The sequence below is a fragment of the Streptomyces sp. NBC_01451 genome, assembly GCF_036227485.1.
Classification (GTDB): domain Bacteria; phylum Actinomycetota; class Actinomycetes; order Streptomycetales; family Streptomycetaceae; genus Streptomyces.
In genome coordinates this window covers 4,579,686-4,692,359 of record NZ_CP109479.1, presented here as the reverse complement: position 1 = coordinate 4,692,359, position 112,674 = coordinate 4,579,686, and the positions used below count along the sequence as shown (strand labels likewise).

Below are 112,674 nucleotides of genomic sequence, written 5' to 3'. Positions count from 1 at the left end.
CGTCTCCGGATTCCCGCCCGGACAATCCGTTGTCAGATCCCTCGCCGAGACGCGGGCGCTGGTGCACCGGGATCCGACCCGTTCTCGCCGACCCAGGCGCCTCGGCGCGCAGGTCGTCGACTTCCGCCCAGGTGTCATCCGGGGCGTCGTGAACGTACGGCGATCGACGCGGCGGTCACCGAGACGACACTGCGGTGGCCGGGCACGGTGGCCACATCGGTGTCCGATGTCGGTGGCACGGCCCGGCCGTGCGGTGACCGCGTCCGGCTCATCGGCGTTTGAGCCGGAGAAAGCGAATCCGGCGAGGTCACGCCGCGATGGGCGAAAAGCCTTCGCTGATGTGCACTTGGGCTTAGCGGCCCAGGTCCAGTCTGCGGCTGTTCGGTGAAACGGGGCCCCGTTCGCCAGCTCGAAGAACTGGCCCGCAGGTCTGCCGGTCCTCGGTGGCTCCCCACCGTATCTGCGGGGGGCGATGCCACGGGCACCATCGCCGACGTTACGTTTCCGTCCGCTGCCAGACAGAGGTGAGGGCCGCGACAGGGTCGGTGTCGGCCGGTGAGTCGGGCCACCATGCGCCCTCGTCGTCCTGGGAGTAGGGGTACCAGCGGGCGTCGGGGCCCAGCCGCAGTTGGATGCGGTGGTCGGTGAGGGTGAGGCGGTTGCGCCAGGTCCTGAGGGGGACGGGGGTGGTGGTCATCTCGGTGAGGGCGCCGGTCAGGGCGGTGCGGGCGGCCTTCATCGTCACCGGGTCGGGGGTGTGGGGGTGTTCGGCGACGGTGAGGCCGGTGGGGCCGCTGTGCCGCCAGGCACGGGTGAGGCGGGCGAACGCGTCCGGTTTGGTGCCTGTGTTCACGATCAGGCGGTGGAACCACTCGGGCCAGTGACTGCTCGCGGCGATCCGCACCGCGTCCTGGTGCTGGGTCAGGTGCAGGTCGGTGGTGTCGCCCGCGAGGAGTCGTGCGGCGCGGGCGGCGGCGTCTGTCATGAGCCGCTCCAGGTCCGTGGTGGCCGTCCCACTGCTGGACGGCGCAGTGACGGGCAGCGAGACGGTGTGGGCGGACGGCTCGGGGGGTTCGGGAAACCGGGGTTGGTGTTCGGCCCAGCGGGTGTACGCGGCTGCGGCAGGGATGCCGGCCGGGGCCGGGGGACTCGCGGTCTCCTGTGTGGCTCTACGGCGTGCGCGCAGTTGGGTGAGGACTTCCTCGCGGCTGCGGCCGCGCAGCGCGAAGAGGACGAACGGGTCGGCGTCGATGGTGGTGGCGATGGCGTAGCAGAGTGCGGCGGCGTGCTTGCAGGGGTGTCCCCAGTCGGGGCAGGAGCAGTCAGGGTCGAGTTCGGTGGGCAGTGGGAGGAGGGGGACGCCTGCCTGGCGGGCGTCGTCGACGAGTTCGGCGGGCATCTCGCCGTCGAGGAGCGCGGCGAGATGCCCGGCTCGGGCCGCGACGGTGTCGAGGAGGGTGTCCCACTGGGTGTCGGTGAGGACGGGCAGGTGGACCGAGGCGCGGTACGGGCGCGGGCGGCTTCCCTGGACCGCGGCTTTGACCTGGCCCGGGGCGACGGTGGTCGTACCGACCTTGCCCTGGCGGGCGTAGGTGCGTCCGCGGGACAGTCGTCCGGAGTCCAGAGTGGAGTCCTCCAGGGCCGTCACCCATGCCTGGCCCCACCAGGTGGCGGCGAACGCGCGCCTGCCACGGGCGGATGCACGGCGCTGGCCGGGGAGCGAGGGGTTCATGACTGCCTCCCCAGGGAGACGAGTTCGGCGAGGTCGGCGTCGGACAGTTCGGTGAGGGCGGCCTCGCCGGAGCCGACGACGGCGTCGGCGAGGGCGCGCTTGGATTCGAGAAGCTTCGCCACCTTGTCCTCCACGGTGCCCTCGGCGATGAGCTTGTGCACCTGGACGGGCCTGTCCTGGCCGATGCGGTACGCGCGGTCGGTGGCCTGGTCCTCGACGGCCGGGTTCCACCAGCGGTCGTAGTGCACGACGTGGGTGGCGCGGGTGAGGTTGAGGCCGGTGCCCGCCGCCTTCAACGACAGCAGGAACACCGGTACTTCACCGCGCTGGAAGCGTTCCACCATCTCCTCGCGCCGCGCGACGGGGGTGCCGCCGTGCAGGAAGAGGGTGGGCATGCCGCGTTCGGCGAGATGTTTCTCCAGAAGGGACGCCATCTGCTTGTACTGGGTGAAGACCAGCACCGACTCACCCTCGGCGGTGATGGTGTCGAGCAGTTCGTCGAGCAGTTCGAGCTTGCCTGAGCGGCCTCGCAACGGGGTGGACCGGCGCAGGCCGTGCTCCTTCAAGCGGTGTTCTCTCAAATACTGGGCCGGGTGGTTGCAGATCTGCTTCAGCGCGGTGAGCAGCTTGAGCACCAGGCCGCGGCGGGCGATGCCCTCGGACTCCGCGATCCTCGCCATGGTCTCGCGGACCACCGCCTCGTACAGGCTGGTCTGTTCGGCCGTCAGCGAGACGACGCGGTCGGTCTCGGTCTTGGGCGGCAGCTCGGGTGCGATCCCCGGGTCGGACTTTCTGCGGCGCAGCAGGAAGGGACGGACGAGACGGGACAGGCGCTCGGCGGCCTCGGGGTCCTCGCCGGCCTCGATGGGGCGGGCGTACCGGTCGCGGAAGGCGGTCAGCGGGCCGAGGAGTCCGGGGGTGGTCCAGTCGAGGAGCGCCCACAGTTCGGAGAGGTTGTTCTCCACGGGGGTGCCGGTGAGGGCGACGCGGGCGCGGGCGGGCAGGGCGCGCAGTTCGCGGGCGGTGACCGCGTAGGGGTTCTTGACGTGCTGGGCCTCGTCGGCGGCGACCAGCGACCAGGCGGTCTCGGCGAGGACTTCGCGGTCGCGACGCAGCACCCCGTAGGTGACCAGGACGATTTCGTCGCCGGCCAGGTCGTCCAGGTGGCGGTCGCCGCCGTGGTACCGGCGTACGGGGGTGGACGGTGCGAACCGGGCCGCCTCGCGCTGCCAGTTGCCGAGCAGGGAGGCGGGGCAGACGACGAGCGTGGGGCCCGCGGTGGCGGGGTCGGTCTGGCGGTGCAGATGCAGGGCGAGCAGGGTGATGGTCTTGCCCAGGCCCATGTCGTCGGCGAGGCAGCCGCCGAGGCCGAGTTCACACATCTCGGCCAGCCAGGCGAGGCCCCGCTTCTGGTAGTCGCGCAAGGTGGCTTTGAGCGCGGCGGGCTGCGGGGCGGGGATACGGGATTCAGGATCGCGGATACGGGCGACAAGGTCGCCGAACTGGCCGACCGCCTCACAGGGAATCGGGTCGCCGTCCTGTTCCACCTCGCCGGTCAGCGCGGCGCTCAGCGCCTCCATGGGGGTGAGCGGTTCCATCCGGCGGCGCCCGGCGCGGGCCACCAGCTTCGGGTCGGCGACCACCCACTGGTCCCGCAGCCGGACGAGGGGGCGGCGCGACTCGGCGAGGGCGTCCATCTCGGCGTCGGTGAGCGGCTCGCCGCCGAGCGAGAGCTGCCAGCGGAAGTCGAGAAGTGCGTCGGCGTCGAGGAGGCCGCCCGCGCTGGAGCCGGGGGCGGTGCGCTGCCCGATCTCCGCGGTCGCGGTGAGCGCCTTGACCAGCTCGCGCGGCCAGTGCACGTCGACTCCGGCCGCGCGCAGCGCGTCGGTCGCGTCCCCCAGCAGGTCGAAGGCTTCGTCGTCAGTCAGCCGGAGCTCGTCGGGGACGGCATCCTTCAGCAGCCGCTGGAGTGGGAGCCATGCGCGGGCGCCGCGGCGCAGCGCGAGCAGCGTCTCGGTCTCGGCGCGCGGGCCGAGCAACCTCTCCACCTCGGCCGGCTCGTTCCACAGCCCTGCGGCGTCGACGACAAGCGCCGGATCCGCCGCAGTATGCAACTGCAGGACTGCCCGGAACTGCCGACGGCGCCCCTCGGGCAGGTCGACGCGCAGCGAGACACCGACCTCGGCGGTGAGCGCGGCGGTGGTCTCCTCGGCCCACTCGCGCAGGGCGGGTACGGCACGCGTCTCGCGCCAGGCGTACGGCACCGCTCCCATGGCGAGTGGCGCGGCCGGAGTACGGACCAGGTCGTCGGCGACGGCGTCGCAGAACTGTCCTATCAGCGCGGCCGGTTCGGCGATCCGCAGCGGGGCCGGTCCGGGCTCGGGCAGGCAGTGGGCGTGCGGCGGGAAGGCGGCGGCGAGGGCGTCCAACGTCCGGCGCTGGGCGGCGGTGAAGGGGCCGGCCTGCCAGGTGTCGTAGCCGGCGGGGGTGAGGGCCGGATGGAGACGGCCGTCGGCGAGCAGCCGCAGCGCGAAGCGAGCGGCGGCCTGCCAGGCTGCGGCGGACGGATGCGGCGGCTGCGCCCCGGCCAGCGCGGAGACGGCGAGGGCGACGGGCAGTGCGTGGCCTTCCACCCTCCGCCGCCGGACCGACCGGCCGTGCGGCAGCACCAGCTCCACCGAATCGGTCTCGACGCCCGCGGGCGCCACGCCGCCGTCGGCGGCAGCCCCCACGGGCTGCCACAGCAGCAGCCGTCCGAGGCGGGCGGGCTCGCCGGGCAGGAACACCGCCGCCCAGCCGCCGTCGAGCAGGGCCCTTGCGAAGGCGGTTGCCTCCGGCGAGGCCATCGACGGCGCGACTCTCTTGCCCGTGTGTGGTTCTCGTACGACGACCCGTGCCACGCTATTTCGCCCCATCGATTCCAGGCGGCCCTCACCGCGCCCCGCACACCACCCGACACGCTCGGGCCCTGTCCGACCTGGCGCCACGCGCTGATCGGCCGCTTGCCGACGTCGGGCAAGCCCATCATGGCGGCCGGGCACAACCGCGTTCAAACCCGGACCACGGTGGTGGTCCTCTTTCGGCGAGCACGGCCTCGGTCTTGCCCGCAGTGGGTACCCTGCGCCGCTTGCCGACGTGGGCCGAGTGGGACGACCAGGGGCGCATATCGCAGTATGCTCGGGCCATGGCTGACACGACACGGATCACGGTGACGCTGCCGACCGAGCAGGTCGCCGAACTGAGGAAGCTCACCGACAACGTCTCCGGTTATGTGGCCGAGGCGGTGGCGCGGCAGCTGCGGCACCAGTTGCTCGGCGCCGACCTGCTGCGTCACCAGGAGGAGCACGGGGAGTTCGCCGAGGAGGAGCTGGCGGAGGCGCGTTCCAGGATCTTCGGGGCGACGGGCGCGGACGGGTCGGCGAGCGCTGCGTGAACGAGCACGTCGAGACCGTCGTCCTGGACTCCCAGGGGCTCTCCGCCTGGATCGCACAAGACCGCAAGATTCTCGTGATGTTCCAGGTGTTCCATGCCATGGGCGCCGACCTCGTCATCGGAGCCAACACCATCGTGGAAGTCAGCCATACGCGGGTGAACATGCCCCGGCTGCGGTGGGTGCTGTCCCGCGTCAAGGTCGAGCCGGTGACCGAGGATGCGGCGAAAGCATCCGCAGAACTGCTCAAGGCCGCGGGCCTGCACGGCCACAAGTACGCGATCGACGCGACCGTGGCGGAGGTGGCACTGCGTCAGCCGGGCCCGGTGGCCATGCTGACCTCGGACATCGACGACATGGCCCGGTTGTGCGGTGACCGCGTCCGGCTCATCGGCATCTGAGCGGGCAACCGCCCTCCCCGACCAAGGGGAATCTTCGCAGGTCAGGACGCGATAGGCGAAAAAGCCTTGACCGAGGTCACCAGGGTGCCCAGCCGCAGCCGGTCGGTCACTGCGGCGGCGGCCGTGAGCGTGGGCACGGCGCCGAACCACGGGCCGTCCCGGAAGGTGCGCCAGGACAGGTGGTCGTAGGTGAACGCGGTGTGGAACCCGAGCTGCTCCGCGCGCTGCCAGGTCGAACGGCCGCCCTCGTGCCAACGGCGGTACGGCAGGATCACGGTGCTCAGGCGCAGGTTCATGCCCCAGAGCCTAGGTGCCGTTCATGTTTCACGTGAAACAGTGACGATCGGCTGGCGCCGGGTGGTGTCAGCGCGGGCCGGAGAACCGCAGGAAGCGTGGCGGTACCGATTCCGTGAGCCACACGCCGTTCGCGCTCACGTGGAAGAGGTGGCCGTCGCGGTGCATGGCGGCCGAGTCCACCGAGAGCACGACGGGCCGGCCCCGGCGGGCGCCGACCCGGGTCGCGGTCTCACGGTCGGCCGAGAGATGCACGGCGTGCCGGTTCATGGGCCGCAGGCCCTCGGCGCGGATGGCGTCCAGGAAGCGGTCCACCGTGCCGTGGTAGAGGTACGGCGGCGGGGTCGCCGGGGGCAGCCCGAGGTCGACCTCGACGCTGTGGCCCTGGCTGGCGCGGATGCGGGTTCCGTCGATCGCGAAACGCTTCTTGTCGTTGGCGGCGACCACATGGTCCAGCTCGTCCCGGGTGAACCGGAAGCCGTGGGCCGTGGCAGCGGCGATCAGCGTGTCGATGTCGACCCAGCCGGCCTCGTCGAGCGTGAGCCCGATCCGGTCCGGCTGGTGCCGCAGATGCTTCGACAGGTACTTCGACACCTTCACGGTGCGTCTTTCATCCATCTCTTTCTCGCTCATCCCGCAAGAGTGTCGGGCGAGACGGTGATCACGCACTTCATTTTGACCCGGAGGTTTGATCCACAACCAAGTGCGGTTATCCACAGGGGAATTGGAAAACCTGTGGACAACCAGCCTATGTTTTAAGGCTTTTGGTCAACTTGGGTTGATTCAATACCATTTGATGTTACTGGTCACAGTGGTGGATCCATCCGCGCCAGCGCCCTCAACGCCCCCGGCATGAAGCGGGACATGAGGCGCGCGCCCCGGGCCTCCGGCGTCACCGGTGCGACCGCCTCGTTGCGCACCACCGCGCGCAGGATCGCCGAAGCCACCTTCTCCGGCGGGTAGTTGCGCAACCCGTACAGCCGAGCCGTCCGCTTCTGCCGACGGGCCTGCTCCTCGGCGTCGACTCCCGTGAAGCGCGCGGTCGTTGTGATGTTCGTGTTGACGAAACCGGGGCAGATCGCCGAGACGCCGATACCCTGACCCGCCAGCTCGGCGCGCAGACATTCGCTGAGCATCAGCACCGCGGCCTTCGAAGTGCTGTACGCCGGAAGCGCTTTGGAGGGCTGGTAGGCGGCGGCGGACGCGATGTTCACGATGTGGCCGCCCTGCCCGCGCTCGGCCATCTGCTTCCCGAAGAGCCGGCAACCATGGATCACACCCCACAAGTTGACGTCCAGGACCTTCTTCCAGTCATCCGGGGTCGTGTCGAAGAAGGACCCGGAGAGCCCGATCCCCGCGTTGTTCACCAGCACGTCCACGACGCCGTACTCGGTGGCGACCTTCTCGGCGAGCTTCTCCATCGCCTGCTCGTCCGCGACGTCGACCGGCTCCGCCCAGGCTTCGGGGGCACCGACAAGCCGGGCCAACTCGGCTGTGCGGGAGGAGCTTTCGGCGTCCCGGTCGACGGCCACCACGCGGGCGCCCGCCTCGGCGAACGCGAACGCCGTCGCCCGTCCGATGCCGCTGCCCGCCCCGGTGACCAGGACCAGTCGGCCGCCGAAACGCTGTGCGTACACGCCCGTTGGCGTCGCCGGGAGCCGCCCGCCCTCGTTGGCGGTCACGAACTCCCCGATCCAGGCGGCCACCTGATCGGGCCGGGTGAGCGGGACCCAGTGCCTGGCGTCGAGCGTGCGGCGCACCAGCCGGGGGGCCCACCGCTCCAGCCCGTCGTACAGCCGCTCGGAGAGGAACGCATCCCCCAAGGGCGTGATGAGCTGCACGGGCGCGTGCGCGTGCGAGTCCGGGCGCGGCCTGCGCAGCCGGGCCCGGACGTTGTCCCGGTACAGCCAGGCGCCGTTGGCAGCGTCCGAGGCCAGGGTGGCCGCCGGGTAGCCGTCCGAGGCGACCTTCTCGACCCGGGCCAGCATCTTCGGCCAGCGTTTGCCGAGCGGACCGCGCCAGGCGAGTTCGGGCAGCACGGGCGTGTGCAGCGCGTACACGTACCAGGATCTGCGGCCCTGGCCAAGGAGTTGGGCGATCGCGCGCGGGGTGGGCCGCCTCAGGCGCCCCTTCGTCCAGTGGCCGAGGTGGTCCAGGGACGGCCCGGACATCGACGTGAAGGACGCGATCCGGCCCTCGGTGCGCGCGACGGTGACGAACTCCCAGGACTGCACCGAGCCCCAGTCGTGCCCCACCAGGTGCACCGGCCGGTCCGGGCTGACCGCGTCCGCGACCGCCAGGAAGTCGTCCGTCAGCTTCTCCAGGGTGAAGCCGCCCCGCAGCGGACGCGGTGTTCCCGAACGGCCGTGGCCCCGCACGTCGTACAGCACGACATGGAAGCGGTCCGCGAGCCGCGCGGCGACCTCCGACCACACCTCCTTGGTGTCCGGATAGCCGTGCACGAGGATCACCGTGGGGTCCGTGGGGTTCCCCAGCTCGGCGACGCACAGCTCGATCCCGCCCGTCCGTACCCGGCGCTCACGCGCCCCGTCGAGAGTCACTCGTCCTCCGTCTCAAGGGTCACGATCATCACTTCGCCTCCGCCCAGCGCCGCACGTGCGGCAGATCGTCGTCCAGCCAGAACGCGCTCTCCTGCGGGTCCGCGGAGTCCGTGACGACCAGGATCTCCTCGAACTTCGCACCCGTGCCCCGGAATCCGAGGTGCGGTTCGACCGCCCACAGACCCGGCTGCGGCGGGTGGTCGGAGAAGCGGTACGGCGACCACAGGGGCGACCAGCCCTCGCGGTGGCCGCGCAGCGCGTCGCCGGCGAGCCCCTTCAGGGACTGCGTTCCGAACCCGAACAGCCTCGGCGCCCAAGGCCGTTCGCGCACCCGGTCGATCTTGTGCGCGATCACCCCGAAGGGATACGCGCGATGCCGGTTGGCATAACCCTGGCGGACCATGAGGCGGTCCACGTCCTCGTAGATCCGGCGCAGCGGGCGCCGCTCGCGCACCTCGCGCAGGATCAGCTCGCGGTGCGCCTCCAGATCGGCCATCAGCCGGTCCTGCACCGGGTTGGCGCCGAGCGAGCCCGAGTAGCCGATGTCCGCAGCGAAACCCCGGTGCACCGGGGCCAGGTCCAGGATGAACGGCATCCCCGGTTCCAGCCGGCGGCCGGTCGGGAAGAACTGGAGGGGGACGCGGAAGTTCACGAACGCCGTGCGGTCCCCGAACCAGGCGAACGGCAGATGGAACCAGTCCCGCACGCCCCGCTCGCGCAGCCACTCCCGCTGCATCCGGGCCGCCTCGCGCTCGGTGATCCCCGGCTCCAGCCGAGCCGCGACGGCCTCCGCGCACTCGTACGCCAGCCGTTGCACCCGTCTGAACCCGGCCAGTTCCCCAGACAGTTCTCGGACCGGTTCTCCGACCGGTTTGCCCGCCCGCTTCCCCGCCGGTTTCCCGGCGAGTTCGTCCGCCTCCGTCGTCGCCATTGCCGCCGCCCACCGTCCCCATCGACCGCGCTACGTGTCCGTAACTTGACCCCCGCGAATCTGACACTTGTTAGAGCTCGCGTCAACAGGCGGACGCTGTCTGTGGACAACGGCGCCGATGCGGAGAACCCGCCGCCGGTTGTTCGACCTGAGGGGGACCCCTACGGGCCCGTACGACTGGAGGTGGATGCCGAGACAGCTCTTCGGGTTGACGACCGATGTGGTGTGCGCCACTACCGTCGTGGACGTGACTGTGATCGCGACCGAAAGCCTGAGCAAGCGGTTCCCCCGGGTGACCGCGCTCGACCGGCTCTCCATGGACATCGGACCCGGTGTGACCGGACTCGTCGGCGCCAATGGCGCCGGCAAATCCACCCTGATCAAGATCCTGCTGGGTCTGTCTCCCGCCACGGAGGGCCGGGCCACCGTGCTCGGACTCGACGTCGCCACGGAGGGCGGCGCCATCCGTGAACGCGTCGGCTACATGCCGGAGCACGACTGCCTGCCACCCGACGTCTCGGCCACCGAGTTCGTCGTGCACATGGCGCGCATGTCCGGGCTCCCGCCTGCCGCCGCCCGCGAGCGCACCGCGGACACCCTGCGCCATGTCGGACTGTACGAGGAGCGCTACCGCCCCATCGGCGGCTACTCGACCGGCATGAAGCAGCGCGTCAAGCTCGCCCAGGCGCTGGTCCACGACCCGCAGCTGGTCTTCCTGGACGAGCCGACCAACGGCCTCGACCCGGTCGGCCGCGACGAGATGCTCGGTCTGATCCGCCGTATCCACACCGACTTCGGCATCTCGGTGCTGGTCACCTCGCACCTGCTCGGCGAGCTGGAGCGGACCTGCGACCACGTGGTGGTCGTCGACGGCGGGAAGCTCCTGCGGTCCAGCTCCACCACGGACTTCACCCAGTCCACGGCCATCCTCGCCATCGAGGTGACCGACACCGACGAACACCCGGACGGCACCGCCGCGGTGCGCGACGCGCTCCACGCGCGCGGGGTGGACACCCACGACGGCAGCGGACTGCCCGGCGCGGGACACATCCTGCTGCTCACCGCCGAGGGCGAGGACACCTACGACCTCGTGCGGGACACGGTCGCCGACCTCGGCCTCGGTCTGGTGCGGATGGAACAGCGCAGGCACCACATCTCCGAGGTCTTCACCGACAGCGACGAACAGCAGAGCGCCGCACAGCGCTCCACACCACAGAGCACCGCACAGCACGGCGCGGGAAAGGAGGCGGTCGGCCATGGCGGTTGAGCAGACCCCGGCACCGGCGGGCGCCCAGTCCCGCATCCACAACATCGGCTACCGCTCGTACGACGGCCCGCGTCTGGGCCGGGCGTACGCCCGCCGGTCGCTGTACTCGCAGTCCCTGCGCGGCTCCTACGGCCTCGGCCGCTCGGCCAAGTCCAAGGTGCTGCCGATGCTGCTCTTCGCGGTGATGTGCGTCCCGGCGGCCATCATGGTGGCGGTCACGGTGGCCACCAAGGCCAAGGAACTGCCCGTCGAGTACACGAACTACGCGATCATCATGCAGGCGGTCATCGGCCTGTACGTCGCCTCGCAGGCACCCCAGGCCGTCTCCCGCGACCTGCGCTTCAAGACCGTACCCCTGTACTTCTCGCGCCCGATCGAGACCGCGGACTACGTCCGGGCGAAGTTCGCGGCGCTGGCCTCGGCCCTGTTCCTCATCACCGCGATGCCGCTGGTCGTGCTCTACGCGGGCGCCCTGCTGGCCAAGCTCGACTTCACCGACCAGACCAAGGGATTCCTCCAGGGGCTCGTCTCCGTGGCACTGCTCTCGCTGCTGTTCGCCGGCATCGGCCTCGTCATCTCGTCGGTCACCCCGCGCCGAGGCTTCGGTATCGCGGCGGTCATCGCCGTACTGACCATCTCCTACGGAGCGGTGTCCACGCTCCAGGCCATCGCCGACGCGCAGACCATGGGAGACGGACAGGGCGGCTCCGGCGTCGCCCCCTGGATCGGCCTCTTCTCGCCCATCACGCTCATCGACGGGGTGCAGACGGCCTTCCTGGGTGCCACGTCCTCCTACCCCGGAGGGGTGGGCCCCGGCACCGCCGAAGGCGTGGTCTTCCTGCTCGCTGTCCTGGGCCTCATCGCCGGCTGCTACGGCCTTCTGCTGCGCCGCTACCGAAAGGTCGGACTGTGACCACGCTCAACATCGACCACGTCTCGCGCTGGTTCGGCAACGTGGTGGCGGTCAACGACATCACCATGACGATCGGCCCCGGCGTCACCGGCCTCCTCGGCCCCAACGGCGCCGGAAAGTCCACCCTCATCAACATGATGGGCGGCTTCCTGGCACCCTCCACCGGCACCGTCACCCTCGACGGACAGCCCGTGTGGCGCAACGAGCAGATCTACAAGCACATCGGCATCGTCCCCGAGCGCGAGGCGATGTACGACTTCCTCACCGGCAGGGAATTCGTGGTCGCCAACGCCGAGTTGCACGGCCTCGGCGCCAAGGCGGCACAGCGGGCGCTCGCCACGGTCGAGATGGAGTACGCGCAGGACCGCAAGATCTCGACGTACTCCAAGGGCATGCGCCAGCGCGTGAAGATGGCGAGCGCGCTCGTCCACGACCCGTCGCTCCTCCTGCTGGACGAGCCGTTCAACGGCATGGACCCGCGTCAGCGCATGCAGCTCATGGACCTGCTGCGCCGCATGGGCGCCGAGGGCCGCACGGTCCTGTTCTCCTCGCACATCCTCGAAGAGGTCGAGCAGTTGGCGGCCCACATCGAGGTCGTCGTCGCCGGACGGCACGCGGCCAGCGGTGACTTCCGCCGGATCCGCCGCCTGATGACCGACCGCCCGCACCGCTACCTCGTCCGCTCCAGCGACGACCGCGCCCTCGCCGCCGCGCTGATCGCCGACCCGTCGACCTCGGGCATCGAGGTGGACCTCGCGGAGGGCGCGTTGCGCATCCAGGCCGTCGACTTCGGCCGCTTCACCGCCCTGCTGCCCCGCGTTGCCAGGGATCACGGCATCCGGCTGCTCACGGTCTCGCCGTCCGACGAGTCCCTCGAATCCGTGTTCTCGTATCTCGTCGCCGCGTAGGAGGCCGAAAATGTACGACCCCACAGTCGCCCGGCTCACCTACCGGGCCCTGCTCGGCCGCCGCCGGGCCCTCATCCTCGGCGCGCTGCCCCTGCTGCTCATCGTGATCGCCATCGCCGTACGCGGCCTCGTCGGCGCCGACGACCAGACGGCGGCGGACGTCCTGGGCGGCCTCGCCCTCGCCACGATGGTGCCGATCATCGGCGTCATCGCGGGCACCGGCGCGATCGGCCCGGAGATCGACGACGGCTCCGTCGTCTACCTGCTCTCCAAGCCGCTCAAGCGACCGAAGATCATCTACACCAAGCTGATCGTCGCGATCGGCGTCACCATGGCGTTCTCGGCGGTGCCGACGTTCATCGCCGGCCTCATCCTCAACGGCAACGGCCAGCAGGTCGCCGTCTCCTACACGGTCGCCGCACTGGTCGCCTCCATCGCCTATGCCGCGCTCTTCCTGCTGCTCGGCACGGTGTCCCGGCACGCCGTGGTCTTCGGGCTCGTCTACGCCCTGGTCTGGGAGGCACTGTTCGGCTCCCTGGTGCCCGGGGCGCGCACGCTGAGCGTCCAGCAGTGGGCGCTGGCCGTCGGCCACAAGGTCACGGGCGGCGACCTGATCACCTCGGACGTCGGCCTGACCACGGCGACGGTCCTGCTGATCGCGGTCACCGTCCTCGCCACCTGGTTCGCCGGCCAGAAGCTGCGCACGCTGACACCGACCGGCGAGGAGTAGGCGGTCGCGGACGGGCCCGGGTGCGCGCGTTCTCTTGACAGGGACTTCACGCGTGTCCGGGCACACTGGACATACGGGGCCGCGGGGCGAGGAGGACGGGGATGGCAGGGGACAGGGACATCTGGGACGAGTTGGTCCTCGACGAGGACTTCATACGCTCTGCCGAAACCACCGAACCGTCCGCCCGGGCCCGGATGCTCACGGCGCGCTGGCGGAACCAGAAGCCCGAGCCGCAGCCCTGGCGGTCGGACGAACCCCCGGCGGGCTGGTTCTTCAGCAAGTCACGTCGCCGCAGGTGGCGCCGCAAGTAGGGCAGGCGTCGGACGCTGCGGTCCACCGTCCCGGAAGTCGTTCACCAGTTTTATTCGGTGGCGCCCGACTCGGGTTACCGGCACAGTGGTTGTGTCCAGTACGCCGGATCTGTCCGATGTCGTAGGTCTGATGTCGCGGATCCCGTGACTGGTGTCGGGTTCTGGGAGCGGAGCCGGGCGGCGCCGGTGCACGGCAGCCCGCACGGCTTCCTTCAGGGCAGCCCGCGGCGGGCTCCGGAGCAGTCACTACCTCCGGCGGGCCCGCGAAGCGGGGGGAGCTGCCCGGGGCGGCCACTTCGAGCGCGCGATTCACTCCGCGCGGGCCGCCCTCCCAGACCCCCCGGCCCAACAGCCTCCGCCCAACAGCCGTCGGCCTTCAGCCCCCGCGGGGGACTACGCCAGCAACCGCTCCAGCACCACCGCGATGCCGTCCTCGTCGTTCGACGACGTCACCTCGTCGGCCACCGCCCGCAGTTCGGCGTGGGCGTTGGCCATCGCCACCCCGCGTGCCGCCCAGGCGAACATCGGGATGTCGTTGGGCATGTCGCCGAAGGCGATCGTGTCGGCGGACTTCACGCCCAGTCGGCGGGCCGCCAACGACAGCCCCTTCGCCTTGGACAGGCCCAGGGGGAGGAGTTCGACGATCCCCTCGCCGGCCATGGTGACCGTGACGAAGCCGCCCGCGGTCCGGGCGGCGACCTCGCTGAGTTCGTCGGTGGACAGGGTCGGATGCTGGATGTAGATCTTGCCCAGCGGCTCGGCCCAGAGGTCCGACGGCTCCGTGAGCGGGACGAAGGGGAGCGAGCCCACGCCCTCGTAGCCCGGCCCGATCAGCACCTCGCCGTCGAGGCCCGCCCGGCTCGCCGCCAGGAACAGCGGGCCGACCTCCGCCTCGATCTTCGCCAGCGCGAGCGAGGCCAGCTGCCGGTCCAAGGTGATCGACGTCAGCAGCCGATGTGCGCCGACGTCGTACACCTGTGCGCCCTGGCCGCAGACCGCGAGTCCCTCGTAGCCCAGTTCTTCGAGGACGTGCCGCGTCCAGCGCACTCCCCGGCCGGTGACGACGATGTGCGCGGCGCCCGCCGCGGTGGCCGCGGCGAGTGCCTCACGGGTGCGCGCCGAGACCGAGTCGTCGGAACGCAGGAGCGTTCCGTCGAGGTCGGTCGCGACGAGCCGGTACGGGAACGACCCGGCGGCGTCGGTCACTTGGCGACCGGCTCCAGCAGCTCCCGGCCGCCCAGGTACGGGCGCAGCACCTCGGGTACACGCACCGAGCCGTCGGCCAGCTGGTGGTTCTCCAGGATGGCCACGATCGTGCGCGGTACGGCGCACAGCGTGCCGTTGAGCGTCGCCAGCGGCTGGACCCTGTTCTTGCCGTCGCTGGTGTCGCGCATCCGCACGGACAGGCGCCGGGCCTGGAAGCCGTCGCAGTTGGAGGCCGAGGTCAGCTCGCGGTACTTGCCCTGGGTCGGGATCCACGCCTCGCAGTCGAACTTGCGCGAGGCGGAGGCGCCCAGGTCGCCCGAGGCCACGTCGATGACCTGGAAGGGCAGTTCGAGGGCGGTCAGCCACTGCTTCTCCCAGTTCAGGAGACGCTGGTGCTCGTTCTCGGCGTCCTCGGGGCTGACGTACGAGAACATCTCGACCTTGTCGAACTGGTGCACGCGGAAGATGCCCCGGGTGTCCTTGCCGTAGGTGCCGGCCTCGCGGCGGAAGCACGGCGAGAAGCCGGCGTAGCGCAGCGGCAGCTTGTCGGCGTCGAGGATCTCGTCCATGTGGTAGGCGGCGAGGGGGACCTCGGAGGTGCCGACCAGGTAGTAGTCGTCCTTCTCCAGGTGGTAGACGTTCTCCGCGGCCTGGCCGAGGAAGCCGGTGCCCTCCATCGCGCGCGGGCGGACCAGCGCCGGGGTCAGCATCGGGACGAAGCCGGCCTCCGTGGCCTGCGCGATCGCCGCGTTGACGAGGGCGAGCTCAAGGAGCGCGCCGACGCCGGTGAGGTAGTAGAAGCGCGAGCCGGAGACCTTGGCGCCGCGCTCGACGTCGATGGCGCCCAGCGCCTCGCCCAGCTCCAGGTGGTCCTTGGGCTCGAAGCCCTCGGCGCCGAAGTCGCGGATCGTGCCGTGCGTCTCCAGGACGACGAAGTCCTCCTCGCCGCCCACGGGGACGTCCGGGTGGACCAGGTTGCCGAGCTGGAGGAGGAGCTTCTTGGCCTCCTCGTCCGCCTCGTGCTGCTCGGCGTCGGCCGCCTTGACGTCGGCGGCGAGCTGGCCCGTCTTCTTGAGCAGCTCGGCCTTCTCCTCGGCGGAGGCCTTGGAGATGAGCTTGCCGATGCTCTTCTGCTCGGAACGAAGCTCGTCGAAGCGGACGCCGGACGACCTGCGCCGCTCGTCGGCGGACAGGAGAGCGTCGACGAGCGCGACGTCCTCTCCACGGGCGCGCTGCGAGGCGCGCACACGGTCAGGGTCCTCACGGAGCAGGCGAAGGTCAATCACCCTCCAAGGCTACCGGTGCCTGGTCGGCACTCACGACTCGGTATTTCCGTACGCACCTCGTGTTGTCATTTGCCCGGAATGTGAATTTTTTCGAGGGGCGTCAAAGAAAGACGGCCAGCTTCCCTGAACGAGTCAGGCGGTGGTGCCTGGTTGACTCGAATCCCTTGCGGTGAAGGGGACTTGGGGGCGGGGTCGTCCACAGCAATCCACACCTGGGGAAAGTTATCCACAGGCTGTGCGAAAGATCTGTGGATTACCGAAGTGATCGTTTCGAAAGGTGTCCGCGAGATGACCAATTCCCGAAGCAAACCACCCTAACGCCCACTTTCGAGTGGATATGCGTAACCCCGGGGAGTTACGCCAGGGAAACGAGTGGACGAAGGGTGGCATGCCGGGCTGTGGACGAGTCGACGGCCTGTAGGGTGATTTGTCGACAGACCGGTGTACCGTTGTCGACTTGTCCCCAGGTCGAGAAGCCAGCCTGTGGATAACTTCTGTGGATAACGGAAATCGGCTGGTAGGACCGGCCTGACGGGCCGAAGGCCACCTAGAAGCGGCCGTCCTGGCAGCGCGCCACCCAGTCGGCGGCCGTCACGAACTCCTCGTCGGACGTCCCCGGCAGAGGATCGCGCACGTCCTCCACACCGATGTCCGCACGGGGGTACGAACCCAGGTACCGCACCTTGAGACAGATCCGCCTGAGCCCCATGAGCGCCTCGGCGACCTTCCGGTCGGAAATGTGCCCTTCGGCGTCAATGGCGAAGCAGTAGTTCCCGATGCCCTGCCCGGTCGGCCGGGACTGCAGCAGCATCAGGTTGACGCCCCGCACCGCGAACTCGCCCAGCAGATCGCGCAGTCCACCGGGGTGGTCGTCGCGCTGCCAGATGACGACGGACGTCTTGTCGGCGCCGGTCGGCGCGGCGGGCCGGGCGGGCCTGCCGACCAGGACGAACCGCGTCTGCGCGTTCTCCGCGTCGTGGATGCCGGTCTCCAGCGCGGTGAGGCCGTACCGGGCGGCGGCGAACTCGCCCGCGAAGGCGGCGTCGTACCGGCCCTCCTGCACCAGCCGGGCACCGTCCGCGTTCGAGGCGGACGACTCCCACACCACGTCCGGAAGGTTGACCTTCATCCAGTTGCGGATCTGCGACTGCGCGGCCGGATGGGCGGTGACCGTCTTGATCTCCGACAGCTTGGTGCCCGGCCTCACCAGCAGCGCGAAGGTGATCGACAGCAGCACCTCGCGGTAGATCATCAGCGGGGAGCCCGCGACCAGCTCGTCGAGCGTGGTGGTGATACCGCCCTCTACGGAGTTCTCGATCGGCACGAACGCGGCCTCGACCTCACCGCTGCGTACCGCGTCGAGCGTGGCCGGCACGGACACCATCGGGATCAGCTCTCGGGTGGCCGTCTCCGGAAGCGTGCGCAGGGCAACCTCGGTGAAGGTGCCCTCGGGGCCGAGATACGCGTAGCTGGCTGGCATGACCTCACCCTAATGGCCCTTGCCCGGCCCGACGCACGCTTCCCGGCCCCGCCGCCCCAAGGGGTGACAGAGGCCCATCAGGCGTGCTGCGGCCCGGACACCGCCTGGGAACGGACCGGCCGCACCTCACCCCTCCAGCAGCCGCTGCCCCACGTACTCCCCCTCGCCCGCCCCGCCCGGCACCGCGAACAGGCCGCTCGACTCGTGCCGGATGAACTTCGACAGCGCGTCGCCCCGGTCGAGCTTGCGCTGGACGGGGACGAACCCGCGCAGCGGGTCGGCCTGCCAGCAGACGAAGAGGAGCCCCGCGTCGGGCGTACCGTCCGCGCCGATACCGTCGTGGAAGGAGAACGGGCGCCGCAGGATGGCCGCGCCCCCGTTCTCGTCGGGGCGGGTGATCCGGGAGTGCGCGTTGATGGGGACCACCAGATCGCCGTTGGCGTCGACCTTCTCCAGGTCCATCGCGGTTGTCTCGGAACCGCCGCTGAGAGGCGCCCCGTTCGACTTCTTCCGCCCGACGACGTCCTCCTGTTGCTTGACCGACAACTGCTCCCAGTCGTCGAGCAGCATGCGGATCCGACGTACGACGGCGTAGGAGCCGTTCGCCATCCAGGACGGTTCGCCGGAGGCGGGCACGAAGATGCGCTTGTCGAAGTCGGCTTCGGACGGCTTCGGGTTGCGGGTGCCGTCCATCTGGCCCATCAGGTTGCGGGCGGTCATCGGCTGCGCGGTGGCGCCCGGCGACCGGTTGAAGCCGTTCATCTGCCAGCGGACCCGGGCGGCGCTGCCCGCGTCCTTCTGGATGGCGCGCAGGGCGTGGAAGGCGACCAGGGCGTCGTTGGCGCCGATCTGCACCCACAGATCGCCGTTGCTGCGGGCCTTGTCGAGGTGGTCGGAGGAGAACTCGGGCAGCGGATCGAGCGCCACCGGGCGCTGCTTCTCCAGCCCGGTGCGGGCGAAGAAGCCGTACCCGAAACCGAAGGTGACCGTCAGGGACGAGGGGCCCGCGTCCCGGGCGACATCCGTGTCGTCGTGCGCGGCGGCCTCGCCCGCCATGAGCCGCTGGGCGGTGTCGGACCAGCGGCGCAGCAGCGCGGCGGCCTCGGTGCGGCCGGCGCCCGCCGCCAGGTCGAAGGCGATGAGGTGGCCGCTGGCCTGGAGGCCCTCGGTGATGCCCGGCTGATGTTTCCCGTGAAACATTGCCATGTCCGCGCCCACCGAAGCGAGCGCCGGGGACGAGCCTGAGGCACCGGAGGAGGAGCCGGAGTCGCCGTCGGAGCCGACTGCGTAGCCGGTGGCCCCGCCCGCCGCACCGAGCGCGAGCCCGGTGGCGCCGGCGGTGCCGAGCAGCCGACGACGCGAGATGCCCTCGCCGTTCTGCTGGGCGCTTCCCACGGCGTCTTCCTTGTTGTTTTCCTTGGTGGACTGGTCAGCCATGGTGCGGTTCAGCCGATCTGCGCGTTCTTGTCGACGGTCACTTGGTCGATGTCGGAGGTCCGTACGGTCACGGCGATCTTCCAGTCGCCGGCCATGGGGATCTGGACCTCGTTCGCCGTCCAGTGTCCGGTGGCGAGGTGGTCCGGGTTCACGGGCAGCGGCCCGATGTTCTTGGCGGTGAGGGTGAAGGCGACCTTCACCTCGGGTACGTCGAACGCCCTGCCGTTGGGCCGCTCCACGTACACGTGCATGACGTTGCCGCCGACGCGGGCGGGGTTGATGTCGAGCCGTACGAGGCCCTTGCCGTCCTTGCCGCCGGTGTCGAAGGGCATGTCCAGGGTCAGCGCGCCCGTCCCGTCCGAGTCCGAGGAGGAAGAGGACGACGAGGAGGACGACGCCGAGGTGGCGGCCTTGGCCTCCTCCTCCGTACGGCCCGGCTCGGTCGACGTCAGCACGGTCGTGACGGCGAGCAGGACGACGGCGACGCCCGCCTCGGCGAGCACCGATCGGCGCAGCCCCGACCGCAGGGGGTCGGCGTTACGCAGCCGCTTCAGCCGCGCGGTGTCGACGGCGGCGCGCTGCCGGGCGAGCTGGGCGGACCGCTTGGCGTCCGGCCCCCCGACGGCCGAGGCGGCGACCGGTTCCTTCGCGGGATCGTCGGCCTGGTCCTCCGTACTCTCCGTGCCCTCCACTGCCTCCGCCGTCTCGGCCGCGGCGGTCTCCGGCAGCCGGGCCGTCCAGCGGCGCGAGATGTAGGCGATGCCGACGAGGACGGCGACCAGGCCGATCTTGACGAGCAGCAGCTGTCCGTACGAGGTGTCGGTGAGCGCCGACCAGGAGCCGAGCTGGCGCCACGACTGGTAGACGCCGGTCGCGACCAGCGCCAGCACGCTGCCGAAGGCGACGCGCGAGAAGCGGCGTACGGCCGAACCCTCGATCGGGGCGTCCGCGGGCGCCCGGAACAGTGCGACCAGGAGTGCCGAGAGCCCGCCGAGCCAGACGGCGACGGCCAGCAGATGGACCACGTCGACGGGCATCGCGATGTCGGGCTGGAGTCCGGTCGAGGCGTGTTCGGCCAGCGCCCAGGTGGCGGCCAGGCCGATCGCCACGACCCCGCCGCCGATGGCGAGCCCGAAGGTGAGGTCCCGCATCGCGGAGCCGCCGTCTGTTGCGTCCTCGGGCTCGGCCGAGTCGTCGTCGGCTGCGTCCTCGGTCTCGGGGCGGGCGTAAGCCCCGAAGAGGACCGCGATGAACAGCGCGCCGGCGGCGAGCAGCAGCAGCCGGGAGACGAGGGCGGCGCCCGTCTTGGTCTGGAGGACGTCTCCGAGGAGGCCCAGGTCGAAGATGTCGCCGATCTTGCCGGAGCCCGTGTACGAACCCCGTGTCAGCAGCAGTGCGAGCGTGGCCGCGGTCATCGCGAGCCACCCGGAGACGACGAACCGCTGGAGCGCCCGTACACCGGAGCCGCGCTGCCAGCAGGCGAGGACGAAGGCGGCGCCGCCGACCATGACGATGAAGCCCGCGTACGAGACGTACCGGCCGAAGCCGTAGAGGGCGCCGACGACTCCGCCGCCCGCCGTCTGGTCGGAGACCGAGACGGAGGTGACGGAGGGGGCGCCGACGGAGAAGGTGAAGGCGCCGGCGACGGGGTGGCTGTCCGCCGAGACGACCTGGTAGGCGACGGTGTACGTGCCGTCGGGCAGCCCGGCGTGGAGCGGGACGCCGTAGGTCGTGCCGCTCAGCTCGGTCGCCTTGCCGGTGTCGACGCGCTTGTCCTTGGGGTCGAGCACACGGAACGCGCCGTCGGACAGCGCGACCTTCTCGGAGAAGGTCAGCGTCACCTGGGTCGGGGCCTTGTCGACCACCACACCCTGCTGCGGGGCGCTGCCGGTGAGCGCGGCGTGTGCGGAGACCGGCGCGGCGCCGGCCAGCCCGGCGAGCAGCGCGGCGGCGACCGCGAGGAACAACAGCACCAGGGGCCGCACGCGCGGGGCGATGGTCTGTGTCACGGTGATCCCTCCCTCGGTCTCAGTGTCCGGTCTTCGGGTTGTACGTCGCGGACTTCACCGGCATCTCGACGGTGATCGGCGAGGTTTTGGCAAAGTGCAGCTGGACGGAGACCTTCTCGCCCTCCCGCGGCCTGCGCTTGAGCTGCTCGAACATCAGATGGTCGCCGCCGCTCCGCAGGACGAGTTCGCCGTGGGCCGGGATGTCGAGGCGCTCGGCCTCCTCCATGGTCTGCCCGACGGTCCTGTGCACGGTCACCTCGCCCGCTACGGAGCTCGTGACGCGGGTGAGCACGTCACCGGCGGAGCCCTTGTTGGTGATGACGAGGAACCCGGCGGCCATGGAGTCCGAGACCGGCTGGGGCATGTAGGCGGAGCCGACGGAGAGCCCGGCGCCGGCGCTGTCGTCGCCGGACCCGGATTCCGGAGTCCCGCACCCGGTGAGGACGAGTGCGAGTGCTCCGGCGAGCACCGAGGCCGTCACCATGGGGAGGCGCCTCACGGGTTCTGCCCCTTGATGATCTTGGGCAGGTCCTTGATGTAGTCGTCGACGGTGGCGTCCTCGCCGTACAGGACATACCCGCCGTCGGTCTTCGGGGAGAACGCGATGACCTGGGTGCCGTGCATCGAGATCGTCTTGCCGTTCTTGTCCTTCGACGTCGGCTCGATGGAGATGCCGAGGGTGCGGGCACCCGCCTGGATGGTGGCGAAGTCGCCGGTCAGGCCGACCACCTGGGGGTCGATGCCCTTGAGCCACTTGCCGAGCGCGGCCGGGGTGTCCCGCTTCGGGTCGGTGGTGACGAACACGATGCGGAGCTTGTCCTGGTCGGCCCTGGACAGCTGCTTCTTGGCGACGGCGATGTTGCTCATCGTCAGCGGGCAGACGTCGGGGCAGTTGGTGTAGCCGAAGTAGATGAGTGTGGGCCGGCCCTTGGTCTCCGCGCGGAAGTCGTACGGCTTGCCCTGGGTGTCGGTGAGCACGAGGTCGGGCTTCTCGAACGGCTGGTCGAGGATCGTGGCCGCCTTGTCCGAGCCGGCCTCGACGGAGACATCGGCGACGGACTGGTCGGAGTCGTCGCCGCTGCCGCAGGCGGAGAGGGTCAGGGTGGCCGCGACGAGCAGGGCGGACGCGGCGAACAGCTTCTTGCGCATAAGGAGAGTTCCCGAAGGTGTCGTTCGTGGAAGGTTCGGCGCGCACCCAGAGGTGTACGGGACACCAAGGGTGTACGGGACGCCGGGGGCGTACGGGACAACCGCACGCCCCCGGCGCGCACCGGGAGGCCAGGGGATGTCAGACGGTGGTGCGGCGACGTCCGGCCACGCCGTACGCGACGCCCGCGACACCGACGACGATGCCCACGACGCCCAGCACGCGCGCGGTGGTGTCGCTGCTGTCGGCGGGCTCGGCGGCGGTGGTCGTGGTCTTCGCGGCAGCCTGCTCGGCGGGCTCCGCCGAGGCCGCGGCGGACTCCCCGGTGGTCGAGGCGCCGCCGTGGTGGTCCTCGGTGGCGGCGGACAGGGCGAGTACCGGAGCGGGGTTGTCGGGCTCCTCGGCGCCGTCCTTCTGGACCTCGATCCAGCGGACGACCTCCTTGTTGGAGTACGTCTGGAGCGCCTTGAAGACGAGCTCGTCGGTGTCCTCGGGCAGCTGGCCGAGGGACAGCGGGAACTTCTGGAAGAAGCCGGCCCGGATGCCCTTGCCGTCGTTGGCGGTCCAGGTGACCTTGGAGACGGCCTCGGTGATCTTCTCGCCGTGCATTTCGAGGGGCTTGGCCAACTTTGCCGTGGTGACCTCGGCGGTCCACCCGGGGATCGCCTCCGGCATCACCGAGGCGAGCGGGTGATCGGCCGGGAAGCTGACCTCGACCTTGGTCGTCGTGGCGTTGTCGCGCTCGTTCGGCACCTTGAAGTTGACGGTCGCGTAGCCGCCCTTGGCGGCGGTGCCCTCGGCCGACACGCTGACGTGCGCGAAGGCGGGGCCGGACAGGACGAGAACGGTGGCACCGGCGAGGACACCGGCGGCGGCGATACGGGAAACCTTCATGACGGAAGGCGCTCCACTTCGGGTGAGGTCCGACGGGCCGGAGAGGAGTCCGGCAGATCGGAGCGGAGGAGGGACGCGCGTGGGAAACGGTGCGCACGCGCGTGTACCGCACGACGGCGGCCCTTCCCCGGACCCGGACCCCCGGATCCGAAGACCCTGGGTACCCGATGCGGAGCGGTCGCGTCGTGTCAGGCGGCGAGCACGAGCGGGGCGGCCGGCGGCCCTCGCCGGATCACCGAGTGCCGGAGCCCGGTGACGGACGGCCCGAGGGGCACGAGGGCCCACGCGCGCGGTGCGTGCGGTGCCGTACCGGGCGTACCCGGAAGGCCCGTACGGAGTGCGCGCGCCAGCGCGAGCGCCCCGCGCAGGGATCGTACGAGCGCCCCCTCGGCCACGCCGTGCGCCGACAGCCGCATCAGCCGCAGCAGAGCCAGGTCCCCGCGGCGCAGCAGCCAGCCGGTGGCGACGGCTGCGAGGACGTGACCGAGCAGCATGGGCAGCGTCGGCAGGAGGGAGGCGAGGGAGTCGAGGGAGGTGACGGACCCGGCGGGCGGGAGAGCGTCTGCCGAGTGGCTCATGGACCCCATGTCCATGCCGCCGCCGGTGCCCGAACCTCCGGGCCGGAGCCCGCCCGTACCGATGCGCGCATCGGTGAGGATCCGCTGGGCCCGGGCCGGGCTGATCGCCGCGAGGGGTGCTCCGCACAGCAGCCGGGCGGCCCGTGCGACCAGGGCCGTGTCCGTCGCGGCTGTCGTGGCGGTCGCCGAGGCCACCGCGGACGACGCGGCGTGCTGGCCCAGTCCGAACAGGGTGTGCAGGACCGTCTGGCCGACGGCCAGCAGGGCGACGATGCCCGGCAGCGAGCGGGTCCGCCCGGCGAGCGGTGCCGCGCACGCGAGGACCCCGAGGAAACCGGCGCCCAGGGTCCACAGCGGAACGGAGGCGCAGGAGGCCAGGGTGTGACCGGCGCCGGCCAGCACGACACAGACCGCGGAGAACACCGCGGCCCTCAGCATCCGGAGGGTGATTCCGGAGGGCGCTGTGCGCCGGCGGCGGGCAGTCATGGCGGGCTCATCATCGCACTGGCCTCACGCCACCCATACGGCAGGTCCACAAGGTGGATTACGGCCGGGTACCGGGGTGTAAAACCGTGTACAACCGGAAGATGACTTCTGTCAGTTGATGCACCACATACACCGATTGCATCCCTCGATACATCCCCCGTATGGGCGGCATCACGTCAACTGCGTGCTTACACACCGCCACTGGCGGCAATACGTACAGGTATGTCGAGCCGCGGCCTGGAGGCTGGAGCATGAGCATCTGGTGGTCACTCCATCTTCGGCGTGACGCTGCGAGCGTCCCGCTCGCCCGACGCCTGCTGCTGGGCACCATGGAGACGGCGGGCGTCGACCCCGACATCTGTTTCGACCTCTCCGTCGCGCTCAGCGAGGCCTGTGCGAACGCCGTCGAGCACGGCGGGGACACCGGGCACGGCGACGACTCCCGCGGGGCCTATCGCGTCACCGCGTACCTCGACGGGGAGAAGTGCCGCATCGAGGTCACCGATTCGGGTCCCGGCTTTCCGGCGGTGCAGGCGAGCCCGGCGGTCCCGGAGGCCCCGCGTCGGCCGACGCCCGTGGCCGCCGTCCCGTACGACGCGGAGAACGGGCGGGGGCTGTCGCTGATCGAGGAACTCGCCGACCACGTCACCATCGGCAACAAGCCGGGCCGGGGCGGCGCGGTGGTCAGCTTCGACAAGATCCTCAAGTGGCAGAAGGACGCGCCGCTGATGGCGGTGTGACGGCGCCGGAGGCAGCCGGTCCGCAGCGGTGCCGCGCGTCGGGCAACCACAGGTTTCAGGTTTCTCACGCTTCACAGGCGGCTCTCAGTCCGCGCCCATGTTCCTGACGGACGCCGTCCCTAGTTTTCTGATCATGACGGGAAACCACAGGGACACAACGATCAGCCGGCGCCGCGCACTCGCGGTGACCGGAGGCACGGTCGCCGCCGGCGGACTCGTGGTCGCGGGCTACCAGTCGGCCTTCGCCGACGAGACGACGACCACGGCCACCGCCGACGCCACGGCGTCCGCCACGGCGAGCGGGAGCGGCGGCACCTGCGTGCTCATGTCCAGCGTGACCGAGGGGCCGTACTACCTCGACAACGCGCTGGTGAGAAAGAACATCACCGAGGGCAAGGCAGGTGTCCCGCTGACCCTGCGCATCACCGTGCAGGACACCACCGAGTCCTGCGCCCCGGTAGCCGGCGCGGCCGTGGAGATCTGGCACTGCGACGCCTGGGGCTACTACTCCGGCTACACCACCGCCAACCCCGGCGGCTCGGCCCCCGCCGAGAGCGAGGACGGCTCCACCGCCGACGACAACACCTATCTGCGCGGCTACCAGATCGCCAACGCCAACGGGGTCGTCAAGTTCGAGACGATCTTCCCCGGCTGGTACACCCCGCGCACCTGCCACATCCACCTCAAGGTCCACACCGGCGGCCAGAAGGAGGACGGCACCTACGAGGGCGGCACGGTCAACTACACCGGCCAGTTGTTCTTCCCCGACGACGCGGCCGAGGGCATCTTCGCCCTGGAGCCCTACTCGAAGCACTCCGGCAGCTACACCACCCTTGCCAACGACATGGTGTACGACGGTGGCGGCGCCTCCAGCGGTCTGCTCACCCTGGAGCCGGTCCACAAGAAGGACGTCTCCAAGGGCTACAAGGGCTTCATCACCCTCGGCATCGACCCGGACGCCGAGAACACCGGCGCGGGCAGCGGCGGCGGAGGCGGCGGTACGCCCCCGAGTGGCGAACCCCCGACGGACGCTCCGACCGAAAGTGCCTCACCATCCGCCTCGGCTTCCTCGTAGGCTGCGGCCATGAGCAGCCGTGAGGACGAGGCGCTGGCGCTGGCCGCCGTGGACGCGCTGACCGGGCAGCTGGCCCTGGCTCCCAAGCCGGGCCTGCCCGACCCGCGCGATCTCGACGCCCGTGCCACGCGCAAGGACCAACTCGCCCTGCGCTGGTCGGCCAAGGCGCTCGCGCCCGGCCTCGCGGCGATGGCCGCCGCGGCCCGCCGCACCGGCGAACCGACTCCCGCGCTCCGTACGGAACTCGGTGCGATCGGCCGGTCCACCGAGCACTCGGTGGCGCTGGCGGGCGGCGGCCACCGGGGCGCCCTGTGGGCGCTCGGCCTGCTGGTCGCGGCAGCCGCCCTGGACCCCCGGGCCAAGGCGCTCGACGTCGCCGCAGCCGCCAAGCGCATCGCCTCCCACCCCGACAAGCGTGCCCCGCGCAGGCCCTCCCGGGGCTCCTCGGTGTCGGCGAAGTACGGCGCGGCCGGCGCCCGGGGCGAGGCGAGGGCCGGATTCCCGCACGTGAAGCGGGCGTTGGACGCCCTCGCCACCGCCCGCTCGACCGGCGCGACGGAGGCGGAGGCCCGCCTCGACGCCCTGCTGACCGTCATGTCGACGCTCCAGGACACCGAGTTGCTGTACACGGCGGGCCCGCTCGGCCTGCGCCACGTCCAGGCGGGCGCCCGCGGCATCCTGGAGGCGGGCGGCACGTCCACGGAGGCGGGCGCCGCGGCGCTGACCGCCTTCGACGACGACCTCCACGCGCGCGCGTGGAGCCCCCGCGGCAGCGCCGGCCTCTTCGCGGGGGCTCTGTTCCTGGACTCCCTGCCCGTCAGCTCACTGACACGGGCCGCCTGACGGCCGCGCCCGACCGTCCGCCGACGGCCGCCTTCCGGGCCGCCGGCCCCATCGCGTACGACGCCACCAGCGTGACGCCGCCCAGCAGCAGCCACCCCGGGGTCCCCCAGCCCACCAGCAGCGTGGTGAGGACGAGGGGCCCCGCGGTACGGGCCACGGTGACGCCGGTGCCGAAGAAGCCCTGGTACTCGCCGACCCGGTCGGCCGGGGCCAGCTCGAACGACAGCTGCCAGGAGCCCGCCGACTGCCCCATCTCGGCGACGACCTGGAGCACCGCGCCGACCACCAGGACACCGACGGCCACCCAGGGGCTCAGCCCCGCCGACAGGGCGAACACCGCGCACGCCGCGAGCATGACCCACCCGGAGCGCCGCACCGCGCGGGTGGCCGACGCGAGCCCCGACACCCCGCGCGCCATCCGCACCTGGAACACCATCACCGCGCCCGTGTTGAGCACGAACAGCGCGGAGACGACCCAGGCCGGAGCACCGGTCCGCTCGGTGATCCAGAGCGGGATTCCGAGGCTGAGCAACGGCATGCGCAGCAGCAGCACGGTGTTGAGCAGCGTCACGACGACGTACGGCCGGTCGCGCAGCACACCGAGCCCCCGCGACGTCGTCACGGCGACGGGCGCCACCGACGGCAGCCGCAGCAGCAGCCCCGCGCACACCAGGAAACTCACCGCGTCCAGCGCGAACACCCCGAGATACGCCGCCCGCGTCCCGGCGTTCAGCGCGAGGCCGCCGAGCCCGGCGCCCACCGCCAGACCGGCGTTGAGGGTGGACTGGAGGTGCGCGAGCAGCCGCGTGCGGTCCTTGGGGGTCACCAGCCCGGCGAGCAGCGCCTGCCGGGCCGCCGCCAGCCCCGACTGCGCGGACGCGTAGGCACAGGCCGCGATCACGAACGGCACGAAGCCCCGCACGACCAGGAAGGACGCCACCGCGGTCCCCGTGGCGAGCGCCAGCAGTACGGCGGTGCCGCGCGCCCCGCGCCGGTCGGCGAGCCTCCCGAGCGGCACCCCGACCAGCGAACCGACGGCCCAGGCGAGCGTCAGCCCGAGCCCCACGCGCGCGGGGGCGAGTCCGACGACGTGGGTGAAGTAGAGGGCGGAGGTGACGTAGTACGCCCCGTCGCCGACCGAGTTGGTCAGCTGGGCCAGGGCGAGGACGCGCTGCGGGCCTGCGGGCGGGACGAGGGTGTTGTTCATACGGACGACGTTAGAAGCCCGGTGGACCGATGGGCAGGCCCAATAGTCGCGCCCTTTCATGGCCCAATTTCACGCCGGACGCCATTCCCGGACGCCACTCCTGATTCCCTCCCGGGAAACCGTGCTCAGCCACCCTCCAGAACCCGCCCGAGCACCTCAAGCGCCTCCGGGTACACCCGCTCCCGAGGCGTCCCGTACCCCACGACCAGCCCCTGCGCCCGGCCTCCCGCCGCCCCCGCCTCCGGCCCCTCGCCCGGCGCGTGCCAGTGCTCCCCGAGATGCCCGACCGCGAGCCCGGCCTCCTCGGCCCGCGCCAGGACCGCCGCCTCGTCGGCCACCTCCACCAGGGCGTGCAGCCCGGCCGCGATCCCGCGCACGTTCCGGCGGGCGCCCAGCAGTTCGACGAGCCGGTCCCGCCGGCGCCGGTAGCGCAGGCGGCACGCGCGCACGTGCCGGTCGTAGGCGTGGCTGGTGATCAGTTCGGCGAGAGCCAGCTGGCCGATGGTCTCCGTGTGGTGGTCGCTGTGCAGCTTGGCGTCGGCGACCGCGTCGACGAGGTACGGCGGCAGCACCATCCAGCCCAGGCGCAGGGCGGGCCCGAGCGTCTTGGAGGCGGTGCCGATGTAGGCGACCTGCCCGGGGGCCATTCCCTGAAGTGCGCCGACCGGCTGTCTGTCGTACCGGAACTCCCCGTCGTAGTCGTCCTCGACGATCAGCCCGTCACGCGCGCGTGCCCAGTCGGTGAGCGCCCGCCGCCGTGCCGGGTGCAGGGTGACGCCGGTCGGGTACTGATGGGCGGGCGTGACGACCACCGCGGAGACCTGGCGCCGGGCGGCCAACTCCTCGACACGGGCGCCGCGTTCGTCGACGCCCACAGGCACGACCCGTCCGCCGGCCCGGCGTACGACCTCCCGGTGGAAGGGCAGCCCGGGGTCCTCCATGGCGACCGTGGCGCCGTCCAGCACCCGCGTGAGGAGCGCGAGCCCCTGCACGTACCCGGAGGTGATCACGATCCGCTCGGGCGGCGCGAGCACCCCTCGGGCCCGCCCCAGGTAGCCGGACAGCGCCGTCCGCAGCTCGATCCGGCCGCGCGGATCGCCGTAGTCGTACGCCAGGGAGGGCGCCGACGCGATGGCCCGGCGCAGCGCCCGCAGCCAGGCGTCCGCCGGGAACGTCCCCACATCCGGACTGCCGGGCCGCAGATCGAACCGGGGCACACGCGCGCGTGCCTGTGCCTCCGGCGGTTCGGCGGCCGCGGAGGACAGCGCGGCGACCTGTGTACCGGCCCCCTGCCGAGCGGTCAGAAAACCCTCGGCGACAAGCTGGTCGTAGGCCGCCTTGACGGTCCCCCGGGAGATCCCCAACTCCTCGGCGAGCCGCCGAGTGGCGGGCAGCAGGGCCCCGGGCGCGAGCCGTCCGTCCCGCACGGCATCCCGCAGGGCGCGCTCAAGCCCGCCACGGCGCCCTTCACCGACGGCGAACTCCAGATGCAGGTCCAGACCGACGCCGACAGGGGCGCGGGGCTGTGACATGTGCGGCTCCGCCGCGTGGGCGCGCTCAGTCACGGAACTGCCCGCAGCCGGAAGATCAGCTCTTCAGGGAGGCCATCCAAGCCTCCACTTCGTCGGAGCGACGAGGAAGCCCGGCCGAAAGGTTCCGGTTACCACCCTCGGTCACCAGGATGTCGTCCTCGATCCGCACCCCGATACCCCGATACTCCACAGGTACGGTCAGATCATCGGCCTGGAAGTACAACCCGGGCTCGACGGTCAGCACCATCCCCGGCTCCAGCGTCCCGTCGACGTAGGACTCGACCCGAGCCGCGGCGCAGTCGTGAACGTCCATGCCGAGCATGTGCCCGGTGCCGTGCAGCGTCCACCTCCGCTGCAACCCCAGCTCCAGCACCCGCTCCACGGGCCCTTCGACGAGCCCCCACTCCACGATCCGCTCGGCCAGCACCCGCTGCGCCGCGTCGTGGAAGTCCCGGTACTTGCCGCCGGGCTTCACCGCGGCGATCCCGGCCTCCTGGGCGTCGTACACCGCGTCGTAGATCTTCTTCTGGATCTCGGTGTACGTGCCGTTGATCGGGAGCGTCCGGGTGACGTCGGCCGTGTAGTACGTGTGCGTCTCGACGCCCGCGTCCAGCAGCAGCAGCTCACCGGAGCGCACGGCCCCGTCGTTGCGCACCCAGTGCAGCGTGCAGGCGTGCGGACCGGCCGCGCAGATGGAGCCGTAGCCGACGTCGTTGCCCTCGACCCGCGCGCGGAGGAAGAACGTCCCTTCGATGTACCGCTCGGAGGTCGCCTCGGCCTTGTCGAGGACCTTCACCACGTCCTCGAAGCCGCGCACCGTCGAGTCGACGGCCTTCTGCAGCTCACCGATCTCGAAGTCGTCCTTGACCAGCCGCGCCTCGGACAGGAAGACCCGCAGTTCGTCGTCGTGCTCGGCGGTGACCTTGTCGGTCAGCGCGGCCTCGATACCGGCGTCGAACCCGCGTACGACCCGCACCGGCCCGGTGGCCTCCGTCAGCGCGGCGGCGAGCTCGCGGACGTCCGCGGCCGGAATGCCGTACACCTGTTCGGCCTCGGTGAGCGAGTGCCGACGGCCGACCCACAGCTCGCCCTGCCCGGAGAGCCAGAACTCACCGTTCTCGCGGTCGGAGCGCGGGAGGAGATAGATCGTCGCCCTGTGGCCCTCGGCCGTCGGCTCCAGGACGAGGACGCCGTCCTCCGTCTGGTTGCCGGTCAGGTAGGCGTACTCGACCGACGCGCGGAAGGGGTACTCCGTGTCGTTCGAACGCGTCTTCAGGTTGCCCGCGGGGATCACCAGCCGCTCGCCCGGGAAGCGCGCGGAGAGCGCGGCGCGGCGGGCGGCCGTGTGAGCGGCCTGCGCGATGGGCTCCAGGCCCGTCAGCTCGGTGTCGGCCCAGCCGGACTTCATGTTCTCGGCAAGCTCGTCGGAGACGCCCGGGTACAGGCCGTTCTTCCGCTGCTTGATCGGCTCTTCGGGCTCGGTCTCAGTCTCCGGGGTCACCGGATTGAGCTCGTCCGCCACGGTCATCCTCCTAGATACGGCACTGGACCCCGTCCATCGTACGGTCGTACGGGACAGGGCCCAGAGGCGCGAAAGGGGATCCACCGGACGACCGGCCATATGTCCGGCCGGATGTCCGGCCGCTCACTCGAACCGCGCCGACAGCAGTACGACGTCCTCCTGACCGTCCGACGCGTCCAGCTCGTCCGGCAGCATGCTCCGCAGGACGTGGTCCGCGATGGCGCCCGGGTCGTCCCGCAGCTGCCGGGGCACGCTCGCCGCCGCCGCGTGCAGCCGGGAGAAGGCCCGGTCCACGGGTTCGCCGGTGCGGTGCAGCAGCCCGTCGGTGTAGAGCAGAACCGTCTCTCCGGGCTCGGTACGGAACTCCACGCTGGGCGCCTCCCAGCAGGCGAGCATCCCGAGCGGCGCCGACACGGTGGTCTCCACGAACTCCGTGCGCCGCTCGCCGATCAGCAGGGGCGGGCAGTGCCCGGCGCCGGCCAGCGTGATCTTGCGCAGCGCGGGCTCGCAGTACGCGAACAGGGCGGTGGCGCAGCGGGCCGGCTCGGTGAGCCTCAGCAGCAGCTCCAGGTCGGAGAGGACCGCCACCGGGTCCTCGCCCTCCATCACGGCGTACGCGCGCAGGGAGGCCCGCAGCCGGCCCATCGCGGCGACGGCGCTCGGCCCGGAGCCGGTCACCGCGCCCACGGCGAGGCCCAGGGCCGCGTCCGGCAGCGGCAGCGCGTCGTACCAGTCGCCGCCGCCGCGCGGACCGGTGCGGTGCCGGGCGGCCAGCTGGACGCCGGCCGTCCGGGGCAGCCGGGCGGGCAGCAGTTCCTCGGAGATCGTCCGCACGCACGCGCGCGTGCGCTCCACTTCGACCAGCCGCGCCAGGTGCTCTGTCGCGAACCGCGCGTACAGGCCGACGAGGTGGCGCTGCCGTTCGACCGGCTCCGCGGGTTCGTCGTACAGCCAGACGGCCGCGCCGAGGCGGCCCGCGGACTCGGTCGACAGGGGGAGCGCGTAGCTCGCCGCGTAGCCGAGGCGGGCGGCCACCTCGCGGTGGCGGGGGTCGAGACCGTCCTCGGCGAGGAGGTCCGGGTGTGTGATTTCGCTCTCGCCGCCGGGCAGCCCGGCGGCCGTGTCGAGGAGCTGCCCGTACGGCATCGCGCCGCGCGGGACCGTCTCGATGTGCCCGAGGTCGGCGCGGGCCAGCCCCAGGCCGATGGTGGTGTCGGGGCCCAGACCGTCACCGGGTTCCAGGACGACGAGACCGCGCCGGGCGCCCACGAGAGCGGCTCCGGCGCGCAGCAGCTCCTGGAGTGCGTCGGCGAGTACTCCCGTGCGCGCCAGCCGTTCGGTGAGCTCATGCAGCGTTGTGAGGTCGGACACCCAGCCGGCGAGGCGGTCCTGAAGGAGGATGCCGGGGCCGTTCGGGCAGGTCAGCGCGGGTGTGTCTGCTGGGGTGTCCGGTGATACGGGCGCGGGCGCGACAGTGTGTGCGGGCGAGGGAACCGTGGCATCGATTCCAGCCACTTTCGGGAGGTGAGGGGCGTTCATGGCGTCCGGCCTTCCGACCGGCGCTTATTGCTCAATAGCATCGCAAACCCCCATGTGATTCTGCGCCGCTAGCAGTGTCTCCACATGTACACGCACTCGTGAGGGGATGTCCAGCATTGTCCTGCCGGGATTCCTGGTGTCCGTGGGTTTGCCGGGGTCCCCTTGCGGAAAAGCGAAGTTGGCTTAAAACTGACTCGGGTAGCGGGTTATTGCGGTCGACTGGCCTGGTTCGACGGAGCGTCACAGCGGTCTTGGTGGGTACGTTCTCGGTGAAGGCCCAGGGGTGGTTGTGCAACCGCCCGGAACCTGGCGACGGACCCGGGCGTCTTTACCACCGACGACCGTGCCCCATCCTCCCTTGGCGGAGGCGGAGGGAACACGCGGGACGGCAAAACGCCAGACTCCGCCACCCCGCGCCATGCCCATGCTTTTGATGAACGCAGTATGGACGCGGACGTAACCAACGCTCGGCGCTCGGCGCACGACAGGGGGCTTCCCCTTGCCTCTCGCAGGTTGGGAAGCCCCAGAAGATACGCACAGTGAAGTGATCGACACATGGTGTGATGTGGCCCACGGTGTTGCCAGGCGTGCAACGGAAAGGAACGAGCGCTCATGCGCGAGATCCTCGGAAGGCTCGGAAGGCGACGCAGGCTCCTGTCCCGGCGTGACGGCGGGAAGCCTGAGGTCCTCGGCGCGGCTCTGACGTTCGCGACCGGATGGCAGTGGCCCGTACTCCCGGGCGTGGCACCGGATCCACAGGGGCGTGCCCGTTGCGGCTGCCCGGATCCGGAGTGCACGGTTCCCGGCGCTCACCCGTTCGACCCCGGCCTGCTCGCGGCCACCACCGACGAGCGCATGGTGCGCTGGTGGTGGACCAACCGGCCGACGGCCCCCATCATCCTCGCCACGGGCGGCGTGGCCCCGTGCGCGGTGAGCCTGCCGGCCCCGGCCGCGGCCCGCGCCCTCGAAGCCCTGGACCGCAAGGGCATGCGCCTGGGTCCGGTCGTGGCGGCGCCCACCCGCTGGTCGCTGCTCGTGAAGCCGTACACGATGGAACAGCTGGGCGAGCTGCTGTACGCGAAGGACTTCGTGCCCGGCTCCCTCCGCTTCCACAGCGAGGGCGGCTACATCGCGCTGCCCCCGTCCGAGACCGGCCAGGGCCAGATCCGCTGGGAGCGCGCACCGCTGCCCGGCTCGGCCTCGCCCTGGGTACCCGATGTCGAGGCCGTGGTGGACGCCGTGGTCGAGGCCCTCACTCGTACGGGTGTGAGCGCGCCCGAGTTGTAGGGGTGTCGGGCGCGCGGGCAACCGGGCGCCCGTCCCCTGTCGTTATCTTCACCTCCATGAACCTCCGTCTGCTCGCGCTCTCGGGCGTCGTGGCGCTCACGGTCGCCCTGCCGCTGGCCGTGGCGTCCGCGGGGCCCGTCGGCGACGCGGACCGCGACGCCCTCCTCTCCCTGACGCCGGAAGAAGGCCCCCGGGACGGCCTGCGGGACGGCCCGGTGGACGGCAAGGCGCGAGAGGCCGCCGATCCGCCCGCCGCTTCCGTCGACGCCACCGGCTCCCCGCTGCTGCTGGGCCTGGGGCTCGCCACGGCCGCCCGCTGCGGTCCCGAACTCACCTCCCCCGACGGCATCGAGGCGCAGACCTGTGTGCTGTCCCAGGGGGAGGAGACCTGGGCGCGCACCTACTACCGCAACGCGACCGGCCACGCACTCACGTCCGTACTGAGCCTCATGGGGCCCGGTGCCCGCACCGTGCAACTGCGGTGTCCGGTGGGCGCGGAGGACGAGCCGGGGGTGTGCGAGACGCCGAGGGAGCGCACGGCGGGCGAGCCGGGGGCGTACACGGCGGTCGCGGAGTTCGCGGCGGCGGCAGGTCCGGCGGGTGACGCGGCGATGGCGGCGGATGCCGCGGAGAGTCCGCTGCTGCTGCGATCGGGGAGCAACTCCGGGGCGCTCGACGGGAGTTGACGTGCGGCGCGGTTCCGTACAGAACGCCGCGCGGGCTCCTGCTGGACCTCCGGACACAGAAAGACCCGGTTGCTGGCGACGGGGGATGCACCAGCAACCGGGCTACCGCAACGCTAACAAGAGATCGGCGGTTCGCAAATTCGATCTCGGCTATTCGGACACCGATTCCGCTGTTCTCACGGGGAGTTGTGACAGGAGTCACCCCGGTCGCGGCGGGCGGATCCGACTGTGTGTCAGCTGAGCGTCACCTGTCGGTTGGTCAGGCCACCGCGGGCGCGGCGCTCTTCCGGGGTGAGCGGGACGTCCGAGGCCAGAGCGGTGGCGAGACGGTCGGCGAACTCGGCGGCCGGCTTCTCGACGTCCTCCGCGGTGACGCCGGTCGGCAGGTCCCAGACCGGGACGATGAGGCCGTGCGCCCGGAACGAGCCCACCAGACGGGTGCCCTCGCCCAGACCGGCCTGACCGGCCGCGTGCAGCCGCGCGAGGGCGTCGAGCAACTGCTCCTCGCCGTGCGGCATCACCCAGCGCAGGTGGTTCTTGTCCGGGGTCTCGCACCAGTACGCGGCGTCGACGCCCGTGAGCTTCACGGTCGGGATGGCTGCGTCGTTCGCACGCTCCAGGGACGCGGTGACGTCCGCCGTGGCGTTCTGCGCGTCCGGAACCCAGAACTCGAACCCCGTGTGCACAACTGGCTCGAACACGCCTTCGGGGTCGAGCAGGTCCTGCAGTCGCGGGCCATCGGCCGGGGCGCGGCGGCCCTGGACGGGTGTGCCGGGCTCCGCTGCGAGCGCGCGCTGGAGGGTGTCGGCGAGGTCGCGGCTGATGTCGCCGGACGACGTGTCGTTCTGCAGACCGAGCAGGACCGAGCCGTCGTCGCGGCGCAGGGCGGGCCAGGCCATCGGCAGGACCGTCGCGAGTGTGACGGAGGGAACGCCCTCGGGGAGGCCGGCCTTCAGGGTCAGCTCCACGGTGGCGGCGGGGACCAGCTCGCGCAGGGCCACCCAGTCGCCCTCGCCGGGCAGGCCCTCGAAGGGCCGGTGCACCAGTTCGGTCACCGCGTGCGCGGCGGCCCGGCCGTGGCAGGCCTTGTAGCGCCGGCCGCTGTCGCAGGGGCAGGGCTCGCGGGCACCGACAACCGGGATCTCGCGGTCGGACAGCTGAGGCCGCGAGGCCTTCGTCTGGGGTCGCTTCTTGGCCATCGTGGGTGTCTCCCGGTTACGGCTCGTCTCGTACTGGCGCGAGCCTAGCCGCTCGTACGACGGCCGACGGGACCCTGTGGACAACGGACCGCGCACCGGTGGCCGGACCTGTGGACAAGTCCGGCCGACGGTGCGCCGTCAGCCGGTCCGTCAGTCCATGTCGTCGAACGCGTCCGCGAAGTCCAGGTCGGGTATCGCGGACATCGAGCGCGCCGTGACGCGGGTGGCGAAGTCGGTGCGCCGGTGACCCGCGTCCGGGTCGTGGACGTCGTCGTTGACGACGACCCACACCGTGACCTCGCCGCGGGTGTCGTCGCGGACACCCCAGTCGTTGGCCAGCGCCGTGATGATGTTCAGCCCGCGCCCACCGTGCGCCGTCACCGAGGGAGTCGCCGGAACCGGGCGGGTCGGACCGCCGCCGTCCGTCACCTCGACGGTGAGTCTGCCACCGGTGTCGACGCGCCACGCGGCCCGGACATCGCCGTCACCGGCCAGGGCCTCGCCCAGTGGCCGACCGTGTTTGCACGCATTGCTCAAGAGTTCGGACAGGATCAACACCGCGTCGTCGATGACCGATTCCGACACACCGCCCGTGCGCAGCTGATCGCGCATCCGGTGCCTTGCTCTGCCCACGCCCGCAGGGCCATGGGGAACGGCCATGCTCGACGACGTGGGCACCTCCTGTGCCACCACCAACGCCACCCCCGAGACCTCCTTTGCCCCACGCCACGGTGTGAATGCCCCTTTGGCCTGTACCGGAAACCGTCCGTTCCGCCTTCTATGACGCACTCGCGGTGATCGAGTACGGAACGAACGCGCCGGTGCACTCCCTGTGACCGAGTGGCTGGATTTCGACGGTATGGCCGAAGGTGGAGGTTTCCTCACCGGGACCGCCAGGTCAAGAGCCCCGGCACGAACCGGGGTCGGAGTCGGGTAAGAGGCCGCCCGCGGCCGTGGGGCTCCCGGAGCCGCGGGAGCGCGGCTGGTCAGCGGCCCAGTTGCCGCAGAACCGCGCCCGGGCGGTTGGTGATGATGGCGTCGATGCCGAGGCCGACACAGAGGTCGACGTCCGCGGGCTCGTTCACGGTCCAGACGTGCACCCGGTGACCGGCGCGTTTCAGCCGCTCGACATACGCCGGGTGGCTGCGCACGATCCGGATGGAGGGGCCCGCGATCCGGACTCCCACGGGCAGCCGGCCGTCACGCAGCCGGGGCGAGAGGAACTGGTTCAGATAGACCGTCGGCAGCGTCGGCGAGGCGGCCCGGACGCGGTGCAGCGAACGCGCCGAGAAACTCATCACCCGCACCTGCGAATCGGCCGGGGACTCCGGGGCGTCCAGCCCGAACCGCTTGAGCAGGAACAGGAGCCGCTCCTCGACCTGGCCCGCCCAGCGCGTGGGGTGCTTGGTCTCGATGGCCAGTTCCACCCGCCGCCCGGCGTCGGCGACGAGTTCGAGCAGCCGCTCCAGGGTGAGTACGGAGGTGTCCTCGCGGTCCTCCGGGCGGTGCTCCCAGTCGGGTGCCTCGTCGCCGTTCTTCCAGGAACCGAAGTCCAGGGCGGCGAGGTCGGCGAGTTCCAGGGCGGAGACCGCGCCGCGGCCGTTGGACGTACGGTTGACGCGGCGGTCGTGGACGCAGACGAGATGGCCGTCCGCGGTCAGCCGTACGTCGCACTCCAGGGCGTCGGCGCCGGCCTCGATCGCCTTCTTGTAGGCGGCCAGTGTGTGCTCGGGTGCCTCTTCGGAGGCTCCGCGGTGGGCGACGACCTGGATCGGGTGCTGTCGTGCTTGGGTCACCGGGTCATGGTGTCACCGTCGGAGGGCGGTCGTGACGTGGCGGCCACCCCGCGCGCGTAACAGATATACATGTTTGTGTGATCTGTCAGATATAAAGGATGATCCCGGACCCACAGGCACCGCTTATGGTGCCCTGACGGCCCGTGGGAAAAGCTGACGGCATACAAAAGGACACGCACAGCTGAAACGTACCGACCGCGTACCCGTGTAAACGGGTACCCACATACGTGATCGGACGTGACCAAGTGCGACCGACCAGGACAGCCGTGGATCGAGGAGACAGAGCTGTGAGCACCGAGAACGAGGGCACTGTGGTACCCCCGGCCCCGTCCGCACCTCCCGTGCCGGTGGAAACTCCTGCTGCCTCCCCGCAGGCCACCACCCCCGAGGCCCCGACGACTCAACTCCCGCCGGTGCCTTCGAGCGCCCCGGGCGTACCGGAGCCGGAACCGGCGTACGCGGACCAGGTACCGGCGTACGCGTCGGCGGGAGCGCCGGAGGCAGGACAGGGCGCCGCGCCGGGCCCCGAGGCGGGCGCCTGGCCGCCGCCCCCGCCGCCGGCGACACCGTCGTACATGGACGGCGGAAGCGGCGGCGACACGGGCGCGCCCTGGGGCGCGACGTACGACCAGCAGCCGAAGCCGAAGTCCGGGCGCGGCGGCCTGTTCGCCGCCGTGCTGGTGGCCGCGCTGGTCGCGGGCGGCCTGGGCGGCGGCCTCGGCTACACGCTGGCCAAGGACAACGACGACTCCACCACGTCGACGACGGTCTCCGCCGCACAGCAGAGCGGCGGCGACCTGAAGCGCGCCGCGGGCACGGTCGCGGGCGTGGCGGCCAAGGCGCTGCCGAGCACGGTCACCATCGAGGCCGAGAGCTCCAGCGGCGAGGGCGGCACCGGTACGGGCTTCGTCTTCGACACCCAGGGCCACATCGTCACCAACAACCACGTCGTCGCGGACGCGGTCGACGGCGGCAAGCTGACGGCCACCTTCCCCGACGGCAAGAAGTACGACGCCGAGATCGTCGGCCACGCACAGGGTTACGACGTGGCGGTCATCAAGCTCAAGAACGCCCCGTCGGACCTCCAGCCGCTCACCCTCGGCGACTCCGACAAGGTGGCCGTCGGCGACTCGACGATCGCGATCGGCGCGCCCTTCGGCCTCTCCAACACGGTGACCACGGGCATCATCAGCGCCAAGAACCGCCCGGTGGCCTCCAGCGACGGCAGCGCCAGCAGCAAGGCGTCGTACATGAGCGCCCTGCAGACGGACGCGTCGATCAACCCGGGCAACTCCGGCGGCCCACTGCTCGACGCGGCGGGCAACGTCATCGGCATCAACTCGGCGATCCAGTCCTCCAGCAACGGCGGCCTGAGCACCGGCCAGTCCGGCTCGATCGGCCTGGGCTTCGCCATCCCGATCAACCAGGCCAAGTACGTCGCCCAGCAGCTGATCAAGACCGGCAAGCCGGTCTACGCCAAGATCGGCGCCTCGGTCACCCTGACCGAGGGCACGGGCGGCGCGCAGATCAGCCAGAAGAGCACGGACGCCACCGACCCCGTCGAGGCGGGCGGCCCGGCCGCAGCGGCCGGCCTGAAGCCCGGCGACGTCATCACCAAGCTCGACGACCACGTGATCGACAGCGGCCCGACCCTGATCGGCGAGATCTGGACCCACAAGCCCGGCGACAAGGTCCAGATCACCTACGAGCGTGACGGCAAGTCAAAGACGGTCGAACTGACCCTTGGCTCCCGCGAGGGCGACAGCTGACCCACGGGCGCACACGAGGACCCGTTACTCTTGTCCCGCGCCGAGCCGATCAGACCCGGCGCGGGGAAGCGTGCCCGAGCGGCCTAAGGGAACGGTCTTGAAAACCGTCGTGGCAGCGATGTCACCGTGAGTTCGAATCTCACCGCTTCCGCGCAGGTCATATGCGTGCAGGTCAGAAGGGGTGCCTCCCAGTGGGAGGCACCCCTTCTGCGTTCACCCCGGCTCGTCTGTATCCCACCGTTGACCAGTACGTACGGTCCATCTGTGGGCCAGGAATCGCGGGCCCTGGCTCAACTCCTGTGGCGCCTGGTCCTCAGCCGAGGGGCTTGCCCACAGACTCCGCGTCGGAGTCGTGGACCAGCTCGGCGAGCTGAACGAGGAGGCTGTGCGTCGCCCAACGCCCCTGGATGCGGATGAAGTAGGACCGACTGGAGGACTTGAAGATCTCGCGGCGGCGCACCTTCCCGCTGCCGTGCTTGTAGGTGTTCGCCGCCTCCAGCAGAGCCGTCTCCGCTTCTTCGGGGCTGCCTTCGAACTCCGCGACGGTACGCGCTTCGCTGTCTGCATCTGCCACACCGGCGACAGGTATGGCCAGCACTATCCATCGGGGCATCCCGCGATCCGTCCCTCCCACTGGGTGCCGCCCTGCCGCGACACACAAGGGGCCAGTTTGGCAGGTGATCATCCGCACCTGGACCGCCATCGGCTGGTCCAGGTAGACGCCGGCAAGAGGATCGAAGTGCCCGCCGATATCCGCGAGGTATGCCTCGCTGTCCGGCCGGACGGAGGGACGCGGGGCGTCGTGCGGGCACAGATCAGGAGGGTCGCAGAAGGCGTGGACGGCCTGCATGCCGTGCTCGTACACCTCCAGCCACCAGTCACCAGCCATCCAGAGTGAGCACATCGGTGTTCGCCGGCCCTGTCCACGTGTGCTCATCGTCCCGTCCTCCGGTTCGCCAGCCCCGGTCCGGCCTCCTACCCCCGCCACCTCGTCATCCGCGCCGCCGAGGCAATCGTGGCCCGCGCCTCCCGTTCCGTGAGTCCCGTCTGTACGGCCGCTTCCACGAGTGGGGTCAGGAGGGCGGGCCCGATGTCGTTCTCGTACGCGCGGCAGGCTGCCCAGAAGAGGCGGGTGTTGCGTTGGCCCTCGTGGGCCGCGAGGACGAACTGGACCAGGCCCTGGCCGTGTTCACCCGGCGTGGGGGACGCGGAGCGGTGGGTGCGGGGCGGCGGGAGGAGGAGGCGCAGGAGGGACGGTGGGCAGAGGGCCGGGGTCAGGTGGGCCGTGCCGGGGGCCGTGCCGTAGACGCCGTGTTCGGTGCGTGAGCCGGGGCCGACGAGGTAGCCGCCGGCTCCCCTGATGTCGATGCCGGGGGCCAGTCGGCTCGCGGAGTTGGGGATCACGGCGTCCGGGGGGCCGGTCAGCCAGAGGTGGCGCCCGCCGGACGGGGTCAGGACGACCACTGTCTCGGGGATCGTGAAGAGGTGGCGCAGGGCCAGTTCGCGCAGGGCCGCGGAGGAGTCGGTGCCCGACTTGGTGTCCAGGTCGACGCCGATGAGGTGGTGCGGGGGCAGACCGCAGGCTATGCCGTAGCCGGTGGCCCAGGGGGCGGCGGCGAAGAGTTCGCGGATGCGGGACGGGTCGGTCGTGGCGTCGTACACCCCGTGGCCCATGGCTCCGCACTCCCCGTGGCACGGGGCCGGGGACGGGTCGTCGCGGTGGGGGGAGCGCAGGGCCGGGAGTTTCGTCCGGGACAGGGGGATGACGGCCAGTCCGCGTTCGGCGGCTGACAGGGCGTGTGCGAGGGCCAGCGTCGTGGCCTGCCGGTCGGTGGTGGCCATGCCTCCATGTTCGTACTCATGTTCGAAAAAGGGAAGGGTGCGCCGGTGAGGTGTGACCGTTTCGGCGGAATGGCTGGAAATGTGCGGGAACGCTTCAGCCCTTGTGCCCCTTGGGTGTCACCCGTACTGGTCTGGCGTGAATCACCCCTACTGGCCTGACCTGCGACTTCCATGCAGTGAAGAGGGTTTATCGACTTGTCATCACGCTTCAGGGGGAATGAGAGGTTCCGGTGTGGTTCGACGGGGATTCGATGGGCAACTCTGATCTCGCGACGCAGTGCACGGCGGCGACAGAGGACCAGGGCGGACGGCCAACTGCTTTGGGATCAGCGGTAGTTCACGCACCACGCATCACACGTACTTCGTATGGTCCGGCACGGAGCCGGGGCGTACATGTTCTGGAGGAACAGACATGGCAAGCATCCGTACCGCCCGCGTTCTCGCCGCCGTCTCGGCTCTGCCCCTCGCCGCCGCGCTCTTCGGCGGCGTCGCGACGGCGGACAACGGCGCCTTCGCGGACGACGGATCGAACGCGGCCGTCGCCAGCATCATCGGCAGCGGCGTGGGCGGCAACAACAACGGCAACTCGTCCACCTCGCAGCAGCAGGCGGTCGGTTCCGGCGCCTCGAACCAGAACAACACGGCACAGGTGAACGGTTCGGCCTTCACAGCCATCGACCAGTCCAACGCCGTCGTCAACTTCACCAACCTCTGGTGAGCCGTGGGCCGGCGGGGGTGTGGGTCCCCGGCGGTCCTGAACTCCCTGGTGGGGAGCGCTTCATGGGGTGGTAACGCGTCTGCGCGGCGGCACGTGATTCGTGTCGCCGCGCAGACGTTTCCCGAGCCGTTGAAGCCCTATTGACACCCTCCAGTATCTGACGGACAGTCAGAAACCGTGAGCCACGTACCCAGTCACCTACCCAGCCACCCATCCGGTCATCAGCCCCGTCATCGGTCCGATTCCCGGCTCGGTGATCCGGCTGGCGGCCAACTCGCCGAGCAGCTCGCCGCGTTCGAAGGACGCCCCGCCGTCAGCGGCGGTGTCGGCAAGGATCCCGTCAACGAGCCGATGATCCGGCACTGGTGCGAGGCGCTGGGGGACGGCAGTCCGGCGTACGCCGGGCCGGACGCCGTCGCGCCGCCCGCCATGCTCCAGGTGTGGACCATGGGCGGCCTCTCCGGGAACCCGGGCCGCTCGGCCGCGTACGAGGAACTGCTCGCCCTGCTCGACGGCGCGGGTTGCACCTCGGTCGTCGCCACCGACTGCGAGCAGGAGTATCTGCGGCCCCTGCGACCGGGGGACCGGGTCGCCTTCGACTCGGTCGTCGAGTCGGTCTCCGGGCCCAAGACCACCAAGCTGGGCACCGGGTACTTCGTCACGACCCGGACGGATGTACGTGTGGACGCTGAGCCGGTGGGCACCCATCGCTTCCGGATCCTCAAGTACGCGCCGGTACGCACGTACGCCCCCTCACACGCCCCTGAGACACCCGAGAAGTCACCCGAGAAGACGCCTGAGGAGATGCCTGCGGGGCAGAAACCTCAGGCCACCCCCACCTCCACCCCCACCCCGACCCCCACTGTCACCCCTACCCCCACTGTCACCCCTACCCCCACCCGCACCCCCACCCGTCCCCGGCCAGTCATCAACCGCGACAACGCCGGATTCTGGGACGGTGTCGACCGGCACCAACTCCTCGTCCAACGCTGCCTCGGGTGCCGTACCCTCCGTTTCCCATGGCTGCCGGGGTGCAATGCCTGCGGCAACGGCGAGTGGGACACCGTCGAGGCGTCCGGCGACGGCACCGTCTTCTCGTACGTCGTCCTGCACCACCCGCCCTTCCCGGCCTTCGACCCGCCCTACGCGGTCGGGCTGATCGAGCTCGCGGAGGGCGTGCGGATCGTCAGCAACGTGGTGGGTGTGCCGTACGACAAGGTGCGGATCGGGATGCCGGTGCGGCTGGAGTTCGTACGGTACGAGGAGGGGCAGCCCGCGCTTCCGGTGTTCCGGGGCGACCTGCCCGCGGAGGTGGGCGGATGAGGGCCGGGGACGAACTGCCGCCGCTGGAGATCGAGATCACTCGCACACTGATCGTCGCCGGGGCCATCGCGTCCCGTGACTTCCAGGACGTGCACCACGACGCCGAGTCGGCGCGGGCGAAGGGCTCCCCCGACATCTTCATGAACATCCTCACCACGAACGGGCTGGTGGGACGGTACGTCACCGACTGCTTCGGGCCGACCGCGGTACTGCGCAAGCTCGCCATCCGTCTCGGCGCCCCCAATTACCCCGGCGACACGATGGTGTTGACCGGCCGTATCGAGGACGTCGAAGGCGATAGCGACGGTGATAGCGATGGCGATAGCGAGGCCGAAGGTGAGGGCGACGGTGGGACGGCCGTCGTACGCGTCCTCGGGGTGAACGGGATCGGCAGGCACGTGTCCGGAACGGTGACCGTCTTCGTACCCCCCTCGGCCTCGGGAGGCACCCCGTGACCCTGCACGCGCGCGACGACCTCGGTGGCCGGGCGGCCATCGCGGGCATCGGGGCCACCGAGTTCTCCAAGGACTCGGGGCGCAGTGAGCTGCGGCTGGCCGTGGAGGCGGTGCGGGCCGCGCTCGACGACGCGGGGCTGACGCCGGCCGACGTGGACGGCATGGTCACGTTCACCATGGACACCAGTCCGGAGATCACCGTCGCGCAGGCCGCCGGGATCGGGGAGCTGTCCTTCTTCTCCCGGGTCCATTACGGCGGGGGTGCCGCCTGCGCGACCGTGCAGCAGGCCGCGCTCGCTGTCGCGGCCGGGGTGGCCGAGGTCGTCGTCTGCTACCGCGCCTTCAATGAGCGGTCGGGGCGGCGGTTCGGGTCGGGGGTGCAGCGGCGGGAGCCGTCGGCGGAGGGGGTGGCGCTCGGCTGGTCGCTGCCGTTCGGGCTGCTCACGCCCGCCTCCTGGGTGGCGATGGCTGCGCAGCGGTACCTGTACACGTACGGGCTGTCGGCGGAGGCGTTCGGGCAGGTCGCCGTCCGTGGCCGGAAGTACGCGGCGACCAATCCGGCCGCCTGGTTCCACGGCCGGCCCATCACCCTCGCCGACCACGCGGCCTCGCGCTGGATCGCCGAGCCGCTGCGCCTGCTGGACTGCTGCCAGGAGACGGACGGCGGCCAGGCGGTCGTTGTCACCTCCGTCGAACGGGCGCGCGAGCTGCGGCAGTCGCCGGTGGTTGTCGCGGCGGCGGCCCAGGGCGCGGGGCGCGCACAGGAGCAGATGACCAGCTTCTACCGCGACGACCTCACCGGGCTCCCGGAGGTGGGCGTGGTGGCCCGCCAGCTGTGGCGGACCGCCGGGGCGGGCCCGGCCGACATCGACGTCGCCATCCTGTACGACCACTTCACGCCGTTCGTGCTGATGCAGCTGGAGGAGTTCGGCTTCTGCGCACCGGGTGAGGCGGCTGATTTCGTCGCAGCCGACGGACTGCCCCTGAACACGCACGGGGGCCAGCTCGGGGAGGCATACCTGCACGGCATGAACGGCATCGCGGAGGCGGTACGACAGCTCCGCGGGACCTCCGTCAACCAGGTACCGGGCGCGGAAAGAGCGCTGGTCACGGCGGGTACGGGGGTGCCGACCTCGGGGCTGGTGCTGGAGGCCGCCGGATGAGCGCGAGCGTCCGGTCGGCCGCTGGGCCCGCGGCTCCCACTACTACTGGAGGAGCAGCCTCCGTACTACTGCCGTACGACCCCTCAGGGTTGAACCCTCATAGTCCCGTACCCTGCCTCCACCTTCAGGAGGTGGAGGCAGCCCCCTTCCTACAACCTGAGGCGGACGTGGCTTCGGGACCTGCGGCCGATCCGCCCGAGTAGGGGGCGAACCTAGCGTAGAGCCATGACCACACTCGTCTGCACGAGCGCTTCGAACGCGGCTACGCCGACGACGCAGACCCTGTCGTTCGCGTCCTACCCCACGTACCCCACGTACCCCTCCTTCTCGTCGTACGTGAAGGCCCGCCGCCCGGTGCTGTTGCGCACCGCCCGCTCGCTCACCGCGAATCCGAGCGACGCGGAGGACCTGTTGCAGACGGCGCTCACCAAGACGTACGTCGCGTGGGAACGGATCGAGGACCACCGTGCGCTGGACGGCTATGTCCGCCGGGCGCTGCTGAACACGCGGACGTCGCAGTGGCGGAAGCGGAAGGTCGACGAGTTCATCTGCGACGAGCTGCCCGAGCCCGAGGGGACGCCGGTCGGCGATCCGGCGGACCACCAGGTGCTGCACGACGCGATGTGGCGCGCGATCATGAAGCTGCCGGCGCGGCAGCGGGCGATGGTGGTGCTGCGGTACTACGAGGATCTGAGTGAGGTCCAGACGGCCGAGGTGCTCGGGGTGTCGGTGGGTACGGTCAAGTCGGCGGTCTCGCGCGCCCTTGGCAAGCTGCGGGAGGACCCTGAGCTGGTGCTCGCCCGGTAACCCGGGCGGCAACCCTGCCGGTGGATCCGTCGGCGACGCGCCCGTTGGTTCCCGGATGGGAACCTCTGGTGACCTCCGATAGTTCCCGAGGTACGACGTGATCTGATCGATCACTCTCCCCTAGTGACGTACCGCTCGGTATGTGCGCAGAATCAGCACAACCTTTACCACCGAGTAGGCAATGAAGCCCCGGGAGGACGCCGTGCTGAGCACCATGCAGGACGTACCGCTGCTGATCTCAAGGATCCTGACCCATGGGTCGACGATCCACGGCGACTCGCAGGTCATCACCTGGACCGGTGAGGCCGAGCCGCGGCGCCGCTCCTTCGCCGAGATCGGGACCCGGTCGGCACAGCTCGCACACGCCCTGCGCGACGACCTCGGAGTGGTCGGCGACGATCGTGTGGCCACTCTGATGTGGAACAACCCCGAGCATGTCGAGGCCTACTTCGCGATCCCCTCCATGGGCGCGGTCCTGCACACCCTCAACCTGCGTCTGCCTCCTGAGCAGTTGGCCTGGATCGTCAACCACGCCGCCGACAAGGTGATCATCGCGAACGGCTCGTTGCTGCCGCTGCTCGCCCCGCTGCTCCCGCACCTCAAGACGGTCGAGCACGTCGTGATCTCCGGCCCCGGTGACCGTTCCGCCCTTGCCGGGTCGCACGCCCAGGTGCACGAGTACGAGGACCTCATCGCCGGGAAGCCGACCGGCTACGACTGGCCCGAGCTGGACGAACGCACGGGCGCCTCCATGTGCTACACCTCCGGGACGACGGGCGACCCCAAGGGCGTGGTGTTCAGCCACCGCTCCGTCTATCTGCACTCCCTCCAGGTCAACATGGCCCAGTCCATGGGCCTGACCGACCAGGACACATCCCTTGTCGTCGTCCCCCAGTTTCATGTGAACGCCTGGGGCCTGCCCCACGCGACCTTCATGACCGGCGTAAACCTGCTGATGCCAGACCGGTTCCTCCAGCCCGCCCCGCTCGCCGAGATGATCGAGAAGATTCGGCCGACGCACGCCGCCGCCGTCCCCACCATCTGGCAGGGCCTGCTCGCGGAGCTCACCGCACGCCCCCGGGACGTCTCGTCCCTCACCCAGGTCACCATCGGCGGCTCGGCCTGTCCGCCCGCCCTCATGGCGGCCTTCGACAAGCTGGGCATGCGCGTCTGCCACGCCTGGGGCATGACGGAGACCTCCCCGCTCGGCACGATCGCCCGGCCGCCTGCCCATGCGGTCGGCACGGAGGCGGAGTTCGCGTACCGCCTCACGCAGGGCCGTTTCCCGGCGAGCGTCGAGGCCCGGCTGAGCGGCCCCGGAGGCGAGCGGCTCCCCTGGGACGGCGAATCGGCCGGCGAGCTGGAAGTGCGCGGCCCATGGATCGCGGGCTCCTACTACAACGGCTCCGACAGCGAACCGCTGCGCCCCGCCGACAAGTTCAGCGACGACGGCTGGCTCAAGACGGGCGACGTGGGCACCATCAGCCCCGACGGCTTCCTGACGCTCACCGACCGCGCCAAGGACGTCATCAAGTCCGGCGGCGAGTGGATCTCCTCCGTCGACCTGGAGAACGCCCTCATGGCCCACCCGGACGTCATGGAGGCGGCCGTGGTGGCCGTACCCGACGACAAGTGGGGCGAACGCCCGCTGGCCACGGTCGTACTGTCGGAGGGCTCGACCGCCGACTTCGCGTCACTGCGCGCCTTCCTCGCCGACGAGGGCAAGATCGCCAAGTGGCAGCTCCCGGAGCGCTGGACGATCATCGAGTCGGTCCCGAAGACGAGCGTCGGCAAGTTCGACAAGAAGGTTCTGCGCAAGCAGTACGCGGAGGGCGAGTTGGACGTCACCAAGCTCTGACGGCCGACCGGGCCCGACGCGGGTGGCTGACATGTGTGGCTGACATGTGTGGGGTGGGGCGATGTTTCACGTGAAACATCGCCCCACCCCACTTATGCGGAATGTGCGGAGCGCACCGACCGGCACCGATGGATATCGATCGATTTGATCAATTCGATCAATTCGACTAATTGGTGCCGATGCGCGCGAGCAGATCGACGATCCGGCTCTGCACATCGGTGCTGGTGGACCGTTCGGCGAGGAACAGCACCGTCTCGCCGGAGGCGAGCCTCGGCAGGTCGGCCTGGTCGACGGCGGCGGTGTAGACGACCAGCGGGGTGCGGTTCAACTGTCCGTTCGCCCGCAGCCAGTCCACGATTCCGGCCCTGCGACGCTTCACCTGAAGCAGGTCCATGACCACCAGGTTCGGCCGCAGCTGCGAAGCCAGCGTGACCGCGTCGGCGTCGCTCGCGGCCCGCGCTACCTGCATCCCGCGCCGCTCCAGCGTCGCCGTCAACGCGAGCGCGATCTCCGCGTGCTCCTCGATGAGCAGGACCCGCGGCGGATGCTGCTCACTGTCACGCGGGGCGAGCGCCTTCAGGAGTACGGCGGGGTCGGCACCGTACGCCGCCTCGCGCGTCGCCTGCCCCAGTCCGGCCGTGACCAGCACCGGAACCTCGGCGGCCACGGCGGCCTGACGCAGCGACTGGAGGGCGGTCCGGGTGATCGGCCCGGTCAGCGGATCGACGAACAGCGCCGCCGGGAAGGCCGCGATCTGCGCGCTGACCTCCTCGCGCGAGTTCACGATGACGGGCCGGTACCCACGGTCGCTGAGCGCCTGCTGTGTGGTGACGTCCGGCGCGGGCCACACCAGCAGCCGACGCGGGTTGTCCAGCGGCTCCGGCGGCAGCTCGTCGTCCATGGGCCGCGGCTGCGGCTGGTCGGAGACCTCGACGGCTCCGCCGGGCCCGTCGAGCGGCTCCGGCCCCTCGGCGGCGTTCTGGTCCGGCGCTCCTATGGCGTACGAGCGCCCGGCCCCATCGGTGAATCCGGGCAGCCGGGGAGTGCCGGGCGCGAGCTGAGTCTGCCCGGCGAGGGAGGGCTGCGTGGGCAACGACACCTGGGCGGGTGGTGCCTGCCCGGCGAGGGAGGGCTGCCCCGGCAGGGGACCCTGGCCGGCCAGGGAGGGCTGGCCCGGGACGGGTGCGGCGGGGGCGGCCTGGCCTGTCTGCGGGTGGGGGCGGCCCGTCGTCTCCGGCTGGCCGGCGGGCTCGGGGCGTGTACCGAGTTTGCGGCGACGACCGGAGCCGTTCGAGCCGTTGGTGCCGTGCGGAGGCGTCGCGGCCTGCGGCTGGCCCGGTGTCTGGACCTGCGCCGCCTGCCGGCTGAACGGCACTCCCTGCCCGAGCGTCCGCACGCTGATCGCCCGACCCTGCGTCGAGTTCGGGTCGACCGACGCGGCGGCGGCCTCGGCGGGCAACGCCTGCCCGACCCGGGACTGCGCGCCCCGCTCGGGAGGCAGGGGGGTGGCCGCCGCCTGGGGTACGGGGGCGGCGGCAGGAGCAGCGGCCGGGTTGTTCGGGTTCGGCGCTACGGCGGTGCCGGCGTCCGGGGTCTCGTCGTCGGTCGTGGGCCAGGGCTGGGGCTGGGCAGCGAGGGCGGCCTGGGCGGGGATGGCCTGGCCCGGGGCGAGACCCTGGGCGAGGGCGGCCTGGGACGCCGTACCCTGCGCCGGGACCTGCTGGGGATGGGCCTGGGGAACGGGCTGGGGGGTCTGTTGGGGAACCTGCTGGCCCTGGATGCCCTGTGCCGGAACGGGCTGACCGGGAAGAGGCTGACCGGCGACGGGCTGTGCCACCGGCTGTCCGAGCACCGGTTGCGCGGGAAGCCCCTGAGCGGGAACTGCCTGTCCGGGCATGGGCTGTCCGACCTGGGCGGCCTGCGCGAGCTGCGCGTTCTGCGCGGCGGGAACACCCTGGCCGGGCATGCCCTGACCCTGCCCCTGACCCGGTACGCCGCCCTGTGGACCGACGGCGGCCTGGGCGGCCATCGCCTGTACGGGAGCCGCCTGCACGGGCACGGCCTGGCCGGGAATCCCGCCCGGAGGCACGGTCCCCGGCTGCTCCGGAGCCTGGCGCGCACGCCGCCGACCGGTCGGAGCGGAGGTCGGGTGAGGCTGGGGCGGGGTGTGGTCGTCGTCGGGATCGTGCATGAGCCCGTCATGACGGCCGGCGTCGTCGAACCGGTCGTCCACCGGCCCGGCGGCCACCGCGGCGGCGCCTTCGTCCGTTCGGTCGGCCTCGGCCGGAGGCAGGGCGAATACCGGGCGGGGGCCCGCCTCCTGCGCACCGGCACGCTCGGCCGCTGCCGCCAGGGCTCGGCGTCGGCGCCCTGTGGGCTGCCCGTCCCCGCTGTCGTCGGCGGCGCCCTCCGCACCGGCGGCCCCGGAAGGAGCCGCGGGCAGAGCGGGCGGCAACGCGTGCTGCTCGCCTCCGCCGCGCCGACCCGGAGCGCCGGGCACGCCCTGCGGCGGCACCGTCCCGCCCAGGCCGGTCCCGGTGGCAGCGGTGCCGGCGCCGTGCTCGCCCGCCAGGACGACGGCTCCGGTGGAGACACCGCCGGCGCCGTTCGCGTCGCCCGCGTCGGCGGGGCTGTGCCGCCCGCGCCGACGCCCAGTGCCGCCGTCCCCGTCGGACGGCTGCGCCTGGGGCTGAGGCTGGCCCTGGGGAGCGGGCGCCGAAGCCATGGAGGCATCCTCGGCCGCCCGCCTACGGCGCCGCCCGGTGGGCGCGACCGCCTCGTTGCCGGAGTCACCGGACTCGGTATCGGCCTCCCCCTCGGGCGCGACTTCCGGTACGTCTGCCTCCAGGAAGGCGTCCACGGAGGACCGCCTCGCCCGCCGCCGCCCGCTGACACCGCCGTTGCCGTTGCTGTCGCCGCCGTCCGACGCCTGCCCGGGCACGGCCAGCTCGGCGCCGACGCCCGCCTGCGGGACCCCGGCCGCGGCCTCGGCCACCACCGCGCCCGCCCCGCCCCCGATGGGCACCTCAAGCACGTACGCACTGCCGCTCATGCCCGGCACCTCGTGCGTCTGGAGCACTCCGCCGTGAGCGCGCACGATCCCGCGCACGATCGGCTCGTGCACCGGGTCTCCCCCGGTGTACGGCCCGCGCACCTCGATCCGTACGACCTCACCGCGCTGCGCGGCGGCCACGACGACCGTGTTGTCCATGTAACCGCCGGCGGAGGCGGGCGAGTTTCCGGTCGCGTCGACGCCGGCGACGTCCGCGACGAGGTGCGCCAGGGCGGTGGCGAGTCGCTGCGGGTCGACCTCGGCCTCGATGGGCGGCGCGTGCACGGCGAACTGGACGCGTCCGGGCCCGATCAGTTCGACGGCCCCGTCGACCCCGGCGGCGACGACCGCGTCGAGCATCACCTTCGTACGGGTGATGGAGTCGACTCCGGTGTCGAGCCGCTGGTAGGAGAGGACGTTGTCGACCAATGTGGTGATGCGCGAGTAACCGGCCGACAGATGGTGCAGCACCTGGTTGGCCTCGGGCCACAGCTGCCCGGCGTCGTCGGCGGCGAGGGTGGCCAGTTCGCGGCGCAGCTCGTCGAGGGGTCCGCGCAGCGACCGTCCGAGCAGCACGAGCAGCTGCTCCTGCCGGCCGGCCAGGGCCTCGTACCGGTCCTTCTCGCGCTCCGCGAGGGCCGCGTACCGGTCCTCACCCGCGGCGAGTTCCTCCTCGTGCTCCTCGCGCAGCTGCTCGATCTCGGCGACGTGCTGCTGGCGCAGGGCGGTGAGCTCGGAGGCGTGCTCCTCGGCGACCCGCTCCAGCTCCTCCTCGTGCAGCTTGTCGGCGGCGACCTTCTCCTCGGCCAGGGCGTCGTACGGACGCCGGTCGGTGAAGGTCATCACGGCGCCGACGAGCTGGTCGCCGTCCCGCACGGGCGCGGTCGTCAGATCGACGGAGACCGGGTCCCCGCTCTTGGACCACAGCACCTGCCCGCGCACCCGGTGCTTGCGCCCGGACCGCAGCGTGTCGGCGAGCGGCGACTCGCCGTACGGGAAGGGCTCGCCGTCGGCACGCGAGTGCAGGACGAGCGTGTGGAGCTCGCGCCCGCCGAGATCGCTGGCGCGGTAGCCGAGTATCTGGGCGGCGGCCGGGTTGACGAGAACAACCCGGCCCTCGGTGTCCGTCCCGACGACCCCTTCGGCGGCGGCACGCAGGATCATCTCGGTCTGACGTTGCGAACGCGCGAGTTCGGCCTCGGTGTCGACGGTGCCCGAAAGGTCCCGTACGACGAGCATGAGCAGCTCGTCGTTGGTGTATCCGTAGCTGTCGTACGCCTGCTGGCCGTTCTCGAGATTCGCACTGGTGACCTCGACGGGGAACTCGCTGCCGTCCGTCCGCCGGGCGATCATCCGGGTCGGCTTGGTCTGGCCGTGCGGGTCCATGGAATCGGGGCGCCGCATGGTGCCGGGGATCAGCCGCGAGTCGAACTCCGGCAGCAGATCGAGCAGCCCGCGCCCGACGAGGGCGGTGCCCGGCGTCTCGAAGGCGCCGAGGGCGATCGTGTTGGCGTTGACGACGGTCCCATTGGCGTTGACCAGCACCAACGCATCGGGCAGCGCGTCGAGTATGGCTGCGAGGCGAGCAGCGCCTCGGGATGGCCTGCTGCTCACGAGACGCTTCCTCCCTGTTACCGCACCTTGCCTACCGCGGACGCCATCTTGCCTACCGGCCCGCAACGTGTCACGCGAGGGAGTCTAAGGGCAGTGGTTGCGCTCGCGATGCCGGATGAGAGGGAGGTCGCACGACGAAGTGACAGAGAGGCTGTGACGGCACCCTTCACGCCACTTGTGCGCTACGGGGCTCCTGTGACTGTGTTGTGGGGCCCCTCGGGAGCCCTGCCGCGCCGGTCAGGAGCCTGGTCGGGGAGCCCGGCGGGGGCTCAGCGAAGATCGGGCAGCAGGGGTACGAGCCGGTCCCAGCGGGCCATCTGGCACCCGTTGCTGCGGTCGAACGTGGCATCGACGGGACGCCCGGCCCAGGTGCCGGTCACGTGTGCGGTAGCCGCACCCCCGTACATCATCGTGCAGACGCTGTCGGGGGACACGGGGGCGAACGGATCCTTCCCCCACCGCGCCCCCCGGTCGAGCGACCCACAGGCCCCGTCGACGTCGGGATGACTTCCGCCCCCGGGATGACAGAGCAGCTCGAACCGCCCGTCCCCGCGCCCACCTGTGCCGCGGACGGTGACGGTGAGGTGGTCGGAGGCGCGCCCCACGGGAGTGAGGAGGGGCGTGAAAGGCGCGAAGGGCGTGACGGGGCGCGTTTGGGGGCTTGCGTCGGCGTACGCGGCCATGGGCGCCGCGGAGAAGGAGGCCGCGGCGAGGGAGACGCCGGCGGTGGCGGCGAAGACGAGACGCCGGAGGGCGCCGCCGGCCCGCGCACCAGAAGGAGCGGTGGCTACGGGAGGAGTGGCGGCGGAGTACGGGGCGCGAGGGGCATGAGCGGTGACCTTGAACATGACCTGACTAACGCCTGACGCGGGAGGACGTTGCGCGCGGGCCGGGCCGACGGTCCCCGTGCAGCACAGCGGTCCATCAGGCGACACCGACAGTCACAACGGCTTTGCCCTGCGCCCCGCCTGCCTAGTACCGTGGGAGGCGATTGGTGACACCGCGCTCGTCTGTGTCATCATCTGCACGCACCACTCGCGCTCGCGCGGGAGGTTGTGCTGGAGGCGTCGCCTAGTCCGGTCTATGGCGCCGCACTGCTAATGCGGTTTGGGACTTACATCCCATCGAGGGTTCAAATCCCTCCGCCTCCGCACCTCATCCCGAAGCCCCGGTCATGACTGACCGGGGCTTCGGTCGTTCCCAGCCGCTCCAACAGGCCTCGAACGGCCGTTTCCGCAGGTCAGGCCAGGTGCGGCAAACGGATTTCACCTCACGCCGCCAGTCATGTAATGTTGTTCCCGCAACGCCAACCGGGTCGAAAACCCCGGAAGGAAGAGCAAACACAACAGAAAACACAAGCACTCGTAGCTTAACGGATAGAGCATCTGACTACGGATCAGAAGGTTGCAGGTTCGAATCCTGCCGAGTGCACAGCAGGCCAGAGGCCCCGTGGAGGAATCCACGGGGCCTCTGGTTTTTGCGTTGACGGCGGTGTTTGACGGCAACCGGACTAGCGGCGGCATTTAGTCTCGCTGGCCGTTCTGTCGACTGCCGTCTCGGGCTGCCTTCTCCCACCCGCTGTCTGTCCTGCATCGCACTCCCGTGGTGGGCGGCTGAGGTGTCTGCCGTTCACGGCCGGGGTCGTCTCTGAGTGCAAGCCGCACTGTCAGTGGGTGCCTGTAGCCTGGTGTTGCGCTCTCTCGCAAACACAATATGTAGTGGCGGATTCTCTGCGTGCTGCTACATCTTGGGGCGTGTCGCTTGCTGGTGGGTCGTCTGTGGTGCTTCACTTGATCCGCCAAACCAGAACAGGCCCCAGCTGGGGCCCAACTTGAGGTTGGGCACACGGCATGGGGCCTGATGCGTTGGTAGCGCCTTCGGACCTTATCGCCCTCCCTTGGTTCTTCCAAGATGGCCGTCCGTGTGTCCGTCCTTGGGAAAGGACGTGTCATGACCGGTCGACCCAACACCAGGGACGTGTCAAAGAGAGATGACGGATGGGCCGTGACGAAGCCCGGAGCCGAGAGGGCCAGCGCCGTGGTGCCGACCCAGGCTGAGGCGGTCTCGCGTGCCAAGGAGATCTTGGCCAACGGCGGCGGCGGAGAGCTGCGTATTCGTGGCAAGAACGGCCAGGTGCGGGAGCAGAACACGGTCCCGCCGGGCAGCGACCCGAAGAGGTCGAAGGGATGACTGCCATGGACACTTACGTGATCAACAAGGAGTTCAGCAACAAGCGGGAGGTCGAAGCCACGGGGTTCGCGACTGTCGGAGAGTTCATCGACTTCTTCGCGCATGACGGCAAAGGTGGCGTGGCCGTAACGTTGCGAATCCGAGCCACTCGGGTGGAGACCATCGATCGCATCAGCGGCTGACACACCGACAGCCCACCAAGAGGCGGAGCCCCCACCGAGTTGGTGGGGGCTCCGCTGTGCTCCTGAGTTGTGCGAACCGTGCTTCCAGTAGAGCGTCGGCTTCGCTGCTACCTGTGGGCTTCGCCCGGCTGGTTGCCTTCGTCTTCCCGCAGAGCCTCGCCCACTCGGTCGAAGGCTGAACGCTGCGAGTCGAGCCGTACGAAGGTGTAGATGTCCATGGTCACGCGGATCGAACTGTGGCCGAGCACTTCCATGATCATGCGGGCGTCGGCGCCCTGTTCGTGGAGGAGTGACGCGCAGGTGTGGCGCAGGTCGTGCAAGCGGACCTTGCGGACGCCGGCGCGGACGCACAGCGCTTCGAAGGAGCGGTTCATGTTGCGCGGCTCGATCGGTGTCCCGTTCTTCGTGGTGAAGACGAGACCGTGTCCAGTCTCCTTCCAGTTGTCCCCCGCTGCCTTCTTGTCGGCGATCTGTTGGGCACGCTGAGCGCGAAGTGCCGTCACACACTCGGCAGGCAGGGCCACGCGGCGGGCCGAGCGCTGAGTCTTCGGCGCGACGATCAGTAGTTCGCCGCCGACCCGTTGGAGCGCCTGCCGGACGGTGAGTACTCCTTCGTAGAGATCCAGGTCCGACCAGCGCAGGCCCAGCAGTTCGCCGCGCCGGAGGCCGATGCGGACCGCCAGTTCGTACGCGGCCCACAGACGGTTCTCCCGCGCCGCTGCCAGGAGCTGACGCCCTTCCTTGGCCGTGAGCGGTTCGATCTCGCGCTTCGTCCCCATGCTCAGCTCCACGTTCCGGGCCACGTTGCGCGGCAGTTCGTCTTCCCGTACGGCGTGCTGGATAGCGGCGCGCAGGATCACGAGCAGGAAGCGGACGGTCCGATCTGAGGGAAGCTTCTTGCAGCACTTGCTGAGGGCGCAGCAGCGACGCTTGTGCTCCGGGCGGTTCTTGTCCTTGCCCTGGGCGCAGCACTGGCAGGTGGCCGCCGTCTTGGTGAGGAAGGCGCGGATATCTCGGGCGGTCAGCCGGGTCAGCTTCTTCTTGCCGAACTCCGAGGTGACGTAGTTCCGGACGAGGGACTCGTAGTTGACGTATGTCGTCCGGCGGACCTTGCCCTTGGCGACGTTCGCGAGCCAGTACGCCAGGTACTCGCTCAGCGTCATCTTGCTGGTGGCTATCGGGAGGCCGCTCAGGGAGTCAGCCTTGAGCTTGGTCAGCTTCTCGTGTGCTTCTTCCCAGGTCTTGCCGTAGACGCTGCGTCGCTTGTACGTGCCGTCCGTCGTGAGCACGTACGCGCTGCCCTCCCAACGGCCGTCCTTGCGCTGGTAGATGGTGCCCTCGTTGTTGGCGTTCTTCTTCGGCTTGGCCATCAGGCGGCTTCCTGTTCGGTGCGGTGGGATACGTAGGCGTCCACGGCGGCTTCGCTGATTCGTCGGCAGCGGCCGATCTTGAACGAGGCGAGTTCGCGGGAGCGGATCAGGTCGTGGACCTTCCAGCGGCTGATGCCGAGCCGCTCGGCGACCTGGTCCACGGTGAGTACGGCCGTCGTCATGCAGGCAGTAGCCCTTCTCGCTTGAGGCGTTCGGTGTGGGCTCTGTCGTGGCGGACCTGGGCGGCGAGGAGTTCTTCGCCGGGGCGGTAGCCGCTGCTGAGGTAGGTCCACGAGGAGGCGGTGACGAGGGTGGTGTTCTCGTCGTCGACCGGAAGGCCGGCCCGGAGGCGGGCGGCTTCGGCCTGAGCTGTTCGCCAGGCACGGCGTACGTCGCGGAGTGCGCCGAGGGTGGTCGAGTAGGCGCGGGATTTGCTGGAGAAGTGGCCGCGGAAGCCGAGCATGTGCGCCCACTTCCAGAGCTTGAGGTGGGCGAACTCGGGAAGGTGGCCGAGCGCCCAGGCGGTGCGGATCATCTGCCGGGCGTGCTGCTGGACGGCGAGGTTGGTGATGGGTTCGGCTTGGCCGGTGCCGTCGCAGTCCTCGCACAGGTCGCGGAAGCCGTCGGGGCCGCGTACGTAGCCGCGTCCGGCGCAGGGGCGGCATACGAGGGTGCGGTCCACGGTGCCCGCGCCCTCGGCGTTCTTGGTGGCGTACTTGGCGACGTAACCGGCGACCTTGGCGTCCGTGAGTTCGCCGTCTCCCAGGGCCGAGATCTGATCCACCTTGAAGCGGTCGCCCCACCGGATGACGCGTTCGCCGACCGCGTCCGATTCGACGATGAGCCGGGCACGTTCGACCGCCAGGCCGACGGCCACTTGGAGAGCGTCGAAGGTGGCCCAGGGCGGTGGTGCGGTGGTGTGGCCGTCGGGACCGTCGAAGCGGACGACAGCGTGGAAGTGGACCAGGCCGCGCTGTTGGTACTCGGCGACTTTGGCGAAGGAGATGCGGAGGGCCGCGTTGAGTGCCTTCTGGGTCATGCCGAGGTGCTCGGCGAGGGCTCGGCGCAGGTAGGTGGTGAAGCGTGCCCACAGGGCCCCGGCATGGGCGTTCCACAGCACGGCGCCGCTGTAGTCGTAGCGTGCCGGGCGCAGTGGGGTGCCGAGTTCGGGAGCGTCCTGGACGTGGTTCTCACCGCAGGAGCAGGGGCGGGGCTTGCCCGCGTCGGTCGTGGGGCGGTTGTGGACGGGGCCGAAGGACGGGGCGGTGAGGGTGACGAAGGCCCGGGGGTGGTCGCGGACGGTTTCGGCGACGTTCTTGCCGCCGGACAGTCCGGCCTTGATCAGGTGGTAGGTGTCGGCGGCGTAGAGGCGGGAGCAGGCGGGGCAGCGGGAGGCGCGGCGGTTGCCGCAGGTGGTGAGGAGACGGCCGGTGGGTTCGTCCTCGGAGCGGTAGGAGCGGATCACTTGGTTGGTGGTCTGGTCGGTGGTGATGGTCCAGCCGTGCAGGTTGACCGGGCTGGTGCAGCCTCGAAGGTCGCGGACCTGCTCGGTGACTCGGTCGAAGTCGTCGGTGTTGGCCAGTTCGACCAGGTCCCGCAGGCCGGGGCTGATGACGTGGCGCAGGTCGAGGGGGCGGCGCATGGGTGGCGAGGTGTCCCTTCTGGCACGAGGGTGGGCCCTGCGGGCAGCAGCGATTCAGTGCGCTCGGGCTGCTGCCCGCAGGCATGGCAAGGCGGGCCCAGGGGCGGGCGGCGGTGGGAAGTGCCGGAGAGGCCGGCGGAAGGGTGTGGCCCTACAGAGCGGCGTGAAGCGCGGTGGCCATCGGCAGGCCGATCCCGAGTCGCGTCTTGAGCTGGGCCACCGTGATCGGTTCGCCGTGCTCGGTGCGGTGGGACGTGGCGATGGAGCGTGCTTCGGTCAGCAGCGGCTCAGGCACCTTGACCGCAGGCGAGGCAGGAGCCGGGGCCACGTGAGGAGCGGCGGGGGCCGGTGCGGGGGCCGGAATGGTGAGAGGCACCGCAAGGCGGGATACGTCAGAGCCCGTCTCAGGCTCTGACTCGATCTCGTCCGGCAGGGAAGCCGGTATGGCGGGGCGCGCAACGGTGTGGAAGGCGCGGAGGAGTTGCGGGCCGACGGAGCCCCAGCCGAGGAGGAGTAGCGGGGCCACCGCGTCGACGGCGGCGCGGCCGTAGTGTCCGGTGACGATCGGTTCGGCGACGTTGAGGGCGAGGGTCAGTAGTCCGGAGAAGTGCATGAGGCGGGTCGCGGCCGTCATCTGTTCGGCCGGAAGGCCGCGCAGGGAGAGGTAGCGAAGTGCGACCAGGAGGCCGACCACGGACAGGTCCACCATTGGGGCGATGAGCGGTGCGATCGGGCCGGGGACGCCGAGGCGGAGCGCGAGGGACCAGACGTTGCCGAAGGAGAAGACGAACGCCAGCGCGGCAATGACGATCATGACGGCGGTGATCGTGCGCTGGGTGATCCGGTCTTCTGTCATGAGTTTTCACCCCCTCTCCTGAGGTGTCGGGAACGTGCGAGGCGGTGGGGCGACCGGCTCAGGCGTCGAGTTTCGTGAGATCCACGTCCGTCGTGCGAGGGCCGATAAAGGCTGCCAGCAGGGTTGACGGGTCGATGGTGAGGTTCGCTGTCTCTTCGGCGATGCGAGCCGCTTCCGCGTCGGGTACGTAGGGCGTACGAATGCGGGTGAAGCCGGGTTGCGACTGGTGGTTCATCGACGCGACGCCGACGTAGGTGGGGTCCTGGAGGTTGATGGGGTTGGCGTCCGGCCATTCCCGGATCTCGTCACCGAGAGCGGCCACGGCGGCTTCGGCGGTCTTCTGGGCGAAGCTCAGGCCCACGGGGCACACGTCGCGGATGAAGGTGGGTATCGCGTCGCCCGTGGACTTCTGAGTGGTGAGGATGACGAGCAGTCCCACGGACCGGCCCTTCTTCACCAGGTCTTCCACGAGCCGGGCGTTCTCGGCGGCGAGCGCGGCCAGCTTCTTCGTCTGTTGGTCGCTTCCCTTGTGGTCGCGGAAGTAGGTGTGCGCTTCGTCGACGATCAGCACGACCAGGGGCCAGCTCTCGGAAGGTCCGATGTCCCACATGGACTTCACCCCGAGTACCTGGCGCACCGATGCCGACCGGGCGCGGCGCAGCTCCACGAGTTGCCGGAACAGCTTGTTGGCCTCTTCCAGGTCATCGCCCACGAAGGCGAACATGCGCTTGACCCAGTCCGCGTAGTCACCTTCGTACGCAGCCGACACCTTGCCGTCCGCGCAGGCGAACTGCACTGCGGGCGAGGGTGCCCAGTCGGCGAGGAGCCGGTTGATCAGGCTGGTCTTGCCGAAGCCGGGAAGGCCGGCCACGGTCACGCCGGGCACCTGCGTGAGGTTCACGGATACGGGTTGCGCGTACTCGTCCAGGCCCAGATCCCACTGGGCTGTCTCCTCCGGTGGTTCACCCGTGGGGTGGTGCTCGGTGGGGAACTTCAGTGGGTCCAGTCGCACACCCCGGATGAGGACCTGCCCAGGCTTGTCCTGGGTGACCGCGACCCGTGTGCAACGCCAGGCGTCTGCGAGGTGTGGGCCCGCCTTCTGGAATTGCTGGAGACCGACGCCGGGGAGGCACTGTGCCCGCGCGATCACGCCATACGCGTCGTGCTTCACCTTCAGGGCGGGAATTAGGACGCGCGGTTTGATGGGCTTGCCGTTCGCGGTCGCCAGTGACGCCAGCGCGGTCGGGGTCTTGTCGGTGGCCGACAGCTTGAGCATCGGCGCGAGCCGCTTCCAGCCCCACCGCACGCGTATGGCCTGCCGTATGGACTGGCGGGTCATGGCATCGGCGCGAACGTAGCGGACTATCCACCAGGCCGCCCATCCGGCGAGCATGGCGAGCGCCAGGGCGACGACGAGCGGGACTTGACCGAAGATCCCCTGCGCCGGGGCGTTCGGATCCTTCATCTGTGACTCTCCAGCGGGTTGTAGAGGAAGGCCGTGAGGGCCGATTCGAGGGCCGCCCGATCCGCCGATGCGTCGAGGCGGGGGAAGCCGTAGGCGACGAGCAGGGCCGCCACCGAGGTCACGAGTGATTCGGTGAACTGGGCACCCGGCACGGCGTGAGGCAGCGGGTAGCTGCGCTCAGCGCCGGACCGGAAAGCGGTGCCGCTCACGCCGCCTCAGCGGCCGGGGCCACCAGGTCAAGTCGGCCCGCGCGGTAGGCGATGCCGTCCGAGAGCGAGCCGTTGAAGATGCGCGCCCACGGAGTGGCGAACAGCTCCACCGGCATGACCGGGACACCGGGCCGGAGCCCGTTGGGCAGACCGGTTTCCGGAACGGTGATCTTCAGAGCCTCGGCACGGTCCTCCTCCATGAAGAAGAGGGTGATCGTGTAGAGCTTCGCGCCGGTCTCACGGTCGGTGGCGAACTGCGTCTTCTCCTGGTCCGCGTACTTCGGCACCGGCAGGGTGCCGACCATGAACGAAGAGGTGGGAAGCAGGCCAACACGGATGCGTGCCATGGGAGTTGATTCCTCTCGACTGCGCTCCACCGGGGCGGTGGCGCGTGCTCTCCATTGAACATAGCAGACCTAGCAGAGTCAAGTGAATCAGGTGAGCTAGCTATCAACTGACATAGGCCACCTATGTCAGTGGGGTGTGCTAGGGGTGCTAAGAATCGCTACTCTTGGGCCATGAGCCCCGCGCCAGAGAGCAAGCAGGACCGCCGGCCGCCGTATCAGCACGCTGCCGACGAGATTCGGCGCGACATCTTGCAGGGGCGGATCAAGCCGGGCGAGCAGATGCCGTCCATCCGCGAGCTACAGGAACGCTTCGGCGTGGCCAACATGACCGCGAGGTCCGCGCTCAACGTGCTGCGGGACGAAGGCCTGATCTACACGATCCACGGTCGGGGCAGCTTCGTCGCAGACCACAACGCCGGCGGGGAGTCCTCGGCGAACTACACCGCTCCGGTTTGGTACTTGGCGAACAGGGACGAGAAGCAGGGCCAGGCCGAGCCGGGCGAGGGTGGCCCCGACGACACCGAAGCTGCCGCAGACGCCGGGACCACCCTTACCGAAGTACTCACCGCACTACGTGACGAGATCCGTGCCCTCAGCGCTGATCATCAGGAACTGCGGCGCGAGGTCGAGGAGCTGAAGGCAGCTCAGCAGCCGAAGCCGTAGTCCTGAGCTGGGCCACTTCCTCTCGCAACTCCCTGGTCTCCCTACTGAGGCGGACGACCATGGCCCGCATCTCCTCGATCAGCGCGACTACTTGATCCGTGTCCCCGACCTGAATGCTGGTCGACCCCATTTCGTTGTCCGGTATGTGCTCGGTCATCGCTCTCCGCTTGCCGCCGTGCCGTCATTCCGTGCCGCACTTGCTCGAACCGCCGAAGGCTTGCCCACGGCATCCGTGCCTCTCCCAGGTTGATCGACTGCTGCCCAGCGTGCTGTTCAGAGTTTCTTTACTGGATCAAGGCGGCCCGCCTACGGCGTGCCGCGCGCGCTGGCGGCCACGGGCCGCCGCCGCTCCCTGTCTCCGCCACCGCTGCGGCGGCCCCCGGCCACTCAGCGCGCAGCACCGCCAAGGCAGACAGCCAGGCCAGGAAGCAACTCGCCCAGCCCGAGCACCAGGACCACGACCAGGAGCAGGCTGAGCCCGAGCGCGCCCCACCCCGCCGTCCGGGTGACCGTCATTTCGAAACCGAGAAGCGTGGCTGATGCCGGTACGGGGTTGCTGGAGGCATACGTGACGGGTGCCTGTTCGGCGCACTCGCCGTCTTGGCTCACTTTCGGTGGCGCAGGTCAGAACTGGGCTTCCAATGACCGCCTTCAATCGCCGTCCTCTCCAACTCAACAACAACTGACGGGGGTTGACGCCGCACCCGAATCCGAGCACGCCGACCGCCCCGGTACCATCGGCACCGGGGTCCTGATCAGGGCTTCCACGACCGGACCACCCGGAATGCTGTCCAGGCTGAGGGGTGGTCCGGTCTTTTGTTGTTGACGTCCGCGCACTGCTGACGCGAGGCGGACCGGGTTTTCGGGATCAGGTCAGGGCTTTGACCACCTCGGGGATAGTGGGGCGATCCCCCGGTGCATGACTGAGCATCGCGTCGACCAATTCGCCCAGTTCACCGGGCACTTTCACGGGCCGACGTCGGCCGTTGGCCACCGCCTCGCGCTGCACGGGGCGCGGAGCGTCGTCCGGGTACTCGACCGCCCGCCAACCCGTGGCGGAGATGAGCAGCGAGGCCCCGAGCGCGTAGACGTCGGCCGCCGGTGTCGGCTCCGCTTCCCCGGTGTCGAGCACACTGCGCGCGATCTCCGGTGCTTCGTAGTGGACGAGGCAGCCGCGGAACGGGAAGTCGTGCCCGTCGGGTACATGGCCGCCACGGGCAAGGGCGAGGTCGATGAGGTGTGTTCGTTCCGGCCCGATGATGAAGTGGGCGGGCTGCACGTCGCCATGTGCCCAGCCCTTGGCGTGGAGTTCGGCCAGCGCCTCGACGCATTCCAGCGCCTCGCTGGTGTCCGGTGCGATGGACGAATCTTTCCTACGGCAGCGCTCCCACAGCCGGTACAGGTCCGGCCCTTCGTGCCACGGCTGGTAGTTCCACGTGCCGTGCTCCCATTCGCCGTACGCGATCCCCTCGACGCCAAGGCGAAGCAGAACGGCACCCTCACGCGCGGGCGCGAGCGCGGTCCAAGGTTGGGCAGGCCAGTCGGCCGTAGCCTCGATCGGATAACCGATCTTCACGGCGTAGTGGCCCCGGTGGCTCTCCACCTCCCACACCGTGGAGCCCCGACGGTTGATGACCATGCGCTGAGTCGTGGGCATGAGTGCGTCGAGCACCACGATCGGCAGTTCAGGGGTTGAGCCCGGCAACGTCTCTTCTCCTTCCAGGCGAGCGCGGCCGACCACGAGTTCGGGCCGGCCGCGTCGCTGTTGTCGTGTGCTACGCCTGACCGTACGGTCGGCCGCAGTCCGAGTCGCACTGCGCGAGATTCACGCCGTTCACGGTCCACAGGTCGTCGAAGACCATGAACCCGCCCGCCTTGATGGCGCGTGCCGAGGCGGCGACCATCTCCGGGTCGCGTGCACCTCCACCCGGCTTCGGGTTGTGGTGCAGAAAGCGACCCGCGTACTGCTCGCACAGCGCGGCGTACTCCTTCGTATGCAGGATGAGCGCGTGGAGGCCGAGGTCCACGTCATCGGACGGGACCATGGGAACGGTGGCGGTGGCCGCCGTGACCAGGAACGCAACCGCCTGGTCCGCGATCCGCTCCGCGCGCTCGGTCGACTGCCCGTTGTGGATGACCACGAAGTGGGCGAGGCTCTCGAACAATTCCTCACCAGCCACCGCGCGACCGGTCCGCTGATCGTTCGCCGTTGCCGTCATGTGCAATCTCCCGGTGTGAGGTGGTGCGTGGCACGGGCATGCCGTCCTGGTCGCCGAGCTGGGCTCTAGCAGACGATCAGGGGGCAGGTTTGGAAGGGCCGGCCCCGGACGGGGACGGGGGAGCCGTGAACTGGCACCTGTCCGGGGCGGCCGGTCTACTGGCGGATACCGAGAGCCGCGCCGATCACCAGGCCGCACGAACCGCTGATGCAGATGATGAAAAGGACTCCCGCGTACCGGCCGATGGCGCGCATCACAACCCACCCAGACTGTTGCCGTTCTTGATGGTCAGACGTGCGCTCAGTTCCTCTCGCGCACTGAGTGCCACCACGTCGTCCGGAATGGCATCCCACTCCAGGCCGCCACGGATCGGCCGCATCTGCACACGGCCCCCGCACTTGCCCATGACGACGCCGATGCGGTCCCTGTTGCTGTCCTTGGCCAGTTCACCGATGCCTGGTCTGGTCTGCTGATTGCTCGCCATGCACACGAGCATCGCGAACCGGGTACCCCCGCCAAAAGGTCAGGCTGATTACCCAACTTGGGTAACATCGCGGGAAGTAGAGAATCAGCGACGTTGTGTAGCCCTCGCAGTGTGGGAGCTTGCCCGATGCCCGACGCCGACCGGCCGCAGGAACTGCCTGCCAGGCTGCTCACCGATCCCGAGATGATCAACGCGTGCCGGGTACGGGACTTCGGCAGAGTCTTCCGGCTGGTCAAGACCAAGGCGGGCATCTACCCGTCGAAGATCGCCAGGCGATGCGAGCTGACACCCAGCCGAGTCGGCGAAGTGATCGCTGGGCAACGTCAGTTGCTCCACATGGACGTCGTCGAACGCATCGCGGACGGCTTGCGCATCCCAGGACACATGCTCGGACTTGCCCGTCGTCCCTGGGAGACGCCCCAGGCTCTCGCGGTCACCGAGCGCGAGGCACCACAGGCGCCGGAGCCAGCACAGCCGACCCCCGCGTCTCTGCCGGGGCCGGATGTGGACAGCATCCTGGCTCTCGCCACACGAACGAGCCTCAGCACAGCCACACTTGCAGCGTTCCGATCCTCCATCGAGGACTACTGGCGACGGGACGACCAGCACGGCGGCGAGGCTCTGAGGCCGGCCATCGTCGGTCAGCTCCGGCATGTCGTGGGCCTGTTGAAGGAGACCCGACCGCCGTCCATCCAGAACGGCCTGTACGGAATCGCGGCCGAGTTGGCGCGCCTCACCGGCTGGACCTACTTCGACGCCCGCCAGTACAACCAGGCCCGCGCGTACTTCACCGAGGCCCTGCAACTGGCCAAGGAAATCGACGACCGTCAGTTCATGGCCAACGTCCTGGCCTGCATGAGCTTGCAGGCCACGTACCAGGACAAGCCGGGGGACTCTCTCGCACTCGTCACCGCCGCTCAGGACCAGGCCCGCCCAGCTCTCGGCACCACACCGCGCGTCATGTCGATGCTGTCCATGCGCGAGGCCTTCGCCCATGCCACCCTCGGCAACCGGGACTCCACGCACCGGGCGATCGGGGAAGCGCACCGCCACTTCGAGCAGATCGAGGCGAACGACCCGGACCCGTCGTGGGTGACCTACTTCGACGAGCTGAAGCTCATAGTGGACACCGGCATTGCTCACGGCCGGCTGGGGGAGGCTGCGACCGCTGAGCCCTTGATCGCGGATGCTTTGCGGCGGGAGAACAGCACCAACCAACGCGGGCGCGCGTTTCACGCTTTCTGGCTGGCTCGTACGCAGCTGGACCAAGGGAAGCTTGCCCAGGCCTGCCACACCGCCACGCAAGCGCTGGTGCCCGCGTCGGCGGTGTCCTCCGAGCGGGTGTCGGGCCATCTCCGGGAGTTCTACGAGCAGTTGGCCCCGCATAGGCGGGAGCCCGTAGCACTGGCTTTCGAGGCACGGCTACGGGAACTCCTCCCACCGGTCAGCGGATCGCTTCGTCCATGAGCACGTAGAGGAGGCCGACGAGGGATCCGCTGCTCACGATCTCGCGGCGGTCGATCATGCCGCGTACCTCGCGGAGGGGGATCCACTCGATGCGGTCGGACTCGTTCTTCTCCGTGGGCGGGCCGTCGTAGGTCGCGCCGTCCGCGCGGAAGACGTGGTGCTGTGAGTCGGTGATCCCGTTGGCCGGCTCGGCGTAGATCAGGGGCTTGATGGGGCCGGGGCGCCAGCCCGTTTCCTCCAGGACTTCACGGGCCGCAGCCTCTTCAGGGGACTCGCCCTCCTCGACCAGGCCCATGGGCAACTCCCAGGCCCACGAGTCGGTGATGAAGCGGTGCCGCCACATCATCAGCACCTCCTGGCGGTCGTTGACCACGGCGGCCACGGCCAGGTGCCGGAGGCGAACGACGTGGTACTCCCACCTGCGCCCGTCAGGCTGCTGGACGTCGACCAGACACAGGTTCACCCACTTGTTCGTGTAGATCTGTCGCTCACCGTGGGTCTTCCACTCCATACCTGCGGCCCCTCTCGATCGGTCTCCAGGATCTCAGACCGAGGTGGAGGTGGGCGCACGTTCGACTCTTTTCGCGTCACTTTGACGAGATGTACTTCACGTGCTCCCTACTCCGCCTGGAGCGGCCAAACGTCAGGAGGGGGGAATGGTGGATGGAGTACACCAGAGGACATCAGCTTGGGAAGCTGTGGCACTTTGGGGCCAGTTAGTGCGTTGACCTGGGCGAACGGCTGGGCTGCGGCCTCTTCGGGCTCGACTGCTTTCACCGTGGTTCCCGTTGTTTCCCGCTCGATCTGGTGCGGTTGTGGTGCGGGGCCGACGGGCGTCGTGCCAGTGGCTACGGTCGGTCTATGCAGTGGACCACCTTGATCAGCACCATAGTTGGCGCGGCGATCGCCACAGGTTCCGCCATGCTTCTGGACCGTCAACGGTGGAAGCGGGAGCGCTTAGATCGTGAGACGCAAGCGCGTCGTGGTCAGTATGGGGACTACCTGGCCGGCCTGTCCGAGGCCCGTCACGCCTGCGGCAACATGGCTCGTGACCCGGAAATGGAACCCTCGACGCGCCGCGCCAGAGCTCGCGAAGCATTCGGGCCGTGCATCGGACTGAGGTATCAGATGACCATCAGTGCGCCCCGCCGCGTGGTAGAGGCCTCGGAGGATGCCTTCCGCCGTTTGCGCGACCTCCGCGATCTGGTGATGGAGGGAGTCTTGGTCACTGATCCCGTGTACCTGGAGGGGCGCCGAACTTATGACGACGCCCTTGCTGTGCTTCGGGCGCGCATGCGAGAAGACCTGCGCGTCAGTGAAGACGGCACTGCGCCCTGAGCTTGGGAAGCTTGGGTCTTCAGCGAGCGATTGTTGGGCTGACCTGTGGCGGAGTGGCGTTGGACCCCTGGTCGTACTTGTGGTCAGTCTCCGCTGATCCCCGTGGTTCCCCGCAGGATGTGGTACACGAGTGGCACGATCCCTCCCTCCCCCCGAGCTGCCGGGGATGCATCCCCCGACCTTGGAACGCGACGGCACTGTTTACGTGTATTCCGCAGTCCGGGGTGATGTGTCAGTTCTTCTGGCAATGCAGCGGCACGAACCTTAGCCGTAGACAGTCAGCCACGACGGTGGGTGCGTCGGCCGACCACGCACGCGTATGCCTCGCTGCACCCCCACAAGCCTCAGCCGCGCCATCGGGGCTTGCCGTCAACCACAACAAGCCGCGACGGCCGGTTCGTGACGACGAAACCGGAGCCCTCGACTGGCGTATGAGCACAGCCTTGTTCACAGTCAGCCGATCCCTCAGTGACGATTTTTACACGGAGGGTGCGCAGGGACGTGCCGTTGGACTAGCCTGTTTCCAGTTTCACCCCGATAGACGATGTATTTTGGCGTCAGCTTGCGTGAGGACAGTAGATGAAAACTATTGAGGCCGTCACGATCGAGGGCTTGTTTGGATACATCCGGCATGATGTGAAATTTTCAAAGCCTGATCCAATCACTATCATCTCCGGCCCGAACGGAATCGGCAAGACTCACTTCCTTCGCTTGCTTCATGCTGTCATTATGCTCGATCTGTCCACCTTGGCGTCTGTCGAGTTTAGAGATATCGAAGTGCGTTACGTCGATAAATGGGTGCTGAGGGTCCGTCAAACTCGCAAAGCAGGTGGAGAGATCGTCTTTAGCTTCTCGGGGAAGAGGCCGCGTATCCGTACCTATCAGCGACTGGACATCACATATGTCCACGCGGGCGGCGAGGAGCGTGAAACTCCCGAATGGACGGTGCGCCTACCCGACGGTAATTGGTATGACACTCGCTTGGAACGAGTTATGTCGCCTGATATGGCCAAGCGGTATGGCCTTCCGGCCGCTCCCTCTGCGACGGCGCAAACACGAGGGACCTGGCTTGAGGATTTCTATAAAGGTGCAAGTTCGATTCTGATCGACACGCAGCGCCTCGATAACGTTCTAAATTATCCTGCGCGGACGCAGCGTAGTAGCCAAGGTCGGCATGGGGCCGCCGCCAAGAGGATTCAGCTCTATATCGAGCAGATCTCCGCGCAGCTGTCGGATGCTCGACGGAAGTCGCTTAATGAGTCTCTAGATGCCGACCAAACTTTTGCGTCACGGGTTCTAAAGCGAACAAAGACAACAATTAATTCGCAGGACTTGCGTGAGAGATATCAGAGGATCGCTGACCAGCATGCGGAACTCCATGCGAGCGGACTTAGTGTCCGACCTGTTGACGTCCGCTTTCCCGAGGAAGAAGCGGACACAACAGAGAGGAGGATCCTGAACGTATTCCTTGATGACTGGGAACGCAAACTTAAGCCTCTCCTCCCCATTCATGAGAAGTTGAATTCACTGCGAAGGATCGTTGAATCTAAATTCGTCGGCAAGGAAGTTTATCTCAGCGAGAAGGGGCAAATTAGGTTCCGGTCGAAATTTAGCGGTAAGCCGGTGAGTGTGCAATCTTTGTCTTCGGGTGAGCAACACCTGCTAGCAGTCTTTACTATGCTTCTCTTTTCGGCGGAGCGGGGCTCCCTCGTACTGATTGACGAGCCTGAGATTTCTATGCACGCAGCATGGAAGCACTCTTTCTTGGAGGACATCGCGGAGGTGGCTCGAATTTCGGAACTCCAAATCGTTTTGGCAACACACTCAAGTGCGATTATTAAGGGTCGTTGGGATTTGGTGCAAGAGATCGAGGCACCTGATGCGGTAGAAGTCGGGCTCCCGGAAATGACTGAAAGTGACGAAGAATCGGATGGTGAAGAGTAGGTGGGGGGAAACATGTCTATGCGAGACCTGGACCGCTTGGCGGACAGAATTAGATTGCATAGACAGGGAGATAGGCGTCAGGTAGCTATCGTAGAAGGTCAATCAGATGAGCGCATTTTGAAGAGAGCGTTCGACGATGCAGAAGTCATGTATTTTCAGGCAGGGACGCGAAAAGTCGCTCTCGATGCGGCAGTTCAACTCGCCGACTGGAAGCAAGAGTACTTTATTTGTGTGGTAGATAGAGACTTTGATGATGAAGTCGCAGATTTGCACGAGCGGTATCCAACCCTTCATCCTTACGAAAATGCAGATCTGGAGGCGATGCTTGTCGTCTCAAAGGTCGGTGCTGATCTAATAGCCGAGTTTGGCAGTGTTCAGAAGATTGCTGCACGCGGTGGGATATCTGGAATTCTGGGGAAACTTTACGAGATGCTCGACCCTGTCACTCGTTTGCGGCGCGCAAATGCGGAAAATGGGTGGGGTATCAGCTTTGACGATGTCGATCTAGCTGGAAAGATCGAAAAACGGCATATGATTTTGCGATTGCAGCCTTATTGCGCTGCTCTAAGTGCCACTTCCCACGGTAGTCCTGGGCAGGCTGTTCTTTATGACTACGCTATGGGGGTCAAGTCTGTAGGTAAGTACCCGGCTTGCCCAAGGGGTTCGCAACCCTATTTTCGAGGTCGAGACTTTCTAGTGCTGCTGGGTGCAGCCCTCAGCGGGTACTGTGGATCAAGGAAGCCTCAAAGTGTTGACTTTGAAGGGCTCGCAGCTTCACTCCGGCTCGCGGGAGCCGAATACTTGCGTACAAGCCAATGGGGCGTTGATTTCTTGACGCTCCTTAACCTTTCTGAGTAACGCCATATTCGTTTTCAGTCGCGCGGCGCGGGCGTCGGCTGGGCTGGAGCGGGGCGGAGACAGGAGTGCAGGCCCGGCCGGGAGCCGGGCCGCGCGCGGGGAACGTAGCGAGCCGCCTTGAACCCGTAGAGATAGTTGTAAATCAACAGACACGGACGAGGCGCGGACGCGTATGTGCAACCTGGGCCCGACAGGGCCTCACAGGCGGCGCAAAGCAGCCGGTATGGCCGTCAAGGACCGATCCACGGAGAGCTACGGATCAGAAGGTTGCGGGTTCGCCTGTCGGTGACCGCCCCGCGGCCAGAGAGCGCGTGGTCAGTTCTCGCTGATGCGGCGGGCCTTGGCCACGAGTCTCCGGGGCAGGCCTGGCCCCGCGCACGCGTAGTCGATCAGTAGGTCCCGGTAGGAGGTGTTCGCGAGCCCGGGCGCGAGGTCGATCAGGGCGCGCAGGTCGTCGGACGAGCCGGACAGGCGCGTGCGATATGCGGCACCCGCCGCGCGCAGGGAGGCTTCGTGCGGTTCATGTTGCACGCCCTGTTCGACGAGGGCCACTGCTGCGGCGAAGTCGCCTTGCAACGCGCGCACGTCGGCGAGGTCCAGGTAGAGGGACCAGTTGGTGGCATCCAGAGTCAGGGCTTGTTCGAAGGCCACGGCAGTCTGGTCCAGGTCGCCCATCGCGCGCCAGGTGTTCGCCCGTGCGACCGCAGTCCACATGACCCGATCGACGGCATCGGCGCGGTCGCAGAGGGTGAAAGCCAGCTCGTAGCGGCCGCAGGCGCGGGGCAGCCGGGCCATGGCAGCCAGCGACTCCGGTACAGGACTGCGTTCGGAGACCACGTCGAGGGCATGGAACCAGGGAGCGAATCGCTCCCGCATCTCTTCGGTGTTCAGGTTGTGGCCGTAGTCCAACGTCCGCAGACACGCCTCCGCCAACGCCTCGGCACTCACCGCGCCGAGGAACCGGGGATCGACGAACCAGGGAGCGATGCCCCACGCCACGTCGGGCCGCACCCCCGTGACCGAGCCAAGGGCCATCACCGCGTTGTCCATGTCCCCGTCGAGGAACAGGAAGTACGCCTGCGCCAGCACAGCGCTCAAGGAGCCGTCTCCTTCGAGGCCCTCTTTCAGCTCCGAGCGCCGGTCCTGCCACAACTCGGCGAGGGCCGCATAGGGCTCCGGGGCTGCCGGCGCGGAGGCTATCGCCTTCACCAGAAACTCCACGGCGCCGACCGGGTTTCCGCCACAGTGCGCCATCACGCCGGCGAGAGCGACTCCCGCTGTCATTGACTGATTCGACATCGCCGGAGGATATCCGTGGCCAAGGGTTCTTTGAAACCTTCCATGTGCACGGCGGTGCAGCCATCGGTGATCCGGAAGTGACGGCAACCCTGACGGCAACGACGGCACACAGCGGCCTGTGATGGCGACCGTCGGCGATCACTCCGGGAGGAGGTGGGCCGCCCTCCCAACGAGCCGCCCGATCCTACGGATCAGAAGGTTGCAGGTTCGAATCCTGCCGAGTGCACACAGTTCAAAGGGCCCCGGATCACTCCGGGGCCCTTTGGCGTTCAGACAGGGCTGCTCGTGTCGGTGTCCATGCCTCTGGGGCCGGGGGCTTCGCCCGCTGCTTCCCTACTGTCTTCTGTGTCACCGTTGGGCCATGACCGATCCTTCGGGGCGCGTGGAGCTGGTGGAACGGGTGGACGAGCGGGATCGGGTCGTCGGGGTGGTGGAGCGCGGGGAGGCCGTTCGGCGGGGGTGGCTGCACCGGGTCGCCACCACTGTGTGCCGGGATGCGGGTGGGCGGGTGCTGGTGCATCGGCGGGCTGATGGGCTCGCGCGGTTTCCGGGGCAGTACAACTGGCTCGTGGGCGGCGCTGTCGACGTCGGGGAGAGCTGGGAGGAGGCCGCCCGCCGTGAACTCGCCGAGGAGTTGGGGGTGCGGGCGGACGTACGGTTCGCCTTCAAGTTTCTCTGCCGCGGGGCCATCAGCCCGTACTGGCTCGGCGTTCACGAAGCCGTGGTCGTCGAGGACGTTTCTCCCGACCCGGTGGAGATCGCCTGGCACAGGTGGGTGAGCGAGGGCGAGTTGGGGGAACTGACCCGGCAACTGATCTTCGTACCCGATGGACTTGAGGCTCTTCGCCGTTATCGGTCCGGCCGCCTGGAGGCTGTTGTCGATGAAGCTGAGTAGTCATCTCCTGCAGCGGCTGCTGCGGCTCGGCCCTCCTCTGACCCGGGATCTCGTCGTACAGCGGGATCTACGGGTCCCGATGGCCGACGGGGTGGAGCTGCTGGCGGACCGGTGGGTGCCCCGGGGCCGGGAGGAGGACGGGCTGCCCGTCGCGCTGGTCCGGACGCCGTACGGGCGGCGCGGGGTTCAAGGGGGCGGTTCGGTACGGCTGTTGGCCGAGCGAGGGTTCCAGGTGGTCGTGCAGAGTGCGCGCGGGACCTTCGGCTCGGGTGGGGTCTTCGAGCCGTTCCTGCGAGAGCGTGCCGACGGGCTGTCGACCCTGGAGTGGGTGGTGAAGCAGCCCTGGTGCGCGGGGTCCGTGGTGCTGGTCGGGGCCAGTTACATGGGGTTCGCCCAGTGGGCCGTCGCCGATTCGCTGCCGCCCGAGGTCAAGGCGATGATCCCGATGGTGACCGAGTCGGCGCTGACCCTGGAGTTCCTGCGGGCGGACGGGTTCTCGCTGGAGACGCCGTTCGAGTGGGGGGTCATGGTCGCCGGGCAGGAACGCCGCTTCGCGGTGCTGCGCCAGATCGCCCAGGCCCCGCGCAACCGGCGGGCCCTCGCCAGCCTTCCGCTGAGCGGCGCCGACCTGGCCGCCCTCGGTCGTCGCTCCGACTACCTCCAGAGCATCCTCGCCCACGACACGATGGCGGACGGCGGTACGTGGTCCGGTCGGCTCGACCATCGGCACCGGGTGGCGGCCGTGAGCGTGCCGGTCAGTTCGATCGGCGGCTGGTACGACATCTTTCTGCCGGGTCAGCTACGGGACTTCCGCGCGTTGCAGGCGGCGGGGCGTTCGGCGCGGCTGACGGTCGGGCCGTGGGGGCATCTGTCCCCGCACGGCACGCCGATCCGAGAGGCGGTCGAGTTCGGGCTCGCCCACGCGCGCGGTGAGGCGCCGCCGGAACGGGCGCCGGTACGGCTGTTCGTGATGGGCGGCGGGAGGCAAGGGGCGGGGGAATGGCGGGACTTCGCGGCCTGGCCGCCGGCCGGGTACGCGCCCAGACGGTTCCACCTCGGGCCCGGTGGTGTGCTCGGGGCGGAACCGGGTGATGCGGCAACGCACGACACCTACCGTTACGACCCCGCCGACCCCACTCCCGCGGTCGGCGGCGTCCGTATGGGCCGGGGCAGCGGGCGGGTGGCGAACGGGGAGTTGGAGGCGCGGGCCGACGTCCTGACGTACACGACGGCCGAGTTGGCGGAGGACGTCGAGGTCGTCGGGGAGGTCGGGGCGGAGATCTGGTTCCGGTCCGGGCTGGCGTACGCCGATGTGTTCGTGCGGGTCTGTGACGTCGACGGGCGGGGGAAGTCGTACAACGTGTGCGACGGGCTTGTCAGTGTCACCGGCGCCGATGAACTCGGCCCCGTCCAGGTCGCGTTGTGGCCCACCGCCTACCGCTTCCGGCGCGGGCACCGCATCCGGGTGCAGGTGTCCAGCGGGGCGTTTCCGAGGTTCGCGCGCAACACCGGCACCGGCGAGCCGCATGCCACGGCCACTGTTCTCCATGCCGCCGACCAGGAGGTCCATCACGGGGCCGGGTGTCCCTCGGCGGTCGTTCTGCCGGTGCGGCAGCAGTGAACGGTTCTCTTTGGGTGCCCCTTCACGTGGCCGTTTACATGCCTGTTGTGTGACTGTTTGTGTGTGCGCCCGATTACTTGCCCGTCTCGCGGATCTCGTCCATGTACTCCCGGGCCAGCCTGCCCTGACGTGTGAACCAGTCGGCCAGTACGGCGACTTCGTCGGGGGAGTAGTCGGCGATGAGGGTGGCCAGGCGGGCGTAGTAGGGCTCGTAGAGGGCGTGTGCCCGGGCGACGGCGGCCGGTTCGGCGGCCACGCGTACCCGGCGGCGGTCGTTCGGGTCGGGGCGGCGGGTGATGTAGCCCGCGCGTTCGAGGCGGTTGAGGATTCCGGTGACGGCGCCCGTGGTGACGTGGGCACGCTCGGCCAGGTCGCCGGCGGTGAGCAGATCCTCGCCCGCTTCCAGGACGTAGGCGAAGCAGGTGAGGTCGGTGACGTTCATGTTGAGGCGGCGCGCCATCTCCTGCTGGCTGAGCAGGTGCGTCGCGATGGTGTGGTCCATTTCCTTGAGCATCTGGGCGGGTGTCGCCGGCGGGCGGGGCGTGCCGCCCTGCGCGCCGGGGGTGTGGGGCGTGCCGCGCATCGGAAATTGCCTTAGCTCGTGAGAGGTATATCGTCTAAACTACTTACAACGTGAGAGATATCGATCCTACTGGGGAGACGCGGACGTGAGCGCATACGACGAGGGACATACCGTCGCCGGCTGGACCGGTACCGCCATCGCGACCGTCGGGTCCTGCGTCCTCGGACTGGGCATCTGTACGACCTCGGTTCTCGCGGTGACGGGCGGGACCGCGGTGCTGGTGGCCGCCGTCCTGGTCACCTGGGTGCTGCATCTCGCCGGGTGGGGGAAGCCGCCGGGGGTGCGGCCGGTCGGCGAGTGGCGGATGCGGGAGCGGGACGGCTCGGCGCGGGCGGGTCATCCGGGGTGCGTGGGGTGCCGGCTGGCGGGACGGGGGCGGCGTGCGGGCAGCGCGAGCGCTCCTGCCGTTGCCGCCGAGGTCGCTCCGGAACGTGTCTGACGTCCGTGGCGGCGGTGTGTCCGCCGAGCCGGGTCGCGGCACGGTGATTCCGCCGGTTGCCTGTATCTCCTCGCTTACCTGCGCATTTGCTGTCCGAGGGGGCGTTGTCAGTGGTACCCCGTAATCTCGCAAGGGATGGCACAGGCATGGAGATGCTCGGGGCTGCGATGGACGGCGGACGGTCCCGTGCTGCGTTGGGACGGTGGGCGCGGTAGTGCGCTGACCTGGGGGAAGAGGGTGGCCTTCGGGGTCACGGAAGGGGGCGTACGGACATGTGTGGGAGCGCGGGGGAACGCCTGTCCGATACGGGCCGGGGTGTCGGGGCGGAGTACGGGGGCGCGGTGCGAGGAGTGCGCGCGGCTGGACCGGGCGCACTCGGTCGCCGCCGACACGATCGCGGACGATCCACGCCCCTATCACGTATATCTGGCGTGGTTCGGACCCGGGCTGACCAAGGTCGGCATCACCGCGCTGGAGCGGGGCTCGGCGCGGCTGCTTGAGCAGGGTGCCGTCGCCTTCACCTGGTTGGGCGTCGGCCCGCTGATGGCCGCCCGGCGTACGGAGGAGCTGCTGCGCGCCGCGCTCGGGGTCCCTGACCGGATTCCGTACGCCGACAAGCGGGCGGTGCGGGCCGCGCTGCCAGGGTCTGCGGCGGAGCGGGCCGCCGAGGTCGAGGACCTGCACGCTCGGGCGGTGGGGCTGGGCGGCTGGCCCGAGTCCCTGGAGCGGGCTTCCTGCCAGGTCGTCGACCATGTCGAGGCGTTCGGGCTGACACGGCTGGCTGAGCTGACAGGGCTGGTGCCGGTCGTGGGTGCGGTGAGCGAGTTGGTCGCGGGGGGCGTCGTCGGGGGCGAGCTGGTGGCGGCGGCCGGGCCCGATCTGCATCTCGCGGTCGCGGACGGGCGGAACGACGGGCGGAAGGATGAGCGGAGGGATGAGCGAGGGAAGGGGAGCTGGGGCGGAGACGGGAGAGGAGTGGTGGTGCTGGACACCAGGCTGATGACCGGCTGGGAGCTGGTGCCTGCCGGGAGCGGTGGACTCACCGTTCCTGTGCGGGAGTTCAAGGCGGCGAAGGGGTCGGAGGGCGTGCAGGACGGGTTGTTCTGAGCCCACACTCCTTGGGACGTCGTACGGCGAGGCCGAGCGGGAGGGGCGACGGTGGACGGGACGAGGGAAGCCTCGGAGGACGGAGACTCCGACGTCGACGGTGAGTTCCCCGGGATCACAGGCATTGCTGGGATCACCGGGGTCTCCGGGGGCGCCAGGACCGCCGAGGTCGCCGAGGTCCGGCGGTTCTGGACACGGCTCGGGCTGCCCGGTCTCGTCGACGTGCACACGCACTTCATGCCCGAGCGGGTGCTGCGCAAGGTCTGGGCGTATTTCGACGCCGTCGGGTCGGCGGGCGACGGCATCGAGTGGCCGATCACCTACCGGCTGGAGGAGGACGAACGGCTCGCGCTGATCCGGGAGTTCGGGGTGCGGGCCTTCACCGCCATGCTCTACCCGCACAAGGCGGGCATGGCCCAGTGGCTCAACCAGTGGGCCACCGACTTCGCAGGCCGTACCTCCGGCTGCCTGCACACGTCGACCCTGTTCCCCGAGCCGGGCGTCGAAACGTACGTCCGGGAGGCGGTCGAGGCCGGCGCGCGTGTCTTCAAGGCACATGTGCAGGTGGGGGCGTACGACCCGGCCGACGAACTTCTCGACCCGGCCTGGGGACTGCTCGCCGAGGCCGGGACGCCCGTGGTGATTCACTGCGGCTCCGGTCCGGCGCCCGGCAAGCACACCGGGCCCGAGCCGATCGGGCGCGTGCTGGCCCGGCATCCCCGGCTGCGGCTGGTCGTCGCGCACATGGGGCTGCCCGAGTACGGGGATTTCCTCGGCCTCGCCGAGCGGTACGACGAGGTGCGGCTGGACACGACGATGGCGTTCACCGACTTCGCGGAGCGGATGGCCCCGTTCCCCCGGCCCGAACTCCCCCGGCTGGCGGACCTCGGCGACCGCGTCCTGCTCGGCTCGGACTTCCCGAACATCCCCTATCCGTACGTCCACCAACTGCACGCCCTGGAGCGTCTGGGCCTCGGCGACGACTGGCTGCGGGCCGTCTGCCATGACAACGGGGCGCGGCTGTTCGGGCTGGCGGATGCGGATGAGGAGGGCCTGACACCGGCGTGAGTTCGAGGTGAGAAGAGACGGTCGGCGGGGACAAATCGGACGTACAGAAGTGGGGTGCGCAACTTTCAATCAGGTTCGCCCAGGAGACGCACAGGATGCCCGAGGGCGGTCCCGGGGGCTTTCCAGGGGTGGGTCCGGCGGTCTGGCCGGTCGGTAAAAGCGCAGCTCGGAGTAGGGTTCGGTGCTTCCCGGCGTATGGTTCCGCTCTCACTTCGGCGGCTTCCCGGGGTGGGATTTCCCAGGGGTTCCCTGAGAGGCGCCTGTGAGTTTCTCAGGAAAATCACAGGTTCCAGAAAGCTTGCTCTCAGAGGACACCGACAAGGTTTCCGCTATGACCACGACCTCGCCCCAGGGGCGCACCGAACTGCTGAGGCCGGACGGGAGCCCCGTCCGAGTGCTTGTGGTGGACGACGAGCTGTCGATCACCGAGCTGCTGTCCATGGCCCTCCGCTACGAAGGCTGGCAGATCCGCAGCGCGGGTGACGGAACGGGGGCGGTGCAGACCGCGCGCGAGTTCCGGCCCGACGCCGTCGTTCTCGACATGATGCTGCCCGACATGGACGGCCTCACCGTCCTCGGCCGGCTGCGGCGCGAGCTGCCCGAGGTGCCCGTGCTGTTCCTGACGGCGAAGGACGCCGTCGAGGACCGGATCGCGGGCCTCACCGCGGGCGGCGACGACTACGTCACCAAGCCCTTCAGCCTCGAAGAGGTCGTGGCGCGGCTGCGCGGTCTGATCCGGCGCTCCGGTGCGGCCGACCGGCGCTCCGACTCCGTCCTGGTCGTCGGTGACCTCACCCTCGATGAGGACAGCCACGAGGTGTCGCGGGCCGGGGAGGGCATCCACCTCACCGCCACCGAGTTCGAACTGCTGCGCTTCTTGATGCGGAATCCGCGGCGCGTGCTCAGCAAAGCGCAGATACTCGACCGTGTTTGGTCGTACGACTTCGGCGGCCAGGCGAACGTCGTCGAGCTGTACATCTCCTACCTGAGGCGGAAGATCGACGCCGGGCGCGAGCCGATGATCCACACCCGGCGCGGTGCTGGATATCTGATCAAACCCGCCGGCTGACCCCATGTCATTGGTGGTGCCGCTCCGGAAGACGTGGTCGAGCCCGGTAGGAGGGCAGCACTGTGAGCAGTAAGAGGAAAGCGGGCGGGCAGCGGAGGCTGGGCAGGTCCGAGCAGAAGGCCCAACGGCAGAGCAGGCCGCGGACCCTGCGTACGCGGCTTGTCGTCTCGGCGGTCTCGCTGATCGCCGTGGTGTGCGCCGTGATGGGCACGGTGACGACCATCGCGCTCCAGCAGCACCTGTACAAGCAGTTGGACACCCAGGTCAGTGAGGCGGCCAACCGTGTCGGCGGTCCGCCGAACGGGCCGGGTCCGGGTGGCGTGAACGACAACGGCAACCCGCCCGGCGGGTTGCCGAGCGGCAACAACTCCTCCTCCTCGTCCTCGTCGGCCACTGGTTCCTCGCCCTCCACCGGTAACAGCACCACCTCCGGTGTGGGCATCGGTGGGCAGACCGTCGCGGAACGGCTCACGGAGTTCATGAAGAAGGGCGGGACGCAGGAGTACACCGTCGCCGCGGCCGTCGACTCAAGCGGTGGTGTCTCCGAGGGGTACGTCTCCAAGATGCTGTCGGGTACGACCACGACCGACAGCGAGGTGCAGGCTGTCAAGCTGACCGCGACGCAGAGGGCCGAGTTGGCCTCGGTCTCCCGGGACTCCGGCCAGCACACCATCACCCTCACCGGGCTCGGCGAGTACCGCGTCACGTACGTCACCGGCAACCGCGGCAACTACTACGTCGCCCTGCCCACCGAGTCCGTCACCACGACCATCAACACGCTGATCCTCGTCGAGGTCAGCGTCACCGCCGCCGGTCTCGTCGCCGCCGGTATCGCCGGTACGGTCCTGGTCGGAGTGGCGCTGCGTCCCCTCCGCAAGGTCGCCTCGACCGCCACCCGGGTCTCCGAACTCCCGCTGCACACCGGCGAGGTGACCCTCAACGAGCGGGTCGCCGAGTCCGAGACCGACCCGCACACCGAGGTCGGCCAGGTGGGCGCCGCCCTCAACCGGATGCTCGACCATGTGCACGGCGCCCTGCACTCACGCCAGCAGAGCGAGATGCGCGTACGCCAGTTCGTCGCGGACGCCAGTCATGAGCTGCGTACGCCGCTGGCGTCGATCCGCGGCTACGCCGAGCTGACGAGACGCGGACGCGAGGAGACCGGGCCGGACACCCGGCACGCGCTCGGGCGGATCGAGTCCGAGGCGGGGCGTATGACGCTGCTCGTCGAGGACCTCCTGCTGCTCGCCCGCCTCGACGCGGGACGGCCGCTCCAGTTCGACCAGACCGACCTCGTACCGCTCGTCGTGGACACCGTCAGTGACGCGCGTGCCGCCGGGCGGGACCACAACTGGCGGCTCGACCTGCCCGACGAGCCCGCGTTGGTGTCCGCGGACGCGGCCCGGTTGCAGCAGGTCCTGGTGAACCTGCTGGCCAACGCCCGTACGCACACCCCGCCCGGGACCACCGTCACCGCGCGCGTGCAGCGGCGCGGACCGTGGCTGTGTGTGGACGTGCAGGACGACGGACAGGGCATCCCGGCCGACCTGTTGCCGCACGTGTTCGAGCGGTTCGCGCGCGGTGACACCGCACGCTCCCGCTCCACCGGTTCCACCGGTCTCGGGCTCGCCATCGTGCAGGCCGTCGCGACCGCGCACGGCGGTGCCGTGACCGTCGACAGCGTGCCCGGACAGACCGTCTTTACGGTGCATTTGCCGGCCCTTGCCCCTGAAACAAACTGGCAATCGGACTCACAGGTACAGCACAGTGCCACCACATGGGTGCAACAGGGGGCCTGACGAAAGTCGGTCCTATGCGAACCGACTCTTCTCCCGGCACCCTGCCGGCGCGGGAGCACCTCCCGGCCGCGGCAGCCGGTACGCCTGTCCTGGACGTAGTGATCCCCGTCTACAACGAGGAGAAGGACCTCCAGCCATGCGTGCTCAGACTCCACGAGCACCTCAAGCGCACGTTCCCGTACGCGTTCCGCATCACGGTTGCGGACAACGCGTCCACGGACACCACTCCCCTGGTGGCGGCGCGGCTGGCGGCGGAGCTGCCGGAGGTCAGGTCCTTCCGGCTGGAGCAGAAGGGGCGCGGCCGAGCACTGCGGACAGTGTGGTCCGCGTCCGACGCGCCGATCCTCGCCTACATGGACGTCGACCTGTCGACCGACCTGAACGCCCTGCTGCCGCTGGTGGCACCGCTGATCTCCGGTCATTCGGACCTCGCGATCGGCTCCCGGCTCGCCCGCTCCTCGCGCGTCGTGCGCGGTGCCAAGCGGGAGTTCATCAGCCGGACGTACAACCTGATCCTGCGTGGCTCGCTCCAGGCCCGCTTCACGGACGCGCAGTGCGGATTCAAGGCCATCCGGCGTGATGTCGCCCAGATCCTGCTGCCGCTCATCGAGGACACCGGCTGGTTCTTCGACACCGAGATGCTGGTGCTGGCCGAGCGCGCCGGCCTGCGCATCCACGAGGTGCCGGTCGACTGGGTCGACGACCCGGAATCCACCGTCCACATCGTCAAGACGGCGACCGACGACCTGAAGGGAGTGTTGCGCGTGGGCAAGGCACTTGCCACCGGCTCGCTGCCGCTGGACCGGCTCACCCGGCCCTTCGGCGACGATCCGCGCGACCGCGACATCAAGGACGTGCCGAAGGGGCTGGCCCGCCAGCTCGTCGGATTCTGTGTGGTCGGCGGTATGTCGACCCTCTTCTACCTGGTGCTCTACAGCGCCTTCCGGGGCTTCGCCGGCTCGCAGATCGCCAACGCGCTCGCGCTGCTGGTCTCCGCCGTCGCGAACACCGCGGCCAACCGGCGGCTGACCTTCGGGGTGACCGGCCGGGGCGGGGCGGTGCGCCACCAGGCGCAGGGCCTGGTCGTCTTCGGCATCGGACTCGCCCTCACCAGCGGCTCGCTCGCCGCCCTCAACGCGGCGACCAGCGACCCCGGGCACTCCACGGAACTGGCGGTGCTCATCGCCGCCAACCTCGCGGCGACGGTGCTGCGGTTCCTGCTCTTCAGGGCCTGGGTGTTCCCCGACCAGAGCGACGCGTCCACGGCGTCCACCGTCGTGGCCTCGCACACCCCGAGCTCACCGACGTACCAGGCGTACACCGCGGGCCCGTACGCCAACGCCTCGCACAACAACGCCAACAGCGTGAACAGCGTGAACAACGTGAACGCTTCGTACGGCAACTCCCCTTACCCCACCGACCAGTTCCGCGCCGGTGATGTCGCGGACCGCACCTGGGGGGAACCGACCACGCGGCTCCAGCCGGTGCGCCCGCACGACAGCCAGGATCCGAGGAACCCGCGATGACCACTCACTTCGACCAGACGACCCATTCGGGCCCCTCGGGGCCGGGGGGTGCGAGCCCCTTCTATCCGCCGCCGGAGTCGACTGCCGTACAGCAGACAGTCGTTCCCGAGACGGCCGTGCCGGCGCCCTCGTCCGGTGAGCCCAAGCAGCCCTTCGTACACAGACTGTGGCGCGGACGGCCCGAGGACCACCGGTGGGTGCGGCCCGCGTTCCTCGCCACACTGCTGGTGATCGGCGCGCTCTACACCTGGAACCTGACCGCCTCCGGATACGCCAACTCCTTCTACTCGGCGGCGGTTCAGGCAGGCAGCCAGTCCTGGAAGGCGTTCTTCTTCGGCTCGCTCGACTCGGCCAACGCCATCACCGTCGACAAGCCCCCGGCCTCCCTGTGGCCGATGTCGCTGTCGGTCAGGATCTTCGGCCTCAACTCCTTCGCGATCCTGTTCCCGCAGGTCCTGATGGCCGTCGCCACGGCGGGTGTGCTGTACGCGTCCGTGCGGCGCCGGTTCAGTGCCACGGCCGGGTTCCTCACGATGGCGGTCTTCGCGCTGACGCCCGTCGCCGTGCTGATGTTCCGCTTCAACAACCCGGACGCGCTCCTCGCGCTCCTCATGGCCACCGCGGTCTACTGCACCCAGCGCGCCATGGAGAAGGCCGAGACGAAGTGGCTGGTGTGGGCGGGTACGGCGATCGGTTTCGCCTTCCTGGTCAAGACGCTCCAGGCCTTCCTGATCCTGCCCGTGCTGGCGCTGGTGTACGTGATCTTCGCGCCGACCAGTGTCCGCAGGCGCATCGGACAGGTACTGGCCGCCGGGCTCGCGATGATCGTCGCGGGCGGCTGGTGGGTCGCGATCGTCGAGCTGTGGCCGGCGTCCTCGCGCCCCTACATCGGCGGCTCGCAGAACAACTCCTTCCTTGAACTGACCTTCGGCTACAACGGACTTGGCCGTATCAACGGCGAGGAGACCGGCAGCGTCGGCGGTGGTGGCGGCGGAGGCGGCACCGGAATGTGGGGCGAGACCGGCTGGGACCGGATGTTCACCTCCGGCAGCGGCGGCCAGATCTCCTGGCTGATCCCGGCCGCGCTGATCCTGTTCGTCGCGGCGATCTGGGCCGGCCGCAGGGCCAGGCGCACGGACGCCACCCGCGCCGGGCTCCTCCTCTGGGGCGGCTCGCTGCTGATCACCATGGTGATCTTCAGCTACATGCAGGGCATCTTCCACGACTACTACACCGTCGCCCTCGCCCCCTACATCGCGCCGCTCGTCGGCATGGGTGCGGCCCAGCTCTGGCAGGAGCGGGACAAGCTGTGGGCGTCGCTGACGCTCGCGGCTGCCACGACGGCCACCGCGGTCTGGGGGTACGTCCTCCTCAACCGTTCCTCCGACTACCTGCCCTGGCTGAAGTGGCTGGTGCTGGTGGGCGGTCTGACGGCCGCGCTCGGGCTCATCTTCGTCAACCATCTCGGGCGTCAACTCGCCCTGGCTGTAGTCGGGTTGAGCTTCGTCACGGCGCTGGCGGGTCCGGCCGCGTACTCCCTGACCACCCTCAATGAGGGGCACACCGGCTCGATCGTCACGGCGGGTCCGTCTGTGGCGGGCGGTCGCGGTGGGTTCGGCGGCGGCGGTGGCGGAATGGGCGGCGGTCCTGGTGGCGGCGGTATGGGCGGCCAGCAGGGTCAGCAGAACGGCAACGGCAACACCCAGGGCGGCGGCATGGGCCAGCCCCCGACCGGCGGCAACGGCGGTGGCTTCCCCGGCGGCGGCAACAACAGCCAGGGCAACCAGCAGCAGGGCAACGGGAACACCCAGCAGGGTGGCCCCGGCGGCCAGACCGGTGACGGTGGCGGTATGGGCGGCGGCGGTGGCGTGGGCGGTCTGCTCAACGGCGCCAGCGTCACCAGCGAGGCCAAGGCCCTGCTGGAGAAGAACGCCGATGACTACACCTGGGCCGCGGCGGCCATCGGCGCCCAGAACGCGGCGAGTTACCAGCTCTCCACCGGCGACCCGGTGATGGCGATCGGCGGCTTCAACGGCACCGACCCGTCCCCGACGCTGGCCGAGTTCAAGAAGTACGTGGCGGACGGCAAGATCCACTACTTCATCTCCAGCGGCTCCGGCGGCGGTATGGGCGGCAGCAGCACGACGAGCACGTCGTCCCAGATCAGCTCGTGGGTCGAGAGCAACTTCAAGAAGGTGACGGTCGGTTCGGCCACCTTCTACGACCTGACCCAGCCGACGGCCGGCAGCTGACCGTTCTGCCTGGCGGTGCCCCGGAGCTAGATCGCTCCGGGGCACCATTTTTTGTCTGTTGTACGCCGTACAGGAACTGTTCTACGGTGTACAACATGTCTACGTCCCCCCAGGACACCCTCCCGGACCAGGCTCAGGGGCACCCCCAGCGCTGGCTGATCCTCGGTGTCATCTGTCTCGCGCAGCTCACCGTGCTGCTCGACAACACCGTCCTGAACGTCGCGATCCCCTCCCTCACCCGGGAGTTGGGCGCCGGTACCTCCGACATCCAGTGGATGATCAACGCGTACTCGCTGGTCCAGTCGGGCCTGCTGCTCACCGCCGGCAGCGCGGCCGACCGCTACGGCCGCAAGAAGATGCTGATCGCGGGGCTGGTTCTGTTCGGCGTCGGCTCGCTGATCGCCGGACTGGCCGACAGCACCGGCCAGTTGATCGCCGCCCGCGCCGGAATGGGCGTCGGCGGCGCACTGCTGATGACGACCACTCTCGCCGTGGCGATGCAGATCTTCACGCCCGAGGAACAGCCGAGGGCCATCGGCATCTGGGCCGCGGTGAACTCACTGGGTTTCGCGACCGGCCCGCTCCTCGGCGGTTTCATGCTGAACCACTTCTGGTGGGGCGCGATCTTCCTCATCAACCTCCCCGTCGCGGCGGTGGGACTGGTGGCGGTCGTGGCCCTCGTACCCGAGTCCAGGAACCCGACCGGCGACCGCCCGGACCTGCTGGGCGCCCTGCTCTCCACGATCGGCATGTCCTCGCTCGTGTTCGCGATCATCTCCGGGCCCGAGCACGGCTGGACGTCCGGCCGGGTACTGGTGCCGGCGGCCGTCGCGGTCGTGGTCCTGGGTGCCTTCGCGTACTGGGAGAACCGGATCCCGTACCCCATGCTCGACACGCACTTCTTCGGGAACCGGCGGTTCACGGGGGCGGTCTCGGGCGCGGTGCTGATCACGTTCGGGATGGGCGGGTCGCTCTTCCTGCTCACCCAGCACATGCAGTTCGTGCTCGGATACGGCCCACTGGAGGCCGGGCTGCGGACGGCGCCGCTCGCGCTCGCCATCGTGGCCCTCAACTTCACCGGTGTGGCGGCGAGATGGTCGGCCGGGCTCGGTACCCCGCTCGCCGTCGGGCTGGGCATGACGGCGATGTCGGCGGGCCTCGTCTCGATCGCGACGGTCGCCTCCGGCGGTTACGCGGGTACGTTGCTGGGCCTGCTGCTCATCGGTACGGGGGCCGCGGTGGCCAGCCCGGCGATGGCCCACGCGATCATGAGCTCGATCCCGCCGGAGAAGGCGGGCGTCGGGGCGGGGATCAACGGCACGGTGGCGGAGTTCGGGCAGGGGCTGGGCGTCGCGGTGCTCGGCGCCGTCCTGAACTCGCGGTTCGCGGCGCTGATCTCTGTCGCCGCGGTGTCCCTGCCGGGCGCGTTGGCGGAGGCGGGGTCGGCGGCGGAGAGGGCGCGGATCACGCGGGCGTTCGCCTCCGGCCTGGAGACCAGTCAGTTGGTGGGGGCGGGAGCGGTGCTGCTCGGTGGGGTGGTCGCCGCGGTGTTGTTGCGCAGGGCTGAGCGGGTGACTGCCGCCTAGGAACCCGGGGGTTCGGCTTGTTGTGCGGCTGCGGGCAGTCTGTGGCTGGTCGCGCGGTTCCCCGCGCCCCTTAGGTCGGCCGCGGCCTGGCATCCTTGCAAGCGGACGTATGTATCGGGAGGCGCGCCATGGTGAGGGCAGTTGAACGGCCGGCGCGGACCAGCGTCTGGCTGGACGGCAAGGCCGTGCGCCGAGGGGGCGGTGGCCGCGCCGGGCAGCCGTCCGGGCTGGACCGGGACCGGATCACCGAGGTGACCGTCCGGCTGCTGGACGCGGAGGGGCTGGCCAAGTTCTCGATGCGGCGTCTCGCGGCCGAGCTGAACGTCACGGCGATGTCGGTCTACTGGTACGTGGACACCAAGGACGACCTGCTCGAACTCGCCCTCGACGCGGCCTCCGCCGAACTGCGCCTGCCGGATCCGCACCCGGGCCCGGCCGCCGACGACGAGGACTGGCGCGACCAGTTGCGCATGCTGGCCGGCGAGTACCGCGCCCTGCTGGTCCGCCACCCCTGGGTGTCGCCGCTCGCCGGGACCTACCTCAACATCGGCCCGCACTCGCAGGCCTTCTCACGTGCCGTCCAGCGCGTCCTGCGCCGTACCGGCCTGCCCGCGCGGGGCCTCACGGGTGCCATCGCCGCCGTCTTCCAGTTCGTGTACGGATTCGGCACGGTCGAGGGCCACTTCATCGCCCGCTGCGCGGACGCCGGCATGACCCAGGACGCCTACTTCCAGCACGCCATGAGCGCCGTCGGGTCCGCCCCGGAGACCGCCGAGTTCATCCAGGAGTCGGCGGACATGATGGCGGCGCGGGGCGGCGGCACCGTGGAGGAGATGCGCGAGCGCGACTTCGACTTCGCCCTGGAGCTGCTGGTGGCGGGCATCGAGGCGATGGTGGCGAGGTCCTGAACGGCTCCCGCACACCTCCCGCCCCCGCCTCCTACTTCCTGCCTGCCTACGCCTCCTCGGTCACCAGCCGCGCCGGGAACCCGCCCGTGGCCACCGGCCCCCACTTCTCCGGCGTGACCCGGATGATCGACTTGCCCTGCTTGACCATCGCCGTGCGGTACTCGTCCCAGTCCGGGTGCTCACCGGAGATGTTCCGGAAGTACTCCACGAGCGGCTCGACCGAGTCCGGGGAGTCGATGACCTCCGCCGTGCCGTCGATCTGGACCCACGGCCCGTTCCACTCGTCGCTCAGCACAAGGAGGCTGACGCGCTCGTCCCGCTTGGCGTTGCGCGTCTTGGCGCGCTCGGGGTACGTCGACATGACGACCCGCCCCGAGTCGTCGACCCCGCAGGTCAGCGGTGAGGCCTGGGGGGACCCGTCCGCACGCCGGGTGAGGAGGATCGCCCGGTGCCGGGGCCGTACGAAGTCGAGCAGCTCGGCCAGGGACACGACGGTGTTCGTAGCGATGTTCGGTGCCATACGGGAAGCGTAGTTCGCGCGGTGCCGTTCCTACGGCTGCGGCAGCGCGTCCCCCCGCACGGCCTGGATCTCGATCTCGACCTTCAAGGTCGTACCGATCGCCGCGATCCCCGCCTGCACCACCTGGTTGTAGTTCATGGCGAAGTCCGCGCGGCGCAGCTCCGTCGTCGCGCGGAACGCGGCCCGTGTGCCGCCCCAGGGGTCGGCGCCGGTGCCGAGGTAGGCGAGGTCGAGGTCGACCGGCCGTACGACACCGCGCATGCTCAGCTCGCCGTGGACGGTCCAGCGGTCGGGACCGGCGGCCGGGGTGAGACCCGTCGAGTGGAACGTGATCTCGGGGAAGGTGTCCACGTCCAGGAAGTCCGCGGACCGCAGATGCCGGTCCCGCGTGCCATTGCCCGTGTCGATGGAAGCCGCCGAAATGACCGCCTCCACCCGGGACTTGGCGACCTCGTCCGGCGCGATCCCGATCGTCGCCCTGAACTCGGTGAACCGCCCGTGCACGCTGGAGATGCCCAGGTGCCGGGCGACGGCCGCGACGGAGGAGTGGGCCGGGTCGACGGTCCACGGCCCCGGCGGCGGCAGTTCGGCGCCGCCGCCGAGCCGGGCGAGGGTGACGGTCCCGACCTCGCCGCGCCCGCTCCCCGTGACGATGGCGGTCGACGCGGCGGGCGCGTACCCGACGGCCGTCACGATCACGGTGTAGGCGCCGGGCGCGAGCGGTGTCGTGTCGCGCACGACCCCGTCCGTGTCGGCCCCGGCCCGCACCACCTGCTGCCCGGTCGCGTCGGTCACGGTGACGACGGCGTGCGACACGGCCCACCCGTCCCGCGTACGAACCCGCGCGCTCAGCCCTGTGACGCCTGTCATGTCCCGCAACTCCCGTTACTCCCCGCCCGGGTGGGCGAGTTCGATGTCGTGGTCGTCGGTGCCGCGGCCGGTGACGGTCAGGGCGGTGGCCACCGGCGGGTAGCCGGTCGCGATGACCGTGTACTCGCCGCTGTCCAGGTCGGCGAAGGCGTACGCCCCGTCCGCACCCGTCGTCGCCGAGCCGACCACGTTGCCCGCCGCGTCGACGAGCGTGACCCGCGCGTCCCCGAGCGGCCCGTGCGGCGCCCGTACGACACCCTGGACGTGCGCACCGGACGCCAGTTCCACCTCGACCCGGGTGACCCCCGTGCCGCCGACCTCGACGGGCAGCGCCCGCGGCCGGTACCCGGCGGCGTTCACGGCGACGGTCACGACACCCGGCACCAGCTCGGCGAACGTGAACTCGCCCTGCTCACCGGTGTTCCCGCTGGCCAGCACGTCCCCGCGCACATCGGTGACGATCACCATCGCGTCCTTGACGGGCACCCCGGTCTCGGAGCCCCGCACCAGCCCGCTGAGCCCGCTGGTGCCGCTGAGCAGGATGTCGTACGCGACCGGCTCGCCGTTCACGACGACGGTCGAGGCCTGCGGCTGGAACCCGTCCGCCGAGGCGATCACGACGTACGAGCCCGTGCCCGGCGCGTCCAGCGCGTAGGCGCCGTCGCCCTGGGTGACCGCGAGGCCCAGCTGACGTCCGGTGAGGGAGATCAGCGTGACGGCGGCCTGCGGAACGGGCGCGCTCTCGGCACCGCGGACGTGACCGCGTACCGGAATCCCGCCCTGGGCCGGCTCGTTGACGGCCGCGTCGGCCGCGTCGGCCGTGACGACCCCGGCAGTCTGGCCGGCCGCCGTGGCGACGGTCTCCGTCGCGGAGGAGACACCGTTCTCCTCTGCCGCCAGCGCCAGCGCGCCCTTGGTCCGCAGCGGGACCTCCTTGATGAAGAGGGAGAAGACGAGCGCGAGCAGGGCGGCCGGGGCGGCGTAGAGGAAGACGTCGCCGATGCCGTGGCCGTACGCGCCCTCGATGACCGTGCGCAGCGGCGCGGGCAGCACGTCGAGGTCGGGGATGGTGTTGGAGGTGGAACCGGACAGCGCCGACGCGTACTTCGGGTCGATGGTCGCCAGACCGTCCTTGAGGTGGTCGGTGATCCGGTGACTGAGGACCGCGCCCAGCGCGGAGACGCCGATCGCACCGCCGAGGGAGCGGAAGAAGGTGACGACCGAGCTGGCGACGCCGAGGTCGGAGGGGGAGACCTGGTTCTGGGTGCAGAGCACGAGGTTCTGCATCATCATGCCGACGCCGAGGCCGAGCAGCGCCATGTAGATGGCGACGTGCCAGTAGGGGGTGTCGTAGCGCAGGGTGCCGAGCAGACCGAGACCGGCCGTCACCAGCACACCGCCGGCGAGCAGCCACGCCTTCCAGCGTCCCGTACGGGTGATGACCTGGCCGGAGACGGTGGAGGCGACGAAGAGGCCGCCGATCATCGGGATCGTCATGACGCCGGACATGGTCGGCGACTTGTCCCGGGCCAGCTGGAAGTACTGGCTGAAGAAGATGGTGCCCGCGAACATCGCGACGCCGACGAAGAGCGACGCGAGCGAGGCGAGGGTGATCGTGCGGTTGCGGAAGAGCCGCAGCGGGATGATCGGCTCACTGGCCTTCGACTCGACGAGGACGAAGAGCCCGAGCAGCGCGACCGTGCCGCCGATCATCGCGTACGTCTGCCACGACACCCAGTCGTACTTGTCGCCGGCGAAGGTGACCCAGACCAGCAGCAGGCAGACGGCCGAGGTGATGAAGAAGGCGCCGGTCCAGTCGACCTTGGCCTGACGCTTCACGACGGGCAGGTGCAGGGTCCGCTGAAGCACGATGAGGGCGACGACGGCGAAGGGCACGCCGACGTAGAAGCACCAGCGCCAGCCCAGCCAGCTGGTGTCGGTGATGACACCGCCGATCAGCGGGCCGCCGACCATCGCGGTCGCGAAGGTGGCGCCGAGGTAGCCGTTGTAGCGTCCGCGCTCACGCGGGGAGATCATCGCCGCGAGAATGATCTGGGCGAGAGCCGACAGCCCGCCCATGCCGATGCCCTGCACGGCACGGAAGCCGATGAGCATGGCCGCGTTCTGCGAGAGCCCGGCGGCGGCCGAGCCCAGCACGAAGATGACGAGCGCGAACTGGATCAGCAGCTTCTTGGAGAAGAGGTCGGCGAGCTTGCCCCACAGCGGGGTGGACGCGGTCATCGCGAGCAGCGACGCGGTCACGACCCAGGTGTAGGCGCTCTGGCCGCCGCCGAGGTCCTTGATGATGTCGGGCAGGGCGTTGGAGACGATCGTCGACGACAGGATCGCGACGAACATGCCGAGCAGCAGCCCGGTGAGCGCTTCCATGATCTGCCGGTGCGACATCGGCGCGCCGTCGGCGGAGCCGTGGGAGCCTCCCCCGTGCTTGGCGTGTGCCGCCCGCACACCGGCCGGTGTGGTCGTTGCCATTGAGCTTCCTTGTCTGTGCTGCGTCCTGTGCGTCCTGTGCGGCTCATGAGTCGCGGCTCATGAGCCCTGCACGTCCTTGACTCTCTGTGCCTCTACGTCTCCGCGTCTCCACGTCACCTGTGTGCTCGGCGTCGTTTGCGGGCCGAAGCTTTCCCGGAGCCGCCCCATGAGCCGGGCGAGCTGCCCGACCTCGTCGTCGCTCCAGTCGGCGAGCCGGTGGGCGAGCAGCTCGGTGGACCGCCGTGACAGCTCGCCGATCTGGGTCTGCCCGGACGGGGTCAGCCGCAGAATGCGGGAGCGCTTGTCGGCGGGGTCGGGGAGCCGTTCGATCCAGCCGCGCACGGCGACGTGCGCGACATGCCGGCTGGTCACGGACATGTCGACGGCGAGCAGTTCGGCCAGCCGGCTCATCCGCATGTCCCCGTAGCGGTCGAGCAGCATCAGCACGACGGCGGAACCGCTGGGACACTCGGGCGGCATGACCCGCCCCATCTCCCGTTTCACGGCGCCGAAGGCACTGAACTGACGCGCCAACTCCTCGTACTGCGTCTGCTCGGCCACCGCACCCCCTGAGTCCTGCCCCGTTCCGGTATTCGTTGCTTGGGGCAACCATAGAAAAGATTGGTTGCTACAGGCAAATTAAATGGGAAAGGGTGGGCTAAAAACTTGGCAAAGGCAAGTATTGGCGAACGTAAACGCGCAGGTGGGGGCGGTGGGAGAGGGGGCCCACTTGGGCGGGCCCCGTCGAGTTCGCTAGGGTCTCGCACCATGGCCAACACCCAGGGCCCCGAGGGCAACTACGACCCCGCGGGCAGCACCCAGATGTTCCGAGCGTTCGTCGACGAGACCCCCCAGGGCGGCGGTGGCCAGGCCCCTGCCCCGGCGGGCCCCCGCATCGGCCTGATCGTCGGCGTGGTCGTCGCCGTACTGGTGGTCGCGGCGGTGGCCTGGCTGGCGCTGAAGTAGGGCCGACGGGAACCGCGCCGGTGACACGGCCGGCGCGTTCCGGAGGCCGCCCTCACGCCCACTCCACCCCGACCACGCGCGTCTCCACCCGCATCCCCCAAGGCACCCGCCACGGTTCCACGCACACCGTCCAGGTCGCTTCCCGGCTCGCACCCGGCCCGATCGGTGTCGGAAGCGGCACGGTCGACTCGATGGTCGCCCAGTCGATGCCGATCGCGTCGATGATGTGCGTGCCGAAGGTCACCGTGCCCGAACGCACCGGTGAGCCACCGGTGTTGTGGAAGGCGAGCGTCACCTTCTCGCACCAGCGCTTGTCCGTGTCTTCGCGTACCGGCGCACTGGTGGTCAGATGCGCGGGACCGGCGGGCGGTGTCGGTACCGATGCCGGTGGTACCGATGTAGTCGGCGTCGGCGTCGTCGCCGGAGTCGGTGTCGAAGCTGAGGCCGACGGCGAAGCCGGCCCGGGAGACGCCGGATTCGTGCCTGTACGCGCCGAGTCGGCGCCCTCTGTCGAAACCGGAACGCCCGCTGATCGGGGCGTCGTCGCGGGTGCGCCCGGCCGACTGCCCTGTCCGGGCGAGGAGTTGGGCGCCCCTGTTTCCGGCTCGCGTCCCTCCAGCGGTACGAACGTCACCTCCCCGGTGGGAGCAACCGCCGTACCGCCGATCGCCGGGCGCTCGACCGGGACGTAAGCCTCGCCGTGTCCGCCGCTGTCCCCGCATGCCGCCAACAGCGCTGTCAGGGCGCAGGTCACGACGGCCGCCGAGGTGGTCAGGGCGATGGCGCCCCGGCGGTCGTGCGTCGTATGCGTCGCGCGGGTCTGTCGAAGCATCGCGTCATCGTCGCTGATGCTTCGTCAGAAGTGAACCGTCAGGAGACATCCTCGGCGGACCTCTCCACAGACCCTCAGTCGGAGATCAGGCCCTCGCGGAGCTGGGACAGGGTCCGGGTCAGGAGGCGTGACACGTGCATCTGGGAGATGCCGACCTCCTCGCCGATCTGCGACTGGGTCATGTTGGCGAAGAAGCGCAACATGATGATCCGTCGCTCACGGGGCGGGAGTTTGGCCAGCAGCGGCTTCAGGGACTCGCGGTACTCCACGCCCTCCAGCGCCGTGTCCTCGTAGCCGAGGCGGTCGGCCAGGGAGCCCTCGCCGCCGTCGTCCTCCAGGGCCGGGGAGTCCAGGGACGAGGCCGTGTAAGCGTTGCCGACCGCGAGGCCGTCGACCACGTCCTCCTCGGACACGCCCAGGACCACGGCGAGTTCGGTGACCGTGGGGGAGCGGTCCAGCTTCTGCGCGAGCTCGTCGCTGGCCTTGGTGAGGGCCAGACGCAGCTCCTGCAGGCGGCGCGGTACGCGCACCGACCACGACGTGTCGCGGAAGAAGCGTTTGATCTCGCCCACGACCGTCGGCATCGCGAACGTCGGGAACTCGACGCCGCGTTCGCAGTCGAAGCGGTCGATCGCCTTGATCAGGCCGATGGTGCCGACCTGGACGATGTCCTCCATCGGCTCGTTCCGGGAGCGGAAGCGGGCCGCCGCGTACCGGACGAGGGGGAGGTTCAGCTCGATGAGGGTGTCCCGGACGTACGCACGCTCGGGGCTGTTCTCGTCGAGGGCGGCGAGCCGCAGGAACAGGGAACGGGACAGGGTGCGGGTGTCGATGGCCCCCGTGGCCGGCGGAGCGGGCGGGAGGGCCTGGACGGCCGTGGCTGCCTCTGCCTCGACCTCCACTACAAGGGCCGGGACGTCGTGAAGCTCGGCGGGCGCCGACTCGCTCTTCGTGAGCGTGAGCACCTTGGAGCTGCCCTGGTCTGCGGACATGCCACCCCCTTTGGGTCGCGGACGGTCGCGGCGGACGTTCCGATCTGAGGAACGCAGCCTTCACCTGAATACCGGAGCCGGAGCCACGGCAAACGCTCTTCCCGCAGAATGTCACATGTCGGCAACACGCTGTAGTGACATGTCGACATGTGGGACGAGGATCCGACCTGGAAAAAGGGGGTCTGGAGGTTTTTGGCACAAGAAATGTCGGGAAGTACGTCACTGGGCGATTCGCTCTCCCAGGTGACGACTCGCTCCTGTATCCGGTTTCTGTTCCCGGCTACGCCTCGACGCGGTTCGCGGAGCGCAGCCGCGCGAAGCTACGGGCCAGTAGCCGGGACACGTGCATCTGGGAGACGCCCAGTTCCACGCTGATCTGCGACTGGGTGAGGTTGCTGTAGTAACGCAGCAGCAGGATGCGCTGCTCCCGTTCCGGGAGCTGGACCAGGAGGTGCCGGACGAGGTCTCGGTGCTCCACGCCGTCCAGCGCGGGGTCCTCGAAGCCGAGCCGGTCGACCAGACCGGGCAGGCCGTCGCCCTCCTGGGCGGCCTCCAGCGAGGTCGCGTGGTAGGAACGGCCGGCCTCGATGCAGGACAGTACGTCGTCCTCGCTGATGCGCAGCCGCTCGGCGATCTCGGCGGTCGTCGGGGTGCGCCCGAACGCCGTCGTCAGGTCCTCCGTCGCCCCGTTGACCTGTACCCACAGCTCGTGCAGCCGACGCGGTACGTGGACCGTGCGGACGTTGTCCCGGAAGTACCGCTTGATCTCGCCGATGACGGTCGGCATCGCGAACGTCGGGAACTGCACGCCCCGGTCCGGGTCGAAGCGGTCGATGGCGTTGATCAGGCCGATGGTGCCGACCTGGACGACGTCCTCCATCGGCTCGTTGCGGGAGCGGAAGCGGGCGGCGGCGTAGCGGACGAGCGGGAGGTTCGCCTCGATGAGCGCCCCTCGCACGCGGTTGTGCTCCGGCGTACCCGGCTCCATCATCTTGAGCTGGCCGAAGAGCACCTGGGTGAGCGCCCGGGTGTCCGCGCCCCGGCTCCGCTGGGGGGCGGGCTCCTGGGGTGCGGCTTCCTGGGCAGCGGCTTCTCGGGCAGTGGCTTCCTGGGGTGGCGCAGTACTGGCCGACACGGTCAAGGCCACCTCTTCATCGGTCAACTCATCGGTCAACTCATCCGTCAAAAGCGGTCATAGCATCACAAGACATGTGCACTGTGTGCAAGCACCCCATAACACCGTGTTGAGGAAGAGTTGGCCCATAAGACGCAAAAATGCCCCACACCGTTCCGGTGTGGGGCCGCCTGTCCGGCGTACGGCTCAGAACTCGTAGTCGGCGATCACCCAGGTGGCGAACTCGCGCCACGGTCCGGCCGCCGCCTGGTGGGCCGGGTGCGCCAGGTACCGCGCCAGCGCGTCCCCGTCCTCGACCGCCGAGTTGATCGCGAAGTCGTAGGCGATGGGGCGGTCGGTGATGTTCCAGGCGCACTCCCAGAAGCGGAGTTCGTCGATCTGACCGGGCAGGGCACGGAAGGCCTCGACGCCCGCCTCGACTCGCGGTTCGTCGCGCTGGACGCCCTCGTTGAGCTTGAAGAGGACCAGATGGCGGATCACATGTACTCCCCTACTTGGCGCCGTCGGCGATCCAGGTCATGAAGTCGCCTATGGCACTGGCCGCGTTCGAGATGCCTTCGAAGGCTATCCCGACGTAGTCGGCGGCCCCCCTGGGGTCCGTGATGATCACGTACGCCACGAAGACCACGAGGGCATAGACGGCAATCTTCTTCGCATTCACCGCCACGGCGGCCTCCCCCTCAGACCCGACCAGACCACACCCGACTGATGTCGCACGAAAGGCCCCGCCAATCCGGCGAGGCCCTTCTACAGCGGTAGCGGAGGGATTTGAACCCTCGGTGACTTGCGCCACACTCGCTTTCGAGCTGTGTTTGCGGTCACCGTAGCATGATCCGGGGTCGTTCAGGCCCGTTCATTTCCGTACTTCCGACTGGCGCGCGAACTGCTGTGAACGGCGCTGGACGGGGGTGAATGAGACGGAAACTGAGACGGAGTCTGGTCGGCGGCGAATGCGCGTCACCACTGGCAGAAGGCCACTGCGGCATCGTCGCCGGACTTGTAGCGTGGCCACCGGCGACCGGTCGGGTCCGTCGCTTCAACCTTCCGCACATTGTCGATCAGCTCGCGGGGTCCCCCAGCGCGGAGCGTCGCGAAGACCTCGGGCCAGGTCGCCATTCCGTACTCGGTGACGAGACGGGAGGCACCGTCGGACATGACAAGTGCGGCTTGCGCCTCCCGGAGCGGCGTCGTGCCGGTTAGCGCGTGCTCGGCTGCTTCCGGGCTGGCCGAAGCGACCCAGTAACCGTCTGCGGTGTTACGGACCTGTCGCTGAGCATGCACGAAACGTTGCAAGGCTTCCTTGTGCTCTGGCGTGTCCGTCTCATGCTTTTCGACCTCGGCCCTGAGCTGGGGAAGGACGGCATCGACGCGGAGATCCGTGATTACCGAGTAGTCCTCCGGCCCCTCGATGACGATCGGTGAGTCTGCGAGAACGAGGTGGTCAAGGTCTTCGCCCCGATGCCGCAGCACTGCGACCGTGGCTGAGGGAGTCCCTGGATTGTTCAGGTCGCACTCAGGGTGCATTGCGGCGACCCGTTCGAGGGCTTCCGCCAACCCGGCGGCAAGTGTCCGGTCAGGTGCTGCAAGCGCCGCCACAAGCTGACTGCCGAGCTGCGAGACGTACCACGGGACGCCGTGACGGCATCCCGTGTTCAGGCCCGCCGTACTCAGTCCGTCCAGCACGATGGCGAGCGTGGACGTGCCAGCCACCCAGTCTTCGTTGGGATTGGTCCCGCCGGGGTGGGTGTCGATGGAGACTCGCATGATCACGCCTCATGTCGGTACAGCGGGGTGACACGCCGACTCTCCAGCACGTCGAGCGTCTTCGGATCGTATCGGCACGAAATGAGTGTCGAGAAGCGCCGCGTACGCACCTCTCGGTACAACTCGGCCAGGTTGTTCTCCAGGTAGTGAACAACCCCGTTCGCACCGATGGAGTGGACTCCAGCGATGTACAGGAACGTCCCCCGGCCGTCCAGGCGGGGGAGTCGCCCCAGGTAACCGAAGTCGCCTGCCGAGCCGTCCTCATCCATCGGGGACCGGTAGGCCTGCCCTGTGTTCTGGTCTACCAGGTGCCAGGCCCGATCCTTCTCGAACCGCAGGTTGTCATCCCCTTCCAGCACCTGGGCCACGATGGGCGACAGCCGCGGGCCGCATATGACGACGTGGTTGTCACGGTTGAGGTTGATCATTCCGGTCGGTGGGACCACCTCGTACTTGGCCTCAAGTTTCATGCCGCCTAGCAGCGTTCGCAGATGTTCAAAGTTGCTGATGTCCTCCCTGGTGACCACCTCGCTGGGGTTCTGCTCGGGGGTCTTGCCAGCCTCGTACTTGCCACCGAGCGACACGGTCACCAGGTCCGTGCCGAAGAACGCGCGTTCAGGAGGCGGACCGGCGGACGCCAGTTGTCCTACCCGGCCGCGACTCACCCCCAGCCGCTTGGCGATCTCGGCCTGCGTCATGCCGGACGCCTGGGCTTCCTCGATGGCCTCACGCCGGATGCGTGACAACTCCAGCACCCAGCCCTGATACGTCGCCATCAGGTCTATCGCGGCTTTGGCTCGGTCGACCGGGTCGGTGGTCCCTGCGACCTGCTCCATGTCCTTGTGCACGAGTCTCCATCCTTTGCCTAGGGGGGCTGTCGAACTCTATCGCAAGAGGGGGTTGCGTAGCCGTTCGAGTTTGCCTATGGTCTCTAACAGGCAGGACGGAAAGCCCCCCTAGGCAAGTCGAGGGTGGAGCTGTCTTAGCTGGTTTGACCTGCGCAAATGCTGAGGGCGGGAGAACGCTGCAAGACCCGCTAAAGGCCAGAAATCAGGGCTTCGGCCCGACTGGCGAGGTGGCCCGGTGACCGCGTGCAACGGCCGGAGAGTGGGGACTTGGTCCCCCTTGCAGCAACACCCATGCACGCAATCTCAGAGAGGGGTTCCGGTGAGTCAGAGACATCAACGGGTGCCGTCGTGATCGGCCGGCCGACGGCACCCGCACACCACCCCAGTTCGCACGGGAGCAACCGTCGACGAACGATCCGGTCGCTCTGTTCTTCCTGGCATCGCAGCGGATAGCGCTGCGGCCGGCTGCCTCTCCCACCCGTCCGGGCCCGCTTCACTGCGGGGCCCGTACGGGTGGGAGCGCGGGGAGCCGGGGCCGGTTCGTCCGGCGCTGGCCCACACCTACGACACCTCAGGAGTCCACGCATGCCCGGCATGACGTCGCAGGAGTCCACCCCCGACCTGACCTCTCCGGAAGCCGTGCAGATCGGCCAGGAGGTCTACGACCGCATCACGTCCGGCGAGTGCACGGACGCGGTGACGGAGCTGAACGAGGCCTACGGCCGCACCGCCTGACCCCTCACCCTTCGCTTCCCAGGAGATCCGCATGGCTGCTGTCGACATCGTCTCGTTCGGCTATCTGCACGACGCGCCGCCGGCCGCGCATCTGACCATCGACCTGCGCCACCACTTCCGCGACCCGCACGTGTCGCCGGAACTGCGGTACATGACCGCGTGCGACGAGCCGGTCCGTACCGCCGTGCTGAACACGCCCGGTATCACGGACCTGGTGAACGCCACCGCGACGGCCGTTGCCGCGTTCGCGTCCGGTCCCAGCTCCGGAACGGTCACCGTCGCCGACGGATGCGCCGGCGGACGCCACCGCGCCCCGACCTTCGCCGGCGCTCTCGCTGAGCGGCTGCGCGCGGCGGGACACGACGTCACCGTCCACCACCGCGACCTGGACAAGGACGTCGTCCAGCGCTGACACCGCTCACCCACACCCACCCACTTCAGAACGGCGCGCGGCGCCCCGGGAGGCACCCCGGGACGCCGCTTCGGGCCGTTCACCTGCTAGGGAGACCACGACCCATGAAGCACATCGTCACTGTTCGGGACACTGTTACCGCGTTCGCCGAATGGATGGAGCCGACGCCGGCTGACCTGGACGCCATCGAGCGCGAAATGCCGCTGATCCTCGCGCAGGTCGACCTGTTGGACGCGCAGATCACCACCATGGACCGCACCCCGACCGAGCTGGACGTCCGCCGTATCCGCAGGGCCCGCCGCCGGGTGCTCGCCGCCGGCCGCGAGCTGGCCAACACGACCGCTCCGCTGCTGCCGGGGGTGGGTGCGTGATGGGCCGCCGGTTCAAGGACATGCAGACACCCGAGCGGCAGTACGCGGCCGGTCGGGCGGGGGAGCTGCGGCAGCAGGCCGACGCGCTGACCGGGCAGGCCCGGCAGATGTCGGACCGTATCGGACGCACCGCCTACCCGAACCGCGCTCAGCGTCAACAAGATGTGGACGCGGTACGGGCGACGGTGAGCACGGCCGATGCGCTGCGCGCGCAGGCCGACACGATGGCGCCTGCGCCGAAGAAGCGGCGGTGGCTGCGGTGAACCTCAACCACAAAGGCCGCGTTGCTCTCGTGCTGGCCCTGGTCACGGTCGTCGCGATGGCGTTTCGCGTCTCGTGGAACGCGCTGCGGGACATCGCGAACGCGGTCGGCGCCGATGACACCGCCGCGACCCTCTACCCGTTCGTGGTCGACGGCCTGATGGCCCTGGCCCTGGTCGCCACCCTCGTCCTCGTCGGCAAGGACCGTGACTTCGCGCTGCGGGTGCTGGGCACCTACACACTCGCCTCGCTGGTCCTCAACTACGTCCACGGACTCGTGCCCGAACTGCACGGCGCCACGGTCGACTGGGGGCGCCTCGCCGACTGGGACCCCGCCAACTGGGCGCTCGTACTGCTGGCGACATCGCTGCCGGTCGGGTCGATCTACTTCGGATCGGATCTGGTCGCGAAGGTGCTGCACCACCGCCCCACCCCGGTCCCGGACCCGATTCCGGACCCGATCGTGAATGCGAAGGAATCGGCCGATACTATCGCTTATCGGTCTACTCCTGACCTGCCCGAATCGACCCCGCCGCCCGCTCTGACGGCTGCGGTGGGGACGCCCGATCCGGTCCCGGTCGAACCGATCGTGCGCGGTGCGGTGGCGGCTGAGTCGGTTCGTCCGCGTCGGGCGACCGGTCGGGTTCCCGTCGTCGCCCGCCCGACCCGATCCAGGCGCACCCCCGATCAACTCCTCGCTGAGGCACGCCAGGTGACGGCCGATTGGTCGGACGCCAGGCTCACCGCAGAGGGCATCCGGCTCGCGGTGCACACGTCTCCGGTCAACGCCCGGATGCTGCGGGACACGCTGAAAGCTGAGCGTGCAGGCGGCGGGGGCGATGGGGTGGTGGCCGCGTGACTGCCCGGAGTAAGCGCCGTCAGCCGGCCGGGGACATGTTCCCTGGCATGGCTGACCGCATCGCCGGCCGACCGCCGAAAGCAGAGGCTGAGCCTGAGGCGTTGACCTTGGATGAGGCGATGGCCCGCTCGTTCGCGATCCTCGATCGCGTCCTGGCTGCCTTCCCGGTGATCGCTACGGTCGGCTTGTTCTCCGGGGGTAACGACTCCGTGGTCGTCAACCACCTCTTCCGGCAACGGGTGGATGCGATCGCGCACGTCAACACCGGTACCGGCATCCCCGAGACCACCCACCACGTGCGCGACGTGGTTGCCGCCTGGGGCCTGCCCCTGCACGAACTACGGCCCAAGCACTCCTACCGGGATCTCGTTCTCGGCAACGTGCTCGCCACGCGGGGCGCGAACATCGGCCGGCAGGTGTGGAAGGGCTTCCCCGGGCCGGCCGGCCACTCCGTGATGTACCGCAGGTTGAAGGATGAGCCGCTGCAACGCCTACGCGGGCAGATCATCGGCCGTCAGGGGCGTCGTCGCAACGTCGTCTACCTGGGCGGCATGCGCTGGGCTGAGACCGACCGCCGGTTCCGCAACGCCGAAGAGGTCGACCGTGAGGGCGCCCTGATCTGGGTGTCTCCGATCGTGCACTGGACCGATGCCCACATGCGTGAATACCGGGACCGGCACCGCTGCACCCTCCCGCACGAGCACGCCGCACACCTGCTGTGCACCCCGGACGCGCTGCCGCTCAACGAGGTCACGGTTCACCTGCACATGTCGGGTGAGTGCCTGTGCGGGGCGTTCGCCAAGCCCGGCGAACTCGATGAGATCGAGTTCTTCTACCCCCACGCCACCAAGCCCTTGCGGGAGTTGCAGCGCGAGGCAGAGACGGCCGGACTGACCGCCTGCGCATGGGGTCAGCGACCGCCCGGCTCGCGTCGTCGCCGCTCAGCCGGGCGCCTGTGCGCCAAGTGCGACGTCATCGAGGGGCAAGCCGACCTGCTCGCCGAATGGCGCGAGGCGGGCCTGATCACCCCCAGCCAGTTCGACACCTTCACCCGCCCGGAAGCCGCCTGAGCTGCGGCTATCCGAACAGAGCACGGCGCGAAAACCACCCTGAAAACGCCCACTCACACGCCGAAAGAGGGCTGACCGTGTCCAAGTCCGATATCCGCCGTATCGACCGCGAGATCCACAAGGCCACCGTCAAGCTCGAAGCGGTCAGGCGGGGCGAGTCGTGGCCGCTCAACGGTGCCGAGCGTCGGGCGATGGCCCGCGCCACCGTCGGCGGCTCCTACAAGGTCGTGCGCGGCAAGAGCACCGCCCGCGCTGAGCAGCAGATGGACACCACCACCGCCAACGCGGAGATGCGGCTGACCGCCGAACTCACCGCCCTGCACGGCGAGAAGCAGCGTCTGATCACCGAAGCCGCCCGCGCGAAGGCCGCACGGAAGGCGTCGGGGTGGTGGTGAGCGTGGACGACAGCCGTTGCCCCGCCGCTCATCCGCAGGACCCAACCGCGTGCGTCGGCCCGCCCGTGGTGAGCGTCCTGGACGCGGTCAACGCCGGCGCGGACGGATGTGAGCACCACGGTGCCCGGCTGCTGGCCTCCCTGGCCGGCGGGCGCGTCTACCCGCTGCCCGACGCCCCGCCCGGTGCGGCGATCCGCGTGTTCAAGGCCGCCGACACCATCCGCCCCTTCTGCTGGTTCGACGGACCGCGCAGCGACCCATCGCAGCTCAGCCGTGCCGAGAACCGCGCCCGACACCACCGCTGAACCTCGTACGACCGCCGGGGTGCCCGCTCTTTCCACGGACACAGGCACCCCGGCACCCATCCTCCATTCCCGCCCCGCAAGAGGGGCAGTCAGGAGCAGTACCAGCATGACTGAGAACGTCATCCCTCTCACCAAGACCTCGCTCACCGACCCTCAGACGGACGTGACACCGACCGTGCTGACCGTGGTGCCCGACGCCCCGCCCGCGCCCCTGACGCCGTTGTGGGTGCGCTCCGGACGCGCCGTGAAGACCGCCGTCACCCACGAGAACACCAAGAGTGCTGCGCGTGCGGTGGCGCGGCACAGTCTCTACACGTTCAACGGGGGCCGGATCGTGGCCCGCCGCACCTGGGACGGCAAGACCGGCGCCCGTTACGAGCGCATGATCCGCACGGCCGAAGCCGCGGGGAACCTGGAAGCGGCTGAGGAGTGGGAGGAGCGTTTGCAGCGTTTCCGGCAGGCTCGCCACCACCGCCGCATGGACCTCCTGCACTCGCCCGTCGAGGCCGCCAAAGGCCTCGCGGTCGGCACCGGGGTGGGCATCGGAGTGCTGGTCGCCCTCGGGGTCGTCATGGCGATCAACAACCACGACATCACCGACGTCATCACCCCCCTGGCAGCGACCATCGAGTTCATCGCCCTGCTCATCCGCATCGTCCAGGTCACCTGGGGCACCGCCATCATCGTCGGCCCGCTCCTCGCCCTGCTCGCCCTGTGGGCCGTGGGCAGCAAGCAGCAGGCCGCACCCGCATGGGCGCTGCCCGCCAACGTCCGCAGCAGTGAGGGCGAGCCGGTCACCCCGTCCATCGTCGTCAAGGCCCTGCGCGACCTCGGAGTACCCGCCCTGCGCAACGCCATCAAGGACATGGGCGACGCCGGCGCGTCCATGCTGGGTCCGATCCGGATCGCCGGATGCGGCGTCGAAGTCGACGTCACCCTTCCCTCAGGGGTCTCCACGATCGAGGTGCAGAATCGGCGCCGCAAGCTTGCGGAGAACCTGACTCGGCACGAGCACGAGGTGTTCATCACCATCCCGCAGGCGGCCCGCACGGTGCGGCTGTGGGTGGCCGACTCGGGGGCGTTGGATGAGCCGATCGGGCCGTCTCCGCTGGTCACCGACGAGACGATGACCGCCGACTACACCAAGGGCAAGGCGCCCTGGGGGCAGGACCTGCGCGGCGACATGGCCGCACTGAGCGTGTATCAGCGCCACCTGCTGATCACCGGGCTGTCGAACCAGGGCAAGACCGTGGCCCTGCGCTCCCTCGCGCTGTGGTTGGCGTTGGACAAGTCGGTGCAGTTCTGGATCGGTGACCTCAAGGGCGTCGGTGACTGGAAGATGTTCTTCGGGCTGGCCGACGTGCTGATCCAGGGTCCGACCGATGACCACGTGATCCAGGTGACCGAGATGGTGGAGCGGGCGGTGGAGGAGATGAACCGCCGTATCCAGGCGCCGCCTGGAACGGTGTTCCCCGCCCTGATCGTGATCGTGGACGAAGCACAGATGGCGTTCATGTGCCCGGTCGTCGACGACGAGCGCCGCCCCTACGGCGGCTCTAAGGCCACCTCGCGGTACTTCATGGCCGTGCGCAAGATTCACAACCAGGGTCGCGCGGTGAACGTGCTGATGTGGCAGGGCACCCAGGACCCCACCGACCAGAACCTCCCCAAGCTGGTCCGCGAGGGCGCCCACACGCGGGCCTCGCTCGCGCTGGGCACGGAGTCGCAGGCGCGGATGGCACTGGGAGACAAGGCCGTCGACGGGGGCGCGGCCCCCAACCTGCTGCGCCCGGGGCTGGATCAGGGAACCCTGGTCCTGGCGTCGTCCGGCATCGCCATTCCTGCCGGGCAGGCGTCCATCACGGTCCGCACGCACTACATCGACGACGACGCGGCCGAAGCGATCACCGACCGCGCCAAGGCGATGCGGTCCGGGGTCACCACGCTGACCGTGATCGAGCGGGGCGAGGAGCGGGACGCGCTCGCGGACATCTTCGACGTCATGGGCGACGAGGAGCGCTCGCTGACGCAGGACATCGTCAAGCGGCTCTCGGTCCTCGCGCAGGACGTGTACGGCGACTGGTCGTTCATCGACCTCAAGCGCGTGCTGGAGGCCGCCGACGTCGAGCCGTACAAGTCGCACGGCCGGATGAACATCCGCCGTGACGACGTCGCCCGCGCCCTCGCCAACCGCGACAGCGACGGTTCCGCTTCCGCCTCCTGAACGCGGGGAGGCAGACCCACCCGTTCCGGGGAGGCGGGGAGGACTCCCCAACCGCCTCCCCACCCCGCCTCCCCCACGCTGATCAGCACAAACATCGTTTCGGGGAGGCGGGGAGGCACCCCAGGTCAGACCCCGAAAACCCCCTCCACAGCGCACCCGGCAGGGGGTGTCCCCGCCTCCCCGACCATCCCCCGGAAGGGATTCCGCATGTACCCCGACCACACCTCGCCCGCGCCCGAAGGGCGGGCCCTGGACGTCCATATCCCCACCCCGATACAGCCCGTCCTCGCCGCGCCGGCGCCGCTCGTTCCCGTCCAGCCGGGCACCGTCCCTGCGGTCGCCTCCGTCGTCCTGCCCGACGGGCGGGTCGTCACCGGTTACGCCATCGACCCCGTGCGGCCCGAACCGGTCGCCGCCCCGCCGGCCGTCTCCCGTGCGGCCGTGAACGTCGCCCTCGGGGGCGTCGGGTTCCTCGCGGTGTGCGGCGGCCTGCTGCTCCTGACGACGTTCGTCGCCGCGCTCACCGCGCTCATCACTCAACTCATCACGCTCGCCGCCATCATCTTCGGCGGCTGGATCGCCGTCCAGATCTTCAGCGGGAGCGGCCACCGGGGCGGGACCACGGTCAACATCCGCAAGGCAGTCATCAAGCGCAACAAGTTCTACGGCTGAAAGGGCCCAACTCCCGTGCCTCGAAAGGAAGCCATGACCACGCCCGCCACCGCATCCGCCGCCTTCCGCGACGATGACCCGCTCATGGAAGCTATCGCCCTTGCCGTCTGGGAACAGTGCGAGCGGCAGGACTACCGCACCACCAACGACGACCCCCGCAACATCGCCGCCGTCGCCGCCACCATCGCCCGCACACTCCTGCTGCCCGACGCCACCACCGCTGACGACCCCGCGCCGGAGCCGGAGTCGTGGCCGACGCCGGAAGACGCGTACGCCGGCGCCCCGCACCCCCGCGACGAGTTCGACTGGCTCATCAGCCAGGCCGACGCCGGCAAACGCAACCGGGAGTGGTGGCTGCGCCGCGCCGCCGTCGTCGACCGCAGGAGCGCCGCTCTCCCGTCCGACCACCGCCTGAGGGACGAACACGCCCTCGAACTGGCCCACTTCCTGATCGAGCTGGACGGCGCCACCGTCACCGGCGACCCGCGCGGTTACATCCGCCGCGAGTACGCCCTGTGGGCCAAGAACCAGTAGCTACGCCAAGGGCGGCCCCCCACTCTCGCCAAAGAAGCGGGGCCGCCCTTGTCCAGCCAGTCACCATCAAGGAACTGGAGACATCCAGCATGCCCCACTCCATCCCCTTGCTGAAGGCGGCTCTGACCGCCGCTGAGCAAGGCTGGCACGTCTTCCCTCTCCGTCCCGGTACCAAGCGCCCCGCGCTGCACGGTGAGGCCGCGTGCCCCGGCACCGGCCCGTGCGCGGCGGGACACCGCAAGTGGGAGCAGCGCGCGACCACCGACCCCGACGTGATCCGTGCCGCCTGGTCGCGGGCCCCGTACAACGTCGGTATTGCCGCCGGTCCTTCCGGGCTGTTGGTCGTCGATCTGGACATGCCCAAACCCAACGGCAAGAACGGGAAGGGCAGTTCGGACGCGCCTTGCGGCGCGACGACCTTTGCGGCGCTCTGCGAGCGCGCCGGCCACCGTGTGCCCGATACCTACCGGGTGCGGACCGCGAGCGGCGGATCGCACCTGTACCTCACCACCCCGCCCGGCATCCGGCTGACCAACACCGCAGGCACCATCGGCCCGTTGATCGACACCCGCGCAACCGGCGGCTACGTCGTCGCCGCCGGAAGCCTCACCCCCATCGGACCCTACAAAGCCCTCAGCGCCCCTGTGGCGGCCCCGGTGCCCGGATGGCTGCTGAGCATCCTGAAACCCGCCCCCAAGCCCGTACAGACCCCCTCAGGGCCCGTAGTGGAGCAATCCCGTCGATATGCGGATGTAGCGTTCACCAACGAGGTACGGAACGTGGCCACCGCCGCCGACGGCACCCGCAACGCCACCCTGCTACGCGCCGCCCGCGCCCTGGGACGGTTCATCGCATCCGGCGACCTCACCCGCACACGGGTTGAGGACGCTCTTAGAGGGGCAGCGGGGGCCAACGCCACACAGTCCCAGCGCTACTACGACGACGTCATCCGCCGCGCCCTGGACTGGTCCATCACCCACAACTCGCCCCGGAGCAGGGCCGCATGACCAACCCCCCTGCCCCCTCTAAGAGCCTCACCGCACCCGCCAACCGCCCGCGCGCCGCCGAACCCACCGCGCCCCGGACGGCCGTGGGCGAACCGAAGGGCGTCGCCGAAGGCGTCCCCCATGCCGTTCTCCCGAACCCGCCACGCGGCGACGGCCGTTACCCCGTCGCATGGCTCCACATCTGCGCCCCGCGCGGCGCCACCCCGACCGCCACCTCACGGTGCGAGTGCGGCCGGAACCGCAGCGCCGTAGGACACCGCCGCGTGCTCGCCCTGATCGACGACCACACCGCACACCGCGACACCTGCCCGCTCCGCACCACCACGGAAGAAAGGGCCGCCGCATGACCGCCAACGACGTATCGCCGAACCTGTGGGAAGGGTTCGACGACCTGACCGCCGAGGACATCACCGGACCCGTCTGGGACGAACCGGTACCCCTCAAGGCCAGCCCTCCGCTCCCGCCGTTCCCCGTCGACGCCCTGCCCCCGTGGCTGGCCACCATGGTCCACGGTGTCGCGGAGGAGACGCAGACCCCCGCAGACCTCGCCGGGTGCCTCGCGCTCGCTGTCATCGCCACCGCCGCCGGCGGACGCGTCAAGGTGTGCGTGCGCGGCCACTGGCGCGAGCCCGTCAACCTCTACACCGCCGTCGCCCTGGACCCCGGCAACCGCAAGAGCGCCGTGTTCGACCTCATGGTCCGCCCCCTGCTCGCCACCGAGAAAGCCCTCATCGAACTGTCCGGACCCATCCGGGCAGAAGCAGAGACCACCATCCGCCTCGCCAAATCCGCAGCGGACAAAGCAGCAGGCAGGGCTGCGGGAGCCGAACCCGACCAGCGGGCCGCACTCACCGCAGAAGCCGTCCAACTCGCCCAAGCCGTCGACGAGATGAGCGTTCCGGCCGTGCCGCAGCTCGTGGCGGACGACGTGACCCCGGAGAACATCGGCACCCTGCTGTACGAGCAGGGCGGGCGGATCTCCTGCCTCAGTGCCGAGGGCGAGCTGTTCGACATCATCGCCGGCCGCTACAGCGGCAAGCCCAACATGGGCATGTTCCTCAAAGGCCACGCAGGCGACATGATCCGCGTCAACCGCCAAGGACGCGAAGCACAGCACATCGACGTCCCCGCCGTCACCATCGGCCTCGCCGTCCAACCCGAAGTCCTCGACGCCCTGTCCCGCATCGACGGTGCGGACGGCCGCGGCCTGCTCGCCCGCTTCCTGTATGCCAAGCCCCTGTCCCTGGTCGGACGCCGCAACCTCTCGCCCGATCTGCTGGACGAGCAGGTGGCCGCTACCTACGCGCAGAGGCTCGGGGGCCTCACCCTGGCCCTGGCCGGCTGGACCGACCCCGCCCTTCTCCAACTCACCCCCGAGGCAGACGCGGTCCTGCTCGCCTTCCAGAAGGTCACCGAGTCCCGGCTCGGACCGGACGGGAGCTACGCGTCGATCGTGAAATGGGCGTCCAAGCGGGACGGAGCCGTCGCCCGCATCGCCGGTCTGCTGCACCTGGCCGCGCACACCGAGGACGGCTGGCACCAGCCGATCGACGCCGCGACCATGGCCGCCGCCACGACCCTGGGCGACTACTTCACCGCGCACGCCCTGGACGTGTTCGACACCATGAGCGCCGATCCCGCCCACGATGCCGCCCTGGACGTCCTCGCGCAGCTCGTCACGGCCGGCCTCGCGCAGTTCACCAAGCGGGAGCTGTTCCGCATGCTGCGCCGGGCCGACTTCCCCGCCATCGCCGACCTTGACCCCGTCCTCGCCCTGCTCGAAGAACACGGATGGATCCGCCAGGTTCCCCCGCCCCCGCGCACCGGACGCGGCGGCCGGCCACCCTCCCCCCGCTACGAGACCCACCCCCGCATCGCACGCAGTGTCTGACACAACCCCCTGAGCGCCGACACAACCGACAGAACCTCGCTTGCAAGCCGCTGACCTGCAAGAACGACCATGATCACGGTTTTGACAGAACTGAGTTAAAACTCGACAGAACCTCCCGCCCACGGGTCGCAGGTTCTGTGACAGAACCCCGCCCACCGAGGTTCTGTCAGGTTTTAACTCAGTTCTGTCAAAGATCACGAACCGGTCGAAACCGCAGGTCAGCGGTCTAGCGGCGAGGTTCTGTCAGTTCTGTCAGCGGATTCCCGGTTCCCGCAGGACCTGACAAGGAGTCCCACCGTGGCCCGCCCCGATTCCGGCATGTGGCCAAGTGCCCGCATGCTCCGCGCAGGAAGGCATCCCCGATGAGCAACTCTGTGCCGCCCACCGACGATGACCCGACCCTCGTTCTCCTGACCGTGGAAGAGGCCGCTCGCCGACTCCGTATCGGGCGGACTACGTGCTTCGCGCTCATCCGTACCGGAGAGCTGGAGTCCATCGACATCGGCCGTCTGCGACGAGTCCCCGCCGACGCTGTACCCGAGTTCGTTACTCGCCGCCGCAAGATCCAGCGCCCCACCATCGCCGCCGCAGCCTGAGGAGTACGCATGGCAGAAGACGAGAGCAAGCGCACCCGACAGCCCAACGGCCGCTCATCCATCTACCTGGGCAAGGACGGCAAGTGGCACGGCCGCGTCACCGTGGGCATCCGCGATGACGGCACGCCTGACCGCCGCCACGTCGAGCGCAAGACCCGTGCCGAGGTGACGGCCGCTGTCCGTGAGCTGGAGAAGCAGCGTGAGGCCAAGTCCTTGGCCAAGCCGGGCAAGCCGTGGACGGTCAAGATGTGGTTGACCCACTGGATCGACACCATCGCGCCCCTCGCCGTGAATGAGAACACCATGGTCGGCTACGGCGTGGCCGTACGGAAACACCTGATCCCTGCACTTGGGGCCCACCGGCTCGACAAGCTAGGACCCGAGCACATCGAGCGCTTCTACGGGAACATGCAGGCTGACGGTCGCAAGGCGGGAACGATTCACCAGATCCACCGCACCCTCCGCACCGCGCTGAACGAGGCCGTACGGCGTGGCCACTTGGGACGAAACCCCGTCCAACTCGCCAAGGCACCCCGCCTACGGGAGGAGGAGGTCGAGCCGTACAACGTCGAAGAGGTCCAGCGGCTGTTGCTGGCCGCCGAAGACGGCCGGAACTCCGCACGCTGGGCCGTGGCACTCGCGCTAGGTCTCCGCCAGGGGGAGGCGCTAGGCCTCAAGTGGGCTGACGTGGATCTCGAACGGGGCGTCCTGATGGTCCGTCGGAGTCGCCGCCGCCCGCGCTACGCCCATGGATGTGGAGACCCTTGCGGCCGGAAGGCGGGCTACTGCCCGCAGCGGCAGCGGACGAACCCTGAGACGGCCGACACCAAGTCCCGCGCGGGACGGCGCGCGGTCGGTCTGCCCGCTCAGCTCGTGGACCTGCTCAGGGTCCACCGGACCAAGCAGGACATCGAGCGCGCGGCGGCCGGCGATGAATGGGCCGACGACGGATGGCTGTTCGCTACCCCGACCGGTCGGGGCACGTCGCCCCGCACGGACTACGACGACTGGAAGGATTTGCTTGACCACGCGAAGGTACGGGACGGCCGATTGCACGATGCCCGCCACACCGCCGCCACGGTCCTGCTGATCCTCGGAGTTTCCGAGCGGGCCGTCATGGGGCTCATGGGGTGGTCCACTACGGCCATGGCCGCGCGGTACCAACACATGGTGGACTCCGTTCGGAACGACGTCGCCCGACGGGTTGACGGACTCATCTGGAAGCCAGCGGGAGACCGGCCGACCGACGATGACGATGGGTCCGCCGGGGTGCTCGTACCAGCGCGGTGACGCATCCGAGGGGCAGGCTTTCCAGCTTGCCCCTCGGACTGAGTTACGGCGTTGGCTGCTTTGTCGCTGTGCGTCGGGCCGCCCGCTGAGCTGCCATCTTGGCTCGCTGGGCAGGTTGGACGTACAGCACGAGCACTGCCTCGTCGATGAGTTCGGCAATGTCTGCGATCTCTTCAGTGGAGTAGGCGAGGGCATCGTGCGCCGCATCGTTTCCGACGAATCGGGCCTCGTGGAATGCGGCTACGATCTCCTCGGTAGCGCCAAGGCTCTTCAATCCGGTGATGCGCTCGTACAGATTTTTGCCGACAGCGCCGCGCTCTTTGACGATCTGTTCCACGGTCGCTCGGTATCCGATGCCGGCGAGACGGAAGGCACCCGCAGCCTCTGCTAGCGCGGCCTCTGCGAATACTTCCCGGACGGTCTCGGGTGTCTCCGGAGCCAGTTCGCGGGGCGCCCTGCCAGGCCAGACCTGTTCGATGTCGATGGTGGTGTACGACTCGCGGATCTCCCCACCCGAGAACAGCTCTGTCGCAACGTTGGCAAGACGGAGGTAGGCGCTTTCTTTCGTGCACCAGTTGCAGTTCAGGATCATCAGGCACCTGACGATTTTGGAATCCGTACGCTCGCGGAAAGTACCGCTCAACTTTGAATGCGACCTGACGGTGAGCGTCGTATGACGGACGCAGTGGGGGCACTCTCCGGCGACCGTGGTGTGCAGGGGGTCGGAGCCATCTAGCTTGGCGAAGCGGTTCGTCACAGAAGGACCGTATCTACAGGCAGACTCAAGCGTCACCTGTTTTGGCTAGAGCCTCTCGTCGCGAAGGGCTCCGGCAAGGGTCACGACTGGTCAACTGAGACGGAAACTGAGACGGAGATGCGCGAAGGGTCCGGCTCATTGAGTCGGACCCTTCGTCTACCTGCGGTAGCGGAGGGATTTGAACCCTCGGTGACTTGCGCCACACTCGCTTTCGAGGCGAGCTCCTTCGGCCGCTCGGACACGCTACCGAGGGGAACCTTACAGCAAGGTGCGGCATGGTTCGAAATCCGTTAATCGGCGGCCCCCACCGGCGGATCAGCGGTCCGTCAGCAGTGCGCCGCGCAGGCCGGCAAGCAGTCCTGCAAGAGTCCGTCCGCAGTCGGTCACCGGTCACCGGTCACCGGTCAGCGGTCGTGGCGGAAGAAGGTGGTGAGGAGGTCGGCGCAGTCGTCCGCGAGGACGCCGCCGATCACCTCCGGGCGGTGGTTGAGGCGGCGGTCGCGTACGACGTCCCAGAGGGAGCCGGCCGCGCCCGCCTTCTCGTCGCGGGCGCCGTAGACGACCCGCTCGATCCGCGACTGCACGAGGGCGCCCGCACACATCGTGCAGGGCTCCAGCGTCACGACGAGCGTGCAGCCGGACAGCCGCCACTCACCGAGCCGCGCCGCGGTCCGCCGGAGCGCGAGGACCTCCGCGTGCGCGGTCGGATCGCCCGTCGCCTCACGCTCGTTGTGCCCGGTCGCGAGCACCGTCGTACCGTCGGCGGCCAGGACGACGGCGCCGACGGGGACGTCACCGCCCAGGGCGGCGCGCCCGGCCTCGTCCAGGGCGAGCCGCATCGCGGCCCGCCACGGATCACGGACGGGGTCGGGCGCCCCTTCGTCGATCGGGCCCTGTCGGCTCAGCGCACCGTCTCCAGGACCTCCGAAGCTCCCAGGGCCTCGGCGATCGCGCTCAGCGCGTCGTCGGCGTCCAGGGCGCGCAGTTCCTTCTCGCCGACGCCGAGGTCGTCGAGGATCACGGGGTCCCCCACGGGGCCGTGCGGCACCGCGTCGGCGGGGGCGCCGGTCTCCTCCTCGTCGTCGGAGGCGGTGTCCGGATCGTCGTCCGACTCACCGTCCTCGGTGCCGTCGAGGTCGAGGGCGTCGAGATCCGGCTCGTCGGCGTCCGGATCGCGGCCGAGCAGTTCGGCCGTGAGCAGGATCTCACCGTACGAACTACGGGAAGCGGCGGCGGCGTCCGAGACGTAGATCCGGGGGTCGTCCTCGCCGTCGATGCGGACGACGCCGAACCAGGCGTCCTCCTGCTCGATGAGCACCAGCACCGTGTCGTCCTCGGGGGAGGCTTCACGGGCCAGTTCGGCCAGGTCCGACAGGGTTTCCACATCGTCGAGCTCTGTGTCGCTCGCTTCCCACCCGTCTTCGGTGCGCGCGAGCAGTGCGGCGAAGTACACCGTGACTCTCCCACTGTTCCTAGGCGTGCCGGTTGGGGGTCCCCCCGGCGGAGGTTATGGGCGGGGAAGGCTGTGCGCCGAGCCCCACCCACTCGGCATCGTGGCAGAAACGGAGCGTTCAGGGGACGTCTTCGACACCCTGTGTCCGGCTCAATTGATCGGTTGTCAGCCGAGCCCTTCAGCAGCGCTCTCATTGCCGCCACCAGCGGATCGTAACCGGCTTCCTTCAGCGCCCCCGCACGGCTACCCCCTCAACGCGTGCGCTACCAGCGGAACGTACGCATACGCATGGCGTGGCGAAGGCGCGCGGCCTTGGCTCGGCGGGGCTGTACACGGTCGCGCAACTCGCGGGCCTCGGTCAGTTCGCGCAGGAAGACGGCCCGGCGCCGGCGCCTCTCGGCCTCGGTCTCCGACGCCTTCCGGCCCTGGTCGGGTTCACGGCCGGGTTCATGACCGGGTGCTTGGACGGGTTCATGGTCAGGCATGGGCAGCACCCCCAATCCGTCCCTCCACCTTCCCTCCGTCGGGCGGTTTGATGCCAGCGGAAGGGTGAGGGGGGAGTGGAGCCGCTGTACGGGGAAGCGGAACCGCTGTATGGAGGGCGGGCCGCTGCGCGGGACCCCGGCTACTGGCACGGCTACTGTTAGGCCCATGCGTCTCCACGTCGTCGACCACCCTCTGGTCGCCCACAAGCTCACCACTCTGCGCGACCAGCGCACCGACTCCGCGACCTTCCGCCGTCTCGCCGACGAGCTGGTCACCCTGCTCGCCTACGAGGCCACGCGCGACGTGCGCACCGAACAGGTCGACATCACGACGCCGGTCGCCCCGACCACGGGCGTCAAGCTGTCCTACCCGCGCCCGCTGGTCGTGCCGATCCTGCGGGCCGGCCTCGGCATGCTGGACGGCATGGTCCGGCTGCTGCCGACCGCCGAGGTGGGCTTCATGGGCATGGTGCGCGACGAGGAGACGCTCCAGGCGTCCACGTACGCCACCCGCATGCCGGAGGACCTCTCCGGGCGCCAGGTGTACGTCCTCGACCCGATGCTCGCCACCGGCGGCACCCTGGTCGCGGCGATCCAGGAGCTGATCAAGCGCGGCGCCGACGATGTGACGGCCGTGGTCCTCCTGGCCGCCCCGGAGGGCGTCGAGGTCATGGAGCGCGAGCTGGCGGGCACCCCGGTCACCGTCGTGACGGCCTCGATCGACGAGCGGCTGAACGAGCACGGCTACATCGTCCCGGGCCTCGGAGACGCGGGCGACCGGCTGTACGGCGCGGCCGAGTAGCAACCCGGCCGGAGAGCACGAAATACACCGAGGGCACCGGGGGCACCGAAAACACGGAGACCACGGCGAGCACGGAGTGCGGGGCTCAGCAGTCCTTCGGGGTGGTGGAGGGCGTCGGCGCGGGACCGGTCAGTGCGGCCAGGGCCTGGTCGGCGTCCTTCTTGCTGGTCAGGGCCGTGAACGTGGTGCCGATGAGCAGGTCGACCTCGGTGGCCGACTTACGGGTGTCGGTCTTCAGCTGGGCCCCGGCGAGCTGGGTGCCGAGCACGGGGAGGGCGGCCTGGGCGGCCGACTTCGCGCCGAGCACTATTCCGGCTCCGGCGATCTTCTTGTCGTAGGCCTTGGGCGCGTTGCCGACGTCGCCGATGCGGAAACCGCGCTTCCGCAGCTCGTCGGCGGCCTGCTTGGCGAGGCCGCTGCGGGGCGTGGCGTTCAGGACGTTGACGGTGATCCCGTTGGGCTTGGGCAGCGTTCTGGGAGCCGTCGGCGCCGTCGCCTTCGGTGTTGCCCTGGTGGCGCAGTCCGACTTCGGTCCCGCGGCCGTGGCCTTGCTGCCGCCGCCGGTGAAGACGTCGATGAGCTGCAAGGTGCCCCAGCCGATCAGGCCGAGGGCGGCGACGGAGGCCACGAGTCCGAGCACGAACCTGCGGCGCCCCCGGGGTCGGCGCATCCGCGGGTACTTGTCCCCCGTGATGCGGTACTGGCCGCCCATTCCGGGGGGAGT

General features: G+C 69.5%; 110 protein-coding genes, 4 tRNA genes and 1 pseudogene (1 of these 115 cut by a window edge). 58 read left to right on the top strand and 57 right to left on the bottom strand.

Annotation, left to right across the window (positions count from 1 at the left end; translation table 11 throughout):
• Window positions 1-496: 496 nt before the first annotated feature.
• Together OG595_RS20610 and OG595_RS20605 are read right to left on the bottom strand one after the other, a co-directional pair.
• Window positions 497-1,732, bottom strand: a complete 1,236-nt coding sequence (locus OG595_RS20610; protein WP_329273943.1) for an SWIM zinc finger family protein — start codon at window positions 1,730-1,732, stop codon at window positions 497-499.
• Window positions 1,729-4,578: a DEAD/DEAH box helicase gene (locus OG595_RS20605; RefSeq protein WP_329273942.1), complete on the bottom strand. Its 2,850-nt coding sequence runs from the start codon at window positions 4,576-4,578 to the stop codon at window positions 1,729-1,731. Before OG595_RS20605 ends, OG595_RS20610 begins: the two co-directional genes overlap by 4 nt.
• Before the next feature lie 338 nt (window positions 4,579-4,916).
• On the opposite strand from OG595_RS20605, the gene OG595_RS20600 reads away from it, so the two are divergent.
• Window positions 4,917-5,165: a hypothetical protein gene (locus OG595_RS20600; protein WP_329273941.1), complete on the top strand. Its 249-nt coding sequence runs from the start codon at window positions 4,917-4,919 to the stop codon at window positions 5,163-5,165.
• On the top strand, window positions 5,162-5,563 hold the full coding sequence (locus tag OG595_RS20595; protein WP_329273939.1) for a DNA-binding protein: 402 nt from the start codon (window positions 5,162-5,164) through the stop codon (window positions 5,561-5,563). Before OG595_RS20600 ends, OG595_RS20595 begins: the two co-directional genes overlap by 4 nt.
• Window positions 5,564-5,613: 50 nt before the next feature.
• Here OG595_RS20595 and OG595_RS20590 read toward each other — a convergent pair.
• From OG595_RS20590 to OG595_RS20575, 4 genes and pseudogenes are all read right to left on the bottom strand, one after another.
• A pseudogene (locus OG595_RS20590) lies at window positions 5,614-5,859 on the bottom strand (LLM class flavin-dependent oxidoreductase); the annotation flags it as partial.
• Between the two features lie 67 nt (window positions 5,860-5,926).
• Window positions 5,927-6,475: an RNA 2'-phosphotransferase gene (locus OG595_RS20585; protein ID WP_443073353.1), complete on the bottom strand. Its 549-nt coding sequence runs from the start codon at window positions 6,473-6,475 to the stop codon at window positions 5,927-5,929.
• Window positions 6,476-6,663: 188 nt separating this feature from the next.
• Window positions 6,664-8,418 carry an SDR family oxidoreductase gene (locus tag OG595_RS20580; RefSeq protein ID WP_329273935.1) on the bottom strand — a complete coding sequence of 585 codons (1,755 nt, stop codon included), beginning with the start codon at window positions 8,416-8,418 and terminating at the stop codon, window positions 6,664-6,666.
• A gap of 28 nt (window positions 8,419-8,446) precedes the next feature.
• Window positions 8,447-9,349, bottom strand: coding sequence for a M24 family metallopeptidase (locus OG595_RS20575; protein ID WP_443073090.1), 903 nt, complete (start codon window positions 9,347-9,349; stop codon window positions 8,447-8,449).
• Window positions 9,350-9,602: 253 nt separating this feature from the next.
• On the opposite strand from OG595_RS20575, the gene OG595_RS20570 reads away from it, so the two are divergent.
• The 5 genes from OG595_RS20570 to OG595_RS20550 all read left to right on the top strand — a co-directional run bounded on the left by OG595_RS20570 (window position 9,603) and on the right by OG595_RS20550 (window position 13,478).
• Window positions 9,603-10,616: an ABC transporter ATP-binding protein gene (locus tag OG595_RS20570; RefSeq protein WP_329283068.1), complete on the top strand. Its 1,014-nt coding sequence runs from the start codon at window positions 9,603-9,605 to the stop codon at window positions 10,614-10,616.
• Window positions 10,606-11,529 carry an ABC transporter permease subunit gene (locus OG595_RS20565; protein WP_329273934.1) on the top strand — a complete coding sequence of 308 codons (924 nt, stop codon included), beginning with the start codon at window positions 10,606-10,608 and terminating at the stop codon, window positions 11,527-11,529. The genes OG595_RS20570 and OG595_RS20565 overlap by 11 nt, the downstream gene beginning before the upstream one ends.
• Entirely contained in the window at window positions 11,526-12,437 is a 912-nt protein-coding gene (locus tag OG595_RS20560) for an ABC transporter ATP-binding protein (RefSeq protein ID WP_235476881.1), read from the top strand. The genes OG595_RS20565 and OG595_RS20560 overlap by 4 nt, the downstream gene beginning before the upstream one ends.
• Window positions 12,438-12,447: 10 nt before the next feature.
• A complete protein-coding gene (locus OG595_RS20555) occupies window positions 12,448-13,167 on the top strand; it encodes an ABC transporter permease subunit (protein ID WP_329273931.1) in 720 nt (239 codons plus the stop codon).
• 101 nt (window positions 13,168-13,268) lie between these two features.
• The gene (locus OG595_RS20550) at window positions 13,269-13,478 is read left to right on the top strand and encodes an SGM_3592 family protein (protein WP_329273930.1); all 210 of its coding nucleotides are present in this window, start codon (window positions 13,269-13,271) and stop codon (window positions 13,476-13,478) included.
• A 393-nt stretch (window positions 13,479-13,871) separates the two neighbouring features.
• Here OG595_RS20550 and OG595_RS20545 read toward each other — a convergent pair whose 3' ends face one another.
• The 9 genes from OG595_RS20545 to OG595_RS20505 form a co-directional block, all read right to left on the bottom strand.
• The gene (locus tag OG595_RS20545; protein WP_329273929.1) at window positions 13,872-14,684 is read right to left on the bottom strand and encodes an HAD family hydrolase; all 813 of its coding nucleotides are present in this window, start codon (window positions 14,682-14,684) and stop codon (window positions 13,872-13,874) included.
• A complete protein-coding gene (gene serS / locus OG595_RS20540) occupies window positions 14,681-15,970 on the bottom strand; it encodes a serine--tRNA ligase (protein WP_329273928.1) in 1,290 nt (429 codons plus the stop codon). The genes OG595_RS20545 and serS overlap by 4 nt, the downstream gene beginning before the upstream one ends.
• 547 nt (window positions 15,971-16,517) lie before the next feature.
• Entirely contained in the window at window positions 16,518-17,450 is a 933-nt protein-coding gene (gene pheA / locus OG595_RS20535) for a prephenate dehydratase (RefSeq protein WP_329273926.1), read from the bottom strand.
• Between the two features lie 126 nt (window positions 17,451-17,576).
• The gene (efeB, locus tag OG595_RS20530; RefSeq protein WP_329273925.1) at window positions 17,577-18,887 is read right to left on the bottom strand and encodes an iron uptake transporter deferrochelatase/peroxidase subunit; all 1,311 of its coding nucleotides are present in this window, start codon (window positions 18,885-18,887) and stop codon (window positions 17,577-17,579) included.
• Window positions 18,888-18,895: 8 nt separating this feature from the next.
• Window positions 18,896-20,896: a copper resistance CopC/CopD family protein gene (locus OG595_RS20525; RefSeq protein WP_329273924.1), complete on the bottom strand. Its 2,001-nt coding sequence runs from the start codon at window positions 20,894-20,896 to the stop codon at window positions 18,896-18,898.
• Window positions 20,897-20,915: 19 nt separating this feature from the next.
• The gene (locus OG595_RS20520) at window positions 20,916-21,380 is read right to left on the bottom strand and encodes a copper chaperone PCu(A)C (RefSeq protein ID WP_329283067.1); all 465 of its coding nucleotides are present in this window, start codon (window positions 21,378-21,380) and stop codon (window positions 20,916-20,918) included.
• Window positions 21,381-21,391: 11 nt separating this feature from the next.
• Window positions 21,392-22,045: an SCO family protein gene (locus OG595_RS20515; protein ID WP_329273922.1), complete on the bottom strand. Its 654-nt coding sequence runs from the start codon at window positions 22,043-22,045 to the stop codon at window positions 21,392-21,394.
• Window positions 22,046-22,184: 139 nt separating this feature from the next.
• Window positions 22,185-22,937 (bottom strand): YcnI family copper-binding membrane protein, encoded by a 753-nt coding sequence (locus tag OG595_RS20510; protein ID WP_329273921.1) that lies wholly within the window; start codon window positions 22,935-22,937, stop codon window positions 22,185-22,187.
• Window positions 22,938-23,125: 188 nt separating this feature from the next.
• Window positions 23,126-24,001, bottom strand: coding sequence for a hypothetical protein (locus tag OG595_RS20505; protein ID WP_329273920.1), 876 nt, complete (start codon window positions 23,999-24,001; stop codon window positions 23,126-23,128).
• 251 nt (window positions 24,002-24,252) lie between these two features.
• Here OG595_RS20505 and OG595_RS20500 point away from each other — a divergent pair, with 251 nt between their 5' ends.
• From OG595_RS20500 to OG595_RS20490, 3 genes are all read left to right on the top strand, one after another.
• The gene (locus tag OG595_RS20500) at window positions 24,253-24,741 is read left to right on the top strand and encodes an ATP-binding protein (RefSeq protein WP_329273919.1); all 489 of its coding nucleotides are present in this window, start codon (window positions 24,253-24,255) and stop codon (window positions 24,739-24,741) included.
• A 133-nt stretch (window positions 24,742-24,874) separates the two neighbouring features.
• Window positions 24,875-25,816: an intradiol ring-cleavage dioxygenase gene (locus tag OG595_RS20495; RefSeq protein ID WP_329273918.1), complete on the top strand. Its 942-nt coding sequence runs from the start codon at window positions 24,875-24,877 to the stop codon at window positions 25,814-25,816.
• 9 nt (window positions 25,817-25,825) lie between these two features.
• Window positions 25,826-26,659: a triphosphoribosyl-dephospho-CoA synthase gene (locus OG595_RS20490; RefSeq protein ID WP_329273916.1), complete on the top strand. Its 834-nt coding sequence runs from the start codon at window positions 25,826-25,828 to the stop codon at window positions 26,657-26,659.
• On the opposite strand, the gene OG595_RS20485 is transcribed toward OG595_RS20490, so the two are convergent.
• The 4 genes from OG595_RS20485 to OG595_RS20470 all read right to left on the bottom strand — a co-directional run bounded on the left by OG595_RS20485 (window position 26,634) and on the right by OG595_RS20470 (window position 32,459).
• Window positions 26,634-27,866, bottom strand: a complete 1,233-nt coding sequence (locus tag OG595_RS20485; RefSeq protein WP_329273914.1) for an MFS transporter — start codon at window positions 27,864-27,866, stop codon at window positions 26,634-26,636. The genes OG595_RS20490 and OG595_RS20485 overlap by 26 nt on opposite strands.
• Window positions 27,867-27,991: 125 nt before the next feature.
• Complete coding sequence (pdxR, locus tag OG595_RS20480) at window positions 27,992-29,398, bottom strand: MocR-like pyridoxine biosynthesis transcription factor PdxR (protein ID WP_329273913.1); 1,407 nt, start codon at window positions 29,396-29,398, stop codon at window positions 27,992-27,994.
• A 55-nt stretch (window positions 29,399-29,453) separates the two neighbouring features.
• A complete protein-coding gene (locus tag OG595_RS20475; protein ID WP_329273911.1) occupies window positions 29,454-30,920 on the bottom strand; it encodes an aminopeptidase P family protein in 1,467 nt (488 codons plus the stop codon).
• A 123-nt stretch (window positions 30,921-31,043) separates the two neighbouring features.
• Window positions 31,044-32,459 carry a PP2C family protein-serine/threonine phosphatase gene (locus OG595_RS20470; protein ID WP_329273910.1) on the bottom strand — a complete coding sequence of 472 codons (1,416 nt, stop codon included), beginning with the start codon at window positions 32,457-32,459 and terminating at the stop codon, window positions 31,044-31,046.
• Between the two features lie 612 nt (window positions 32,460-33,071).
• Here OG595_RS20470 and OG595_RS20465 point away from each other — a divergent pair.
• Complete coding sequence (locus OG595_RS20465) at window positions 33,072-33,746, top strand: bifunctional DNA primase/polymerase (RefSeq protein WP_329273909.1); 675 nt, start codon at window positions 33,072-33,074, stop codon at window positions 33,744-33,746.
• A 56-nt stretch (window positions 33,747-33,802) separates the two neighbouring features.
• Window positions 33,803-34,432: a hypothetical protein gene (locus OG595_RS20460; RefSeq protein ID WP_329273908.1), complete on the top strand. Its 630-nt coding sequence runs from the start codon at window positions 33,803-33,805 to the stop codon at window positions 34,430-34,432.
• Window positions 34,433-34,665: 233 nt separating this feature from the next.
• On the opposite strand, the gene OG595_RS20455 is transcribed toward OG595_RS20460, so the two are convergent.
• From OG595_RS20455 to OG595_RS20445, 3 genes are all read right to left on the bottom strand, one after another.
• Window positions 34,666-35,631 carry a DUF5926 family protein gene (locus OG595_RS20455; protein WP_329273907.1) on the bottom strand — a complete coding sequence of 322 codons (966 nt, stop codon included), beginning with the start codon at window positions 35,629-35,631 and terminating at the stop codon, window positions 34,666-34,668.
• Between the two features lie 150 nt (window positions 35,632-35,781).
• Window positions 35,782-36,420 carry an ATP-binding protein gene (locus OG595_RS20450; RefSeq protein ID WP_329273906.1) on the bottom strand — a complete coding sequence of 213 codons (639 nt, stop codon included), beginning with the start codon at window positions 36,418-36,420 and terminating at the stop codon, window positions 35,782-35,784.
• A gap of 197 nt (window positions 36,421-36,617) precedes the next feature.
• On the bottom strand, window positions 36,618-37,427 hold the full coding sequence (locus OG595_RS20445) for a glycerophosphodiester phosphodiesterase (RefSeq protein WP_329273904.1): 810 nt from the start codon (window positions 37,425-37,427) through the stop codon (window positions 36,618-36,620).
• 287 nt (window positions 37,428-37,714) lie between these two features.
• Between OG595_RS20445 and OG595_RS20440 the strand changes: the two genes are divergently transcribed.
• On the top strand, window positions 37,715-39,196 hold the full coding sequence (locus OG595_RS20440; protein ID WP_329273903.1) for a S1C family serine protease: 1,482 nt from the start codon (window positions 37,715-37,717) through the stop codon (window positions 39,194-39,196).
• A 64-nt stretch (window positions 39,197-39,260) separates the two neighbouring features.
• Window positions 39,261-39,347 (top strand) — tRNA-Ser (locus OG595_RS20435).
• Window positions 39,348-39,509: 162 nt separating this feature from the next.
• Here the strand turns inward: OG595_RS20435 and OG595_RS20430 are convergent.
• Both OG595_RS20430 and OG595_RS20425 read right to left on the bottom strand, forming a co-directional pair.
• On the bottom strand, window positions 39,510-40,085 hold the full coding sequence (locus OG595_RS20430; RefSeq protein ID WP_329273902.1) for a hypothetical protein: 576 nt from the start codon (window positions 40,083-40,085) through the stop codon (window positions 39,510-39,512).
• Between the two features lie 86 nt (window positions 40,086-40,171).
• Window positions 40,172-41,038, bottom strand: a complete 867-nt coding sequence (locus OG595_RS20425) for a bifunctional DNA primase/polymerase (RefSeq protein ID WP_329273901.1) — start codon at window positions 41,036-41,038, stop codon at window positions 40,172-40,174.
• A 412-nt stretch (window positions 41,039-41,450) separates the two neighbouring features.
• Here OG595_RS20425 and OG595_RS20420 point away from each other — a divergent pair, with 412 nt between their 5' ends.
• The 6 genes from OG595_RS20420 (at window position 41,451) to OG595_RS20395 (ending at window position 47,362) form a co-directional block, all read left to right on the top strand.
• Entirely contained in the window at window positions 41,451-41,756 is a 306-nt protein-coding gene (locus tag OG595_RS20420) for a hypothetical protein (RefSeq protein WP_329273899.1), read from the top strand.
• Between the two features lie 177 nt (window positions 41,757-41,933).
• The gene (locus tag OG595_RS20415; protein ID WP_329273897.1) at window positions 41,934-43,079 is read left to right on the top strand and encodes a bifunctional MaoC family dehydratase N-terminal/OB-fold nucleic acid binding domain-containing protein; all 1,146 of its coding nucleotides are present in this window, start codon (window positions 41,934-41,936) and stop codon (window positions 43,077-43,079) included.
• Window positions 43,076-43,534 (top strand): MaoC family dehydratase, encoded by a 459-nt coding sequence (locus OG595_RS20410; protein WP_329273896.1) that lies wholly within the window; start codon window positions 43,076-43,078, stop codon window positions 43,532-43,534. Before OG595_RS20415 ends, OG595_RS20410 begins: the two co-directional genes overlap by 4 nt.
• Window positions 43,531-44,697 (top strand): lipid-transfer protein, encoded by a 1,167-nt coding sequence (locus OG595_RS20405; protein ID WP_329273895.1) that lies wholly within the window; start codon window positions 43,531-43,533, stop codon window positions 44,695-44,697. Before OG595_RS20410 ends, OG595_RS20405 begins: the two co-directional genes overlap by 4 nt.
• Before the next feature lie 225 nt (window positions 44,698-44,922).
• The gene (locus OG595_RS20400) at window positions 44,923-45,504 is read left to right on the top strand and encodes a SigE family RNA polymerase sigma factor (protein WP_329273894.1); all 582 of its coding nucleotides are present in this window, start codon (window positions 44,923-44,925) and stop codon (window positions 45,502-45,504) included.
• A 181-nt stretch (window positions 45,505-45,685) separates the two neighbouring features.
• Window positions 45,686-47,362 carry a long-chain fatty acid--CoA ligase gene (locus tag OG595_RS20395; RefSeq protein ID WP_329273893.1) on the top strand — a complete coding sequence of 559 codons (1,677 nt, stop codon included), beginning with the start codon at window positions 45,686-45,688 and terminating at the stop codon, window positions 47,360-47,362.
• A 166-nt stretch (window positions 47,363-47,528) separates the two neighbouring features.
• Here the strand turns inward: OG595_RS20395 and OG595_RS20390 are convergent, their stop codons facing one another.
• Window positions 47,529-52,028 (bottom strand): PAS domain-containing hybrid sensor histidine kinase/response regulator, encoded by a 4,500-nt coding sequence (locus OG595_RS20390; protein ID WP_329273892.1) that lies wholly within the window; start codon window positions 52,026-52,028, stop codon window positions 47,529-47,531.
• A 269-nt stretch (window positions 52,029-52,297) separates the two neighbouring features.
• Window positions 52,298-52,876: an SSI family serine proteinase inhibitor gene (locus OG595_RS20385; protein WP_329273891.1), complete on the bottom strand. Its 579-nt coding sequence runs from the start codon at window positions 52,874-52,876 to the stop codon at window positions 52,298-52,300.
• A 212-nt stretch (window positions 52,877-53,088) separates the two neighbouring features.
• On the opposite strand from OG595_RS20385, the gene OG595_RS20380 reads away from it, so the two are divergent.
• From OG595_RS20380 to OG595_RS20365, 4 genes are all read left to right on the top strand, one after another.
• Window positions 53,089-53,179: transfer RNA gene (locus OG595_RS20380), tRNA-Ser, on the top strand.
• 207 nt (window positions 53,180-53,386) lie between these two features.
• Window positions 53,387-53,459 (top strand) — tRNA-Arg (locus tag OG595_RS20375).
• Window positions 53,460-53,939: 480 nt separating this feature from the next.
• Window positions 53,940-54,218, top strand: a complete 279-nt coding sequence (locus tag OG595_RS20370) for a DUF2188 domain-containing protein (protein ID WP_329273890.1) — start codon at window positions 53,940-53,942, stop codon at window positions 54,216-54,218.
• A gap of 5 nt (window positions 54,219-54,223) precedes the next feature.
• A complete protein-coding gene (locus OG595_RS20365) occupies window positions 54,224-54,400 on the top strand; it encodes a hypothetical protein (RefSeq protein ID WP_329273888.1) in 177 nt (58 codons plus the stop codon).
• Between the two features lie 107 nt (window positions 54,401-54,507).
• On the opposite strand, the gene OG595_RS20360 is transcribed toward OG595_RS20365, so the two are convergent.
• From OG595_RS20360 to OG595_RS20330, 7 genes are all read right to left on the bottom strand, one after another.
• Complete coding sequence (locus tag OG595_RS20360; RefSeq protein ID WP_329273886.1) at window positions 54,508-55,770, bottom strand: site-specific integrase; 1,263 nt, start codon at window positions 55,768-55,770, stop codon at window positions 54,508-54,510.
• A complete protein-coding gene (locus tag OG595_RS20355; RefSeq protein WP_105970329.1) occupies window positions 55,770-55,952 on the bottom strand; it encodes a helix-turn-helix domain-containing protein in 183 nt (60 codons plus the stop codon). The genes OG595_RS20360 and OG595_RS20355 overlap by 1 nt, the downstream gene beginning before the upstream one ends.
• On the bottom strand, window positions 55,949-57,412 hold the full coding sequence (locus OG595_RS20350) for a replication initiator (protein ID WP_329273884.1): 1,464 nt from the start codon (window positions 57,410-57,412) through the stop codon (window positions 55,949-55,951). Before OG595_RS20350 ends, OG595_RS20355 begins: the two co-directional genes overlap by 4 nt.
• Window positions 57,413-57,563: 151 nt before the next feature.
• Window positions 57,564-58,268 carry a DUF2637 domain-containing protein gene (locus OG595_RS20345; protein WP_329273882.1) on the bottom strand — a complete coding sequence of 235 codons (705 nt, stop codon included), beginning with the start codon at window positions 58,266-58,268 and terminating at the stop codon, window positions 57,564-57,566.
• Window positions 58,269-58,326: 58 nt separating this feature from the next.
• Entirely contained in the window at window positions 58,327-59,733 is a 1,407-nt protein-coding gene (locus tag OG595_RS20340) for a cell division protein FtsK (RefSeq protein ID WP_329273880.1), read from the bottom strand.
• Window positions 59,730-59,942, bottom strand: coding sequence for a hypothetical protein (locus tag OG595_RS20335; protein ID WP_329273879.1), 213 nt, complete (start codon window positions 59,940-59,942; stop codon window positions 59,730-59,732). The genes OG595_RS20340 and OG595_RS20335 overlap by 4 nt, the downstream gene beginning before the upstream one ends.
• Entirely contained in the window at window positions 59,939-60,289 is a 351-nt protein-coding gene (locus tag OG595_RS20330) for an SCO3933 family regulatory protein (protein ID WP_006381100.1), read from the bottom strand. Before OG595_RS20330 ends, OG595_RS20335 begins: the two co-directional genes overlap by 4 nt.
• A gap of 171 nt (window positions 60,290-60,460) precedes the next feature.
• Here OG595_RS20330 and OG595_RS20325 point away from each other — a divergent pair, with 171 nt between their 5' ends.
• Window positions 60,461-60,952 carry a GntR family transcriptional regulator gene (locus tag OG595_RS20325; protein WP_329273878.1) on the top strand — a complete coding sequence of 164 codons (492 nt, stop codon included), beginning with the start codon at window positions 60,461-60,463 and terminating at the stop codon, window positions 60,950-60,952.
• 387 nt (window positions 60,953-61,339) lie between these two features.
• On the opposite strand, the gene OG595_RS20320 is transcribed toward OG595_RS20325, so the two are convergent.
• The 4 genes from OG595_RS20320 to OG595_RS20305 all read right to left on the bottom strand — a co-directional run bounded on the left by OG595_RS20320 (window position 61,340) and on the right by OG595_RS20305 (window position 63,667).
• Window positions 61,340-61,561: a hypothetical protein gene (locus OG595_RS20320; protein WP_329273877.1), complete on the bottom strand. Its 222-nt coding sequence runs from the start codon at window positions 61,559-61,561 to the stop codon at window positions 61,340-61,342.
• 259 nt (window positions 61,562-61,820) lie between these two features.
• Entirely contained in the window at window positions 61,821-62,657 is an 837-nt protein-coding gene (locus OG595_RS20315; RefSeq protein ID WP_329273876.1) for a protein kinase domain-containing protein, read from the bottom strand.
• 70 nt (window positions 62,658-62,727) lie between these two features.
• Window positions 62,728-63,171 carry a glycine-rich domain-containing protein gene (locus OG595_RS20310; RefSeq protein WP_329273875.1) on the bottom strand — a complete coding sequence of 148 codons (444 nt, stop codon included), beginning with the start codon at window positions 63,169-63,171 and terminating at the stop codon, window positions 62,728-62,730.
• Between the two features lie 253 nt (window positions 63,172-63,424).
• Entirely contained in the window at window positions 63,425-63,667 is a 243-nt protein-coding gene (locus OG595_RS20305) for a hypothetical protein (RefSeq protein WP_329273874.1), read from the bottom strand.
• 114 nt (window positions 63,668-63,781) lie between these two features.
• Here OG595_RS20305 and OG595_RS20300 point away from each other — a divergent pair, with 114 nt between their 5' ends.
• A complete protein-coding gene (locus OG595_RS20300) occupies window positions 63,782-65,122 on the top strand; it encodes a helix-turn-helix domain-containing protein (protein WP_329273873.1) in 1,341 nt (446 codons plus the stop codon).
• Here OG595_RS20300 and OG595_RS20295 read toward each other — a convergent pair.
• Window positions 65,100-65,633, bottom strand: coding sequence for an NUDIX hydrolase (locus OG595_RS20295; protein ID WP_329273872.1), 534 nt, complete (start codon window positions 65,631-65,633; stop codon window positions 65,100-65,102). The two genes, OG595_RS20300 and OG595_RS20295, sit on opposite strands and share 23 nt — an antisense overlap.
• A gap of 350 nt (window positions 65,634-65,983) precedes the next feature.
• Here OG595_RS20295 and OG595_RS20290 point away from each other — a divergent pair, with 350 nt between their 5' ends.
• From OG595_RS20290 to OG595_RS20280, 3 genes are all read left to right on the top strand, one after another.
• Window positions 65,984-66,460, top strand: a complete 477-nt coding sequence (locus OG595_RS20290) for a hypothetical protein (protein WP_329273871.1) — start codon at window positions 65,984-65,986, stop codon at window positions 66,458-66,460.
• A 579-nt stretch (window positions 66,461-67,039) separates the two neighbouring features.
• Complete coding sequence (locus tag OG595_RS20285; protein WP_329273870.1) at window positions 67,040-68,404, top strand: AAA family ATPase; 1,365 nt, start codon at window positions 67,040-67,042, stop codon at window positions 68,402-68,404.
• An 18-nt stretch (window positions 68,405-68,422) separates the two neighbouring features.
• A complete protein-coding gene (locus OG595_RS20280) occupies window positions 68,423-69,262 on the top strand; it encodes a DUF4435 domain-containing protein (RefSeq protein WP_329273869.1) in 840 nt (279 codons plus the stop codon).
• Between the two features lie 315 nt (window positions 69,263-69,577).
• Here OG595_RS20280 and OG595_RS20275 read toward each other — a convergent pair whose 3' ends face one another.
• Window positions 69,578-70,546 carry a tetratricopeptide repeat protein gene (locus OG595_RS20275; RefSeq protein ID WP_443073352.1) on the bottom strand — a complete coding sequence of 323 codons (969 nt, stop codon included), beginning with the start codon at window positions 70,544-70,546 and terminating at the stop codon, window positions 69,578-69,580.
• A gap of 376 nt (window positions 70,547-70,922) precedes the next feature.
• On the opposite strand from OG595_RS20275, the gene OG595_RS20270 reads away from it, so the two are divergent.
• Complete coding sequence (locus OG595_RS20270) at window positions 70,923-71,456, top strand: NUDIX hydrolase (protein WP_329273866.1); 534 nt, start codon at window positions 70,923-70,925, stop codon at window positions 71,454-71,456.
• Window positions 71,443-73,077: a CocE/NonD family hydrolase gene (locus tag OG595_RS20265; RefSeq protein WP_329273864.1), complete on the top strand. Its 1,635-nt coding sequence runs from the start codon at window positions 71,443-71,445 to the stop codon at window positions 73,075-73,077. The genes OG595_RS20270 and OG595_RS20265 overlap by 14 nt, the downstream gene beginning before the upstream one ends.
• A 73-nt stretch (window positions 73,078-73,150) precedes the next feature.
• Here OG595_RS20265 and OG595_RS20260 read toward each other — a convergent pair whose 3' ends face one another.
• Complete coding sequence (locus OG595_RS20260; protein ID WP_329273862.1) at window positions 73,151-73,660, bottom strand: helix-turn-helix domain-containing protein; 510 nt, start codon at window positions 73,658-73,660, stop codon at window positions 73,151-73,153.
• Window positions 73,661-73,745: 85 nt separating this feature from the next.
• Here OG595_RS20260 and OG595_RS20255 point away from each other — a divergent pair, with 85 nt between their 5' ends.
• From OG595_RS20255 to OG595_RS20215, 9 genes are all read left to right on the top strand, one after another.
• Window positions 73,746-74,099, top strand: a complete 354-nt coding sequence (locus OG595_RS20255) for an HGxxPAAW family protein (RefSeq protein ID WP_329273860.1) — start codon at window positions 73,746-73,748, stop codon at window positions 74,097-74,099.
• A 135-nt stretch (window positions 74,100-74,234) separates the two neighbouring features.
• Window positions 74,235-75,206, top strand: a complete 972-nt coding sequence (locus OG595_RS20250) for a DUF2797 domain-containing protein (RefSeq protein WP_329273859.1) — start codon at window positions 74,235-74,237, stop codon at window positions 75,204-75,206.
• Window positions 75,207-75,329: 123 nt separating this feature from the next.
• On the top strand, window positions 75,330-76,274 hold the full coding sequence (locus tag OG595_RS20245) for an amidohydrolase family protein (RefSeq protein WP_329283065.1): 945 nt from the start codon (window positions 75,330-75,332) through the stop codon (window positions 76,272-76,274).
• A gap of 331 nt (window positions 76,275-76,605) precedes the next feature.
• The gene (locus OG595_RS20240; RefSeq protein ID WP_189152128.1) at window positions 76,606-77,343 is read left to right on the top strand and encodes a response regulator transcription factor; all 738 of its coding nucleotides are present in this window, start codon (window positions 76,606-76,608) and stop codon (window positions 77,341-77,343) included.
• A 62-nt stretch (window positions 77,344-77,405) separates the two neighbouring features.
• A complete protein-coding gene (locus OG595_RS20235) occupies window positions 77,406-79,142 on the top strand; it encodes a HAMP domain-containing sensor histidine kinase (protein ID WP_329273857.1) in 1,737 nt (578 codons plus the stop codon).
• A 14-nt stretch (window positions 79,143-79,156) separates the two neighbouring features.
• On the top strand, window positions 79,157-80,668 hold the full coding sequence (locus OG595_RS20230; protein WP_329273856.1) for a bifunctional glycosyltransferase family 2/GtrA family protein: 1,512 nt from the start codon (window positions 79,157-79,159) through the stop codon (window positions 80,666-80,668).
• A complete protein-coding gene (locus OG595_RS20225; protein WP_329273854.1) occupies window positions 80,665-82,920 on the top strand; it encodes an ArnT family glycosyltransferase in 2,256 nt (751 codons plus the stop codon). Before OG595_RS20230 ends, OG595_RS20225 begins: the two co-directional genes overlap by 4 nt.
• Before the next feature lie 95 nt (window positions 82,921-83,015).
• A complete protein-coding gene (locus tag OG595_RS20220) occupies window positions 83,016-84,506 on the top strand; it encodes an MFS transporter (RefSeq protein WP_329273853.1) in 1,491 nt (496 codons plus the stop codon).
• Between the two features lie 128 nt (window positions 84,507-84,634).
• Window positions 84,635-85,414, top strand: coding sequence for a TetR/AcrR family transcriptional regulator (locus tag OG595_RS20215; RefSeq protein ID WP_329273852.1), 780 nt, complete (start codon window positions 84,635-84,637; stop codon window positions 85,412-85,414).
• 46 nt (window positions 85,415-85,460) lie between these two features.
• Here the strand turns inward: OG595_RS20215 and OG595_RS20210 are convergent, their stop codons facing one another.
• The 4 genes from OG595_RS20210 to OG595_RS20195 are packed head-to-tail and all read right to left on the bottom strand — an operon-like array spanning window position 85,461 to window position 89,855.
• A complete protein-coding gene (locus OG595_RS20210) occupies window positions 85,461-85,934 on the bottom strand; it encodes a PPOX class F420-dependent oxidoreductase (protein ID WP_329273850.1) in 474 nt (157 codons plus the stop codon).
• A 30-nt stretch (window positions 85,935-85,964) separates the two neighbouring features.
• Complete coding sequence (locus tag OG595_RS20205) at window positions 85,965-86,804, bottom strand: YceI family protein (protein WP_329273849.1); 840 nt, start codon at window positions 86,802-86,804, stop codon at window positions 85,965-85,967.
• 15 nt (window positions 86,805-86,819) lie between these two features.
• Window positions 86,820-89,294: an MFS transporter gene (locus OG595_RS20200; RefSeq protein WP_329273848.1), complete on the bottom strand. Its 2,475-nt coding sequence runs from the start codon at window positions 89,292-89,294 to the stop codon at window positions 86,820-86,822.
• A gap of 57 nt (window positions 89,295-89,351) precedes the next feature.
• Window positions 89,352-89,855: a MarR family winged helix-turn-helix transcriptional regulator gene (locus tag OG595_RS20195; protein ID WP_329273847.1), complete on the bottom strand. Its 504-nt coding sequence runs from the start codon at window positions 89,853-89,855 to the stop codon at window positions 89,352-89,354.
• A 207-nt stretch (window positions 89,856-90,062) separates the two neighbouring features.
• Here OG595_RS20195 and OG595_RS20190 point away from each other — a divergent pair, with 207 nt between their 5' ends.
• The gene (locus tag OG595_RS20190) at window positions 90,063-90,260 is read left to right on the top strand and encodes a hypothetical protein (RefSeq protein ID WP_329273846.1); all 198 of its coding nucleotides are present in this window, start codon (window positions 90,063-90,065) and stop codon (window positions 90,258-90,260) included.
• Between the two features lie 52 nt (window positions 90,261-90,312).
• On the opposite strand, the gene OG595_RS20185 is transcribed toward OG595_RS20190, so the two are convergent.
• The 7 genes from OG595_RS20185 to OG595_RS20155 all read right to left on the bottom strand — a co-directional run bounded on the left by OG595_RS20185 (window position 90,313) and on the right by OG595_RS20155 (window position 95,831).
• A complete protein-coding gene (locus OG595_RS20185) occupies window positions 90,313-91,092 on the bottom strand; it encodes a hypothetical protein (protein ID WP_329273845.1) in 780 nt (259 codons plus the stop codon).
• A 74-nt stretch (window positions 91,093-91,166) separates the two neighbouring features.
• Window positions 91,167-92,084, bottom strand: coding sequence for an RNA polymerase sigma factor SigF (locus OG595_RS20180; RefSeq protein WP_329273844.1), 918 nt, complete (start codon window positions 92,082-92,084; stop codon window positions 91,167-91,169).
• Window positions 92,085-92,364: 280 nt separating this feature from the next.
• Entirely contained in the window at window positions 92,365-93,258 is an 894-nt protein-coding gene (locus OG595_RS20175) for an RNA polymerase sigma factor SigF (protein WP_329273843.1), read from the bottom strand.
• A gap of 147 nt (window positions 93,259-93,405) precedes the next feature.
• On the bottom strand, window positions 93,406-93,699 hold the full coding sequence (locus tag OG595_RS20170) for a Dabb family protein (RefSeq protein ID WP_329273842.1): 294 nt from the start codon (window positions 93,697-93,699) through the stop codon (window positions 93,406-93,408).
• 10 nt (window positions 93,700-93,709) lie between these two features.
• Window positions 93,710-93,880: a hypothetical protein gene (locus OG595_RS20165; RefSeq protein WP_329283650.1), complete on the bottom strand. Its 171-nt coding sequence runs from the start codon at window positions 93,878-93,880 to the stop codon at window positions 93,710-93,712.
• Window positions 93,881-94,176: 296 nt separating this feature from the next.
• A complete protein-coding gene (locus OG595_RS20160; protein WP_329273841.1) occupies window positions 94,177-94,983 on the bottom strand; it encodes a hypothetical protein in 807 nt (268 codons plus the stop codon).
• Window positions 94,984-94,985: 2 nt separating this feature from the next.
• On the bottom strand, window positions 94,986-95,831 hold the full coding sequence (locus tag OG595_RS20155) for a sigma factor-like helix-turn-helix DNA-binding protein (protein ID WP_329273840.1): 846 nt from the start codon (window positions 95,829-95,831) through the stop codon (window positions 94,986-94,988).
• Between the two features lie 585 nt (window positions 95,832-96,416).
• Between OG595_RS20155 and OG595_RS20150 the strand changes: the two genes are divergently transcribed.
• The 16 genes from OG595_RS20150 (at window position 96,417) to OG595_RS20075 (ending at window position 108,453) form a co-directional block, all read left to right on the top strand.
• On the top strand, window positions 96,417-96,566 hold the full coding sequence (locus OG595_RS20150; RefSeq protein WP_329273839.1) for a hypothetical protein: 150 nt from the start codon (window positions 96,417-96,419) through the stop codon (window positions 96,564-96,566).
• 31 nt (window positions 96,567-96,597) lie between these two features.
• Window positions 96,598-96,978 (top strand): RapZ C-terminal domain-containing protein, encoded by a 381-nt coding sequence (locus tag OG595_RS20145; protein ID WP_443073087.1) that lies wholly within the window; start codon window positions 96,598-96,600, stop codon window positions 96,976-96,978.
• Between the two features lie 104 nt (window positions 96,979-97,082).
• Entirely contained in the window at window positions 97,083-97,349 is a 267-nt protein-coding gene (locus OG595_RS20140; RefSeq protein ID WP_329273838.1) for a DUF6284 family protein, read from the top strand.
• Window positions 97,349-97,612 carry a hypothetical protein gene (locus tag OG595_RS20135; RefSeq protein WP_329273837.1) on the top strand — a complete coding sequence of 88 codons (264 nt, stop codon included), beginning with the start codon at window positions 97,349-97,351 and terminating at the stop codon, window positions 97,610-97,612. Before OG595_RS20140 ends, OG595_RS20135 begins: the two co-directional genes overlap by 1 nt.
• Window positions 97,609-98,469 (top strand): DUF2637 domain-containing protein, encoded by an 861-nt coding sequence (locus OG595_RS20130; protein ID WP_329283061.1) that lies wholly within the window; start codon window positions 97,609-97,611, stop codon window positions 98,467-98,469. The genes OG595_RS20135 and OG595_RS20130 overlap by 4 nt, the downstream gene beginning before the upstream one ends.
• A 101-nt stretch (window positions 98,470-98,570) precedes the next feature.
• Complete coding sequence (locus OG595_RS20125; RefSeq protein ID WP_329273836.1) at window positions 98,571-99,539, top strand: phosphoadenosine phosphosulfate reductase family protein; 969 nt, start codon at window positions 98,571-98,573, stop codon at window positions 99,537-99,539.
• A gap of 77 nt (window positions 99,540-99,616) precedes the next feature.
• Entirely contained in the window at window positions 99,617-99,934 is a 318-nt protein-coding gene (locus OG595_RS20120; RefSeq protein WP_329273834.1) for a hypothetical protein, read from the top strand.
• A 2-nt stretch (window positions 99,935-99,936) separates the two neighbouring features.
• Window positions 99,937-100,239 (top strand): hypothetical protein, encoded by a 303-nt coding sequence (locus OG595_RS20115; RefSeq protein ID WP_329273833.1) that lies wholly within the window; start codon window positions 99,937-99,939, stop codon window positions 100,237-100,239.
• A gap of 106 nt (window positions 100,240-100,345) precedes the next feature.
• The gene (locus OG595_RS20110) at window positions 100,346-102,463 is read left to right on the top strand and encodes an FtsK/SpoIIIE domain-containing protein (protein ID WP_329273831.1); all 2,118 of its coding nucleotides are present in this window, start codon (window positions 100,346-100,348) and stop codon (window positions 102,461-102,463) included.
• Window positions 102,464-102,670: 207 nt separating this feature from the next.
• Window positions 102,671-103,135: a hypothetical protein gene (locus tag OG595_RS20105; RefSeq protein WP_329273829.1), complete on the top strand. Its 465-nt coding sequence runs from the start codon at window positions 102,671-102,673 to the stop codon at window positions 103,133-103,135.
• Between the two features lie 33 nt (window positions 103,136-103,168).
• Window positions 103,169-103,669 (top strand): hypothetical protein, encoded by a 501-nt coding sequence (locus tag OG595_RS20100; protein WP_329273828.1) that lies wholly within the window; start codon window positions 103,169-103,171, stop codon window positions 103,667-103,669.
• 89 nt (window positions 103,670-103,758) lie between these two features.
• Complete coding sequence (locus OG595_RS20095; protein WP_329273826.1) at window positions 103,759-104,676, top strand: bifunctional DNA primase/polymerase; 918 nt, start codon at window positions 103,759-103,761, stop codon at window positions 104,674-104,676.
• Window positions 104,673-105,023 carry a hypothetical protein gene (locus OG595_RS20090; protein WP_329273825.1) on the top strand — a complete coding sequence of 117 codons (351 nt, stop codon included), beginning with the start codon at window positions 104,673-104,675 and terminating at the stop codon, window positions 105,021-105,023. Before OG595_RS20095 ends, OG595_RS20090 begins: the two co-directional genes overlap by 4 nt.
• Window positions 105,020-106,567: a YfjI family protein gene (locus tag OG595_RS20085; RefSeq protein ID WP_329273823.1), complete on the top strand. Its 1,548-nt coding sequence runs from the start codon at window positions 105,020-105,022 to the stop codon at window positions 106,565-106,567. The genes OG595_RS20090 and OG595_RS20085 overlap by 4 nt, the downstream gene beginning before the upstream one ends.
• A gap of 362 nt (window positions 106,568-106,929) precedes the next feature.
• Window positions 106,930-107,163 carry a helix-turn-helix domain-containing protein gene (locus OG595_RS20080; protein ID WP_329273822.1) on the top strand — a complete coding sequence of 78 codons (234 nt, stop codon included), beginning with the start codon at window positions 106,930-106,932 and terminating at the stop codon, window positions 107,161-107,163.
• 9 nt (window positions 107,164-107,172) lie between these two features.
• Window positions 107,173-108,453, top strand: coding sequence for a tyrosine-type recombinase/integrase (locus tag OG595_RS20075; protein WP_329273821.1), 1,281 nt, complete (start codon window positions 107,173-107,175; stop codon window positions 108,451-108,453).
• A 43-nt stretch (window positions 108,454-108,496) separates the two neighbouring features.
• Here the strand turns inward: OG595_RS20075 and OG595_RS20070 are convergent, their stop codons facing one another.
• The 5 genes from OG595_RS20070 to OG595_RS20050 all read right to left on the bottom strand — a co-directional run bounded on the left by OG595_RS20070 (window position 108,497) and on the right by OG595_RS20050 (window position 111,148).
• Window positions 108,497-109,210, bottom strand: coding sequence for a DUF4145 domain-containing protein (locus OG595_RS20070; protein ID WP_329273819.1), 714 nt, complete (start codon window positions 109,208-109,210; stop codon window positions 108,497-108,499).
• A gap of 163 nt (window positions 109,211-109,373) precedes the next feature.
• A tRNA-Ser gene (locus OG595_RS20065) sits at window positions 109,374-109,458 on the bottom strand.
• A 156-nt stretch (window positions 109,459-109,614) separates the two neighbouring features.
• Window positions 109,615-110,049 carry a tRNA adenosine(34) deaminase TadA gene (gene tadA, locus OG595_RS20060; RefSeq protein WP_329273818.1) on the bottom strand — a complete coding sequence of 145 codons (435 nt, stop codon included), beginning with the start codon at window positions 110,047-110,049 and terminating at the stop codon, window positions 109,615-109,617.
• Between the two features lie 62 nt (window positions 110,050-110,111).
• A complete protein-coding gene (locus OG595_RS20055) occupies window positions 110,112-110,663 on the bottom strand; it encodes a tRNA adenosine deaminase-associated protein (RefSeq protein WP_329273817.1) in 552 nt (183 codons plus the stop codon).
• Window positions 110,664-110,926: 263 nt separating this feature from the next.
• Window positions 110,927-111,148: a hypothetical protein gene (locus tag OG595_RS20050; protein ID WP_329273816.1), complete on the bottom strand. Its 222-nt coding sequence runs from the start codon at window positions 111,146-111,148 to the stop codon at window positions 110,927-110,929.
• A 166-nt stretch (window positions 111,149-111,314) separates the two neighbouring features.
• On the opposite strand from OG595_RS20050, the gene upp reads away from it, so the two are divergent.
• Window positions 111,315-111,950 carry a uracil phosphoribosyltransferase gene (gene upp / locus OG595_RS20045; protein ID WP_329273814.1) on the top strand — a complete coding sequence of 212 codons (636 nt, stop codon included), beginning with the start codon at window positions 111,315-111,317 and terminating at the stop codon, window positions 111,948-111,950.
• Between the two features lie 85 nt (window positions 111,951-112,035).
• Here upp and OG595_RS20040 read toward each other — a convergent pair whose 3' ends face one another.
• Window positions 112,036-112,674: the 3' portion of a LytR C-terminal domain-containing protein gene (locus tag OG595_RS20040; RefSeq protein WP_329273813.1), read on the bottom strand. It continues 12 nt past the right edge of the window; only the last 639 of its 651 coding nucleotides appear in the window; its start codon lies off the right edge, out of view; the stop codon is at window positions 112,036-112,038.

Bases quoted from the DNA above. Each gene is read 5' to 3' on its own strand.
- OG595_RS20610 (WP_329273943.1), bottom strand. From the start codon at position 1,732: ATGAACCCCTCGCTCCCCGGCCAGCGCCGTGCATCCGCCCGTGGCAGG.
- OG595_RS20605 (WP_329273942.1), bottom strand. From the start codon at position 4,578: ATGGCCTCGCCGGAGGCAACCGCCTTCGCAAGGGCCCTGCTCGACGGC.
- OG595_RS20600 (WP_329273941.1), top strand. From the start codon at position 4,917: ATGGCTGACACGACACGGATCACGGTGACGCTGCCGACCGAGCAGGTC.
- OG595_RS20585 (WP_443073353.1), bottom strand. From the start codon at position 6,475: ATGGATGAAAGACGCACCGTGAAGGTGTCGAAGTACCTGTCGAAGCAT.
- OG595_RS20575 (WP_443073090.1), bottom strand. From the start codon at position 9,349: ATGGCGACGACGGAGGCGGACGAACTCGCCGGGAAACCGGCGGGGAAG.
- OG595_RS20565 (WP_329273934.1), top strand. From the start codon at position 10,606: ATGGCGGTTGAGCAGACCCCGGCACCGGCGGGCGCCCAGTCCCGCATC.
- OG595_RS20555 (WP_329273931.1), top strand. From the start codon at position 12,448: ATGTACGACCCCACAGTCGCCCGGCTCACCTACCGGGCCCTGCTCGGC.
- OG595_RS20550 (WP_329273930.1), top strand. From the start codon at position 13,269: ATGGCAGGGGACAGGGACATCTGGGACGAGTTGGTCCTCGACGAGGAC.
- pheA (WP_329273926.1), bottom strand. From the start codon at position 17,450: ATGCCAGCCAGCTACGCGTATCTCGGCCCCGAGGGCACCTTCACCGAG.
- efeB (WP_329273925.1), bottom strand. From the start codon at position 18,887: ATGGCTGACCAGTCCACCAAGGAAAACAACAAGGAAGACGCCGTGGGA.
- OG595_RS20520 (WP_329283067.1), bottom strand. From the start codon at position 21,380: ATGGTGACGGCCTCGGTGCTCGCCGGAGCACTCGCACTCGTCCTCACC.
- OG595_RS20515 (WP_329273922.1), bottom strand. From the start codon at position 22,045: ATGCGCAAGAAGCTGTTCGCCGCGTCCGCCCTGCTCGTCGCGGCCACC.
- OG595_RS20510 (WP_329273921.1), bottom strand. From the start codon at position 22,937: ATGAAGGTTTCCCGTATCGCCGCCGCCGGTGTCCTCGCCGGTGCCACC.
- OG595_RS20505 (WP_329273920.1), bottom strand. From the start codon at position 24,001: ATGACTGCCCGCCGCCGGCGCACAGCGCCCTCCGGAATCACCCTCCGG.
- OG595_RS20500 (WP_329273919.1), top strand. From the start codon at position 24,253: ATGAGCATCTGGTGGTCACTCCATCTTCGGCGTGACGCTGCGAGCGTC.
- OG595_RS20495 (WP_329273918.1), top strand. From the start codon at position 24,875: ATGACGGGAAACCACAGGGACACAACGATCAGCCGGCGCCGCGCACTC.
- OG595_RS20490 (WP_329273916.1), top strand. From the start codon at position 25,826: ATGAGCAGCCGTGAGGACGAGGCGCTGGCGCTGGCCGCCGTGGACGCG.
- OG595_RS20485 (WP_329273914.1), bottom strand. From the start codon at position 27,866: ATGAACAACACCCTCGTCCCGCCCGCAGGCCCGCAGCGCGTCCTCGCC.
- pdxR (WP_329273913.1), bottom strand. From the start codon at position 29,398: ATGTCACAGCCCCGCGCCCCTGTCGGCGTCGGTCTGGACCTGCATCTG.
- OG595_RS20470 (WP_329273910.1), bottom strand. From the start codon at position 32,459: ATGAACGCCCCTCACCTCCCGAAAGTGGCTGGAATCGATGCCACGGTT.
- OG595_RS20465 (WP_329273909.1), top strand. From the start codon at position 33,072: ATGCGCGAGATCCTCGGAAGGCTCGGAAGGCGACGCAGGCTCCTGTCC.
- OG595_RS20460 (WP_329273908.1), top strand. From the start codon at position 33,803: ATGAACCTCCGTCTGCTCGCGCTCTCGGGCGTCGTGGCGCTCACGGTC.
- OG595_RS20455 (WP_329273907.1), bottom strand. From the start codon at position 35,631: ATGGCCAAGAAGCGACCCCAGACGAAGGCCTCGCGGCCTCAGCTGTCC.
- OG595_RS20430 (WP_329273902.1), bottom strand. From the start codon at position 40,085: ATGGCTGGTGACTGGTGGCTGGAGGTGTACGAGCACGGCATGCAGGCC.
- OG595_RS20425 (WP_329273901.1), bottom strand. From the start codon at position 41,038: ATGGCCACCACCGACCGGCAGGCCACGACGCTGGCCCTCGCACACGCC.
- OG595_RS20420 (WP_329273899.1), top strand. From the start codon at position 41,451: ATGGCAAGCATCCGTACCGCCCGCGTTCTCGCCGCCGTCTCGGCTCTG.
- OG595_RS20410 (WP_329273896.1), top strand. From the start codon at position 43,076: ATGAGGGCCGGGGACGAACTGCCGCCGCTGGAGATCGAGATCACTCGC.
- OG595_RS20400 (WP_329273894.1), top strand. From the start codon at position 44,923: ATGACCACACTCGTCTGCACGAGCGCTTCGAACGCGGCTACGCCGACG.
- OG595_RS20395 (WP_329273893.1), top strand. From the start codon at position 45,686: ATGAAGCCCCGGGAGGACGCCGTGCTGAGCACCATGCAGGACGTACCG.
- OG595_RS20385 (WP_329273891.1), bottom strand. From the start codon at position 52,876: ATGTTCAAGGTCACCGCTCATGCCCCTCGCGCCCCGTACTCCGCCGCC.
- OG595_RS20370 (WP_329273890.1), top strand. From the start codon at position 53,940: ATGGCCGTCCGTGTGTCCGTCCTTGGGAAAGGACGTGTCATGACCGGT.
- OG595_RS20365 (WP_329273888.1), top strand. From the start codon at position 54,224: ATGGACACTTACGTGATCAACAAGGAGTTCAGCAACAAGCGGGAGGTC.
- OG595_RS20360 (WP_329273886.1), bottom strand. From the start codon at position 55,770: ATGGCCAAGCCGAAGAAGAACGCCAACAACGAGGGCACCATCTACCAG.
- OG595_RS20355 (WP_105970329.1), bottom strand. From the start codon at position 55,952: ATGACGACGGCCGTACTCACCGTGGACCAGGTCGCCGAGCGGCTCGGC.
- OG595_RS20350 (WP_329273884.1), bottom strand. From the start codon at position 57,412: ATGCGCCGCCCCCTCGACCTGCGCCACGTCATCAGCCCCGGCCTGCGG.
- OG595_RS20345 (WP_329273882.1), bottom strand. From the start codon at position 58,268: ATGACAGAAGACCGGATCACCCAGCGCACGATCACCGCCGTCATGATC.
- OG595_RS20340 (WP_329273880.1), bottom strand. From the start codon at position 59,733: ATGAAGGATCCGAACGCCCCGGCGCAGGGGATCTTCGGTCAAGTCCCG.
- OG595_RS20330 (WP_006381100.1), bottom strand. From the start codon at position 60,289: ATGGCACGCATCCGTGTTGGCCTGCTTCCCACCTCTTCGTTCATGGTC.
- OG595_RS20325 (WP_329273878.1), top strand. From the start codon at position 60,461: ATGAGCCCCGCGCCAGAGAGCAAGCAGGACCGCCGGCCGCCGTATCAG.
- OG595_RS20310 (WP_329273875.1), bottom strand. From the start codon at position 63,171: ATGACGGCAACGGCGAACGATCAGCGGACCGGTCGCGCGGTGGCTGGT.
- OG595_RS20305 (WP_329273874.1), bottom strand. From the start codon at position 63,667: ATGCTCGTGTGCATGGCGAGCAATCAGCAGACCAGACCAGGCATCGGT.
- OG595_RS20300 (WP_329273873.1), top strand. From the start codon at position 63,782: ATGCCCGACGCCGACCGGCCGCAGGAACTGCCTGCCAGGCTGCTCACC.
- OG595_RS20295 (WP_329273872.1), bottom strand. From the start codon at position 65,633: ATGGAGTGGAAGACCCACGGTGAGCGACAGATCTACACGAACAAGTGG.
- OG595_RS20290 (WP_329273871.1), top strand. From the start codon at position 65,984: ATGCAGTGGACCACCTTGATCAGCACCATAGTTGGCGCGGCGATCGCC.
- OG595_RS20285 (WP_329273870.1), top strand. From the start codon at position 67,040: ATGAAAACTATTGAGGCCGTCACGATCGAGGGCTTGTTTGGATACATC.
- OG595_RS20280 (WP_329273869.1), top strand. From the start codon at position 68,423: ATGCGAGACCTGGACCGCTTGGCGGACAGAATTAGATTGCATAGACAG.
- OG595_RS20275 (WP_443073352.1), bottom strand. From the start codon at position 70,546: ATGACAGCGGGAGTCGCTCTCGCCGGCGTGATGGCGCACTGTGGCGGA.
- OG595_RS20270 (WP_329273866.1), top strand. From the start codon at position 70,923: ATGACCGATCCTTCGGGGCGCGTGGAGCTGGTGGAACGGGTGGACGAG.
- OG595_RS20265 (WP_329273864.1), top strand. From the start codon at position 71,443: ATGAAGCTGAGTAGTCATCTCCTGCAGCGGCTGCTGCGGCTCGGCCCT.
- OG595_RS20260 (WP_329273862.1), bottom strand. From the start codon at position 73,660: ATGCGCGGCACGCCCCACACCCCCGGCGCGCAGGGCGGCACGCCCCGC.
- OG595_RS20250 (WP_329273859.1), top strand. From the start codon at position 74,235: ATGGCACAGGCATGGAGATGCTCGGGGCTGCGATGGACGGCGGACGGT.
- OG595_RS20240 (WP_189152128.1), top strand. From the start codon at position 76,606: ATGACCACGACCTCGCCCCAGGGGCGCACCGAACTGCTGAGGCCGGAC.
- OG595_RS20230 (WP_329273856.1), top strand. From the start codon at position 79,157: ATGCGAACCGACTCTTCTCCCGGCACCCTGCCGGCGCGGGAGCACCTC.
- OG595_RS20225 (WP_329273854.1), top strand. From the start codon at position 80,665: ATGACCACTCACTTCGACCAGACGACCCATTCGGGCCCCTCGGGGCCG.
- OG595_RS20220 (WP_329273853.1), top strand. From the start codon at position 83,016: ATGTCTACGTCCCCCCAGGACACCCTCCCGGACCAGGCTCAGGGGCAC.
- OG595_RS20215 (WP_329273852.1), top strand. From the start codon at position 84,635: ATGGTGAGGGCAGTTGAACGGCCGGCGCGGACCAGCGTCTGGCTGGAC.
- OG595_RS20210 (WP_329273850.1), bottom strand. From the start codon at position 85,934: ATGGCACCGAACATCGCTACGAACACCGTCGTGTCCCTGGCCGAGCTG.
- OG595_RS20205 (WP_329273849.1), bottom strand. From the start codon at position 86,804: ATGACAGGCGTCACAGGGCTGAGCGCGCGGGTTCGTACGCGGGACGGG.
- OG595_RS20200 (WP_329273848.1), bottom strand. From the start codon at position 89,294: ATGGCAACGACCACACCGGCCGGTGTGCGGGCGGCACACGCCAAGCAC.
- OG595_RS20190 (WP_329273846.1), top strand. From the start codon at position 90,063: ATGGCCAACACCCAGGGCCCCGAGGGCAACTACGACCCCGCGGGCAGC.
- OG595_RS20185 (WP_329273845.1), bottom strand. From the start codon at position 91,092: ATGCTTCGACAGACCCGCGCGACGCATACGACGCACGACCGCCGGGGC.
- OG595_RS20180 (WP_329273844.1), bottom strand. From the start codon at position 92,084: ATGTCCGCAGACCAGGGCAGCTCCAAGGTGCTCACGCTCACGAAGAGC.
- OG595_RS20160 (WP_329273841.1), bottom strand. From the start codon at position 94,983: ATGCGAGTCTCCATCGACACCCACCCCGGCGGGACCAATCCCAACGAA.
- OG595_RS20150 (WP_329273839.1), top strand. From the start codon at position 96,417: ATGCCCGGCATGACGTCGCAGGAGTCCACCCCCGACCTGACCTCTCCG.
- OG595_RS20145 (WP_443073087.1), top strand. From the start codon at position 96,598: ATGGCTGCTGTCGACATCGTCTCGTTCGGCTATCTGCACGACGCGCCG.
- OG595_RS20140 (WP_329273838.1), top strand. From the start codon at position 97,083: ATGAAGCACATCGTCACTGTTCGGGACACTGTTACCGCGTTCGCCGAA.
- OG595_RS20135 (WP_329273837.1), top strand. From the start codon at position 97,349: ATGGGCCGCCGGTTCAAGGACATGCAGACACCCGAGCGGCAGTACGCG.
- OG595_RS20110 (WP_329273831.1), top strand. From the start codon at position 100,346: ATGACTGAGAACGTCATCCCTCTCACCAAGACCTCGCTCACCGACCCT.
- OG595_RS20105 (WP_329273829.1), top strand. From the start codon at position 102,671: ATGTACCCCGACCACACCTCGCCCGCGCCCGAAGGGCGGGCCCTGGAC.
- OG595_RS20100 (WP_329273828.1), top strand. From the start codon at position 103,169: ATGACCACGCCCGCCACCGCATCCGCCGCCTTCCGCGACGATGACCCG.
- OG595_RS20095 (WP_329273826.1), top strand. From the start codon at position 103,759: ATGCCCCACTCCATCCCCTTGCTGAAGGCGGCTCTGACCGCCGCTGAG.
- OG595_RS20090 (WP_329273825.1), top strand. From the start codon at position 104,673: ATGACCAACCCCCCTGCCCCCTCTAAGAGCCTCACCGCACCCGCCAAC.
- OG595_RS20085 (WP_329273823.1), top strand. From the start codon at position 105,020: ATGACCGCCAACGACGTATCGCCGAACCTGTGGGAAGGGTTCGACGAC.
- OG595_RS20080 (WP_329273822.1), top strand. From the start codon at position 106,930: ATGAGCAACTCTGTGCCGCCCACCGACGATGACCCGACCCTCGTTCTC.
- OG595_RS20075 (WP_329273821.1), top strand. From the start codon at position 107,173: ATGGCAGAAGACGAGAGCAAGCGCACCCGACAGCCCAACGGCCGCTCA.
- tadA (WP_329273818.1), bottom strand. From the start codon at position 110,049: ATGCGGCTCGCCCTGGACGAGGCCGGGCGCGCCGCCCTGGGCGGTGAC.
- OG595_RS20050 (WP_329273816.1), bottom strand. From the start codon at position 111,148: ATGCCTGACCATGAACCCGTCCAAGCACCCGGTCATGAACCCGGCCGT.
- upp (WP_329273814.1), top strand. From the start codon at position 111,315: ATGCGTCTCCACGTCGTCGACCACCCTCTGGTCGCCCACAAGCTCACC.